94 protein-coding genes and 2 pseudogenes (2 of these 96 running past the window's edge) are annotated in these 115,343 nt (G+C 65.6%); 51 read left to right on the top strand and 45 right to left on the bottom strand.

What is annotated here, in order from left to right:
* Positions 1-715, top strand: partial view of an SDR family NAD(P)-dependent oxidoreductase gene (locus H0P51_RS19520; RefSeq protein ID WP_180914545.1) — the 3' portion only. 83 nt of this gene lie to the left of the window's left edge; the window shows 715 of its 798 coding nt (coding positions 84-798); its start codon lies beyond the left edge, outside the window; it ends in the stop codon at positions 713-715.
* A gap of 8 nt (positions 716-723) precedes the next feature.
* On the opposite strand, the gene H0P51_RS19525 is transcribed toward H0P51_RS19520, so the two are convergent.
* Positions 724-951 carry a DUF3618 domain-containing protein gene (locus tag H0P51_RS19525; RefSeq protein ID WP_180914546.1) on the bottom strand — a complete coding sequence of 76 codons (228 nt, stop codon included), beginning with the start codon at positions 949-951 and terminating at the stop codon, positions 724-726.
* Positions 952-1,031: 80 nt separating this feature from the next.
* Between H0P51_RS19525 and bcp the strand changes: the two genes are divergently transcribed.
* Complete coding sequence (bcp, locus tag H0P51_RS19530) at positions 1,032-1,505, top strand: thioredoxin-dependent thiol peroxidase (protein WP_180914547.1); 474 nt, start codon at positions 1,032-1,034, stop codon at positions 1,503-1,505.
* Here bcp and H0P51_RS19535 read toward each other — a convergent pair.
* Entirely contained in the window at positions 1,502-2,839 is a 1,338-nt protein-coding gene (locus H0P51_RS19535; protein ID WP_180914548.1) for a dipeptidase, read from the bottom strand. The genes bcp and H0P51_RS19535 overlap by 4 nt on opposite strands.
* Before the next feature lie 162 nt (positions 2,840-3,001).
* On the opposite strand from H0P51_RS19535, the gene macS reads away from it, so the two are divergent.
* The 3 genes from macS to H0P51_RS19550 are packed head-to-tail and all read left to right on the top strand — an operon-like array spanning position 3,002 to position 6,762.
* The gene (macS, locus tag H0P51_RS19540) at positions 3,002-4,144 is read left to right on the top strand and encodes a MacS family sensor histidine kinase (protein WP_180914549.1); all 1,143 of its coding nucleotides are present in this window, start codon (positions 3,002-3,004) and stop codon (positions 4,142-4,144) included.
* Positions 4,145-4,167: 23 nt separating this feature from the next.
* The gene (locus H0P51_RS19545; RefSeq protein WP_180919100.1) at positions 4,168-4,797 is read left to right on the top strand and encodes a response regulator; all 630 of its coding nucleotides are present in this window, start codon (positions 4,168-4,170) and stop codon (positions 4,795-4,797) included.
* A 60-nt stretch (positions 4,798-4,857) separates the two neighbouring features.
* Complete coding sequence (locus H0P51_RS19550; RefSeq protein WP_180914550.1) at positions 4,858-6,762, top strand: DUF2339 domain-containing protein; 1,905 nt, start codon at positions 4,858-4,860, stop codon at positions 6,760-6,762.
* Between the two features lie 69 nt (positions 6,763-6,831).
* Here H0P51_RS19550 and H0P51_RS19555 read toward each other — a convergent pair whose 3' ends face one another.
* From H0P51_RS19555 to H0P51_RS19565, 3 genes are all read right to left on the bottom strand, one after another.
* Positions 6,832-8,277, bottom strand: coding sequence for a PE family protein (locus H0P51_RS19555; RefSeq protein WP_180914551.1), 1,446 nt, complete (start codon positions 8,275-8,277; stop codon positions 6,832-6,834).
* A gap of 527 nt (positions 8,278-8,804) precedes the next feature.
* Positions 8,805-10,406 (bottom strand): cytochrome bc1 complex cytochrome b subunit, encoded by a 1,602-nt coding sequence (gene qcrB, locus H0P51_RS19560; RefSeq protein ID WP_246398088.1) that lies wholly within the window; start codon positions 10,404-10,406, stop codon positions 8,805-8,807.
* A 148-nt stretch (positions 10,407-10,554) separates the two neighbouring features.
* Complete coding sequence (locus H0P51_RS19565) at positions 10,555-11,454, bottom strand: glycosyltransferase family 87 protein (RefSeq protein ID WP_180914553.1); 900 nt, start codon at positions 11,452-11,454, stop codon at positions 10,555-10,557.
* Positions 11,455-11,519: 65 nt separating this feature from the next.
* On the opposite strand from H0P51_RS19565, the gene H0P51_RS19570 reads away from it, so the two are divergent.
* Positions 11,520-12,203, top strand: coding sequence for a pyridoxine/pyridoxamine 5'-phosphate oxidase (locus tag H0P51_RS19570; RefSeq protein ID WP_180914554.1), 684 nt, complete (start codon positions 11,520-11,522; stop codon positions 12,201-12,203).
* A 25-nt stretch (positions 12,204-12,228) separates the two neighbouring features.
* Here the strand turns inward: H0P51_RS19570 and acpS are convergent, their stop codons facing one another.
* From acpS to H0P51_RS19585, 3 genes are all read right to left on the bottom strand, one after another.
* On the bottom strand, positions 12,229-12,621 hold the full coding sequence (gene acpS / locus H0P51_RS19575) for a holo-ACP synthase AcpS (protein ID WP_180914555.1): 393 nt from the start codon (positions 12,619-12,621) through the stop codon (positions 12,229-12,231).
* Positions 12,622-12,649: 28 nt separating this feature from the next.
* On the bottom strand, positions 12,650-21,874 hold the full coding sequence (locus H0P51_RS19580; protein WP_180914556.1) for a type I polyketide synthase: 9,225 nt from the start codon (positions 21,872-21,874) through the stop codon (positions 12,650-12,652).
* Between the two features lie 561 nt (positions 21,875-22,435).
* A complete protein-coding gene (locus tag H0P51_RS19585) occupies positions 22,436-23,155 on the bottom strand; it encodes a DUF1906 domain-containing protein (protein WP_180914557.1) in 720 nt (239 codons plus the stop codon).
* A 178-nt stretch (positions 23,156-23,333) separates the two neighbouring features.
* On the opposite strand from H0P51_RS19585, the gene H0P51_RS19590 reads away from it, so the two are divergent.
* The gene (locus tag H0P51_RS19590; RefSeq protein WP_180914558.1) at positions 23,334-24,476 is read left to right on the top strand and encodes an aromatic ring-hydroxylating oxygenase subunit alpha; all 1,143 of its coding nucleotides are present in this window, start codon (positions 23,334-23,336) and stop codon (positions 24,474-24,476) included.
* On the opposite strand, the gene H0P51_RS19595 is transcribed toward H0P51_RS19590, so the two are convergent.
* Complete coding sequence (locus H0P51_RS19595) at positions 24,468-25,796, bottom strand: lipocalin-like domain-containing protein (RefSeq protein WP_180914559.1); 1,329 nt, start codon at positions 25,794-25,796, stop codon at positions 24,468-24,470. The genes H0P51_RS19590 and H0P51_RS19595 overlap by 9 nt on opposite strands.
* An 82-nt stretch (positions 25,797-25,878) precedes the next feature.
* On the opposite strand from H0P51_RS19595, the gene H0P51_RS19600 reads away from it, so the two are divergent.
* The gene (locus H0P51_RS19600; protein ID WP_180914560.1) at positions 25,879-27,372 is read left to right on the top strand and encodes an aldehyde dehydrogenase; all 1,494 of its coding nucleotides are present in this window, start codon (positions 25,879-25,881) and stop codon (positions 27,370-27,372) included.
* Here the strand turns inward: H0P51_RS19600 and H0P51_RS19605 are convergent.
* The 7 genes and pseudogenes from H0P51_RS19605 to H0P51_RS19635 form a co-directional block, all read right to left on the bottom strand.
* Positions 27,332-27,784, bottom strand: coding sequence for a MaoC/PaaZ C-terminal domain-containing protein (locus H0P51_RS19605; RefSeq protein WP_246398090.1), 453 nt, complete (start codon positions 27,782-27,784; stop codon positions 27,332-27,334). The genes H0P51_RS19600 and H0P51_RS19605 overlap by 41 nt on opposite strands.
* On the bottom strand, positions 27,781-28,299 hold the full coding sequence (locus tag H0P51_RS19610) for a MaoC family dehydratase (RefSeq protein WP_246398877.1): 519 nt from the start codon (positions 28,297-28,299) through the stop codon (positions 27,781-27,783). The genes H0P51_RS19605 and H0P51_RS19610 overlap by 4 nt, the downstream gene beginning before the upstream one ends.
* Positions 28,300-28,339: 40 nt before the next feature.
* Entirely contained in the window at positions 28,340-28,762 is a 423-nt protein-coding gene (locus H0P51_RS19615; protein ID WP_180914562.1) for a nuclear transport factor 2 family protein, read from the bottom strand.
* 22 nt (positions 28,763-28,784) lie between these two features.
* Positions 28,785-30,376, bottom strand: a pseudogene (locus H0P51_RS19620) (AMP-binding protein).
* Positions 30,377-30,393: 17 nt separating this feature from the next.
* Complete coding sequence (locus H0P51_RS19625; RefSeq protein WP_180914563.1) at positions 30,394-31,515, bottom strand: Rieske 2Fe-2S domain-containing protein; 1,122 nt, start codon at positions 31,513-31,515, stop codon at positions 30,394-30,396.
* Between the two features lie 391 nt (positions 31,516-31,906).
* Positions 31,907-32,098: a ferredoxin gene (locus H0P51_RS19630; protein ID WP_180914564.1), complete on the bottom strand. Its 192-nt coding sequence runs from the start codon at positions 32,096-32,098 to the stop codon at positions 31,907-31,909.
* A gap of 73 nt (positions 32,099-32,171) precedes the next feature.
* On the bottom strand, positions 32,172-34,571 hold the full coding sequence (locus tag H0P51_RS19635; RefSeq protein WP_180919102.1) for a CaiB/BaiF CoA-transferase family protein: 2,400 nt from the start codon (positions 34,569-34,571) through the stop codon (positions 32,172-32,174).
* An 86-nt stretch (positions 34,572-34,657) separates the two neighbouring features.
* Here H0P51_RS19635 and H0P51_RS19640 point away from each other — a divergent pair, with 86 nt between their 5' ends.
* Together H0P51_RS19640 and H0P51_RS19645 are read left to right on the top strand one after the other, a co-directional pair.
* Positions 34,658-35,482 carry a FadR/GntR family transcriptional regulator gene (locus tag H0P51_RS19640; RefSeq protein WP_180914565.1) on the top strand — a complete coding sequence of 275 codons (825 nt, stop codon included), beginning with the start codon at positions 34,658-34,660 and terminating at the stop codon, positions 35,480-35,482.
* A gap of 12 nt (positions 35,483-35,494) precedes the next feature.
* A complete protein-coding gene (locus tag H0P51_RS19645; protein WP_180919103.1) occupies positions 35,495-36,241 on the top strand; it encodes an SDR family oxidoreductase in 747 nt (248 codons plus the stop codon).
* On the opposite strand, the gene H0P51_RS19650 is transcribed toward H0P51_RS19645, so the two are convergent.
* A complete protein-coding gene (locus H0P51_RS19650; protein ID WP_180914566.1) occupies positions 36,213-37,052 on the bottom strand; it encodes an LLM class flavin-dependent oxidoreductase in 840 nt (279 codons plus the stop codon). The two genes, H0P51_RS19645 and H0P51_RS19650, sit on opposite strands and share 29 nt — an antisense overlap.
* A gap of 66 nt (positions 37,053-37,118) precedes the next feature.
* Here H0P51_RS19650 and H0P51_RS19655 point away from each other — a divergent pair, with 66 nt between their 5' ends.
* From H0P51_RS19655 to H0P51_RS19675, 5 genes are read left to right on the top strand one after another with little or no spacing between them, the layout of a single operon-like run.
* Positions 37,119-38,201: an acyl-CoA dehydrogenase family protein gene (locus H0P51_RS19655; RefSeq protein ID WP_180914567.1), complete on the top strand. Its 1,083-nt coding sequence runs from the start codon at positions 37,119-37,121 to the stop codon at positions 38,199-38,201.
* Positions 38,198-39,283, top strand: a complete 1,086-nt coding sequence (locus H0P51_RS19660; RefSeq protein ID WP_180914568.1) for an acyl-CoA dehydrogenase family protein — start codon at positions 38,198-38,200, stop codon at positions 39,281-39,283. Before H0P51_RS19655 ends, H0P51_RS19660 begins: the two co-directional genes overlap by 4 nt.
* Positions 39,280-40,437 carry an acyl-CoA dehydrogenase family protein gene (locus tag H0P51_RS19665; protein ID WP_180914569.1) on the top strand — a complete coding sequence of 386 codons (1,158 nt, stop codon included), beginning with the start codon at positions 39,280-39,282 and terminating at the stop codon, positions 40,435-40,437. The genes H0P51_RS19660 and H0P51_RS19665 overlap by 4 nt, the downstream gene beginning before the upstream one ends.
* Positions 40,434-41,369: an acyl-CoA dehydrogenase family protein gene (locus H0P51_RS19670; RefSeq protein ID WP_180914570.1), complete on the top strand. Its 936-nt coding sequence runs from the start codon at positions 40,434-40,436 to the stop codon at positions 41,367-41,369. Before H0P51_RS19665 ends, H0P51_RS19670 begins: the two co-directional genes overlap by 4 nt.
* A complete protein-coding gene (locus tag H0P51_RS19675; RefSeq protein WP_180914571.1) occupies positions 41,366-42,871 on the top strand; it encodes a class I adenylate-forming enzyme family protein in 1,506 nt (501 codons plus the stop codon). Before H0P51_RS19670 ends, H0P51_RS19675 begins: the two co-directional genes overlap by 4 nt.
* On the opposite strand, the gene H0P51_RS19680 is transcribed toward H0P51_RS19675, so the two are convergent.
* From H0P51_RS19680 to eccA, 3 genes are all read right to left on the bottom strand, one after another.
* Complete coding sequence (locus tag H0P51_RS19680; RefSeq protein ID WP_180914572.1) at positions 42,868-43,092, bottom strand: hypothetical protein; 225 nt, start codon at positions 43,090-43,092, stop codon at positions 42,868-42,870. The two genes, H0P51_RS19675 and H0P51_RS19680, sit on opposite strands and share 4 nt — an antisense overlap.
* A gap of 83 nt (positions 43,093-43,175) precedes the next feature.
* A complete protein-coding gene (locus H0P51_RS19685) occupies positions 43,176-44,936 on the bottom strand; it encodes a MinD/ParA family ATP-binding protein (RefSeq protein ID WP_246398092.1) in 1,761 nt (586 codons plus the stop codon).
* Positions 44,936-46,771 carry a type VII secretion AAA-ATPase EccA gene (gene eccA / locus H0P51_RS19690; protein WP_180914573.1) on the bottom strand — a complete coding sequence of 612 codons (1,836 nt, stop codon included), beginning with the start codon at positions 46,769-46,771 and terminating at the stop codon, positions 44,936-44,938. The genes H0P51_RS19685 and eccA overlap by 1 nt, the downstream gene beginning before the upstream one ends.
* A 224-nt stretch (positions 46,772-46,995) precedes the next feature.
* On the opposite strand from eccA, the gene H0P51_RS19695 reads away from it, so the two are divergent.
* The 12 genes from H0P51_RS19695 to H0P51_RS19750 all read left to right on the top strand — a co-directional run bounded on the left by H0P51_RS19695 (position 46,996) and on the right by H0P51_RS19750 (position 53,679).
* Entirely contained in the window at positions 46,996-47,307 is a 312-nt protein-coding gene (locus tag H0P51_RS19695; protein ID WP_246398094.1) for a hypothetical protein, read from the top strand.
* Complete coding sequence (locus tag H0P51_RS19700) at positions 47,289-47,654, top strand: YbaB/EbfC family nucleoid-associated protein (protein ID WP_246398096.1); 366 nt, start codon at positions 47,289-47,291, stop codon at positions 47,652-47,654. Before H0P51_RS19695 ends, H0P51_RS19700 begins: the two co-directional genes overlap by 19 nt.
* Positions 47,655-47,837: 183 nt before the next feature.
* Positions 47,838-48,137, top strand: coding sequence for a hypothetical protein (locus tag H0P51_RS19705; RefSeq protein WP_180914574.1), 300 nt, complete (start codon positions 47,838-47,840; stop codon positions 48,135-48,137).
* Between the two features lie 11 nt (positions 48,138-48,148).
* Positions 48,149-49,534, top strand: coding sequence for a hypothetical protein (locus tag H0P51_RS19710; RefSeq protein ID WP_246398098.1), 1,386 nt, complete (start codon positions 48,149-48,151; stop codon positions 49,532-49,534).
* 15 nt (positions 49,535-49,549) lie between these two features.
* Positions 49,550-49,834: a PE domain-containing protein gene (locus H0P51_RS19715; RefSeq protein WP_180914575.1), complete on the top strand. Its 285-nt coding sequence runs from the start codon at positions 49,550-49,552 to the stop codon at positions 49,832-49,834.
* 66 nt (positions 49,835-49,900) lie between these two features.
* Positions 49,901-50,971 carry a PPE domain-containing protein gene (locus H0P51_RS19720; protein ID WP_180914576.1) on the top strand — a complete coding sequence of 357 codons (1,071 nt, stop codon included), beginning with the start codon at positions 49,901-49,903 and terminating at the stop codon, positions 50,969-50,971.
* Complete coding sequence (locus H0P51_RS19725; protein ID WP_180914577.1) at positions 50,968-51,786, top strand: ESX secretion-associated protein EspG; 819 nt, start codon at positions 50,968-50,970, stop codon at positions 51,784-51,786. Before H0P51_RS19720 ends, H0P51_RS19725 begins: the two co-directional genes overlap by 4 nt.
* 69 nt (positions 51,787-51,855) lie before the next feature.
* Positions 51,856-52,119 (top strand): hypothetical protein, encoded by a 264-nt coding sequence (locus H0P51_RS19730; RefSeq protein WP_180914578.1) that lies wholly within the window; start codon positions 51,856-51,858, stop codon positions 52,117-52,119.
* A gap of 15 nt (positions 52,120-52,134) precedes the next feature.
* The gene (locus H0P51_RS19735; RefSeq protein WP_180914579.1) at positions 52,135-52,437 is read left to right on the top strand and encodes a hypothetical protein; all 303 of its coding nucleotides are present in this window, start codon (positions 52,135-52,137) and stop codon (positions 52,435-52,437) included.
* A gap of 118 nt (positions 52,438-52,555) precedes the next feature.
* A complete protein-coding gene (locus tag H0P51_RS19740; RefSeq protein ID WP_180914580.1) occupies positions 52,556-52,849 on the top strand; it encodes a hypothetical protein in 294 nt (97 codons plus the stop codon).
* Between the two features lie 27 nt (positions 52,850-52,876).
* Positions 52,877-53,170, top strand: coding sequence for a hypothetical protein (locus H0P51_RS19745; protein ID WP_180914581.1), 294 nt, complete (start codon positions 52,877-52,879; stop codon positions 53,168-53,170).
* Between the two features lie 149 nt (positions 53,171-53,319).
* Positions 53,320-53,679: a hypothetical protein gene (locus H0P51_RS19750; protein WP_180914582.1), complete on the top strand. Its 360-nt coding sequence runs from the start codon at positions 53,320-53,322 to the stop codon at positions 53,677-53,679.
* 223 nt (positions 53,680-53,902) lie between these two features.
* Here the strand turns inward: H0P51_RS19750 and H0P51_RS19755 are convergent, their stop codons facing one another.
* The gene (locus H0P51_RS19755; RefSeq protein WP_180914583.1) at positions 53,903-54,277 is read right to left on the bottom strand and encodes a hypothetical protein; all 375 of its coding nucleotides are present in this window, start codon (positions 54,275-54,277) and stop codon (positions 53,903-53,905) included.
* A 24-nt stretch (positions 54,278-54,301) separates the two neighbouring features.
* Between H0P51_RS19755 and H0P51_RS19760 the strand changes: the two genes are divergently transcribed.
* Together H0P51_RS19760 and H0P51_RS19765 are read left to right on the top strand one after the other, a co-directional pair.
* On the top strand, positions 54,302-55,084 hold the full coding sequence (locus H0P51_RS19760; protein ID WP_180914584.1) for a hypothetical protein: 783 nt from the start codon (positions 54,302-54,304) through the stop codon (positions 55,082-55,084).
* Positions 55,085-55,199: 115 nt separating this feature from the next.
* Positions 55,200-55,952, top strand: coding sequence for an ESX secretion-associated protein EspG (locus H0P51_RS19765; RefSeq protein ID WP_213016705.1), 753 nt, complete (start codon positions 55,200-55,202; stop codon positions 55,950-55,952).
* A gap of 10 nt (positions 55,953-55,962) precedes the next feature.
* Here H0P51_RS19765 and H0P51_RS19770 read toward each other — a convergent pair whose 3' ends face one another.
* The 3 genes from H0P51_RS19770 to H0P51_RS19780 all read right to left on the bottom strand — a co-directional run bounded on the left by H0P51_RS19770 (position 55,963) and on the right by H0P51_RS19780 (position 58,800).
* Positions 55,963-57,333 (bottom strand): hypothetical protein, encoded by a 1,371-nt coding sequence (locus H0P51_RS19770; RefSeq protein WP_180914586.1) that lies wholly within the window; start codon positions 57,331-57,333, stop codon positions 55,963-55,965.
* Between the two features lie 130 nt (positions 57,334-57,463).
* On the bottom strand, positions 57,464-58,015 hold the full coding sequence (locus tag H0P51_RS19775; RefSeq protein ID WP_180914587.1) for a hypothetical protein: 552 nt from the start codon (positions 58,013-58,015) through the stop codon (positions 57,464-57,466).
* An 8-nt stretch (positions 58,016-58,023) separates the two neighbouring features.
* On the bottom strand, positions 58,024-58,800 hold the full coding sequence (locus H0P51_RS19780) for a hypothetical protein (protein WP_180914588.1): 777 nt from the start codon (positions 58,798-58,800) through the stop codon (positions 58,024-58,026).
* Positions 58,801-58,984: 184 nt separating this feature from the next.
* On the opposite strand from H0P51_RS19780, the gene H0P51_RS19785 reads away from it, so the two are divergent.
* The 9 genes from H0P51_RS19785 to H0P51_RS19825 all read left to right on the top strand — a co-directional run bounded on the left by H0P51_RS19785 (position 58,985) and on the right by H0P51_RS19825 (position 72,230).
* On the top strand, positions 58,985-59,560 hold the full coding sequence (locus H0P51_RS19785) for a YbaB/EbfC family nucleoid-associated protein (RefSeq protein ID WP_180914589.1): 576 nt from the start codon (positions 58,985-58,987) through the stop codon (positions 59,558-59,560).
* Positions 59,561-59,631: 71 nt separating this feature from the next.
* Entirely contained in the window at positions 59,632-61,149 is a 1,518-nt protein-coding gene (locus tag H0P51_RS19790) for a hypothetical protein (RefSeq protein ID WP_180914590.1), read from the top strand.
* Between the two features lie 36 nt (positions 61,150-61,185).
* Positions 61,186-62,235, top strand: coding sequence for a hypothetical protein (locus H0P51_RS19795; RefSeq protein ID WP_180914591.1), 1,050 nt, complete (start codon positions 61,186-61,188; stop codon positions 62,233-62,235).
* 93 nt (positions 62,236-62,328) lie between these two features.
* Complete coding sequence (locus tag H0P51_RS19800) at positions 62,329-62,610, top strand: hypothetical protein (protein ID WP_180914592.1); 282 nt, start codon at positions 62,329-62,331, stop codon at positions 62,608-62,610.
* A gap of 74 nt (positions 62,611-62,684) precedes the next feature.
* The gene (locus H0P51_RS19805) at positions 62,685-68,978 is read left to right on the top strand and encodes an alpha/beta hydrolase (protein WP_180914593.1); all 6,294 of its coding nucleotides are present in this window, start codon (positions 62,685-62,687) and stop codon (positions 68,976-68,978) included.
* Complete coding sequence (locus H0P51_RS28650; RefSeq protein WP_246398099.1) at positions 68,975-69,766, top strand: hypothetical protein; 792 nt, start codon at positions 68,975-68,977, stop codon at positions 69,764-69,766. The genes H0P51_RS19805 and H0P51_RS28650 overlap by 4 nt, the downstream gene beginning before the upstream one ends.
* Before the next feature lie 10 nt (positions 69,767-69,776).
* Complete coding sequence (locus H0P51_RS19815) at positions 69,777-71,039, top strand: hypothetical protein (RefSeq protein WP_246398100.1); 1,263 nt, start codon at positions 69,777-69,779, stop codon at positions 71,037-71,039.
* Positions 71,040-71,483: 444 nt separating this feature from the next.
* A complete protein-coding gene (locus H0P51_RS19820; RefSeq protein WP_180914595.1) occupies positions 71,484-71,891 on the top strand; it encodes a YidH family protein in 408 nt (135 codons plus the stop codon).
* A gap of 6 nt (positions 71,892-71,897) precedes the next feature.
* On the top strand, positions 71,898-72,230 hold the full coding sequence (locus H0P51_RS19825; protein ID WP_180914596.1) for a hypothetical protein: 333 nt from the start codon (positions 71,898-71,900) through the stop codon (positions 72,228-72,230).
* Positions 72,231-72,548: 318 nt separating this feature from the next.
* Here H0P51_RS19825 and H0P51_RS19830 read toward each other — a convergent pair.
* From H0P51_RS19830 to eccCa, 4 genes and pseudogenes are all read right to left on the bottom strand, one after another.
* Positions 72,549-73,961 (bottom strand): annotated as a pseudogene (locus H0P51_RS19830) (MinD/ParA family ATP-binding protein); the annotation flags it as partial.
* 1,196 nt (positions 73,962-75,157) lie between these two features.
* Positions 75,158-76,564 (bottom strand): type VII secretion-associated serine protease mycosin, encoded by a 1,407-nt coding sequence (gene mycP, locus H0P51_RS19835; protein WP_180914598.1) that lies wholly within the window; start codon positions 76,562-76,564, stop codon positions 75,158-75,160.
* On the bottom strand, positions 76,561-78,036 hold the full coding sequence (gene eccD, locus H0P51_RS19840; RefSeq protein WP_246398102.1) for a type VII secretion integral membrane protein EccD: 1,476 nt from the start codon (positions 78,034-78,036) through the stop codon (positions 76,561-76,563). The genes mycP and eccD (H0P51_RS19840) overlap by 4 nt, the downstream gene beginning before the upstream one ends.
* Complete coding sequence (gene eccCa, locus H0P51_RS19845) at positions 78,033-82,088, bottom strand: type VII secretion protein EccCa (RefSeq protein WP_180914599.1); 4,056 nt, start codon at positions 82,086-82,088, stop codon at positions 78,033-78,035. The genes eccD (H0P51_RS19840) and eccCa overlap by 4 nt, the downstream gene beginning before the upstream one ends.
* Before the next feature lie 92 nt (positions 82,089-82,180).
* On the opposite strand from eccCa, the gene eccD (H0P51_RS19850) reads away from it, so the two are divergent.
* Positions 82,181-83,677, top strand: coding sequence for a type VII secretion integral membrane protein EccD (eccD, locus tag H0P51_RS19850; protein WP_180914600.1), 1,497 nt, complete (start codon positions 82,181-82,183; stop codon positions 83,675-83,677).
* Between the two features lie 3 nt (positions 83,678-83,680).
* Here the strand turns inward: eccD (H0P51_RS19850) and eccB are convergent, their stop codons facing one another.
* Entirely contained in the window at positions 83,681-85,186 is a 1,506-nt protein-coding gene (gene eccB, locus H0P51_RS19855; protein ID WP_180914601.1) for a type VII secretion protein EccB, read from the bottom strand.
* A 111-nt stretch (positions 85,187-85,297) separates the two neighbouring features.
* On the opposite strand from eccB, the gene eccE reads away from it, so the two are divergent.
* Complete coding sequence (gene eccE, locus H0P51_RS19860) at positions 85,298-87,013, top strand: type VII secretion protein EccE (RefSeq protein WP_246398104.1); 1,716 nt, start codon at positions 85,298-85,300, stop codon at positions 87,011-87,013.
* A gap of 88 nt (positions 87,014-87,101) precedes the next feature.
* Positions 87,102-87,884, top strand: coding sequence for a DUF5336 domain-containing protein (locus tag H0P51_RS19865; RefSeq protein ID WP_180914602.1), 783 nt, complete (start codon positions 87,102-87,104; stop codon positions 87,882-87,884).
* A 3-nt stretch (positions 87,885-87,887) separates the two neighbouring features.
* On the opposite strand, the gene H0P51_RS19870 is transcribed toward H0P51_RS19865, so the two are convergent.
* Positions 87,888-89,012: an FHA domain-containing protein gene (locus H0P51_RS19870; RefSeq protein WP_180914603.1), complete on the bottom strand. Its 1,125-nt coding sequence runs from the start codon at positions 89,010-89,012 to the stop codon at positions 87,888-87,890.
* Positions 89,013-89,349: 337 nt separating this feature from the next.
* Between H0P51_RS19870 and H0P51_RS19875 the strand changes: the two genes are divergently transcribed.
* The 4 genes from H0P51_RS19875 to H0P51_RS19890 all read left to right on the top strand — a co-directional run bounded on the left by H0P51_RS19875 (position 89,350) and on the right by H0P51_RS19890 (position 93,835).
* Entirely contained in the window at positions 89,350-89,676 is a 327-nt protein-coding gene (locus tag H0P51_RS19875) for a WhiB family transcriptional regulator (RefSeq protein ID WP_180914604.1), read from the top strand.
* Positions 89,677-89,803: 127 nt separating this feature from the next.
* Positions 89,804-90,838 carry a hotdog fold thioesterase gene (locus H0P51_RS19880; protein WP_180914605.1) on the top strand — a complete coding sequence of 345 codons (1,035 nt, stop codon included), beginning with the start codon at positions 89,804-89,806 and terminating at the stop codon, positions 90,836-90,838.
* Positions 90,839-91,308: 470 nt separating this feature from the next.
* A complete protein-coding gene (locus H0P51_RS19885) occupies positions 91,309-91,734 on the top strand; it encodes an anti-sigma factor antagonist (protein WP_180914606.1) in 426 nt (141 codons plus the stop codon).
* A gap of 136 nt (positions 91,735-91,870) precedes the next feature.
* Positions 91,871-93,835 carry a SpoIIE family protein phosphatase gene (locus H0P51_RS19890; protein WP_180914607.1) on the top strand — a complete coding sequence of 655 codons (1,965 nt, stop codon included), beginning with the start codon at positions 91,871-91,873 and terminating at the stop codon, positions 93,833-93,835.
* A gap of 9 nt (positions 93,836-93,844) precedes the next feature.
* Here the strand turns inward: H0P51_RS19890 and H0P51_RS19895 are convergent, their stop codons facing one another.
* Entirely contained in the window at positions 93,845-95,080 is a 1,236-nt protein-coding gene (locus tag H0P51_RS19895) for an acyl-CoA dehydrogenase family protein (RefSeq protein WP_180914608.1), read from the bottom strand.
* The gene (locus tag H0P51_RS19900) at positions 95,077-96,204 is read right to left on the bottom strand and encodes an acyl-CoA dehydrogenase family protein (protein WP_180914609.1); all 1,128 of its coding nucleotides are present in this window, start codon (positions 96,202-96,204) and stop codon (positions 95,077-95,079) included. The genes H0P51_RS19895 and H0P51_RS19900 overlap by 4 nt, the downstream gene beginning before the upstream one ends.
* 184 nt (positions 96,205-96,388) lie before the next feature.
* Here H0P51_RS19900 and H0P51_RS19905 point away from each other — a divergent pair, with 184 nt between their 5' ends.
* Complete coding sequence (locus H0P51_RS19905; protein WP_180914610.1) at positions 96,389-97,285, top strand: hypothetical protein; 897 nt, start codon at positions 96,389-96,391, stop codon at positions 97,283-97,285.
* 245 nt (positions 97,286-97,530) lie between these two features.
* A complete protein-coding gene (locus H0P51_RS19910) occupies positions 97,531-98,145 on the top strand; it encodes a hypothetical protein (RefSeq protein ID WP_425489082.1) in 615 nt (204 codons plus the stop codon).
* A gap of 15 nt (positions 98,146-98,160) precedes the next feature.
* On the opposite strand, the gene H0P51_RS19915 is transcribed toward H0P51_RS19910, so the two are convergent.
* From H0P51_RS19915 to H0P51_RS19930, 4 genes are all read right to left on the bottom strand, one after another.
* Positions 98,161-99,120: an alpha/beta hydrolase gene (locus H0P51_RS19915; protein ID WP_180914611.1), complete on the bottom strand. Its 960-nt coding sequence runs from the start codon at positions 99,118-99,120 to the stop codon at positions 98,161-98,163.
* Between the two features lie 80 nt (positions 99,121-99,200).
* Positions 99,201-100,367: an amidohydrolase family protein gene (locus H0P51_RS19920; RefSeq protein ID WP_180914612.1), complete on the bottom strand. Its 1,167-nt coding sequence runs from the start codon at positions 100,365-100,367 to the stop codon at positions 99,201-99,203.
* The gene (locus H0P51_RS19925) at positions 100,364-101,413 is read right to left on the bottom strand and encodes an amidohydrolase family protein (protein ID WP_180914613.1); all 1,050 of its coding nucleotides are present in this window, start codon (positions 101,411-101,413) and stop codon (positions 100,364-100,366) included. The genes H0P51_RS19920 and H0P51_RS19925 overlap by 4 nt, the downstream gene beginning before the upstream one ends.
* A complete protein-coding gene (locus tag H0P51_RS19930; protein WP_180914614.1) occupies positions 101,410-101,769 on the bottom strand; it encodes a Rieske (2Fe-2S) protein in 360 nt (119 codons plus the stop codon). Before H0P51_RS19930 ends, H0P51_RS19925 begins: the two co-directional genes overlap by 4 nt.
* Positions 101,770-101,892: 123 nt before the next feature.
* Here H0P51_RS19930 and H0P51_RS19935 point away from each other — a divergent pair, with 123 nt between their 5' ends.
* The gene (locus tag H0P51_RS19935; protein WP_180914615.1) at positions 101,893-103,116 is read left to right on the top strand and encodes a cytochrome P450; all 1,224 of its coding nucleotides are present in this window, start codon (positions 101,893-101,895) and stop codon (positions 103,114-103,116) included.
* Between the two features lie 13 nt (positions 103,117-103,129).
* Complete coding sequence (locus H0P51_RS19940; protein WP_180914616.1) at positions 103,130-104,287, top strand: Zn-dependent alcohol dehydrogenase; 1,158 nt, start codon at positions 103,130-103,132, stop codon at positions 104,285-104,287.
* A 104-nt stretch (positions 104,288-104,391) separates the two neighbouring features.
* Here the strand turns inward: H0P51_RS19940 and H0P51_RS19945 are convergent, their stop codons facing one another.
* From H0P51_RS19945 to H0P51_RS19970, 6 genes are all read right to left on the bottom strand, one after another.
* Complete coding sequence (locus H0P51_RS19945; RefSeq protein ID WP_180914617.1) at positions 104,392-105,174, bottom strand: SDR family NAD(P)-dependent oxidoreductase; 783 nt, start codon at positions 105,172-105,174, stop codon at positions 104,392-104,394.
* Positions 105,171-105,416: a VOC family protein gene (locus tag H0P51_RS19950; RefSeq protein ID WP_180914618.1), complete on the bottom strand. Its 246-nt coding sequence runs from the start codon at positions 105,414-105,416 to the stop codon at positions 105,171-105,173. Before H0P51_RS19950 ends, H0P51_RS19945 begins: the two co-directional genes overlap by 4 nt.
* A gap of 196 nt (positions 105,417-105,612) precedes the next feature.
* Complete coding sequence (locus H0P51_RS19955) at positions 105,613-106,440, bottom strand: SDR family NAD(P)-dependent oxidoreductase (RefSeq protein ID WP_180914619.1); 828 nt, start codon at positions 106,438-106,440, stop codon at positions 105,613-105,615.
* Between the two features lie 87 nt (positions 106,441-106,527).
* On the bottom strand, positions 106,528-107,763 hold the full coding sequence (locus H0P51_RS19960) for a cytochrome P450 (protein WP_180914620.1): 1,236 nt from the start codon (positions 107,761-107,763) through the stop codon (positions 106,528-106,530).
* On the bottom strand, positions 107,760-108,791 hold the full coding sequence (locus tag H0P51_RS19965) for an LLM class F420-dependent oxidoreductase (protein ID WP_180914621.1): 1,032 nt from the start codon (positions 108,789-108,791) through the stop codon (positions 107,760-107,762). The genes H0P51_RS19960 and H0P51_RS19965 overlap by 4 nt, the downstream gene beginning before the upstream one ends.
* A gap of 39 nt (positions 108,792-108,830) precedes the next feature.
* Entirely contained in the window at positions 108,831-109,295 is a 465-nt protein-coding gene (locus H0P51_RS19970) for a pyridoxamine 5'-phosphate oxidase family protein (protein ID WP_180914622.1), read from the bottom strand.
* A gap of 112 nt (positions 109,296-109,407) precedes the next feature.
* Between H0P51_RS19970 and H0P51_RS19975 the strand changes: the two genes are divergently transcribed.
* Positions 109,408-110,904 carry an acyl-CoA carboxylase subunit beta gene (locus H0P51_RS19975; protein ID WP_180914623.1) on the top strand — a complete coding sequence of 499 codons (1,497 nt, stop codon included), beginning with the start codon at positions 109,408-109,410 and terminating at the stop codon, positions 110,902-110,904.
* On the opposite strand, the gene H0P51_RS19980 is transcribed toward H0P51_RS19975, so the two are convergent.
* Genes H0P51_RS19980 through H0P51_RS19990 form a run of 3 tightly spaced genes read right to left on the bottom strand, consistent with a single transcriptional unit; the run spans position 110,901 to position 114,666 of the window.
* Positions 110,901-111,938, bottom strand: coding sequence for a TIGR03857 family LLM class F420-dependent oxidoreductase (locus H0P51_RS19980; RefSeq protein WP_180914624.1), 1,038 nt, complete (start codon positions 111,936-111,938; stop codon positions 110,901-110,903). The two genes, H0P51_RS19975 and H0P51_RS19980, sit on opposite strands and share 4 nt — an antisense overlap.
* 24 nt (positions 111,939-111,962) lie before the next feature.
* Positions 111,963-113,096 carry a PHB depolymerase family esterase gene (locus H0P51_RS19985; RefSeq protein ID WP_180914625.1) on the bottom strand — a complete coding sequence of 378 codons (1,134 nt, stop codon included), beginning with the start codon at positions 113,094-113,096 and terminating at the stop codon, positions 111,963-111,965.
* A gap of 10 nt (positions 113,097-113,106) precedes the next feature.
* The gene (locus H0P51_RS19990) at positions 113,107-114,666 is read right to left on the bottom strand and encodes a flavin-containing monooxygenase (RefSeq protein ID WP_180919111.1); all 1,560 of its coding nucleotides are present in this window, start codon (positions 114,664-114,666) and stop codon (positions 113,107-113,109) included.
* Positions 114,667-114,946: 280 nt separating this feature from the next.
* Here H0P51_RS19990 and H0P51_RS19995 point away from each other — a divergent pair, with 280 nt between their 5' ends.
* Positions 114,947-115,343, top strand: the start of a protein-coding gene (locus H0P51_RS19995; protein ID WP_180914626.1) for a Rieske 2Fe-2S domain-containing protein. Its footprint extends 638 nt past the window's final position; only the first 397 of its 1,035 coding nucleotides appear in the window; the start codon lies at positions 114,947-114,949; the stop codon falls past the right edge of the window.

Below are 115,343 nucleotides of genomic sequence, written 5' to 3' on the forward strand. Positions count from 1 at the left end.
CATCGATCTGGTCGTGGTGTCCAGCGAGCGCAGCACCACCGAGCTGGCCGCCTTAGCCCAGGAATTGCGTTCGCGCCACGGGGTCCGCGTCCACCCGATCACCATGAATCTGTCGGCGCCGGGCGCCGGGGCCGACCTCGTCGCCCGCGTCGACGAACTCGGCGTCGAGGTCGAGTACCTGGTTAACAACGCCGGGGTGGGGATCCTCGGACTCAAGATCCAGGAGTGCGACCCGGTTGCGGTGTCGAAGATGGTGCAGCTGAATGTGGTCACACTGACCGACCTGACGACGAGGTATGCCGCCCGGATGGTGAAGGCCGGGCATGGCGCGATCCTGAACATCAGCTCGATCGCCGCGTATGTAATTCCGCATGGATTGGAGGCCGGCTACGCGGCCAGCAAGGCCTACGTTCGCAGCTTCTCCGAGGCGGTGGCTTCTGACCTGCGCGGTACCGGCGTCACCTGCACGCACCTGGCCCCAGGACCGACCAGCACCGAATTCGGGCGGACCGCCGGGGTGGGCGACTGGTCGCGGCTGGACCGCTTCATCATGGACGCCGCCCCGGTGGCCAAGGCCGGTTATGACGCAATGCGGTCGGGCAAGGTCACGGTGATGCCCGGCCTGGGTAACAAGGTAATGCGGGTGGCGGCGCCACTGTCACCGTCGCGGCGGATGAAAGCCCTGATCTCCGGCTATTTCGTGGCGCGGCACTAAATCGCTGGTCAGCGGTTTCTGATGCGGTGGATCACTACGATGACGGCGACGACGCCCACTCCCGTCAGCGACACCGTCACGATGGGCTTGTTCAAGAACTCGAACACCTTGGCCTTGACGTCGTCGGCGAGGCGGCGAGGATTCGCACGCTCAGCAAGCGAGTCGACGGTCGCCGCCAGTTGGTTGCGAGCTTGGTCGATCTCCTGCTTGATGGTGTCGGGATCGCGGTCCGCCACGTGTCTGTCCTCCAAGTCAGGCTGGTGCACTGACGAACTACCCTAGTGCCGACGCTTTGGTGATGAGAAAGGGATGCACCTTGACTGAGACCACGCGGCTGGCGCCGGGCGACAAAGCGCCGGCCTTCAGCCTCCCCGACGCCGACGGCAAGAAAGTTTCCCTGGCCGATTACAAGGGCCGACGGGTGGTCGTCTACTTCTACCCCGCCGCCTCGACCCCAGGCTGCACCAAGCAGGCCTGCGATTTCCGGGACAGCCTCAGTGAGCTGAACGAGGCCGGCATCGACGTGGTCGGCATCTCCCCCGACAAGCCGGAAAAACTGGCGAAATTCCGCGACGCCGAGAAGCTGACATTTCCGCTGCTGTCCGACCCGGACAAGAAGGTGCTGTCGGCCTATGGCGCCTTCGGCGAGAAGATGATGTACGGCAAGAAGGTCACTGGAGTGATCCGGTCGACGTTCGTGGTGGACGAGAAGGGCAAGATCGCGGTCGCGCAGTACAACGTGAAGGCGACGGGACACGTGGCGAAACTGCGGCGCGACTTGGACGTCTAGTCAGCCAGGTTGGCCAGCAGTAGGGCCTCAGCGATCGCCGCCCGTTCCAGCACCCCCAGGTGCAGGCTTTCGTTGATGCTGTGCGCCTGCGTTCCGGGGTCCTCGACGCCGGTGACCAAGATCTTGGCCTGCGGGAACGCTTCGGCGAACTCGGCGATGAAGGGAATCGACCCGCCCATACCCATGTCGATCGGATCGCTCCCCCAGGCCTGGCGGAATGCTGCCCGTGCTGCGTCGTAGACCGGACCGCTGGCCTCGATCGCGTACGGCTGGCCGACCTCGCCACGAATGATCTTCAGGTGAGCGCCCCACGGGACGTGCCGGTGCAGGTGGGCCTCGACGGCGTCCAGGTGTTGCACTGCATCACCGCCCGGCGCCACCCGGATGCTGATCTTGGCCCGCGCCCGGGGGATCAACGTGTTCGACGCTGCCGCAACGGAAGTGGTGTCGATGCCGATCACCGTGAGGGCCGGTTTGGCCCACAGCCGCTGAGGCACCGAACCCGAACCGATCTCGCTCACCCCGTCAAGCAGACCGGAATCGGTGCGTGCCCGTTCGGGCGGGTAGTCCGGGTAGTTCAGCCCGGTGACGTCGGTTTCGTGCAGTCCCTCGACGGCAACGTTGCCGTCGTCATCGTGCAGGCTGGCCAGCAGCCGCACCAGCACGCTCAGCGCATCGGGCACGACCCCGCCCCACAGGCCCGAATGCAATCCGTGATCGAGCGTGTCAACCTGCACTACGCAGTCGGCCATTCCGCGCAGCGATACGGTCAGAGCCGGCACCTCGGTGTTCCAGTTGTCCGAGTCGGCGATCACAATCACGTCGGCGGCCAGGGCATCGCGGTGTGCGGACAGCAACCGTCCCAGCGACGGTGATCCGGACTCCTCTTCGCCCTCCACGAACACGGTCACACCCACCGGCGGCCGACCGTCGTGCGCGCGAAACGCAGCCAAATGTGTTGCGATGCCTGCCTTGTCGTCGGCGGTACCGCGCCCGTAGAGCCGCCCGTCCCGTTCGGTCGGCTCAAACGGCGGCGAGTGCCACTGGCTGCGGTCGCCTTCGGGTTGCACGTCGTGATGGGCGTATAGCAGCACGGTCGGCGCTCCGGGAGGTGCCGGGTGATGCGCGATCACCGCTGGGGCGCCGCCCTCACTGACAGTCTTCACGTCGCCAAAACCTGCCCGCAACAACAACTCTGCCACCATTTGGGCACTACGATGCACTTGGTCGCGGCGGGCCGGGTCGGCCCAAACCGAGTCGATGCGCACCAGATCCTCCAGGTCATTGCGCACCGACGGCAGCACCTTGCGAACCCGCTCAACCAGATCAGCCATGGTTCCGAGGCTAACCGCCGTCCCCGGCCGGCCGATCACCGACGTGGCGTCAGTTGTGCGCTCAGTGATCAGCGGAAGGCTCACACCCATAATCGGCGGTCTGCGCACCGTCAATCTGGTTGTCAGGCCGAGCAACTCGACCAGCCTGGCTAAGCTGACCCGGTGACCACCGACGGCCCCGACCCCACGACGCCGCTGTGGCGGGCAGCTCAGCTGTTCCGGCTGCTGAGTTGCCTCTATGCGCTGGGCTTTCAGATTGCGGTCAATTCCGATCTGCGCCACCCGGCGCTGGGTTGGTCACTGTTGGCGGTACTGATCGGCTGGAGTGTCGCGTGTACGGTCGCTTACCTGCACGGGTTCGGTCGCCGCCCGGCGTGGGTGATCGCCGAACTCGTCGTCGTGGTGGTGCTCATGCTATCCACCGAAGTGGTCGCCTCCGGACAGTGGGCGCATAACAACCAAACCTGGCCGACCACGCTGTGGGCCAGCAACGCCACCATCTCGGCGGCGCTGCAATTCGGCCCGACCGGCGGAATGCTGACGGCCGTCGCAGTCGCGGCCACCAGTGAATTCGTCAAGGGCTACCTCAATGTCAACCTGGGCCGCAACGCCACCGTCATCGTCGAGCTGGCGGTCGGCCTGGCGGTGGGCTTGGCGGCCCGTACCGCCCGTCACGCACATGCCGAGCTGCAGCGCGCCGCCCGATTGTCGGCGGCCGTCGAGGAACGCGAGCGGCTGTCCCGGCAGGTGCATGACGGCGTGATTCAGGTGCTCGCCCTGGTGGCTCGCCGCGGCAACGAAATAGGCGGTGCCACAGCAGAACTCGCGACGCTGGCGGGTGAACAAGAACGCGCACTGCGCAAGTGGGTCACCTCGACGGATATGGAGACCGACCAGCATGACGCGACGATCGACCTGCGCGCGCTGCTGCGCCGCAGGGAATCCGATCGTGTGTCGATGAGTTTGCCCGGAACCGCGGTGCCCCTGCAGATCGACGTGGCCACAGAGTTGGATGCCGCGGTGGGCAATGCGCTGGACAACGTGCGCCTGCACGCCGGCCCGAACGTCCGCGCATTTGTGCTGCTAGAGGATCTGGGCGACTCGGTCGCGGTGAGCATCCGTGACGATGGTGTGGGGATCGCACCGGGCCGTCTCGAACAGGCGGCCGAGCAGGGACATGTCGGCGTCTCGAAGTCGATTGTGGGACGGTTGATGTCGTTGGGCGGCAGCGCCGAACTAAGCACCGCCGAGGGTGAGGGCACCGAATGGGAGTTGCTGGTGCCGCGAGGTAAGGGGACATCGTGAGCGAACAGACTGAGCCGACCGTAATGGTCGTCGACGACCACCCCATCTGGCGCGACGCAGTGGCTCGAGATCTCGCCGACGACGGGTTCGACGTAGTCGCCACCGCCGAGGGCGTGGCGGCGGCGCGCCGCCGAGCCGCCGTAGTCAAACCGGACGTGGTGGTGATGGACATGCGCCTAAGCGACGGCGACGGCGTGCAAGCGACGATAGAAGTCCTCGAAGTCTCACCCGACAGCCGGGTACTGGTGCTCTCGGCGTCCGACGAACGCGACGACGTGTTGGAGGCGGTCAAAGCCGGCGCGACGGGCTACCTGGTCAAGAGCGCGTCCAAAGCCGAACTGGCCGAAGCCGTGCGGGCCACCGCGGCTGGGCGCGCGGTGTTCACCCCGAGTTTGGCCGGGTTGGTCCTGGGCGAATACCGGCGCATCGCACAGAACCCGAGCCCTGGTCCGACCACCCCCAGCCTGACCGAACGCGAGACCGAGGTGTTGCGGTATGTCGCAAAGGGCATGTCCGCCAAGCAAATCGCCGAGAAGCTGTCACTGAGCCACCGCACGGTGGAGAACCACGTACAGGCCACATTCCGCAAGCTGCAGGTGGCCAACCGAGTGGAACTGACCCGCTACGCGATCGAGCACGGGCTGGACGAATGACCAATTTCGGGTAGTCCTACTCATCCGGTAAGCCGGGTGCCCCCGGCAGGGTGGACCACTATGACCCAATCCCACCAGCCGGACCGTGCTGTCCTGACTCGGCTGACCCATGAATTCGAGTCACTAGCCCGTCAGATGTCTCGGGTATCCGGCGAACTCAGCCAGCTGGATCGACTCTTTGCGGCTTCCGCTGTGCCTGCCACAGCGGCGTCCGTCGCACCGCCGACAAACACCCCGGCGCCGCAAGCACCGCCCCAACAGCCCGTTCCGCAGGTGTCGGCACCAGTACAGCCAGTGCCGTATTGGCAGAACTACTGGCAGTACTGGACCCCCGCCTCGGCAAACCCGCGGCCCCCGCATCCGCCGCGGCAACCCGCGCCGCGAACCGTTCCGGCGCACCCGGTGCGGCCACAGCCAACTCCTCCCCCCGCACCATCCGAACAAACCGAATCCCGGTGGATCGGCAAAGTTCTCGCCATCGCGGGTGTGGCCGTCACGCTGATCGGCGTCGTGCTGCTGCTTGTGCTCGCCGCAAAGGCCGGGCTGCTTCGACCGGAGATCCGGGTTGCCGGCGGGTGCGCACTGGCGGCCGGCCTCGTGGCCGTGGCCACCCGGTTGCGCGGCCGCCCGGGCGGACACATCGGAGCGATCGCCCTGGCCGCCACCGGCATTGCCGCAGCGTATCTGGATCTCATCGCGGTCGTGACCATCTACAAGTGGATCCCGGCACCGGCCGGCCTGGTGCTGGCTGCCGTTGTGGGCGGCGCGGGCCTGGCCCTGGCCCGCCGATGGAACTCCGAGCAGCTGGCGCTGTTGGTGCTGGTGCCGCTGATCGGCCTCGCACCGGTGCTGACCCACGGCGTAGACCTGCTGCTCGTCAGCTTCATGCTGGCCTTGTCCGCCGCGGCGTTGCCCGTTCAGCTCGGCAAAGACTGGATCTGGATGCACGCTGCCCGGATCTCGGCGCCGACGCTGCCCCTGTTGATCGGGTTGGTCGCCGTCAGCGAACACGACAACGCCTGGTTGCTCGGTGGCGCCTGCGGGGTCGCGGCGATCCTGGCGGTTGCCGGCGGTCTGATCCTGCTGCCGACCATCACTAACAAGACCGCGCTAACGGTTCTGACAATCGCGGGCACGCTGCCCGTGCTTGCTAGCGCCACCGGCGTCAATCACGCGCTGGCAGCGGTCCTTTCGGCTGCATTGGCCGCAGCCATGCTGGCGGTCGCGCTCCTCGGTCACCACCCGCGGACCGTCACCCAGATCTGGTCGTCGTGGTCGGCGATCTCGGCGTTGGTCGCGCTGACCGTTGCCTTCGACGGATACATCGAAGGCCCGCTACTGCTCGCACTGGCCATCGTGGTGGCTGTCGCCGGCCGGGGTGATGCCGTAGCACGTTGCGCCGCAGCCGGCTTCGGTGTGATCGGCACCGGCGTGTTCTTCGGTTACGCACCGTTGCACGCACTGGTGCGGGCGACCTCGATGCCGGCGTCGGTTGCGGTGTCCACGTTGGCGTCCAGCCTGCTCATCATCGCGCTCACCGTCGTGGTGACACGGGCGTGGGCGGACATGGAGAAGCACAACCCCGACCTGGTCCACTTTTGGTTCGCCGCGGCCGGAGCCCTGGTGACCTATACAGTCACCGCGTTCACGGTGACCGCGGGAGTCCTGATCGCCGGCGCCGGCGGCGGGTTCCTGGCCGGACACATGGCGGCCACCATCATCTGGATCGGCCTGGCGGCAGCTCTATTCGTCTACGCGCTGCGGGTCGGCGGGCAGGGGCGCCACCAGGCGATCACCGCCGGGTTGGCCCTGACTGCCGCAGCGACCGCCAAGCTGTTCCTGTTCGATCTGGCCACGCTGGACGGCATCTTCCGGGTGGCGGCGTTCATCGTGGTGGGTCTGGTGCTGCTAGGTATGGGGGCGGGCTACGCCCGCAGCCTTGCCTCCGGAGATCAACACACCTGAGTCCCTTCCCGCACAAAGGGAAAACCGGGGCCCCGCCGAAAAGGACCAATTCGGCGGGGTCCCCAGTTTTTACGTGAGCGGCGCTGCGCCAATCGCCTGCGCCAACTGCTGCGGCAGATAGCTCAGCAACCCTGGAACGATACCGCCGAACATCGCCCCAGTGAGCGGGGAGAAGGGAACCTCGGGATCAAGGGTGAGTTGGGCGAACTGCAGCGGAGTGAGAAGTCCCCCCAACGGAATCGCGGTGATCGTGTCGAGGGTGAATCCAATGTTTACCGGAACGTGCAGAGGCAGTACGGCCTGGCCGTTGAGGAAGCCGTTGGCGATCACCGCGGGCGCACTCAACATGGACGCTGCGGCACCCGACAGGTCACCGGCCTGGATTGCGGACATGACCGCCGCCAGACTTGACTGGGCGGCCCCGCCCGTGGTGATCAGCGGACCGATCGCATCGATGGCCAGAACCAAAGGCAGCCCAACGTGCAACGGTATTGCAAGGGACGCGAGATTGATCGACTGCGACAAATCGGTCACTGTGGTGAGCAGGTTGGTGGCATTCTGCGCCATCATCGCGGGGATCGAACCGGCCGGCAGCAGGTCAGTGAAGTTCTGGGCCATCTGCCCGGGAATCGTGAAGATCGGCGCTAGATCCCCGATCGCGCCGACCGGCGTGACGACAGCAACACCAGTGTCCAGGAGCGTGCTGCTGAAGCCGGTGATGAACGGTGCCAGCAAACCATTCGACAGGGTGTTGAACGCCGTGGTGAAGTCTCCGGCCGCGAGCGCCTGACCCGCAGCTTGGAAACTTGCCGGGAGTGCCTGCAAACCCGTGACGAAATCATATGCCGCGGCATTCAGCGAAGTCGAAATCGTGTTGAAATAGCCGATCTGATTATTGACGAACCATTGTGCCAGCGCGCCGGGCTGAAAATTCTGCAGACCTTCTACCGCATTTTGGATTGAAATCGGCAGGTTTGCCAGCTCGGCAGGAAGATTCGCCACAACATTGACGAACCCGGTACCGATCTGCTGCAGGTAGCCGGCCTGATTTGTCAAGAATTGGCGGAGGAATGGCAGCGGATTCGCCGAAATGGCGCCCCCCAGACTTTGAAGATTCGCTGCGGTGGTGGCGAACAACGTCTGGTACGGCCCCACAACCTCGCTGGCGAACGTCGCGAGCCCTTGCAAGGGCGAGGTACCTGCGGCGGCACCCACCGCGCCCAGCAGTGATTGCGCGGTAGCCTCCGCCGCCACATACTGGCTGGCGCCCGCGTTCAGCAACCCGACGAATTCGTCGTGAAATACACTGGCCTGCTGACTGATCGCCTGAAACTCCGCGCCATGTGAGCCGAAGAGTTGGGCAATAGCCGCGGAAACCTCGTCGGCTCCCGCGGGCAGCACTGCGGCGGTCGCAGCCGATGCCGACGCGGTCGCCTCCCCGAGCGCCGACCGGATACCCGCAAGGTCGCTGGCAGCGGCCTCCACAAGTTCCGGCACCGCGACTACAAATGACATACCCGTCTCCTTCGACTCGATGGCGTTGTGACCCCTGGTCATCCCAGCAGGTCCGAATTTAAACAGTGATTGCCGAAACAGTCAATTATCACAGGGAATTGACAGCTAATTTTACTGAACTATAGGGCGTCTAATTATGGGCACATCCATTGAGCCCTAAACCCGTGGGATTTAGGGCGCAGGAGTCGCCCACCTTGGAATGGAAATTTCAAGTATTACTTCGAAACTAGCTTATTGCTGCCAGCCGTTTGAATTGCTCACGAGCGAAGCTGGACGCGGGTCGTTCAAGGGGAAGATACAGCGCGCCAGTGTGGCGCCTCGCCGGCGACGATCGGGTTAGGCGCTGTCGCGGCGTTCGTTCGCGACCCAAGGAATCGATCCGACATCTCATACCCTTCGACACGCTGCTTCATCGAACTTGCGAGTAACTTACTAACGAGTAGGTTATGCGCCTTGCATGTTACTTCCCAGTAGGACATATGTGCAACAACCGCTTTTGCCCAGGCCAGCAGCCCGGCGCCGCTTCCTCAGCGGGATCGGCGAAGCGCGGCGATCAGTCGCTGAGCCGCCTCCCGACGAGCCCCCGAAAGCGCCGCGTCCTCCGATTGCGGGTCAGCAAGCAAGAGGCTGCCGCTGCCTGGTGAGCCGGCCGAGCCCAGTTTGTTCATCTTCTTGGGTAGCGGGGCGCCTTGGTATTCCAGCGGGATGGGGTGGCCGTGGTCGTCGACGGGCCCCAGAGGCTGGTGCAGTTCGATGTAGGCGCCGTGGGGCAGGCGCTTGATGATGCCGGTCTCCACGCCGTGCTCGAGTACCGCGCGGTCGCTGCGCTGCAGTCCGACGGCCCACCGGTAGGTGATGAAGTAGACCAGCGGCGGCAAGATCACCATGCCGATGCGTCCGATCCAGGTGGTGGCGTTGAGCGAGATGTGGAATTTGAACGCGATGATGTCGTTCATCGCGGCCAGCGTCAGGACCATGTAGAAGCTGATCGCCATTGCACCAATTGCGGTGCGTACCGGGACATCTCGCGGCCGCTGCAACAGGTTGTGATGCGCGTAGTCGCCGGTGAACCGCTTCTCCAGGAAGGGGTAAATGATCAACAGGATGAAGACCAAACCCATGATCAGCGCGACCCCCACGGTGGCTGGCACCGTGTGATGGCCTATGTAGATCTCCCATGCTGGCCACAACCGCTGCAAGCCATCCGGCCACATCATGTAGAAGTCGGGCTGGGAGCCGGCCGAGACCTGAGATGGCTTGTAGGGGCCCAGGTTCCAGATCGGGTTGATCTGCAGCAGTCCACCCATCAGGCCCAGCACGCCCACGATGCAGGCGAAGTACGCACCCGACTTCACCGCGAATCCCGGCATCACCCGCACACCGATGACGTTGTGCTCGGTGCGCCCAGGGCCGGGGAACTGGGTGTGCTTCTGGAACCACACCAACGCCACATGCACGCCGATCAGCGCCAAAATGATGCCCGGCAGTAACAGCACATGCAGCGCATACAAGCGAGGGATCAGCGCGGTTCCCGGGAAGTCGCCGCCGAAAAATGCCCAATGCAACCATGTTCCGATCACTGGTAGCCCCAGCGTGATCGAGGACAGCGCCGCGCGCAGGCCGATGCCGGAAAGCAGGTCGTCGGGCAGCGAGTAGCCGAAGTAGCCCTCGAACATCGACAGGATCAACAGCAGGGCGCCGATCACCCAGTTGGCCTCCCGCGGGCGGCGAAACGCACCAGTGAAGAACACCCGGGCCAGGTGCACCATGATCGAGGCGGAGAACATCAGCGCGGCCCAGTGGTGAACCTGACGCACGAAGAGCCCGCCGCGGACCTCGAAGGAGATGTTGAGTGCCGTCTCGTAGGCCCGGGACATCTCTACGCCGCGCAACGGCTGATACACGCCGTTGTAGGTGACCTCGGCCATCGACGGATCGAAGAACAGCGTCAAATAGACGCCGGTGATCAGCAGTACCAGGAAGCTGTACAGGGCGATCTCACCGAGCAGGAACGACCAATGCGTCGGGAACACCTTGTTGAGCTGACGACGCACCGCCGCCGACGGGCGATAGCGGGTGTCGATCTCCCGCGCTTGTCGGGTAGCGGCATCCGCCAGTTTCAGGTCCACGGCGACCATCCCCTCACGCCGGACCGCGACGTTGCAGGCCGGCAGTTCGCACGCGTTACTACACGCGGCTTACTACGTTATGTAGTACTGCACAGAGTAGTACACCAGTTAGCCCGTGTAAACGGAATCATCCGGCGCGCGCCCGCTGTTACACTCTTGGTCGGGCGAAACCCCTTTGACGACAAGCCAATACGATTGGAACCGCCATCAAAAAAGTAACAGCGCAGGCGGCGTAGTAGCCGCCAACGCCGGCCAGTCCGACGCCGGCCAGCCAGCACGCCAACGGCATTGGGTCGGCCGCAAGCCACGTGGCCAGGTCTCCCCCGATCGAGAAGTTGCCGGGATGGGTCAGTGGGCCGATGCGCTCCGTCTCGAAGAGCGCGTTCGTCCAGTAAGTAGCCGAATCAGTCGGCAGGACAATCCAAGTCAGCAGTACGATGGTCAACGCCGTCGCAATGGCTGTGGCCGACGGCCGCCACTGCCGAGTGATCAGCAGATACGGCACGAAGACGATCGCGGTCAACTTGACGCCGGCGGCCACGCCCACCGACCAGCCCCGCAATCGCGCAGCCGAGGGTCGGGTGAGGTCCCACACGACGACGGCCATCAACACGAGGTTGACCTGGCCCGGCCACAGCGTGCCGCGCACCGGCTCGGTGTCGAGGGCCACCAACGCCAACGCCACGCTGAGCAGCGCCAGCCGCCGGTCGGCACGATAGCCCAGCACGGTGGCGCAACGCCACACCGTTGCGGTCAGCGCCACAAAGGACACGAGCATCCAGAGCCATTGGGCCGCTGCGAAACTCACAATCCCCAGCGAGACGAACAGCGTAGCCGCGAAAGGCGGGTAGGTAAACCAGCCGCCCGACGGCAGCTCTGCGGAATATAACGGGCGACGGTGCAACACCTGCAGTCCGCCGTGCCGGTACACGTCAAGATCACCGGCGTTGGTGAACAGCCCCAAGTGTGAACCGGCATTGAAAGGTTCGAGCGCCTGTTGCACCAACAGCGCCGCCACCGCCAGCACGCCGGCAACGCCTACCGCCAACCACGGGATGCTAGCTCCCCCTCCCTCGCACACGACCAGTATTGCGCTCGGACTACGGTCGAGCCGTGACAAGTGACGGTCCACCATGGTCGGCTGCCGACGGCGGACGCTCTTACCTGCGCGGGCTGCCGGTATTGACAGGCACGGGCCCCGGGTTCGATCCCGCCGAGGCCGCCGCAAGTCCGGTGTCGCAGTTCGCGACGTGGCTACAGCATGCCGTGCAAGCCGGAGTGCCGGAACCGCACGCGATGACCCTATCGACGGTCGACTCGCGGGGAATGCCGCGAGCGCGGGTGCTGATCCTGAAGGCTGTCGACGACCGCGGCTGGCATTTCGCGGTCAGCTCGACGAGTCAGAAGGGCCGCGATCTGCGCGCCCATGCGGCCGCGGCGCTGACCTTCTACTGGCCGGCGCTGGTTCGCCAGGTACGAGTCACTGGTGTTGTCGTCAGCGACGGCGAGCGGGCAAGTGCAGAGGATTTCCTGGCACGTCCCGTCGCGTCGCGGGCAATAGCGTTGACCCTAAGGCAAAGTCAACCGCTGGTGGATCCCACAGAACTAGACGCCGAGATCGACAAAGCCCTCCGCAAGCTCACCGACGAGCCCGGCCTGGTTCCGGCTGAATGGATTTCATATGCCGTGCGGCCCAGCGAAGTCGAATTTTGGGAGGGCACACCGGATCGCCGGCACCGGCGGCTGAGCTACTACCGCGTCGGGGACACCTGGGATCGGACCCAGTTGTGGCCATGACACCCGCGCGTCACTGGGCCAACGGCTAGGTCGTCTCCAGGATCGCGACCGCCGCCGCGGTGTCGGCCTCATGCGTGAGTGAAACGTGAATCGTCACGTCGGCAAGGTGCTTGGCGACCTCACCGCTGAGCCGAACCCGAGGCCGGCCCCACATGTCGGTGACCACCTCGATATCGCGGTGGATGTCCTCGGGCAGCACCGGCCGCTGGGCAAAGCGCGATCCCGACCAAGCTTTGATCACTGCCTCTTTGGCCGCCCACCGGGCAGCTAGGTGCCGTGCGGCCGAGGAACTCTTGTCGGAGGCGTCGCGACGCTCACCCGGGGTGAAGGTTTCGGCGAACACCGTGCCCGGTTGATCGACCTGCTCGGCGAAATCGGGGATGGAGACGAGGTCAATCCCGATTCCAACGATGCCCATGGGTGGCCAGGTTAACCGATCGTCCGGATCAGCCCGCAGACACCTGCTCGGCCCCGTAGATGTCGCCGTCACCCAGCCTCGAGTCCGGGTTCAGCAGCATCCTCGCCTCCTGCGGCTTCTCCGGTCCGTCGTGGTCAAAGCGGCGGTCCGGCGGGCGCTGGTACATCGGCTCACCGCCGGCGATCGCCGACACCAATCGGCGCTGACCGGCCAGCAGGCGCGCGTCTGCCCGGCGCTGATAGTCCGCGCGCTGCGCGGGGTCCAGCGCGGCCACGAACGCCTGCGGGTGCACCAATGCGACCAGGCCCGACACGTGCCCGAACCCGAGACTGGTCAACATCCCAGCCTTGAGCGGGAACTTGCCGCCCAGGCGCAGCGTGTCCCGCAGCCAGACGAAGTGCGAGGAGCCGGCCAACTCGTCGTCGACACAGTCCAGGCTGCGGTTGGGCGGAATCACTCCATCGCGCAGCATCTGGCATAGACCCATCATCTGGAACACCGCCGCACCGCCCTTGGCGTGACCGGTAAGGCTCTTCTGCGAGACCACGAACAGCGGGGCGCCTTGCGAGCGGCCCATCGAGTCGGCGAGCCGCTCGTGCAACTCGGTCTCGTTGGGGTCATTGGCCAGCGTCGACGTGTCGTGCTTCGAGATCACCGCGATGTCGTCGGCGGTCACCCCGAGCTTCTTGAGCGCACGTGCCAACGGCGACTCCTTACCGCCGCGGCCAGCGCCCAGCGCACCCAGGCCGGGCGCCGGGATGGAAGTGTGCACACCGTCGCCGAAGGACTGGGCGAATGCCACCACGGCCAGCACCGGCAGACCCATCTTCAACGCAAGGTCGCCGCGCGCCAACAGGATCGTGCCGCCACCCTGCGCTTCCACGAAGCCCAACCGGCGCCGGTCGTTGGGCCGCGAGAACTTCGAGTCCTCGATGCCGCGGCCGCGCATCATCGCCGTGTCGGCGGTTGCCGCCATGTCCCCGAATCCGATGATGCCTTCCAGAGTCAGGTCGTCGATACCGCCCGCCACCACCAGCTCGGCCTTGCCGAGCCGGATCTTGTCGACGCCCTCCTCGACCGACACCGCAGCGGTCGCGCACGCGGCGACCGGGTGGATCATCGCACCGTAGCTGCCGATGTACGACTGAACCACATGTGCGGCAACGATATTCGGCAGAACCTCCTGGAAGATGTCGTTAGGCTTGTTCCGGCCCAGCAGATTCCCGTGGTACATGATCTGCATCGAGGTGCCGCCACCCATGCCGGTGCCCATCGTGTTGGCCACCAAACTCGGATGCACGTAACGCATCACCTCGGCCGGGCTGAAGCCGGCGGTCAGGAACGCGTCGACGGTGGCGACGATGTTCCACACCGCCAGCCGGTCGATCGAACTTGCCATGTCCGGGCTGATACCCCACACCGTCGGGTCGAAGCCGGTCGGCACCTGGCCCCCGACGACACGGGACAGCTTCGTCTTGCGCGGCACCCGGATCTCGGTGCCCGCCTTGCGAATCACCTGCCAGTCGCTGGAGTCGGGCACCGGACGGATAACCGTGTGTTCGGGGTCGAACTCGGCGAAGGCACGGGCATCGGCCTCCGACGACACCACGAACGCGAAATCCTTGTCCAGGAACACCGACACCAGCAGCGGCGAGCTGTGGTCGGGATCTATGGTGCCGTCGTCGACGAACTCCCGAATGCCGCAACGCTGCACGACCGCGTCATGGTAACGCTCGACGATCTCGGATTCATCCACCAGATCGCCGGATTGCGTGTCGTACCAACCCGGTTGGGGGTCGTCCTCCCAGCGAATCAATCCGGTGGTCCAGGCCAGCTCGAGCACCCCGGCGGCCGACAGCTCGTTCTCGACCTCCATCTCGAAGCGGGTACGCGACGATCCGTACGGCCCGATCTCGGCGCCGCCGACGATCACCACCAGATCGGCCGGGTCGACGTCGAGGTCTTCCCACTCCGGCGGCGGTGCCGGCGCATAGCCGCGGGGCGGCGATGGCAGGGCCGCGATCGTGCCGTCGGTCGCCACTTCCTCATCGGTGGCCGCCTCGGAGACCATCTCCTCGCGGGCTTTAGCGGCCAACTCGGCCATGTCCAGCTCCACGTCAGCCAGCCCACCGGTGAAGTCCGCCTTGATCGGCGAACCAGACGCGGCGACTTTGGATTCCACATCACACAGGCCCAGCAGCATCGCCGCCATCTCGTCGGTCGAATAGGTTCTCACGCCGGCTTCCTCGACGGCGGTGACGATGGCATCGTTGTGGCCCATCAGTCCGGTCCCGCGGGTCCAGCCGATCAACGCGTGCGCCAGGCTGACGCGCTCGGCCCAGGAAGATTCGGCGTGCCATCGGCTGACCACCGCGTCCAGCGCCGACTTCGCCTCACCGTAAGCACCGTCCCCGCCGAACATGCCGCGGTTGGGAGAGCCGGGCAGCACCACGTGCAGCCGCGACGCGATGTCGCGTTCGGCGCCGATCTTGGATAGTCCGCTGATAAGCCGTTGCGCGGCCCACAGCAGCACTTTCATCTCCATCTCGGCGCGCGCCCCAACCTCGGACATATCGCCGACCACCCGCGGCGCCGCGAACGGGAACAGCAGTGTGGGAGTTTGCGCATCCTTGATGTGAATCGATTGTGGTCCAAGGCTTTCACTCTGCTCGGAGCCCACCCATTCGACCAGCGCATCGATGTCGGAGTAGGACGCCATGTTGGCCGGCACCACCCACAGCGCCGCACCGAAGCGGGCATGATCGCGGTAGAGCTCGCGGTAGAAGGCCAGTCGCTCGTCGTTGAGCTTTGAGGTGGTGGCGATAACGGTGGCGCCGCCGTCGAGCAGGCGCGCGACCACCGATGCGGCAATGGAGCCCTTCGAAGCACCTGTCACGACAGCGATTTCGGCGCTGTAGGGACCTGGCTCAGGGTTCTCGGCGCCGGCGGCAATCCGGCCGTACAGGGCGGCGTGGATCTGCCGACCCGCTGCCAGCGACTTGCCCTGCCACCAGGTTGCCTGCGTGGCGAGAACATGCCCGGCACCCTCGAACCGCTCCGAGAGCCGCAGCCAGTCAGCGTCTATGTCGCCTTCGTCGGTCAGCCACAGCTTGACCAGGTCCTCGCGGGCGCTGGCCCAGCGGTCGTCGAAGACAACAGCCTTCTTGCCGTCGAACACCGGCGCGACCAAACGGGGCCAGTCCGAACCCAATTCGGCACTGACCAGGTCGATGAGCTCGGCGTCGGTGGCCACAGGCAGCGCGCTGGCGGGTTCGTCCAACCCCAGCTGACCCAGCACCAGGCGGGCCGCCGAGGCCAAAACTCCGTCGCGGCCGGTGATCTGGTCGGTGAATTCACTTAGCGCGGCCGCATCGACGGTCGCACCGCCCCCGCCGCCGGCCGACGGTAGCGATACCGAAACACCGTGGCGCGCGGCCACCGCGGCGACAGCCCCGTCGATGACCTTGTCGACCGACGCGGCATCGGCCAGGGCACCCTCATGCAGGTGGCCCATCGCGCCGCCGCGAACGCTGGTGCCTTCCCGGGTACCCAATGCCACCTCGACGGTGACGTGTTTGACCCAGCCCTCGCCGAGTTCCCAGGTCTTAGTCACCCGTTCGGCGATGGCGCCGGGACGCTTGCCCGACGGGCCGAACACCGTACGCAACTGGTCGTTGATCGCATCGGAAAGCACTGGGCCGTAAGGCTTGTAGGTACGAGCCAGTTTGGTGACCTGCGCGCGCAGCCCAGCCAGGTCGGCCTCGGCGGCACCGTCGATAGCGCCCAGGTTCAACTCGGAGCCCAGGTCGACCAACAGCTGGTTTCGCCGCGAAGAGGCGCCGTCGGTGATCGACTCGATGGAGTCCAGCGGCTCGATCTGGTCGATACGCATCTTGGCCGAGATTGCGATCAGGGCCAGGGTGGCGTCGGCAGCGTCGAACGCGATGTCGTCCGGGCGTGGGCCTCCAGAAGGCGCCGCCGCCGGCACGGCCGCGGGAGCGGCGCTGACGGCTTCCGGCTCGGCCGAATCGGTAACCGGCTCTTGCGCTTCCGGTTCAGGCTCCGGGTCGGTGTCGGTGGCGAACAGCACTGCGGCATCGCGCTCGGCGTTGAGCACTTCCACCGTGCTGTGCGCGTATTCGGGCAGTTTGAGGGTGTTGGTGGCCAGGCCCGCGACCGTGGGCGCGGTCTTCACACCGATCTCGACGAACCGCTCCACCCCCAAACCGCCGGCGGCCTCTTCGATGAACAGCAGGTCCTGTGTCTCGATCCAGCGCACCGGGCTGGCGAACTGCCAAGCCAGAAGTTCGATCAGGATCTTGCGCGCCAGATCGCGCGGTCGTTCGTTGCGCCAGGTGTCGTAGTCGGCCAGCACCTCGTCAAGCGGTTCGGCGGGCACCAGGTCCCGGATCTCCTGGACAAAGTCACGATCCAGTGTGAACGGCCGCGGCACCAGGTTGGGGATGTAGCGACCGAGGATCAGGTCGGGATCTTTGTCGCGCGGCATCAGGCGTTCGAGCGAGCGACGGAATTCGGCGACACCGACCCGCAGCACGCGGGAGTGGAATGGCACGTCGATACCCGGCACCAGGATGAAAGAGCGCTTGCCGCCGGTGATCTCACGGCGCCGCTCGACCTCTTCCTCCAGCGCCTGAAGGCCGCGCACGGTGCCCGCGATCGCGTACTGCGACCCACGCAGGTTGAAGTTCACGATCTCCAAGAATTCACCGGTGCGCTCGGCGATGCCGGCCACGAAGTCGGTGACTTCCTCGTCGGGCAGGTCGATCTGGGACGGCCGGATGGCAGCCAGACGGTAGTTGGAGCGACCCAGCTCGTCGCGCGGCACAATGTCGTGCATGTTCGAGCCACGGTGGAACACCGCTTCGAGCAATGCGTCAAGTTCGAAAACGCCACTGACACAAGCCAATGCGGTGTATTCACCGACCGAGTGACCACAGGTGATGGCATCTTCGACGAAAGCGCCTTGCTCGCGCATCTCGGCAACTTGCGCGGCCGCGACGGTGGCCATCGCGACCTGGGTGAACTGCGTGAGGAACAGCACGCCGTCGGGGTGGTGATAGTGCACACCGCTGGCGATGATGCTGGTCGGGTTGTCGCGGACCACATGCAGCACCGAGAAGCCCAGCGTGTCGCGGGTGAATTTGTCAGCGTCGTCCCAGACCTTGCGCGCCGCCTTCGAGCGGGCCCGCACATCCATGCCCATGCCTTTGTGCTGAATGCCCTGGCCGGGGAACGCATAAACCGTCTTAGGCGACGCCAGTCGGGCTGTCGCCGACATGACCAGGTCCGGACCGATCTTGGCGGTCACCTCCAAAACCTCTGCGCCCTGGTCGATTCCGACCCGCTCGACGCGGAAGTCGACCTCGTCACCGGGCAGCACCATGCCGAGGAATCGCGCGGTCCAGCCGACCAGCCGCGCCGGCGGGCGGGCCTGGCCATCGGTGGCGGTCACCGCGTGCTGGGCCGCTGCCGACAGCCACATCCCATGCACGATCGGCGATCCCAGGCCGGCCAGCAGTGCCGCGGCCTTGTCGGTGTGGATCGGGTTGTGGTCCCCGGACACTACTGCGAACGGCCGCATGTCCACCGGGGCGCCGATCTTGACGTCGCGGCGGCGCCGGCGCGGGGTGTCGGTGGCGTTCTCGGAGACCGCCCCTCCGGCGCGGGCCGGGTCGGCGAGTTCGGCCGCCCCGGTCCGACCCAGGATCGCGAACCGCTCGTTGAGAGTTGCGACGACGGACCCGGCCTGCGACGTTACGGTGACGGCGACGGGCACGACGCGGCCCATGTCGGTGTCGATCGCCCTGGCAGCGGTGGCGACGATGGTCAATTCGGTTGGCACGGTGGGCAGTTGCTCGGCCAGCCGGACGGCGTGGTCCAAGTGCACCAGACTGAGTAGACCCTCCACCACCGGCACGCCGGTGTCGGTGACCGCCGTGCCGATCGCAGCGAAAACAGCGGGCCAGCAGTGCCCGACCAGCGCATCGGGCACGGTGGTGAGACTAGGCGCCAGCGACTCGCCGAAGGTGGCGGTGACCCCGGTGTGGTCGGCAACCCGCTCGGGATCCCAGGACACCGTCACCGTGGCCGAGCCGTCAGTCACCGCCGGCAGCGAATCCGGGCCGTCCACGCCGGCGGCGATGGCCAGCACGGAGCGCATCGCCGTGGTGGCGTTTTCGGTGGACACCACCGGAATACCGCCGTCGGCGGTGTTGGCGGGCAGGCTGAATGGGATGTCGATCCAGGTGCCCGACACCGGCACGCTGAGCACCACCTCGCCCTCCGGGGTGGTATGCAGTCGCGCGCCGGTGGATGTGTGTGTGGCGCTGCGGTTTTCGCGTACCTGCCAGTCGGCAGGCTCGGCGATGCGGTGCACCGGGTTGGTGGTGGTGCGTCCCGCCCACACCACGTCTGGTGCGTCGAGCACTACGGCGAGTGGTCCGCGCACATCAGTGCGGCCCAATCGCCGTGAGGTGACGTCGGCGGGCTCGGCGCCGGCAGCGACCACCTCATCGATGGCGGCCTGCTCGAAGCGGTCCAGCAGTTCCCCGACCGGTTCGTCCAGTCTGGTGATGCCGGCGACGGCGGCGGGACCGGGGATGATGCACACTTGGTCGGCGTCGTAGCGAGCGTCGTGCGCCTGCCACAGCGAGTCGCTACGCCACCAGCGCCGCACGTCCTTATCAATCACCGGCACGAAGTTCACCGGCTTGCCCAGCGTCTTGCACAGGCTCACGAAGAACGGCACATCGGCGGGATGCAATTGCACCGTCTCGGCGTCCGGATAGCTGCTGAGCAGCCGCTCGATCGCAGCTGCCGGACCTTCGAGCAGCGCAGCGTCATCGAACAGCGTCTCGATCGGACCGAAATCCTTTGCGTGTAACCGCGCTTCGGTGCGCTTGAGCATCTGCTCGAATCGCTCACGCCAGGTGTCGGCCAACCAGGGGCTGCCCGGAGCGGCGGTGTCGGCGGTCGAATCACCGTCTCCGATGGCCAATTCCACGTAGCGGCGCAGCCATTGCAGATACGTCATCTCCGCGACGTCGCCGAAGTAAGGCTTGGCCGTCTTGGCCATCGCGGCGATGATCTCGTCGCGACGTTCCGCCACGGCGTCGGCGTCGCCGGCCACCTCGTCGAGCAGCTGCCCGCACCGCGACGCGCTGTTGTCGATCTCGTGAATGTCAGCACCCAGCTGGCTACGGCTAGAAGCCATGCCGCCCTGGGCTTTTCCGGCGCCAATCCACCCATCGGTGCCCTGGGTGTCGACCAGCATCTGCTTCACCGAGGGTGACGTGGTGGCCTCCAGCGTGGCCATCGCGGCAGTGCCGACCAGGATGCCGTCGATCGGCATCAGCGGGAAGCCGTAGGCCTGAGCCCAGCGACCGGACAGGTACTGCGCGGCCCGCTCGGGGGTACCGACACCGCCGCCGACGCAGACCGTGATGTTGGGCCGCGAGCGCAGCTCGGAGTAGGTGGCCAGCAACAAGTCATCGAGGTCTTCCCAAGAGTGATGACCGCCGGCGCGACCGCCTTCGATGTGCATGATCACCGGCTTGGTCGGCACCTCGGTGGCGATGCGGATCACCGAGCGGATCTGCTCGATGGTTCCCGGTTTGAACACCACATGGCTGATCCCGACATCGTTGAGTTCGTCGATCAACTCGACGGCCTCTTCTAGCTCCGGGATACCGGCGCTGACCACGACGCCGTCGATTGCCGCGCCGGACTGGCGGGCCTTCTGGACCAACCTCTTGCCGCCCAGCTGCAGCTTCCACAGGTAGGGATCCAGGAACAGCGCGTTGAACTGATAGGTGCGGCCGGGCTCGAGCAATCCGGCGAGTTCCTCGATACGGCCGGCGAAGATCTCCTCGGTGACCTGTCCACCGCCGGCCAGCTCGGCCCAGTGCCCGGCGTTGGCCGCGGCGGCCACGATCTTGGCGTCGACGGTGGTCGGGGTCATGCCGGCGAGCAGGATCGGCGAGCGACCGGTCAAGCGGGTGAATTTGGTCGACAGTTTGGTCCTGCCGTCGGGCAGCCGGACCACCGTCGGTGCGTAGCTGGACCAGGCGCGGGCCACCTCCGGGGTGGCCCCGACGGTGAACAGGTTGCGCTGGCCGCCGCGGGTGGCCGCGGGCACGATGCCGATGCCCAAACCACGGATGACGGGCGCAGTCAGCCGGGTCAGGATGTCACCGGGACCCAGGTCCAAGATCCAGCGCGCGCCCGCGTCGTGCACCCGAGTGATCTCGTCGACCCAGTCGACCTTGCGGACCAGGATCGCGTCGGCCAGGTCGCGCGCCGAGGCGACGTCCAGGCCCACCTTCTCGGCCCAGCGACCGACGATGTCGATGCCGTCGGACAGGCGCGGGGTGTGGAAGCCAACCTCGACCCGTACCGGATCGAAGACGGGCGCGAAGACATCGCCGCCGCGCAGCTTGCTCTTGCGCTCGGCCTCTTCTTTCTCCGAGATCTGGTTGCAGTACAGCTCGAAGCGGGACAGCTGCTCGGGGGTTCCGGTGATGACGACCGAGCGGCGTCCGTTGCGGATGGACAGCACCGGGGGCAGTACGGTGCGCACGTCCTGGGCGAATTCGTCGAGCAGTTGCCCGATGCGCTGCGGGTCGGCGTTGGTGACCGATACCATCGGCGGCCGGTCTCCGAGCACTGAGATGCCGCGCCGGCGTGCCACCAACGTGCCCGCCGCGCCGATTAGCTGGGCCAGCGCCAATAACTCCACGTCACGGGCACCGCCGGCCTTGAGAGCCTCGACCCCAAGCAGGCCCTGGGAGTGCCCCGCCAACGCCACTGGCGGGGTTTCGACCAGGTCCATGCCCTGGCGGGCCAGTGCCCGAATGGCGGCGATCTGGGTCAGCAACACGCCCGGCAGGGAGACCGCGGCCGAGGTCAGGTGTTTGTCAGACGGGACGGTGTCCTCGGCCGCCAGGGCACGCACCCACTGCAGGGGCTCGAACCCGATCGGGCGCACCACGATCAGCTCGCGGGCAACGGGCTCGAGCAGCAGGTCGACCTCACCGACCAGGGTGGCCAGCTCGGATTCGATCCCGGCCCCGGACACCAGTTCTTCCAGAGTCTCCAGCCAGGCGCTGCCCTGTCCCCCGAACGCGACGGCGTACGACTCGCCCGCGGTCAGCCGGTCCACCAGCGCATGGGCGCTGTGCGGTCCACTGCCGTCGCGGTCTGCGGACAACCTGTCGTGCTCGTGGATCGTCACTTTGGTCTCCCTGTATGCGTCTGTGTGCTGCATCTGGCGCGTCTCGGTTTGGTTCGGCCGGGCCGGGCTGGCCTGGCGGCCAAATCATCTCCGGGGGCGATTCCGCGTCGAACCGCAGCCGTTAGTCGTTTGACCGGTGCGTTGAGCGGGCGTCCCAGAGCACTGGATCAACCTGCATCGGTCCCAATAAGGGTGTCATAAGGATTGGTCCAGTCTTTTGACTCCGATTGGTTACTGGTGAGTTCTACGCATGGGTAACCGTGTCGTGGGTAACACCGCCTTTCACCGCCGGCCTGAGCGCCGCAGACAAACGTCCTGCATGCAGGTGGTTACGGTCGAGTAGCTATAACGGTGCTGTTCAAAGCAGTATTGTTACCAAATCGTTATGTCAAAAATTTCGTCGTCAACCGTCGCGTAATCCGCCTCTGGGCGACCCCATGCGGATTCATCGGTGTAGCCGATGCGGAAAACTGGGCGAACGAGTGTTTGCTGGGTATCCCCCTGGACACCGTCACCGACGGGCATAATCCCGACCCGGCGCGTGCCCCGACTGGTCGGGTATCAGACCCACTGCCCAAACTGAGGCTTGAGGATCTCATTGATGTCGACCCCCACCCCGCCCACGGACCGCTTGTCGATCTCGACCTGGTGCAGGTGGGCCGCCGGGTGGGTGAACCCCTTCGGCGAGCCCCAATTGTGCTGCCAGAAGTAGGTCCCGATCCCGTCATTCACCGCCCAATCGATGGTCTTGGAGTTGGCGTACACGCCCGTACGCTGGTGACCGACCACCGACTCCCAGGACCGCAGATACGGGACGATCTGATTCTTGTACTGGTCGTGCGACGGGTCGTCGTCGATCGAGGCGTAGATGGGCGCGCTAGCCGGCCCACCGGCGGCGGCGTGTAGTTCCATCCCTCGCTTGGCGTGCTGAATGCCGGCGGCGGCGCCACCGAGCCAGTCCGAGGTACTGCCCTTGCCGTACTGGTAACACGAGACGATCTTGAGACCGCTGCCGTGCAGGTCCTGCGCCTCGGCGAGCTGAATAGGCTTGCCGAGCATCCAGGCTCCACCCGGTCGTCGATCCGAGACGTAGCGAATCGCGCCCACCGCGCCGGCCGCTTTGATCTGGCTGGCCGGAATGACGCCGGCCGCGTAATCCAGCAAGGTGCCGAGCGACGCCGAGGCCGGCGGCGCGGTCAGCGAAGCCGCCGCGGCGCCGAGACCCAGCAGGGCCGGCGTCGCCGCGGCAAATTTCAGCACGTCACGCCGCGAAACGGACATGAGCCACAGGGTACGACAATTACCTCAATCGACCCATCAACCACATCGGTCACATATATCTCAACTTCGACACATCCGCGCCAAGGGGACACAGGTTCGGTGGCGCGGTTGGCCAAATCTTGTTGTCAATATAAAGTTAGTAAAGTTAACCTGCAGAACCGCAACGGGGGTTTCGCGGATGGATCACGACCAGCTCATCGATTTGACTCGTCGCGCACTAAAACTCGCGCGCGACAAGACAACCGACCTCACACCACAGACTCACCAGGTCCACGCGGCGGCCTACACCTCACCCGAGCGGCACCGGCGCGACCGGACTATGGTGCTGGCCAGCCCGCAGCTGGTCGGATACGTTTCCGAACTACCCCGGCCGGGGTCCTACTGCACCAAGACGGTGATGGGCAGGTCCATCCTGTTGACCCGCACCGCCGACGGCTCGGTCAAGGCCTTCGACAACGTCTGCCTGCACCGGCAGTCGCGCGTCGCGTCGGGATGTGGAGTGGCCAAACGATTTACCTGCCCCTACCACGCCTGGACGTATGGCAACGATGGCCGGCTGGTGGCGGTCCCGGGCCGGGAGGGTTTCCCGGACACCACACCGCGATCCGACGGGTTAACCGAGCTGCCCGCGGCCGAGTTCGCCGGGTTCCTTTGGGTGGCGATGCAACCTGTAAAGAGCGGCGGAACACTGGATGTAGCGGCCCACTTGGGGCCGCTGGGCGCAGAACTGGACTCTTGGGGCATCGGTCGCTGGGCCCCGCTGGGTGAGAAGGTGCTCGACTCGCCCATCAACTGGAAGCTGGCGGTGGACACGTTCGCCGAAAACTACCATTTCGCCACCGTTCACGAGAACACATTCGCGACCATTGCGCGCAGCAATTGCACGGTTTTCGATGCATTCGGACCGCACCATCGGCTGATCTTCCCGCTCAACACAATCCTGGATTTGGAGAACATTCCCGAGGACCAGTGGGTGCCGCTGAACAACCTAGTCGTTATCTACGCCCTGTTCCCCAACATCGTCATTTCGGTGACGATCGCCAATGGCGAACTGTTTCGTGTCTATCCGGGGGACCGGCCCGGGCAGTCAATCACCGTGCACCAGAACTCGACTCCGCTGGACATGTCCGACGAGTCGGTGGCCGCCGGCGCGCAAGCAGTCTTCGAGTACGCGCACGCCACGGTCCGCGACGAGGACTACCGGCTGGTCCAGGACTTGCAAGCGAACCTGGAATCCGGTGCGCGCGAGAAGCTTCTGTTCGGCCGCAATGAGCCAGGCCTGCAGCACCGCCACGTCATGTGGGAGCGCGCGTTAACCTGACAGCGCGGTGATCAGATCGTCGAAAATTGTTGCCAATGGCTCTGTTTGGCCGATCCGCAATTTCGAGGCCAACTCCAGCGCCGCCACTCGCTCTCCGTCGTGCACCAGTTTCGAAAGCTGATCCACTGCGGCCTTCACCTCCGCGCCGGGGACGTCGGCGAGAGTGGCGGACAACACCTGAACCAACTCCCAGTCCCGGTACAGCGCCAGCGATCGCTCATTGAACGCGAATGCGGTGACAGGTTGGCCGCCCAGCGTTCCGCGATAGCGATACGGGCCCTCCATATACTCGATCGGCAGGCCATGGGCGGGCGCGGGCACCAGCGGCTCACCGACGATGTCCAATTGCAGCGCGGCGCTGGTGATCCGATGACGATCGGGCATGTAGCGGGCCTTCGTGGGCGGACGGATCAGCGTTCGGATGGATTCGGGCCACCGGACATAGCTGCTGATGGTGACTTCAAAGTCTTCCACGCACTCCGGCGCCCTACCGTCGGAGTAGCTGACGGTGATGCCCGTAAACGGTTGCAGCGCATTGCCTTCGGTGCGCAGAAACTGCCGCCAGATGCTCATGTCGACGCCGTTGCAGAAGTTGACGGTGCGCCACTCGTGGGACCTGGTTCGAGGAGGTTCCCCGGTGCCGCCGCCCGCGTACTTCGGGAACCACTGCCGGTCGATATGCCCGCTGCTACCCCTGACCTGCTCGGCCAGCTCACCCCAGCGCAGCGTGCCGGTCATGACCAGTCCGGTCTGGAAGTAGGAATACGTGTCATCCTGACCGAAGCAGGCGATCTTGCCGTTGTACGCCAAGGCGCCCAACGCAGTCGGCGCACGAGTCGGTGTGACGGCAAGCTCCAAACGCATGGTCCGGCCGTGCTGGTCGGTACCCACCAGGTCGACGTCGTAGGTGTAAGGCACCAAATTGCCGTCGTCGTCGGTCCGGGCGGTCCAGCGCGCCGTGCCGTCGCGGGTGTCGTACCCGAGGTCCAGTGATCCGACCGCGCTAGACAATCGGGGGGTGGCACCCGGCTCCATACTGGCCGGCGGCATGTCATAGTCGGTGTAGGTACCGTAATCGCCGGTGTCCAGGTCAAACAACGCCATGGTGTAGAAGTCGGCGACGATTGATCCGCCCGGTCGATTCCGGTTGAAGATGGTCAGGAATGCGAACGACCGGCGGGAATCCGGTGCTTCGAGTTCGCCGGCGATGAACCAGGTATCGGACTCCTGGTCGGCGTGCTGACCTTCGGCAGCGGGAAAGTCCAATTGACCGTCACCGGGTACCAACTTGAATGGGTAACTGCGCCAATCGTTCGTCACGCGCCGCCTCGCACTAAGAGAATTTTTGCTATGTTAGCATCAATAGCGAAATTACCGTCGCCTGCCCTGAGGTGGTGCCCCGATGACGGCAACCCGTTCGTACGACCGGCTTTTCGTCGGCGGACAATGGCGCGACCCGGCCACGTCGCAGCGTCTCACCGTAATCTCCCCGCACACCGAGGAGCCCATCGCCGAGGTACCCGCAGCCGATCAGCGCGACCTCGATGCCGCAGTGGCGGCCGCTCGGCGCGCCTTCGACCACGGTCCGTGGCCGCGCCTCTCCCCGGCCGAGCGGATGCGCAAGGTCTCCGATCTGGCCGACCAGTACGGGCGCCATATCGACGAAATGGCCGACCTGATCACCGCCCAGATGGGCTCCCCACGCAGCTTCAGCCGACTCGGCCAAGCTGCCGGGGCCGCCTCGATGATCCATCTGACGCTGGCCGCCGCCCGCGAGTTCCCCTGGTCGGAACGCCGCCAGGGCGTGCTGGGGGAGGCGCACCTGAACCGGGCACCGGTGGGTGTAGTCGGGGCCATCGTGCCGTGGAACGTGCCGCAATGCCTGATCATGCCCAAGCTGATTCCCGCTCTGATCGCCGGCTGCACCGTGATCATCAAGCCGGCTCCCGAAACCCCTTTGGACGCTTTGTGGTTGGCCGAGATGATCGAGCAACTCGAGCTGCCGGACGGTGTGGTGTCGGTGCTCCCCGCCGGACCGCAGCTCGGTGAGGCGCTGGTGCGGCACCCCGGCGTGGACAAGATCGCCTTCACCGGGTCCAGCGCCACCGGCCGCCGCATCGCTGCGCTCTGTGGAGAACAACTCAAACGGGTGAGTCTAGAACTCGGCGGCAAGTCGGCGGCGATCGTGCTCGACGACGCCGACGTCGCCAAGACGGTCGCGGGATTGAAGTCGGCGAGTCTGATGAACAACGGTCAGGCCTGCGTCGCGCAGACCCGCATCCTGGTCAGCCGCCGCCGGCACGACGAACTCGTCGACGCGCTCGCCGACATGATGTCGGGCCTTACCGTGGGCGACCCCACCGACGAGAAGACCGACATCGGACCCCTTGTCGCGCAACGGCAACAGGCTCGGGTCCAAGACCTCATCCGGTCCGGACAGCAGCAGGGAGCCCGGCTGGTGCTCGGTGGCGCCGACAGCCCGCAACCGCGTGGCTGGTACGTGCGACCCACCCTGTTCACCGACGCCACCAACGACATGCGCGTCGCCCGTGAGGAGATCTTCGGCCCGGTGCTGACCGTGCTGCGCTATGACAACGAAGACGACGCCGTCCGAATCGCGAACGACAGCGACTACGGCCTGGCCGGCTCCGTGTGGACCACCGACGTCGCGCACGGTCTCGACATCGCCGGGCGGGTGCGCACCGGCACCTATGGCATCAACATGTACATGCTCGACATCAGCACCCCGTTCGGCGGCTTCAAGCATTCGGGCATCGGACGTGAGTTCGGACCCGAGGGCCTGCACGAGTACGTCGAGCTACAGTCAGTGGCCTGCAAAGGAAAGCTGCCGCCGCTCAACGACTCTCGGGGTACGGCGGGGGAAGTTGCAGGGTGATCTGCACCGGACAACATAGCGCGCCGTGCTGGTTGAGCACGTCGATCTGTAAGTCCGCCAGATAACGCGGCGGGTCGACGCTGGTGTCGCATCGTTTATCCGTCACGCGGCCGCGCCCAACCATGGTGTCACCGGCGTAGATCGAACCGATCAGCCGCATCGAGCGGCGCACCACGCGGCTGCGTGGCCCGGCCCACTCGGTTGCGACCCGGTCGGCGAAACCCGCCAGGTGCATGGTGTTGACGAAAATTGTTGGATTGCCCTGGCTTTGGGCGTAGGTGGGGTCGAAATGGCCGGGAAAGTAATCCCAGGTGGCGCCGGCGTTCTCGATGACCCGCTGGTAGGTGATCTCGTCGACGACCTCGGGCAGCTCCGCCGAGACGCTGATCGAATCCCAATCCAGATCGGTCACGACACCTGCCCGGAAGTGAACCGGAACAACGTATTGCGGGATCTGGCGACGACGGCACCATCCTGGCGGCGGTAGGTCTCCAGCGTTTCGACGAAATGCCCTACGCCCAGCCGAGTTTGCTTTTCCGGCGACACCGACACCAGCTCCTCGACTGCGGTGAGCAGATCGCCTTCCACGATGGGTTCCAGGAATTCGACATCGTTGGAAGCATTGATGAACGTGTTGCCCGGCAACGGGACTCGCAGCGCAAGAGATGCGGCTGGTCGGGCCGCGCCGACCGCCTGGTCGGGCAGCCACGGGGCCGGTATCAGCCACCCCATCAACAACGCGGGTGGCGCCAGCAGGCCGCCCCACTGTCGGCCGGCGAACTCGGCATCCCAGTACGAGGGGTTCGCGTCGCGAAGCATGGCGGCAAACAGCTGGATGCGCGCGCCGCTGACCCGATGGGCCGCGATGCGGGGTTCGGTCGCGCTACCCACCATCTGCAGGGCGTCCTGGTAAGTGCCGAAGGCCATTTGGTAACTCAGTTGGCCGGAGGGATGCTGGTCCACGGGATCACATGACAAGCTGGCGGCTCGGCACTGCATCCCATTTGAGCTCGCGCGAGGTGAAGTACCATCCGCCGCGCTCGTAGACGAGTTGGTCCCGGTAGGTCCCGGTGGCCCGCAGCGTGGTGGTGCCATGCACCGTGGCGAACAGGATTGCGACACAATGCTGCGTCGCGTTGACCCCGTCGACACAAATATCGTGGTCGACGGTCACCAGTCGCTGTCCGTCGCCGCCGTCGAAGGCCGCACGCAGGTCGCTGAACAACTCACCATCGCGGAGATAGGTCGCACCCGAATGACGGAACGTCGCGATCCACGCGTCGCGGTTACCGGCGGAGTAGGCCCGGTTGTGTCTGGCGGTCAGATCCTGGATCGCTCCGCGGGCGGTGGCCCCTTGCAGCAGCTGCTGTTCCTGGTACGTCAGTGGCATTTCTCTTCCTTCGCTCTCCCATTCACCGGCTAACGGTGTATCCGTGGCTTTCACGGTCCCACGTGCCAGCGGACAAACCGCGGGCGCGGAGTAAGTCTTTGCGTACCCGTCCGATCACGTTCTTGGGCAGTTCATCGAGCGTCTCGATGTAGCGCGGCACGCAGAAGTAGGGCATCCGCACGGCGCAGAAGTCCAGCAGCTCGGCGTAATCGATTGCCGTTGCGGGCCGTAACACCACCGCCAGCAGGATGTCATCCTCACCCAGGTCGCTGGGCACCGCGACGGCGGCGGCTTCGGCGATCGCCGGGTGGCGCAGCACCACGGCCTCCACCTCCACCGATGAGACATTCTCGCCGCGCCGGCGCAGCGAATCCTTGGCGCGGTCAACGTAGATCAGGTTGCGGTCCTCGTCGAACTTGCCCAAGTCGCCGGTGCGAAACCAGTCCGGGTGCGGCCGTACCCACGCTTGCTGATCTGCCGCTTCGGTGACGTACCCCTGGCTCATCACGTGCGGGAACCTGGGGCGACAGACGATCTCGCCCACTCCCCCGGCGGACAGCTCGTTGCCCTCGGCGTCGACGACACGCACGTCGAGTTTGGGTTCGGTTGACCCGAGGTACCCGGAACTCCCTCGTCGGCAACGCTCTTCAGCGCAAGTGGAAACGCTTCGGTCAGGCCGTACATGGTAACGACGCGACAGCGGTAGCGCTGCTCAATCGCCCGGTAGGAGCCGGCGTCGATCGGCGCCGCCGAGATGAACCGCAACGGCAGCTGCGCATCCCCCGGATCGGTCGGCAGATTGGCCAGCATGGACACCATCGCTCCGGCGCCCACGAAGCCGACAGCTGCATGCGCACGCACCTCGTCCCATACCTTACCGGGATGGAAGGCGCCTGCCAGCACGGTTTTACCGCCGACCAACAACGGTGCCAGCACACTGGGCGCGGCGCTCAGGTGGAACAGCGGCATCGCCGTCCACAGCGTCTCCCCCGCGCTGAACTGCCACGCCCCGGCGGTAGTGGCGGCCACCGTGAACAGGTATTGCCAGGACGCGGCAACAGCTTTCGAACGCCCGGTAGTGCCGGAGGTGAAGAAGAGCGCCCCGGTCTCGCCGTGGTCGGCCGGGCTGTCGGTTACGGTGCCACCCTCGTTGAGCGTCTGGGTCAGCAAATCACCTCGCACCACAACGTTGGTCAGCGAATCACACCGATCAGCCAGGTCCTCGACGCGGGTGTGCCGCTCGATGTCGGTAAAGACCACCTTGGCCCGCGACAACGTGAGGTTGTGCAATAGGAAGTCGCCCTTGTTGGCGGCGTTCACTGCGGCGCTGATTGCGCCGATGCGTGCCGCGCCTAACCAGAAGTAGATCCACTCCGGGCAGGTTGAGCTGAACAACGCTACGCAATCACCCGGTCCGACACCGAAATCCGCCAACAGCCGGGCCGCTGCATGAGACCGCTGCCGCAGCTGCTCGAAGGTGATGTCCACTCCGGCGACGGACAGCATCACCCGGTCGGGAAACTGCTCGGCACGCTGGTCCAGCACTGCCGGCACGGTGAACCGGTCGACGCCGAAATCGGCGGGCCCCGGCGGCCCGGTCGGCTCAACGCGCATCAGACTAGGGGTGCGGATCAGGCAGGCGCGGCGGCTGGATCTGGCGACCCGTCGGCGGTGTAGCCGAAGTCGGTCGGCGACGGTTCGGCCCCCGGGTAGAAGCGGTGCGCCCAGCGACGCAGGGCCGCGTAGTCGCGCGCCTCTTCCGGCGCCAAGTTGGGCTTCTCCAGGTACTTCATGTTCTCCCAGGTGAAGAAGTCTTGCTTGATGACTTCTTGTTGCAGCGCAAGGAATTTGGCTGCCCTTCCGGTGGGCTTGTCGCCGGTGTCGCCGGGCTCGCGGATGGAGGCCTGGGTGTAGAAGTAGTCGGTGTAGTCCTCGTCGACCGGAGTCTGCCCGGTCACCTCGATGGTCGCCACCAGTTCGCTGGGGAAGCGGACGATGCCCAGGCCCAGCGAGTAATTGTCGTAGATGATCTTCGCGTCGACCGGGCCGTCCGGGGTCAGCCACGTGGACCCGCGGCCGCCTCCGAAGTGGGCGCTGACGGTGGCATGCAGGTGGTACCCCGCGACCTCGAACGACGTGGTGTTGGCCGGGTTAGCCGCCTTATGCACGTATTGCACGTGATACGGGTCGGCCGCGTTCTCGATGATCATCTGGGCGTGCACCTTGACCCGGTTGAGCATGCGACTGTGCGGGTGCAGCGGGTAGTACTCGTTGGTCTCCAGCTCGGGCAGCACCGGCGGCTGCCAGTACGGTGGCCGGCCGTGCCGCTCGTGCCAGACCAGGATGAACCCGTACCACTCGGTTGCCGGGTAGGTGCGGAGGCGGACGTTGTTCTTGCAGCCGATCTTGCTGTAGGGGATCAGCGCGTTGGTGCCGTCACCGCGCCACTGCCAGCCGTGCCAGGGGCACACGATGTTCTCGCCCTCCACGGTGCCGCCCACACCCATGTTGGCCCCCAGGTGCTGGCAGTAGGCGTCCAGTACATGCACCTTGCCGGACTTAGTGCGAAAGAGCACCAGTTCCTCGCCGAAGTAGTGCACCCGCTTGACCTCGCCGGGGGCTAGGTCGGAGGCGAAGCCGACGATGAACCAGCCGGTCGGGAACCGGTAGGTCGACAGCGCGATGCCCGAGGGACCGAACTCCCGTTCCGAGGGATCCGAGTCCGACGCCAGGTCAGTGAAAGTTTCCGTCACGAGTTCTCCGTTTCCCACGCGGGCTGCGCGGCAATGGGGGCCGCCCACGCTGCACCGCGATTCGACGACTACGTCTATTTTTACTATTTTAAGCATTGAACGTCAACGAGCAGGCGTTTGCATGCTCGTCTTGCTGCTGCGAATTCGGGTTGCCGCCACAGCAGAACTTCGGCTTTCCCACGCGCAGCGCAACTTTGGCCGACAGGCTCGAACGTCTTTCACGGACTTCGGCGGGCAGCAGAGGGTTTCGTGTATTTGCGCGGCTTCGGGCGGTGCGCAGCGTGACGCGCAGGGTTAGACCAATGTGACGTTCGCAGGGTTAGACCAAGGTGACGTTCGCAGGGTTAGACCAATGTGACGTTCGGCGGGAGAAAGACCGATCACCGAAAGGTCAGTCGATGATTTTCAGCGCGGCACGGGGACACTGATCCACCGCGGCACGCACATCGATCTCCCGGTCGGGCGGGATGGGCCCGTCGGCGATCTGCACCACGTCTTCGTCACCCAACTCGAAGATGTCCGCGGCGATCGACTCACAGAACCCGTTGGCCTCGCACAAGTCCGGATCCACAGTCACGCGCATCAGATGTCCCCTAACTCCTCTGACCGGCAGTGACGAACCGCCACGCTCGGTTTCACCGCGCCTGCGATCACCACTAGACGCCCACCGGCCGGGTTCCGATCACCTCGGCGGCGGCGAGGTGATCGAATTGCGCTCGGGTGAGTCCGCACTGATCGCGCAGCACTTCTTCATTGTGCTCGCCCAATGTCGGCGGGGGGCGCAGGAGCCAGCTGTGTTGCCCGGCGAGCAGCGCGAACGGGGGGGTGGGGTAAAGGCCGGGTCCCGTCCGCGGGTGATCCAGGGACTCGAAGAATCCCCGCTGAAGCAGTTGCGGATTCTGTGTGACCAGCGAGGGAGACACCACCGGCGCCACCGGAATACCCGCCGCTGCCAGCAGATCGACCGTAGCGTCCCGCGGTTGGCCGGCAAACCAGTCCCGCAGCCGCTCGTCGAGCTCGTCGCACCGCGCGCGCCGCCCCGCGCCGGTCGCGAGTTCCGCGTCCGCCCACGGCGGCGTGCCCAGCAATTCGACCAGCGCCGCCCACTGCCCGTCGTCACACACGCTCAGTGCGATCCACTCGTCGTCATCGCCGGAGCAACGGTAGAGGTTCTGGATTGCCCCACCGTGTCCGCGGTTGCCCCGTCTGGCCAGCGTCTTGCCGAACACTTCGTGCTCGATTGGTTGAATTGCCGTGGTGTTCAACACCGTTTCGACCATCGGCAGCTCGATCTGTTGACCCGAACCGGTACGTTCGGCGAACTGTAGAGCCGCCAGTACCGCGAACGCGGCATGTACGCCGGCGAGCGGGTCGCAGGCACCGCGCGGGGTCACTGGCGGCGTTTCCGGCAATCCAGTCACCCACGCCAACCCGGCGATCTGCTCCATGGTGGGAGCGAAGCCGACCCGATCGCGCCACGGCCCGTCCAGCCCGAACGCCGGCATCCGCGCGACGACGAGCTGGGGGTTGATCTGCAGCAGCACGTCGGCGGTGAGCCCGAAGTGGTCCATCACCCGCGGGGAGAAATTCTCGATCACCACGTCGGCTTGGGCGGCCAGCGCCCGGAACAACTCCCGTCCCGCATCGGAGCCCAAATCCAGTGTGATGGAACGCTTGTTGGTGTTCATCGCGTGGAAAACCCAGCCGTATTCCCACCAGTCGTCGACGTCGGTGCGCATGCCGCCCGAATACCGGATGCCGTCGGGACGCTGGATCGACTCCACCTTGACCACGTCGGCGCCGAATGCGGCGAGCAGATGGGTGGCCGCCGGACCGGCCCAGAAGGCGGTCAGGTCGACGATCCGCACCCCCTGCAGCGGCAACCCGCCGCTCGCCGGCGCGCCATCGTATTTCCTTTCCTGCCAGAATGTTTCATCGTGTTGCGCCCCAACCGCGGCGGCTTCGGCCAACATCGCGGGCGCACACCGCGACATCAGCCACGGTGGGCGCGGCTGGTGAAATCCGGCCGGATTTTGCACGTACACGCCACGCTGGGTCATGTAGTCCATGTCGCGGACAGTGGCGCCGTTGCCCAGTGGGGCGATCGGGAGTCGGAACAGCTGGCCCAGTTCGACGACCTCGGCAACGGTGCGCTCCGCGAACCATGGACCAATCGAGTCGTAAATGAAGTCGCGGTACTCCCAGCGGCCAATCTGGAAACGCAGTTGCGGAATCTCTTCGAAATCAGGGCGTTCCACCATCGCCGCGAAATCCAGCCACTGCTGTCCCGTGACCATGGTGATGCCGACATAGCCGTCTTTAGCGGCGATGATCGAAGGCACTTCCAGGGTCCGCCGGACCGGGGGTACCTGCAGCAGTTGAGAGTGCAGCCATTCGCTGCTCTGCATGGCGGTGATCGCCTCGAGCATGGACAGGTCCAGATGTTCACCGGTGCCGCCGCGCGCCACACGGCGGTGCACGGCGAGCGCAGCGAATGCGGCGTACACCCCACCCATGTATTCCCCGAGGTCGCCGCCGATCGAGATGGGCGGTCCGGCGGGATCGCCGCGGAACCCAGTGCAACCGGACCAGGCCTGCAGGGTGAATTCGGTGGCCGCCCGGTCGGCGAACGGACCGCTGAAGCCGAAGTTGGAGATGGTGACGAGGACGCTCCGCGGGGACTGCTGCAGCAACCGCTGTGGGTCGATCCCCAGCGCGGCGGCCTCAGTGGGTCCAGCGGTCACGATGACGATGTCGGCGCCGGAGAGTTCGCCGCGGTAGTGATCCGAATCTGGCGACACGCTCACGATGCTCTTGCCAGCGTTGAGGTAACTGTAGAGCGGTCCCACCGAACCGTCCGGCACCGGTGAGCAGGTGGCGGAATACCTCAGCAGGGGATCTCCTTGCGGCGGTTCAATTTTGCGGACGTGTGCGCCCACATCCACCAACAGCTTCCCGCAATAGCTGCCGGCCAGGCGGTCACTGATCTCGACGACACGCAGATCGTCCAGCGGCGTCGGCCGGCGACCGGCCCCGTGACTCACGCGGCTATTTATACCATTACTGCTAAAATAGCTAAGCCAGTGGAGTTCGCGGGCCAGCGACCGTGCGCTCTTTCCTGCTGCAGGTTGCGAGGAGTCGCATGACCGCCCCTCTGGGAATTGGACCCGACGCCCGTCGCCGATTGTCGGCGCCGAGGATCGCCGAAATCGTAGCTGACGAGTTGCGCCGTCAGATCATCGACGGTGAGCTTGCCGACGGCGACCTGCTGCCCCGCCAGGAAGTTCTGGTCGACCAATTCAAGGTCAGCCTGGTCTCGTTACGCGAAGCCCTGCGGATCCTGGAAACCGAGGGACTCGTCTCGGTACGGCGCGGCAACCGCGGCGGCGCAGTGGTGCACGCTCCGGCCAAGACCAGCGCCGCCTACATGCTGGGCCTGTTGCTGCAGAGCGAGTCCGTCGTGGTCAGCGACCTCGGTGCGGCGTTGCAGGAACTCGAGCCCGCTTGCGCGGCGCTGGCTGCCCAACGGCCCGACCGCGCCGACACCCTGGTGCCCGAACTCAAGCAGGTCAACGAGGCGATGGCCGAAAACCTGGAAGACGGGCGGCAATTCACCGAGATCGGTCGCCAGTTCCACAATCTCATCGTGCGCGGGTGCGGTAACCACACCATCATCGCGGTCGTCGGGAGCCTGGAAACGCTATGGTCCAGCCACGAACAGCAGTGGGCGGACGAAAGTTCGGCCAGCGGCACCTACCCTTCGCTGGCCCAACGGCGGGCGGCGCTCAACACTCACATCAAGCTGACCGAGACGATCGCCGAGGGGGACGTCGACCGGGCACGCCGGATCGCGGGCCGCCACCTGGCCGACACCCAGACCTACGTGCTGTCCGGCCAGACCGAACAGCGGATCTATGCGTTGTCTCCGCAGGCGTTGTCACGCCCGCGCGACCTCCGGCGCCCGTAGGGGCCGCAGTTGATTACTCCCAGAACCGCATTGGTCACCGGCGGTAGCGGTGGCATCGGCAAGGCGTGCGCGGCCAAGCTGTGCGAACTTGGCTACCACGTGCTGGTGATGGCCCGCCGGGAAGGACCGCTGCGGGCGGTGGCCGAGCAGATCGGCGCACATGCCGTTGTCGCAGACGCGTCCGATCCCGACGAGTTCTCCGCTGCGATAAGCCCTTTCGAGTACATCGATCTCGTGGTCCATGCCTCGGGTGCGCTCGGCGGAACCTACGCGCGCAAGCAGACTTTCGAACAGTGGCGCACCATCATCTCGGCCAACCTGGACTCCTGCTTCGTAGTTACCTCGGCGGTGCTGCCTCGAATGCGACCGGGTTCGCGGCTGATCTTCATTTCGTCGTCGGCCTCGCACGAGCCGATGATGGCGCGCACCGCGTACTCGGCTTCCAAGGCCGGCATGAACGCGTTCGCCCGGGCGCTGGCCATGGAGGTCGACCGCGACGGCATCGCCGTGCATCTGGTGACCCCTGGCCCGGTGGAAACCGAGATGCTGCAGGATGTTCCGTTCGAGATGTACGCGATCCAGGTTTCCGATATCGCCAACGCGGTCGCTTGGCTAGATACCGTCGAGCCGTCCGTCGACCTGCCGGAGATCAGGCTCAGTGCGGTGCAGCGCGGACCATTCTCCCGCCCGCCGGTGGTACCCACCGAAGCGCGACGGCGCGCAACGGCGCTCAAGCAGCAGAGCGCGGGAAGTTCTTGATAACCGTGTCGCCGAACTCGGCCACCGACTGCGGGGCCGCAAAATCAGCGAACCACACGTAGACACGTTCCACCCGCCGGGCAGCCAGCGCGGTGAAATGCCCGATCAGTTCGTCGGCGTCGCCGCAGACCAGTCCCGCCCCGAGATGACCGAACCGCCGGGTGCTCACCTCGCGCACCGCGGCGGGTTCGGCGCCGGCCCGCACGAACCCCACCATCTGCTGCACCGAGATCCGGGCCGAGCCGGTTGCATCGGCCAGCCGGGGTAACCGCTCGAGGTGGTTGGCCTGCAGATTCCACCAATCCGCGTGTTCGGCAACGAGTTCCATCATCCGCCGGCCACTGCCACCCAGAACCAGCGGTATCGGATAAGTAGGCGTGGGCTGCTGCCCGCCGCTCCAGTATTGCTTGATCAGCTCGAGGTGGCGGCCGAGTTGCTCGACACGGGCTACTGGATCCTGCTGACCGACATCGAATCTGGTGAACTCCGCGGGCCAGGATCCCGAACCGAGGCCGAGGTCGAAGCGGCCGTGGCTCGCCTCCGACAAGGTAACGGCCTGCTTGGCGAGCACGGCCGGATGCCGAAACGCGTCGCATAGGACCAGGTGACCGACACGCAATCGCTGCGTTCGCGCTGCGACCCAGGAGGCGACGCCCATTGCCTCCCAAATGTTTTCGCCGGGTTGGCCCGGCGCCTCGAGGTGGTCGATGAACGCGATGCCGTCGAATCCACCAGCCTCGGCGTGCTGCGCCCGCTCCACGATGTCGGAAACCGGCAACCGCACCTGCGGTACGAACAGATACCACTGCACCGTCAACCCCTCACTGCGTTTGCACCCGGGCCGCTAGTTTACTATTTTTATTATGTTAGGGGTCTTATGAATGTTGGTTTGACTTCGGAGCAGCTGGCGCTGCGCGACACCGTGCGCGGCATCCTGCGCACCGAGTGTCCGCCCGACGTCCCGCGGATCGCCCTCGACGACCTCGAAAGCGATCCGCGGCGCTGGCACCCCCTGTGGAAGACGGTCGTCGACCTCGGCTGGACAGAATTGGCGGCCAGCGACAGCGACGGCGAATTCGGCCCCGTCGAGCTGGCACTGGTCCTGGAGGAATGCGGCGCAGCGCTGGCCCCCATTCCGCTGCTGTGCAGCATCGGCCTAGCCGCCGGAGTGCTGCGCGCCGTGGTCGGGCAGCACTGCACCGACGTGCTCGGTGAGATCGCCTCGGGTGCGGTGGCGACCTTGGCCGTGCACTCCCCCGGAGCCCGACTGCCGGGCACCCCGATGACGCTGCGCGACGGACGGCTGCGCGGTCGGGCCGTCGCGGTCCCGCATGCCTGTCACGCTGACATGATCGTCACACTGGCCCGATCCAGCGACGGGCCGATGGCGGTCGTGCTGCGCACCGGCGATGGCGTCACGATCAGACCCGGCGAATCCACCGACCCCCTGCACCCATTCGACGACGTCGACATCGATGCCGCCCCGGTGGCCGCCGCCCCGATCGCAACGCTAGACGCGGCTCTGGCGGCTCCGCTAGTGGCCGCGGCAGCAGACCTGATCGGAGTGGCTGACGCGGCCTTGCAGCGGTCCGTCGAGCACGCCAAGACACGTCGGCAGTTCGGCGCTCCGATCGGAGCATTCCAGGGCGTCAAGCACGCTCTTGCCGACAACTACGTCGGCCTAGAACGTGCCCGCAGCCTCACCTACGCCGCGGCCAACCGACTCGACGAGATGGCGGCCGCAGCCTGGACCGCGGCCGCCATGGCCAAAGCGGCGGCCGCGGATGCCGCCGCCAATTGCGCGCGCACCGCGGTGCAGGTGTTCGGCGCGCTGGGTCAGACCTGGGAACACGACGCACACCTCTATGTCCGGCACGCCTGGCAGGGCGGAGCGCTGCTGGGCGACAGCCGCGCGCTCTACAACGAGGTGGGCCGGCGCTTTGCGGGAGGCCGGGCATGACGATCGTCGACGAGTACATCGCATGGCTCACCGAGTTCCTGCCGCGCGACTACTACCAGCGATACGGCGAATACCGCTGGGACATGCCGTTGCGGCGCGATTACCAGCGCGCCGCCTTCGAAGCCGGCTGGCTGCAACCCACCTGGCCGCGCGAGCACGGCGGGCGGTCACTGGGGTTGCGGGATGCGATGGAGATCCGGATCGCCGGCGCACTTCGGTCGGCACCCAAGCTGCCCAACATTCAGGGCCCCGGCGTCGCCGCACCGGGCATTCGCCAGTTCGGCACCCCCGAGCAGATCGACCGCCTGCTGGTGCCCCTGCTCCGCGGCGACGAGTGGTGGGCGCTGGGTATGTCCGAACCGGAAGCCGGATCGGACTTTGCCGGCTTGCGCACTCGCGCCGAACGCGACGGCGACAAGTTTCGGGTCAACGGCCACAAAATCTGGACGACGCACGCTCATCTGTCGCGGTGGTGCACCCTGTATGCGCGCACCGACCCAGACGCCCCGAAACACCGGGGTATCTCCTGCCTGATCCTGGATCTGCAGTCGCCCGGGGTGCGGATCGAACCCATTCGGATGGCGTCGATCTCTGACGAGACGTTCTGCGAGGTATTCCTGGACGACGTCGAGGTGCCAGCGGACAACCTACTGGGGCCGCTGCACGGCGGCTGGAACGTAGCACTGTCCTCATTGCACCATGAGCGCCAGATGATCTGGATCATGAACTGGGTCGAAATCATGCGCGGCCTGGACTCGGTCACCGACGACCCGGACATGTACACCGACCTGGGCATGCTGCTCACCGACGCCGAAGCCCTGCGAGCCACCGGCTATCGCGCCCTGGACAACGAACTCGCCGGCCGACCCACCCCCGAGGCGGACACCATGAAACTGCTTGGATCGCTTACTTTGCAACGTGTTTGGGAGCTGAGTGCGGCGGCTGCGGGTCCCGCCTCGTGCAACGATCCTGACCTGCTGTTCGAACGCCAGGACGCGTTGGCCGCGACCATCTACGGCGGAACCTCAGAGGTTCAGCGCAACATCATCGCCGAGCGGGTGCTCGGGCTGCCGAAGGGATGACCACGATGGACTACGATCTCGGCGACGACGCCGGTGAGCTGCGAAACCGTTTGCGCCAGTTAATCGCCGAACATATCCCGGCCGATTTCCTGGGTGCCTGCACCGACGATCCCGACGACCTGGCCACCACGGAGTCGTTCTGCAAGCTCCTGGCCTCGGAGGGACTGCTGGCGCTGGCCTGGCCGAAAGAACATGGCGGCGGCGGTGGTTCAATCTGGCAGCAGACCGTGCTGCGCGAGGAGATGTGGGCCAATTACGAGCCGCGCGGTCCGCAGTACATGGGCATCAACTGGGTCGGCCCGGCCATCATGCGATACGGGACGGCTGAACAGAAAGCCAAGCACCTGTCCGGCATTGCCTCCGGCGAGGTGATCTGGTGCCAGGGCTTCTCCGAACCCGAGGCGGGCACCGACCTCGCGTCCCTGCGCACCCGGGCTGTCCGCGACGGGACGGGTTGGCGTATCAACGGGCAGAAGGTGTGGACGTCCTACGCGCGGATGGCGTCCTGGTGCGTGTTGGCCGCCTGCACGCATCCCGATGCGCCGAAGTCCAAGCGGCTCAGTTTGTTTCTGATCCCGATGGACCGTCCCGGCTTCACCGTGCGCGGCATCCCCTCAATGCTGGGGCCACACCACCTCAACGAGATGTTCCTGGACGGCGTGCCGGCATCCGACGACGACATCCTGGGCGAACCCGGCAACGGCTGGAAAGTAATGCGTGAAGCGCTGGCCTTCGAGCGCGTCGGCATCGCGCGGTACGCGCGGTGCGAAGCGTTGCTGGACCGCATGCAAAGAGCACTCGGCGCCGACTGGGACCGGCTACCTGAATCGCTTCGCGGTCGCTGGGTCCGGGCGCTGGTCGATCTGCGAGTGGCCAGGCTGATGGCCTACCGGGCCGTGTCTCTGCAGGACGATCCGCAGGCCGGCGCGGCGGCCAGCGCGGCTCGCATCGCGACCACCACCTGCGACCAGCTAGTCGCCGAGCTACTCTTCGACGTGCTGGGACCCACCGCCCTGGACAGCGGCACCACCGCGGCACTTCACGGCGCCGTCGACGACCACTGGCGCTACGCGCAAGCTGCCACCGTCGCATCCGGCACCATCGAGGTCCAGCGCATGATGGTGGCTCGCGACGTGTTGGGAGAACACCGATGAATACCGAACTGCCACAAGACATCAGCGACTTCGCAGCCGTCGCCGTCAAGCGGTTGGCCCGGCTGGGCGGACCGCAGGCGGCGATCCGCGCGGAAACAGACGACACCGCGCGGTACGCGGCACGTGACGCCCTGACCGAACTCGGCGCATTCGACCTCGACGTCCGGTCCGGATCGGACGATCTGCTGGCCGCCGCGGCGCTATGCCAGGCCGCGGGTGCCGCGGCCCTACCGTATCCGCTTGTCGAGGAACTCCTCTCGATCGACGGTGCACTGCTCACATTGGTGGACCCGGCAGCACCCCGCATCGACCACGGCGACCTGCCCGGCCCCTGGATCGCCGCCGACCTGGACGGCAATCGCTACCCGGTGCAGACCGCCGTCCGGCCCGGCGCCAAGCTGGGACCGTTCCTGACGCCGGCCACCCTGGGTGCCGCCGACGGAACCTTGCCCGCTACGGACATCAACCTTCATCTCACGCTGGGATCGTGGCGGATTTTGGGTGCGACGCAGCGGGCGCTGGAGATCGCCACTGAGCATGTCCAGGCGCGGGTGCAGTTCGGCAAGCCACTGGCGGACTTCCAGGCCGTCAGATTCTCCGTCGCCGACGCCTCGGTCGCAGTGCGCGGACTGCACGAACTAGCCAAATACACTCTATGCCGACCGGAATCGATTCCACTGCAGATCCTTTCGGCCGACGCGCTGGTGTTGCGGCTGAAGGCGGCCGAAACCGCGCGGCAGGTGTTGCGCACCGCCCACCAGTTGCTGGGCGCACTGGGCTTCTGCGACGAATCCGACGTCAGCGTCCTCGATCGGCACACCCAGCCGCTCATCCGGCTGCCGCTGGGACCCGAGGCGCTGAGCCTGCGGTTGATCACAGACGTGCGCGACGGACATCTGGAGACGCTGTTCAGCGGGCGCATGTCAGCATGAGCACCCAACCCGCCAGCGCAGGTACCGCTTTCAACCCGTTCGCCAATGGCATCCCGTTCGGCGACAAGCTGCGTCAGCTCGCCGAGGATCGAGGCGACGACACCGCGGTGACGATCGCCACGCTGGACCGGGCAGCGCAGTCGCTGACCTTCGGTGAACTCGACGCCCGCGCGAACCAATGGGGACGGGCACTGGCGGGACACGGCGCACAGACGGGTTCACTTGTTGCCCTTGCGATCCCAAACTCCGTACACCTGGTGCTAGCCGCGCTGGGGTGCTGGAAAATCGGCGCGGTGCCCATACCGATGCACTGGGACCTGCCCGAGTGGGAACGCGCCCGGGTACGCGCGGTAATTGACCCGGTGGTGGTGGTCGACGACACCACCCGCTGGCAGCTGGACGAGCTCGCCGCCGCATCGTCCCAAAGTCCTTTGCCCACAGCAGTTTCCCCGACCGCCAACGGTATCTGCAGCAGTGGGTCCACCGGCGTTCCGAAAGTCATTCTCAACCTCGCACCGTCGCTGTGGATACCCGAACAGAGCGAACCCTTCCTGTCGAACTGGACGCCGGTGGCCAGGCCGCAACGCATCATGGTGCCCGCCCCGATGTATCACACCAACGGCTTCGCCACCTTCCTGATGCTGTTGGGCGGGGACCGCCTGGTGATCCTGGAAAAATTTGACGCGCATCTGTTTGTCGACACCATCGAGCGCTACCAGATCACCAATTTCACGGCCACCCCGACGATGCTGGCGCGGGTGGCCGCGCTGCCCGACATCCGGCAGCGCGACCTGTCCAGCATCGTGTTCATCCTGCAGGGCGCCGCGGTGATGCCGCCGTCGTTGCTGCGCACCTGGTTCGAACTACTCAGCCCCGAACAGATCGTCACCGCCTACGGGATGACCGAGAACCTCGGGCTGACGGCGCTGCGCGGTGACGAATGGCTGTCCCATCCGGGCAGCGTGGGGCGCGGGTTCCGGGACACCGAGATCCGCATTTTGGACGCCGACAAGAACCTGCTGGGCCCGGGCGAGGAAGGCGACATCTACCTGCGTGCGCCGATGAGCGCCGGCTACCGTTACCTGGGCGGGGCGCCGCCGTTGCCCTCCACCGAAGACGGGTTCCGCTCCGCCGGGGACATCGGCCGCCTCGACGAGGACGGCTTCCTCTACATCACCGACCGCCGCGCCGACATGATCGTCAGCGGAGGCGCCAACGTGTACCCCGCCGAGGTGGAGTCGGCGCTGTCCGGGCATCCCGACATCGCCGACGTCGTCGTCATCGGCCTGGCCGACCTGCAGTGGGGCCGCCGGGTACACGCCGTCGTGCAGGTATCGGCGCAAGCCGCGCAACCGCTGACCGAGCAGCAGGTGATCGACTACGCCAAAGGTCGGCTTGCCCACTACAAGGCGCCCAAGACCGTCGAGTTCGTCGACAACATCCCGCGCACCGCGGCGACCAAGGTCAACCGTTCGGCGATGATCGCCGCACGAGAGGGCTAAGCCCAGCTGCGCTCGGCGATGTAATGCGGAAAGAACATCTCCCACATCACCAGGCAGGCCAGGAACCATGCCGCGGGCGTATTGAGGTTGATCGAGCCGTAGGAAGAGACGATCGGACGCCCGCGCCCCGCGTGCGCACGGGCGTCCAAATACACCCACACCGCGGTGGCGAAGATGATCGCCAATAGCTCGACAACGGCAATTACCACCGCTTCTTTCACGGCATCCCCCTGCTCTTTAAGGCGATCTGAAACGTATACCAGAGAACGTCCCGGCCGATGGTGCAAATCGGGGCCGCGCGCGCTCAGCCGCGGGATACCGCGCGCTTGGTGTCCGCGAACCCGTCAGCGATCGACGCGGCCAACTCCAGAAACGCCTGGCGAGTGCGGTTGGCCATCAGGTCCAGCACGATCTCCGACCCCTGAGCCAGGTGATCGTCGAACGGGATGACGTGCACCGAACGGATGCGGGTCAGGAACTGCGCGGCCAGCTTATCCAGGTCGACCGAGGCTTTTCCCGGACGCGCAGCGCTAATCACCACCGTCGCGTTGGGCACCAGGTGCCCGCGACCGTGATGCTCGAGCCAGTCCAGCGTCGCGAACGCGCTACGCGCGGCGTCGATAGCAGGCGAAGCGACCAACACGATCGCATCCGCCTCATCGAGGATGGACGACATCGCCGAATGCACCAGTCCGGTCCCACAGTCGGTGAGAATCAAGTTGTAGAACCGCTGCAGCAGCCGGATCACTACGCGGTAGTCGGCATCCGAGAACGCCTCGGAGGTCGCCGGATCACGTTCGGAAGCCAGGATTTCCAGCCGGCTGGTGCTCTGCGAGGTGTGCCTGCGGATGTCGGAGTACCGAAAAATGTTGTCGTCCAACAACAAATCGCGCACGGTGGATCGACTCTGATCGGGTCCGCGCTGGGCGAGGGTGCCGAAGTCGGGATTGGCGTCGACCGCGATCACCCGGTCGCCGCGGATCGCCGCAAAGGTGGACCCCAGCCCGACCGTGGTGGTGGTCTTACCGACACCACCCTTCATGGACAACACGGCGATGCTGTAGTCGCCGCGCACCGGTTGGCTCACCCGTGCCACCAGCTTCTGGCGGGTGTTCTCCAGTTCGGACTCGCCCGGGTTCAGACCGGTGAGCCGGTGTACCGCGCGGCGCCACCCGCGTTGCGGCAGCGGCCGGGCACGTACCAGCCCGAGATCGGTGTGCGACGGTATGCGCGGATCCTGGTAACCCGGCAAAGGTTGCGGTGCGCTCGGGGTGGCACGGGTGAACGGTGTCGCAACCGGGGGCGGACCGGCCGTGCTGAGCCTGGGGTCGGGTTGCGGCGGGGACGGCGGCTCGGAAGTCTGCCAGGGAGCGGTGACCGAGGGCCCGGGTGCGGGTGGCGGCGCCGGCCGCGTGGGCCGCGGAGCCGGACGCACGGGCGGTTGCGCGGGTGGCTGCTGCGCTGCGGGAGACCGCTGTGGCGGCGCGGAACGCGCGCGGGGATGCGGTGGCAGCGCAAAGACGGCCGTGCTCTGAGATATTGGGCCCGGACGTTCGCGCGAGGCAGGTCGTTCGGGTGCCGGCGGAGGCGGCGGCTCGGCGGGTTGTGCGGGCTCGGGCAACTGCAGCTGCGGCAACTGCATCACGCGAGTGCCCTCGGCCGTAGGGCCGGAACGCACCGGTTTGGGCGCCGGTGCGGCCTCAACTTGCGCCTCCGGCTCTGCTTCCGGCGGCGGGGCCGACTTTGCATGTTCTGCGGCCGGTTCCGGAGCCGGCGCGACGGGATCGGCCGGGGGCGGCTGGGGCAACTTGATCACCTGGGTGCCAGCGGTCGTCGGGCTCGGCGACGGCTGGTCGACAACCGGCGACGGCTGGTCGGTGACCGGCGACGGCTGGTCGACGACCGGCGACGGCTGGTCGACGACCGGCGACGGCTGGTCGGTGACCGGGCGGGCGGCGGATTCGGCCGACTCCCGCTCGAGCTTGGCTTTGATCTGCGCAACAGGAATCGGATTGGTGTCCGCGCCGCTGCTGCCCTTGAACCCCCGAGCGTCGGAGTTTGCCACTAGCGGATGCCCGAAATCTGTTGCCGCTGCGACATGCCCAGCACGTTCTCCAGAGCGGCGCGCATATCGCTGAGTTCAATGCGCATCAGCTCGGTCTCGTCGAGATCCTCGACGCTGACGTCGTCGCGTTCGCTCAACCGGTACTCGCGCTCCTCCTCGGCCGTCTCGATGACATTGCGGACGAACCGCCCATTGCCAACCAAGTCGATGTCGCGGCGCAGTTGCCCGGTGTCATCGACCGACTGATTCTCGTACAGCCGTTTGCAGGCCTCGACCAGTTCCTCGTAGGCACTCTCGGTCAGCTCGGAGTCGCGGGTCTTAGCGATCAATCGGCCGATGTCGCCGAGTTCGGTGGGGTTATAGGAAGCGAACCGGATCCGCTTAGTGAACCGGGACGCCATGCCCTCGTTCGAGGCCAGGAAGCGGTCAATCTCGGCGTCGTAGCCGGCGATGATCACCACCAGCCGGTCGCGGTCATTCTCCATACGCGCCAGCAGGGTGTCGACGGCCTCTCGACCAAACGCATCGCCGCCGGCCAGCCCGGTCTGGATCAGTGTGTAGGCCTCGTCGATGAACAGCACACCGTCCATCGCGGTGTCGATCAACGCCGACGTCTTGATCGCGGTGCTGCCGAGGTGCTCCCCGACAAAATCGGCGCGTTTGGCTTCGACCACGGCGGGCGTCTTCAACAGGCCGAGGCCACAGTAGACCTGCGCCACCACCCGGGCGATTGTCGTCTTGCCGGTCCCGGGTGGGCCGGTGAAAGCCAAGTGCAGGCTACGTGCGGCGGCGCTGAGGCCCTTACCCTCGCGAACCTTCGCCAACTTGGCGGCCGACCGCAGCTTGGCCACCTGCAGCTTGACGTCGGCCAGGCCGATCTGGCGGTCCAACTCCACCTGCGCCGCCCTCAGGTACTCATTGCCGCGCTCGGTCATGTTCTCGGCGTCGACCTCTCGCGCGCTGCGCGCGGTCGACGGATCCCACTTGTCGGTGCGGGAGTCGATGTCGTCTTTGGTGCTGATGATGAGCCGGAACTTCGGGTCATGCAGCGCCGACGCGTTGGCTTCGAACCCCGGTTCTTCGCTGTAGATCCGCTCGAAGATGATGCGCGCCTCAGGCTCCTTCCCCATCTCGCGCAGGGTCAGACCCTTGCAGAACTCCGCGGCCCGGCTCGCGGCGGGGATCGAGCCCTCGATCGCCAGATCAAGACGCCGGATGCCCTCCCCGAACAAACCCATCTGGGCGCATGCCGAGCCGACCATCAGGTTCGCCCCGGCGGAGATGTACTCGTCGGTGAACGAGGCCGAATTGGCAAGCGCGGTAAGCACATCGGGCCAGCGTTGGGTGGTGAAATGCAGCACCGCGCGGATGTAGGAGCAAATCTCGGCGTTGTCGGCGTCGCCGTCGGGCATCGACCGGCGCATGGTGTCCAGTTCGTCGAGCACCCGCTCGGCCTCGTCGTAGTCCTTACCGGCGATCATGTTTGCCGCGTATGCCAGCCATACCTCGGTGAGCGTGCTGAGCGTGTAGTCCAGGTACAGCCCGGTCTGGAACCGAGCGGCCAGCGCATGCCGGGGCAACCCGAGCCGGCGCTGCTCGCGGTTAAGGTTCTCCTTGCTGGTCCGCCAGAGGTTGTAGAGCACCTCGCTGCTGGTGTCTCCGGCAGCGGCACGGCCTAGCCAGGCGTCGCTCATCTGCGGGTCGTGCTCGGTGGCGCGCTTGAACGCCAGGGCCGCATACTGCACGTCGCGGTCGGTCTCTAGGCCGTCGATGGGGATTCCCAGTGACAACACTCCGGCGTCGAAGACCCGCTGCGCGTCCCTGGTGCCAGGCATCTACTCGGTGTCCTTACTACTAGTACTGCTGGTGACTACCCTTTGGCGGCAGCAGCGAGTACAAAACGTCCAATTAACCCACGTCTGGCGGTAGAAAGTTATTGTACCGACCTGTTGAGTTTCATTGTCGCGCCAAAATCCTGGGCCGAAATCCAGGCATGCCAGCGCCGCTGTGGAGGTGAAGCCGGGTGCCACCGGACCAACGACGACAACGACCCCAACCCGTGCTTTCACGCACCGGAACCATCGCCGTCGCCACCACCGAGCGCGGGCTGCCGACGGCGTTGAAGATCGACCGCAGCGAGCTCGCCAGACCGCCCCAGGAGTTGGCGGCCGAGATCCTGGCGCTGTGCAGATTGTCGGCATTGCGCGCCCAGGTGGCCTACCGCCGGGGCCTCGCTGACAAAGGATTCAGCCAGTCAACCATTCGTGAACTCGGCCTGCCGACCGACGAGGAGCTGGCCCGCGCCGAGCAAGAGCTGTTCGGCGACGACGAGGACAACGAGCTGCCGGAGACGTGGATGAGGTCGATATGACCAGCTTGGCGCAGTCGGTGATCGCGCGCGCGATCAAGCAGCGCGACCTGTTGCAGTCCATGACCGAGCAGACGAAGAAGATCTCGGCGCGAGTGACCAGCCGGGACCGCGCGGTGAGCGCCGAGGTCGACGGGCTGGGCAGCCTGACCGGTCTATGGCTGGGTCCGCCGGCCAGCCGTCTAGACCCAGACACCCTGGCTACGCTGATCGTCGAGACCGCCCAGGCGGCCGCCAAACTGTCCGCCGAGCGGTACAACTTCCTCCTCAAAGAGTTCATGACCCGTATGGATGAGCTCCAGCGAGCACCTCTGACCCGCTCCGATGGCACCGTCTTCGAGCCGGATTGACGCCCCTTAAACGTTATTCAACACACGCAAATAACGATCACGGTCTTATTACACATGTGTGAATCGCGTGCAGAGCAAGAGTCTGCTTAAAATTCGTGCAATTTAATGCCGGCCGGGGTGCTTAAGCTGAAGACACCAGCGCTAGCTGCCGGCTAAGCGGGAATCCACGGGGAGAATCTGATCATGACATTTGAAATGCAGCCCGACTTCATGCAGGGCCTCACGACTGCACAAGAGACCGCCGGCACCATGATCACCACCGCCATGAGCACGATCACCTCGGCCCAAATGAGTTCATTCTCAATGGCTTTGGGCCCGATCGCGGCAGCAAACATGATTCCGGCGATGTACGAATCCGCGGCGAACAACCTTGCCAGCGGCATGTCGACGGCAGCGAAGCATGGCCTGCTGGGCGTCGCGACCCACATCAGCAACGCCACTCACGCCGCGGCCGACGCGGCCGGCGGACCCGAAGAAACCTAGGCGACGCACCAATGGCCACCACCGACCCTGCACCGCTACCAGGGCTACCGGGGCAGTTGGATCAGATAGCCGACTTTGACCACCAGCCGGTTGTCAACCAGATGGAAAACGACCTGCAGGCCTGGCTGAACCGCCCAGTGCAGGACATCTTGAACCAATTCCACCTGGGTCCGCTGCCCACCGGCGGCCCCGAGCTTCCCGGGATGCCCGGCGACCCCATTCCCGCCGACTTGACCAACGCTGCGGGCGGGATGGGCAACAACTTTGCCGGCGGGCTGATGAAGCCAATGACCGACATGCTGGGCACCCTGGGGAACGGCATCTTCCAGGGCCTGAACCCCACGCAGATGTTCGGCGGGATCAGCCAGGCCTTCCAGCAGGCGGCAGGTGGTCTGCAGCAGGCGCTGGGCCAGATGATGGGCGGGGGCGGCCAGGGCTGGTCGGGCGCCGGTGCGGGCGCTGCCGCCGCGAAGACCGGCGAAACGCTGGCCAATGGGGCCGCCGTCGCCGCGCAGGGCACCGCGTTAGGCGGCGAATACAGCGCCGCGGCCGCGAACGTCGCGCAGGGACAGGCCCGCTTGATCCAGATCATCCAGGAGTGTCAGGACGAGCTTTCGGCCCTCTCGGGCGGTTTGCCATGGACTGCGCCCGCGATGGTCCAGACCGCTTCGCGCGCGAGCGCGATGGCCACGGAGTGCATCACAGAGTTGGAGAGCACCCTGACCAGCCAGGCCGCATCCACCGCCGCGACCGGCGCTCCGATCGCGGTCGCTCAAGGCCCCCAGATGGCCATGGAGATGATGGGTCCGCTGCTGTCGGTGGGGATGAGCATGATCGGACCCGCGATGGAAATGGGCATGATGCCACTGACGATGGGCATCCAGGCGGGAACGCAGGCGCTGCAGGCCGGGATGCAGGCCGGTACGGGCCTGATTTCGAGTGTGGGTCAGGCGGGCCAAGGCACCGGTGCCGCCGCCGCGTCCGCACTTGCCAACCCAGCGCGGATGGTCAGTGCGGTTCACCCGACCGGCGGTGGCGGACACGGCGGCGGTGCCGGCGTCGGCTCCACGACACCGGCTCGAGCGACACCGTCGTCGCCGATGGTGCAGAACGAGAACTCCAACGCAGCGGCCGCGTCGCGCGCGCTATCTGCGCGGCCGACCGGCGGAGTCGCCGGGATGGGTGGCGGCGCGGGCATGATGGGCGCGGGCGGAGCCGGGTACGGCGCCCCGGGCGGCAAAGCCGGAGCCAGCGGCAGCCACACCTCGGCGTCGTTTCTGCACACGACCGATCAGGGCGGCGCGATCGTGGGCGATCTCGGCACCGCCAGTCCGGCCGTGATCGGCGACAACTCGGTCAATTTCGACGACGACCCTGACGTCAAACTTCGCATCTAATCGAGGAGAAAAGACATGAGCGACAACCTGTCCATCCGGCCCGGCGAACTCACCGAAGCCACCCGGCAGCTCGACGAACTCGCCGATCGCCTGCAGCGCGTGATGGAGACCGAGCGCCCTAACTTGACGACGGTCTCATCGGGCCAGGACGAGGTCTCCCAGCGGGTGGCCCACACCCTCAACGAGGTGCTTGCGTCGTTCACCAGAGCGTCCGACCAGGGTACGAACGAGATGCACGAGGCGTCCGCGGCGTTGCGCGCGCACTCGGGTCGCATTGCCGACTCGGATCTCGCGGACTGACAAGTCCAATAACCAGTCGCTTCGAGCGACACCGATCAACACAGCGAAAGGGGGGCTCAGGTCGTCATGGGATTCACCAACGTGGTGTGGGAATCGCGCAGCACCGAACAGCTGGCGCGCGACCTGACCGAGGGCCCCGGTCCGTCCTCGGTCGGCGAAGCGGGCGCCGCATGGATACGGGTCGCCAACGAATTCGCCAAAGTCTCGGCCGACTATGACCGGCTGCTCGAATCCTTCCGGGCGTCCTGGGAAAGCACCACCTCGGATGCGGTGGTCCGCAAGCTAGAAGCGTTCGGCAAGTGGCTGCAAGCGGCCAGCCTGAGCGCCGCCGCCAACGGGCGCCGTGCCGAGGAGGCCGCCGTCGCCAACACAGTCGCGATCCTGTCGATGCCCACCGTCTCGGAGGCCATTGAAGCCAAAGCGGCTCAGGACATGATGGCGTCGCTCTCGGCGTACAACGGCGCGATCCTGCATGGCAGTTTCGCCGAGTTCGATGACGCCGCTTCGGCCCAGCAGGCTGACGCCGCAGCGGTGATGAACCGGTACGAGGAGGCCTGCGCCGAGCTGGCCGAGCCGTGGGAGCAGCCCGTCCCCCCTCAGGTCGTCAACGGCGGCGCACTCAAAGCGGAGAAAGAAGGTAAGGGCGGCGGTTCTCGGGGCGGCGGTGGCGGTGGTGGCGCGGCACCGCGACAGCTCTCGCCGATGCTGGCCAGCCCGGTCGGCTTATCCAAGGAACCACAGCAGCTCAGGAAAGCCAGCTTCACCAGTGACTCGTCTTCAGGCAGCGGGATGGGCCGGGGCGGAGGTTACGCACCGATGGCAGGCACTAGGCGCGACGGCAGCAACCATACTTACGAATCCTTCCGTGAGCCCGGGACCCTCGAGGGTGCCGGCGAAGCGGGAGCCAGCCTGTCCGACGGCGGGCAGTCCTGGTTGCCCGCAGCGCAGCAAAACGATGCGCCCTTCACCGTCTCGCACGTCAGTTGGGGACCCAACACCGCCATCTTCGACGACCTCGCGGCACCCGAACCCGAGCACGTTGAAGGCTTCGCGGAAGAGCCCGAGCGGACATTGCAGCAGGTGTCCGACCGATGGGTCTCCCCGCCGGTCATTGGCGCCGAGGAGGTGAGTCTGTGACCACGGCGATGTTGTCCGAGTTCACGCTGACGGAGGACGAACTGCAAGTTGTCGGGTCGCGGATCGGCGTGCAGGGCTTTCCAAGCGTTCTGGACGTGCGGCCTCGGTACGCCACGGTGGACGCGCTGGAGGCGGCGTTCGACGCGGCAACGAGCAGTCTGGTCTCGCGCGGTTTGATCATCGACGGGGTGGTCGAGCCCGATCTGGTGCCCGTACTACGGGCGTTGCGCCGGCCGCAACGCGAATTAGCCATGCGGCTGGTGACGCCGGACGGCATGGCCCGGGTATCGGTTGTGCGGAGCGGCAGTTCTGGTGTCCTGGCACGACGCGTGGGCAACCAGATCCGGCTGCGGGTCGCCGAGGACGCCCCCGACCTGTCCTGGGCCGCCCATTCGTTACTCAGTGCGCTGCCCCGGGCCGAGGCCGCGTCGGTCTCACCTGTGGGCGCACCGTCTGAGGTGGTCACCCGCAAACTGATCGGTACCCATGACGCCGCGCAGCTAGCCGACCGGGTCCGGGCACTGGGCGCTGAACCGCGAGCGGCGATGCTGTTGGGGTCGGCGCTGTCGTCGCGCATGGCGTTCGCTGAGATCGTCTATTACGCACTCTGCGCCGACCAGGACCGCATTTCTCGTCTGCCCGCGGCGGTCGGGGTTTTCTATACCAAGCGAGGCCGGATCGTCGGGGCGCCGAGCGCCTCACCGAGTGGCCAATTGTGGACCACGCTAAAGCCGGGTTCGGATCACGCGATCGGCCAGGCGATTGGTCAGCTTGTCGAAATATCGGCAGACCAATGGGAGGCGTCATTGGTATAGCACTTGCCAGTTCAATCATCAGTCCGACAGTGTCCGGAACCGCCGAGCACGCGACCAAGGAGAAAAGACATGACATTCTTTGTCTCACAATCACAAGCTGACGCCGTAAAAGGCAAAATCGACAACACGCTGCACGACACCCAAACAGTGATCAACAAGGTGAAAAGCGAAGTCGAGACCCTGGGCACCACGTGGTTCGGCAACCAGGGCGCCAAGTTCCAGGAGGCCATGCACTTCCACGTCGAAGACCTCACCCGCATTTACCAGGAAACCCAAGAGCTCGCGGAAATGGGCAAGCAAAACATCCAGGAACACGTCGGCGCCGACGCCTAAGAGAAGGACAACACCATGGCTAACAACGACGAAATCAAGTACGAGTTCGACACCAACCGCGAGATCCTCGATGTGATCCAGCGGGCAACCCACGACGCCGAAGAAATGCGTACGCAGGTGGACAAACTGTTCCAGGTCCTCGTTGAAGAGGCCTACCACGGCCAAGGCGCGGAGGCGATGCAGAGTCGGCGGCAGGACATCTCGACCAGGATGGACTCGATCATCTCGGATCTGCACCACACGCACGCGCAGGCGGTCGCTCAACACGACTACGTTCAGCAGCTCGATCAGCGTCAGGCGGCCAACATCCTCGGCTGAGTTCGGCCGGGCCACTGATTGGACGAGCCCCATCTCCCGGGCTCGTCCTCAGCCGCCTCGAATACGACAGTCATCGCTGTCTCATATCACCGGAAAATCTTGACAAGGAGTTTTGTAAATGAGCGGGCCGGTAAGTATCAATGTGCAAGCGGTAAGCAGCGCGATGGGTAACGTTCAAACCTGTCTGGACAACACGAGGCATCACATCGAGCAGATGACCCAGGTACTCGAAACTGTCAAGCGGTTACACGTGAGCGACAACGCGACCAGCATCATGACCGACGCAAACAATCTGGAGAGCGACCTCAGGGAAATCGTCGACCAGATGACTCAGACGCGGAACGAGGTCTACGAGAAGGGGAACGCACTCCTGCAGCAAGCCGGGCATGCTCCCATGCCAATGCCCGCCTAGCAGAATTAGATTTGAAAGGAATCTAGCATGTCTGAAGGTACTGACATTCACTATGACCCCGCGGCCCTCACGCATTACGAGGACGCACACGCCACAATTCAGCAGGCCGGCAGTTTGGCCCAAGAGATCAACGACGTATTCCAGACACAGATACCTCAGGTTTTCGTCGCGGGTGCATCGGAATCCATTCGAGCGCACCACAGGATCATCCACGAGAAGTTCGAAGACGCGCACGCTCAGCTGGTCAAGCTATTGGGCGAGACCGCGCCGGGCGAGATCCACGACATGTTCGGCCTGGACCAGCGATTGAGTGACATCTAGGCATTGGCCGCTGCGACGCGCTGCGTGAGTTCCGGGACGGTGCACGGCAGGGGCCGGCTTGGACGGGAGGCGAGTTCTTGCCGAAGGTTGGCGAGGCGCAGAGGACCTGTCGGCTGTAGCCGCCTATATCTGACCAGAAGGGGATCGCGATGAGTGGTAACAATCCGCCATCCATCGAGGAAATGCGTGGATTTGCGAATCAGATTCGCGGCGCCTCACCCGAGCAGCTCCTCGTCGAGGTGCATGAAAATGCACTGGGGCAATGGAAACGAAATATTAATGATGTTGTTGGCGCCCTCAGAGGTGCGCACGACTTAGTCGCTGATAATCACGTCGATGTCGGCGAAGTGAGCGAGCTCTATGATTCCGCTACGCAAACTGCAAATAATCTGAATATTTCGGGGCAAACGGTCAAAGATAATATCCAGGCGAGCCTGGAGGTAGCCGAAGCCGTGCAGCAGATCATTCAGTCTGCGTTTGACCGCATCCAGAGACAGTCAGGCGCTTAATGCGGTCGCGGGTTACTGAGAGGTTATAGTCATGGCGCCCGAACCATGGATTGTTGGAAACGGCAATGATCCATACGGACCAGACTTCAACGATGGGGCGGGTCCACCCGTCGGTAATTACGATCACCGGACCAACCCATCTCGTAATCCCACCTCTGAAATCTACGGTATCGCCGGTAAGATTAACGAATTCAACGGCAAGGGGGGCACGGAGGGCCGCAGATCATACCGGCGCGTCGCGCTGGCGCATATTACAAAATTTGTCGACGGAAAGAATGGAATATCGGGCGCCAATGATGATGTGGCCCCCGGGCAGCACGGTAAATGGAACGCTGCCGGAAGCCTGATTAGCGGAGCCGCCACCACGCTTAATAGCTGGGTAGGCGGCGGCCCGGGCGACCAAATTCAAGGGGCCACCGCCCAGGCCATCCGCGACAGGTTGCGCGACCTGCAGAACAGCCTTACCTACACCGCCAGCGGCGCCCATCGCATGGATTTTCTTGTCGATATGTTTTCCCAGGATATGAGCCGGACGAAAGAGTGGTTCATGAGCCAGGAAAACGATGACATATTTCTCAACGGAGGCCAGGACGCGCACGACGCGCTTGACTGGGCCACGCAAGTGACAATTCGGGACTCTTACAACCCGCCGATCGACATGATCGGCTACAACCATCCAGATCTGCCGCCGGCGCCGCCTGTCCCGACCAATCCGTCAGGTATGCCTACCACCATGCCCAGCGGCGGCCCCGGCGGAACGGGCGGTGGCGGTGGACTGCCCGCCGGCGGTCTGAGTGTCCCCACAGTGCCAGCCGGGTTGACCACTCCGTCCAACAGCGATCCCGGTCAGGCGGTTCCAGCAAATGCGCTCAACGGACTTGGCGATGCCGCGAAGGGTGCCGGTGATGCGGCCCAACAAGCGGGTCAGGGTGCACAACAAGCCGCGCAGCAGGGTGCCAACGCGGGGCAGCAGGGCGCCAACGCCGCGCAACAGGCACTGAGCGACGCACTCAAGCGAAATAAGGCCGGATTGCCGGAAGGCGTACTGAGCTTGGGCCCCAAAGGCCTCAACGGTGCAGGCAAGGGCGGAGGCGCCGGCGGCGGCAGGGCAGGTGGGTCGGGGGCGGCAAGAGCTCTCGGAGTTGCGACCTCGCCGGCCACCGAATCGGCGGCGGCAAATAGAGCGGCCACGCCAGTGTCTCGCGCGGGCGTCGGTAGCGGAGGGTCTGGAGCACCCGGCGCCGGTGCCCCGGCCGCAGGCCATCGAGGCGGTGCCGGCGACAAGGTGCACAAGGCCAGCAAGGCGCTGCACCACAATAAACACGGCGTCATCAGCGAGGGCGAGGCTGTCGTGCAGGTAGTGGGCGAAGACCCCAACGACCCCACTCCCGACAAGTCAAGCTGATTCCGACCGTATTCTCCGATCGGCAGCGCTGTCGTCGCGCAGGCGCGAATGCGTGGACGAAACATGCGGATGAAACGGTGGTGATGGTGGCGTGGATCGGGCGACGCTGAATCAGGTGGGGACGATCAAGGTGGTCGGGGTAGACGCGCTTAGCGAATCCCATGGCCGCGAATTCATGCCACATCCGTTGGCGCACAATCGTTCATCGCCGTTTGCCAATCTCGACGAATACACTGCCTACGCCACCGAAGTTGTCGACCGGGTTATGCACGGCGACCTGGGCGGATTCAAACAATGGTTCGATACGTACGTCAACGCTGATCTCCGAGTGGAATGTACGGTCGACACCCCCGATGCGCGCAGGGAGCGAATCGTCGCGCATCGGTCGGACCAGTTCGGCTTCTTGGCTGCCCAGCAAATCGATGACGACGTTGTCGATATCTACACGCTGTCGCCGTACGAGTTGGGCGCGGCGATCACCGCTTTCTCTCCGTTGACTAAACCAGGCGAGCATTCGAAGGTGATCATCCCCGAGCTTCTGGGGCGGCCAGAGCGCGACACTGAGGACGAAGACGACGCCGTGTCCGTGCGCCGCCGCGTCGATCTACCGGATGGGACGCTGGTGCCGCGTACCGAAGTGGCGATGTTCGGCCGGGTTCAGAGTCGCTGGCAACCGGCTCGGGACCACGGGTTCGATCGCACGAAGAACGCGGTGGTGTGGGTGCGGATCAGAGACGACGGCGACTACATCTATGCGCCGGGGTTCGCACATCTGACGCCCATGAGCGCCCGCGGGCTGACTGAGCGGATCGACGAACTCATCGCCGAAGATGTGGCCGCGATACGGCAATCTCGGGGTTTGTCGTAGCACTCCAGGTTCAAGCCGGCGCGCGCAGGCCAACGATGCTGTCACGAGTCGTTTGCAGAAGGGCACTACCCGCCTTGGCCAGGGACGGAAATCCCCCGAAACTAGGTATCTCCCAACGAGTTTGACAGTTGGCTGCATCTATCGCCCTGGTCGCGCCGTGGTTTTGCTCGCCACTAACATACGTAAGGATCGTGGCGCCGTCCGAACCGGCGTAGGCAACACCGAAGTCCATGTCACAGGTAGGGCCGGGTTGGCCGGTGAGCAGATCCCATTGCTGCCAGCGGTCGATGCCGCCGAGGTAGAGTTTGGTGCCGATCGTCTGATAGTGCTCACCGGAGCTGGGTAGTCGGGTTTGCAGTTTGCCTGCGGCAGTGTAGATCTGCAGCCCGCCGCCGGCCAACACACTGGGCATCACCGGGTTGGGTTGCGGACGACTGGCATCAGGCAACAAAGCGACCTGGTGCCCATCAGCGTCATACAACGCCACCCCCGCGTTGTAATCCTTCTGAGTCCGAAACTCGTACGCGAAACCCCCGTTATAGACCTCGGCGTAACTCAAATTCAGGCCCCGCGGTGGCGTCGGAGTCAAATCAACCCCATCCACCGAAAACACCCGAAAACCCTGCCCCGTCAACGGATCAGCCGCCTGCATACCCAGCGTCAACGGCGCCATATCCAATGTCTGCGAATGATCGGACTCATAAACCACGCCGCTGCCCGGCACAAACCAGGTCAACTCACCCCGCTCCCCCACACCATAGACACCCTTACCTTTGGTGACAGCAACCAGACGGGTCTGTCCATGCCAGCTACCGATCGCCCGCAGACGCGGCTCCCCGGGGCTGTTATGAGTGTGCACCTGCGGAGGCCCGCTGAACTTCACCGCCCCACGCTCGAGATCGATCACCCACACCCGCTCCCGACCCGCGCAAAAGTAGAGACCCTCACAATCGGGGTTGAGGCACACCGCTGCGGACGGGCCATTGAGAGCGCAGTCCTCAGTCTGACCATAAAACCCGTCCAGCGGTATCAGCGGGAACGCCAACACACCTGTGCGCGTATCGATCCCATACACCCAACCCCTCGGGTCGGTACACCGCTCGGCCTGACAATTATGGGCGATGAAAAACGCTTTATCTCCGACGGCGGCAAACAGGTCGCCCACCGGCACACCGGCGGGCAGCCCGATCTGCCCCGCGGTGAGCTGCCAACCCACCACCGGTTGCCGATCCAGCGGAAACCCGATCAACCGATCCTTGGGCGTACCGATCGGCGCCTCCTTTGGCGCGGCCCCAACACCATTACCCGAACCACCGCCATGCCCACCCATACGCCACCACAACACCGCACCCACAGCGGTAACCACCACCACAACAATCACCGCCGCAACCCACCACCACCGACCACCCCGACGACCCGACCCACCAGCCGGAACCGACGGCGACTCACCACCAGGCTCCACCCACCGAAACCCCCCCGACGGCACACCAGAACCCATCAACGACACCCCCTCACGGCACCGGCGCCGAGCCGATCGCACATACTCGCAACTCACCGTCGTCCACCCGCAGCACAAAGACCATGCTCTGATTCTCCAGGTGGGTGTTGAGCCCCCAAACCGCACCGCGCCGGTTCAGCGCGCCGGTGGCGATCACTCGCATTTCCCGTTCACTGGGACGGCCTGCTTTGATCGCCTCGATCTCGCGACCGACCATGCCGGGCGGGTCCGGGCAGGACAGCACCTTCAGATTGGCCAGACGCCGCTCATTGCGTTCCCGTATCCAGGTCCGCACCGTGCTGTCAGCAACGACACGCGCCTGCTCGTCCGACATCGACTCGCTGGCTCCCATCGGCCGTAACGTTGGGCCGCCCTTGGGTTCTCGGCCGCCGATCGCGACAACCAACACCGCCGCCGAGACCAGTACCGCGAGGACCGATAGCCACAGCGCGAGCCGCCCCCGACGCCCCGCGGACGACCTTAATGGCGGGTTTGCGGCGGCACAGATAGATGGTGCGTCCTGGATCGACGAGCGGTCGTCGTTGGCGTCTTCGTGAGCTATCACGTCAGTTCTCAGCCATGCGCCATCGACACGTCACACACTTTCAGCACGCCGCCCTCGTCGCCGAGCGTGTATTCATCATCGAAGAACCCGCCCTCTTCTTGGGCAGCCTGCACTTCCTGTTCCTGGGCCTGATTCAACGGGCGAATCCGGACGGCAACCCTCACCCGAACGCGTGAGCCTTCGTCGTGGAATTCAGTGACTGCGTCGGGGAAAACCAGCGCCTGCTGCTGGCCGAAATCTCCGAGAGTGGTGAGCCATTTTTGCACCGACTGTCCTGGGTTGGTGCACGCTAACGCGCGCAGCGCCGTCACGTCAGCATGATTTTCGGCATCAACCCACCGTCCAATCACCTTGGACGCTTCCCGCTGGCGCGGCGGCGGTTGCGGCACCGCGACGATGCCCGCTCGCGGCGGCGGACCCCACTGCCAACCGGTCACGAAAATCACCGTCGCCGCGCCGAGACAAGCCAGCGTGACCATCAACATCGCCAGCACCGGCCAACGCCGCGGCTTGCGTGGAATCGAAAGGGACACAGAGGGTTCCGTGCGCACCGACAGGGTCCTGTCGCTGTCGCAATCGATGATCATCCGCCGCCAGGGCGATCCCGCCGAGGCCGCCCGGCGCTGATGCTCGGCCAGCACGTCGATCGCTGTCACCGGGATGGCCACCGGGTACAGTTCACCCGCACCGCCCGTGGCGGTGGCGAGCGCGATGAGCGGCACTGCCGATGGCTCGACCTCGGCATGCACGCTCCGCCAGCCTGCAGGCAACTCCGCCAACACCAACTGAACCGCCGTTTCGACCAGCCCGCGTTGGCCCATTCCCCCCGCACCGTCAGCGTCTACGGACACCGGCCAAGCCTAATCCGGGACGGTTCCCGACCAAATCGAGCGTGATTTAGCCGTGATTTACCAATGCGCAGAGGTGCCAGAATGGTGCGAGGTTGCCGCGCGCGGCACGGTTGCCGGTATGAGATTCGTCGCCGCCGACGGAAGGCAGGAGGGAGCCGTCATGGGATTGTTCGACGGCATTTTCGACGGGGAAGCCACCGGCGATCCCGAGATCGACGAGATGTTGTCCGGTTTGCAGAAGCTGCAGTCCGCGGCGGCCGAATCGGCGCAACGGATCGCGATCGAGACCGCGGACGCGACGTCCCCAAACGGCTTGGCCCGCGTCTGGGTGAACGCGCAAGGGGTGGTGATCCAGGCCGAGTTCGACGAACGACGCTTCCCCGAGGCCACCGCGGCGGAGGTGGCCGACGCAGTGGTGCGCGCGGCCCAGGCGGCGGCGGCGAAGGTGCATGAAAAGACTGAGGCGTTGCAGGCGGGGCTGTTCCAGCAGGCCTCGGCGCTAGGAGCATTCGGGTCCTCGGATCTGCGGCCACTCGACGAACTACAGCAGTACAAGCAGCTTCATCCGACGGTGTCGCTTTCGGCACCCGACTCGCGGGAGCGTCGTGCCGCACGCGCGGAGTTGGACGCGGAGCCGGACGCAGCCGGCCGCGACGACGGCGAATGGCACTTCACGATTGCAGACCGGGGCTGACTGGCTTGGCTGCCTATGATCGAATCCGTGGCAGCGCGTCGCATAGGGCGCCGATGGGCGGGGATTGGTAGATGACGAATCCGGGGGATTCCGACCCGTTACGGTACGCCGCGGACGCCCTAGCCGAATCCGGCATTCCGGTGGTCGTCGATGAGGAACCGGGCGCCGGGCAAGACCCAAAAGCGCTTGTAGACCAGTTCATCCAGACGCTGGCTTCGGGGGCGCCGGCGGGGTGGGTCAAGCTGCACGGCGCGATCAGTATGGCCGGGGGCGAAGAGATCGCGCAGGCAGTGGCGGAGAACCCGGACGGCAGCGTGCGGATCCCGGTCACGTCCAACGCGCTGGAACCAATCCGATTGCACCGCCAGATCACCGCTGGGTCCGCAGGTCCCTGGCTGCGGTTGTTGTTCGAATGCGATAACTCCGGGACGCTGCGAATCGGCTTCGATTACGGGGACAACGGCCTACCGGCCGATCAGCTGCTCTCTAGCGAGGCCTATGCGCGGGATGTCCGGCAATACCCGCGCGCCGACATGCCGCTGTGGTTGTTGGCGCATCTGGGCAACGAGGGTCAACAGATGCGCAGTGCGGCCGACGCTCACCACCGCGCGTCCGTCGGCGTCGGCGAAGTCGCGACGGCTGATGATGAGATCCCTGCACTGTCGCTGTTGTGGCCGCGGATCGCCGCCCTGGCTGCGGTGTGCCGCGGTTCGGGTGCACCGGTGGGACCACGCACCGATCCGTCCTTCCAGGCTCACGTCGGAGACTCGGGGGGGTGCATCCTGGCCCGGCTGCCCGGGGATCGGGCGGTGCTGTCCGGTGGGCGCGACGACTCTCGGCTGCTGATGGCGGCGTACCGAGGTGAAATCCCCTGGCCGGATCTCTATCGGGGCGCGCCCGTCTGGCTGCACAACCTGTATCTGGACCCGCGCGCGGCATCAGGAATGTTGTCGTTCTGCTATTGGTGGCACGCTGGGCACTGGTATCGGGCCGAATTGACCGAGGCCGCGCCGCTTCTTCAGGCTGACCCGCCCTGGGTGGCGACCGAAGAGATCGTCCGCGGGGTTCCCGGAGTGTGGTCGGTGAACAGCACCGCCAGTCTGATCACCCGGGTGTTGGGGCGCATCGGTGTGGAGTTCACCGACCACAACGCGAATAGCCCGGCGCGCCTGGTGCGCGCCGCCGAGGCCGGGATCTGCTCAGCTCATCATCTGAGCGATTTGTTCGCCAACGGGATGCCTCAGGCTTTCGACATGGCTGAGGCGCTGTCTCAGCTCGACGCCGCCGATGTGCTGCTACCGGCAATTCCAGCGCTCGATCAGGCTACCGCCACCGCGCTCGTGCATGACTACTGCCGTGACCACGGCTTCACCGCCCGCGGGTATCCGGTCGAGCAGCTGCGCGCCGCCCGTATCGACGGCGGTTGGGACTTGTATGTGCCGGTGGCGCCCGGTGAGATCCCGATCGACGCGACGGTCTTCCTGGTCGCCGACGACGGCGTTGTCGAGCCGACCACGATGCACGATCCCGAGAAAATGTTTTTCGACTTCGCATCCCGATTCGCGAACCGGATCCGCCGGCAGCGCTGACCTGCCGCGCTCCCCGCTCACCGTATGCTCGGCGGGGTGCGCAGGCCCTGGAACGACTACGGGTGTCTGGAATGGACGTGGGTTCAGCTGCGCTCGGGTTTTCGCGATGGCCTGGTAGAGCCGGTGCCGGTGCTGGATATGCCTGGTTGCGCCAACGGCACTGTGTCTCGGCAGCGCTGGTTGACCTGGCAGCAGGCCAACGCGGTCAGCGCATTCGGGGTTTTGTTCATCCGCGAGATTGTTGCCGCGTTGGCCGAAGACGGCATTTCGCCGGCCCATTCCTGGCTGGAACAGTCGTTAGGTGCGATGTCGTGGGGTGGGCGCAAGCGACTGTTCATCAGCAAGGCCGACGTGAATGGTGTGTATCTGCGCAGTGCGGTGGCCGTGCCGCGGGACGCGGTCGATTCGTCGTTGCTTTCCGAGCGGATCTTGCCGAAGGTGTGCGCGCAGTATCCCGTCGCGCAATTGCCTCCGGCGTGGCGGCGGGATCATCTGCCCGGGCCGTACGGTTCACGGATCTCGCTAGAACGGCCACGGCGTAGATCGGATACCCAGGCCGACACCAGCAAGATCGTCCTCACCAGCGCCACCTATTACCTCCGCTATCTCGAAGCCAGCCACGACTGGCCGGGCACGGTAGGGTCGCGGCACTGGCCGCTGGACCCCGCCGACGAGCGCGGACCGATCGTGTACGACCAGCCGCCAGAACTACGGCCGCTACCCCGGGACACGGTTCCCGCGGCCGCGCAGCGGACGCTGGCCGAGGTCCGGGACTGGGGCGCGTTCCTCGGTTTCACGGTCGGGACGGCGACCGAGGGGCGATGGCTGCCTGGTGAAGGCCGCTCCGGCGACGCGGGCTATGAGGGTTACGAACTCACAGCACCGGTGACGTTGAATGTGAGCGAAGACCAGATCTGGGCGCGCGCCCAGCCTTACATCGGCTTTCTGACGGTGAGCCCGGCGGAGCGGCCGGGACGCGCTCTGATCGATGTCCATGTCCGGGGTGGCTTGATGGCCGCCGTCAATGGTCCCGATGGCAACGGCAACTTCGAGCTGCGCATCTCCAGCGGCTATTACCGGCGCTAGCTGGGGTTTCGCCGACCGCAATTGATGCGGATATTCGCCGTGGCGGTGCTCTACGATAACGATTCAGGTATGTGAGCTGTCGAGGGGGCTGCGATGAGCACGTTCGAATTCCACGAGCCGGCGGCGCGGGCCGCGGCCAAGCACTGGAAAGAAGCCGCCAACACACTCAATTCGGTGGCTCAAGCCGCTGCCGAGATCACTGGCCGGCCGTGGGGTGGCGGGGAGATCGGGGACGCGTTCAACGAGCAGTTCGAGCCCGACCGCCGCACAGTTCAGCAGCAGGCCACCCAACAGAAGAAAACAGTGCAGTCCGTCGAGCCGGTCCTAACGCGTGCGGCGAATGTCATCAGCGAGCAAAGCCGCAACCTGACCTGACCTGACGAAAGTCGGGGCCGAATGTCGTGACGCACATGCGAGCGTGAATGGCGCGGAGCGCCTGAATTATGGGAATGGAATGTCCTGCAGCGCTGCGGTGGCTGCTGAAGGAGGTCGTCGGCGCGGAGTGGCCCGGCGGTGACGAAGACGAATGCCGTGCGCAGGCCGATCAGTGGAAGCACCTGGCGCAAACCCTGCAGCAGCTCGGTCCGGTGGTCAACGGAGCGCGTAACAAGGCGCTCGAAGGTTTCGGTTCGGGTGAGTTTCACGAGTATTTAGCCGATCAGCTCAGTCACATTCCCGGCGGGCTGGACACGCTGATCAAGAATTTCGAGAACCTAGAAGGCCGGTTGCGACATGTCGCGGGCGAGATCGAGACGGCCAAGAGAGCCTTCATCATTGCGTTGACCGCGCTCGCCGCCTCGGTGGTCCTCTCGTTTTTCCTGGGCCCGCTCGTCGATGCGGTCGCGGTCGGGGTGGCCCGAGCCGCGATCTACCTAGCGATTAGGACCGCAGTGGGCCGAATCGTGGCGCGGGTGGCGGCCTCGGTCCTGGCGAAGCTGGCGACGAAGCCGTTGGCGGAAGCCGTCGTCCAAGCGACCGTCCGAACCACGCTGGTGGTCGGCAAGGGCGCTGCAATCGGAGCCGGGAGCATGGCCGGATTCGACGTCACCTCGCAGGGCTTGCAGATAGCGGCCGGAGACCGCAAGGGATTCGACCTCAACGAGCTGGGCCGGTCGACGCTGTCGGGGGCGATCATGGGCGGCGTCGGCGCGCCTGTGGCTGGGATAACGGCGTCAGGGCTGGGCCGGGTCGGGGCCAGGATCGGCGGTATCGCGCCCGTCGGCGCACGAATTGTCACCGCCACCCAGAAGCCCTTGGCCGGATTCTCCGCCAACTTCAGTGGCATGGCCGCCGCGCAATATGTCCAAGAGGGAAAAGTCGATCTCTCACATGTCGCGCAGACCAGCCTTGCCTTCAGCGCCTTCGACCCGGTCATGCATCCGGCCTCGGAAAAGATCAACAGCGTCGTCGGCGATCGGCTCGGCGTGGCGCCGATGCACGACGTCGTCGCCCAGGCCCTCGACCGCCACGGCCTCGACACGCTCCCTTGGCGCGACTCCCCCTCGACACCCGGCCAAACCTCGCCGCATCCAGACGCGGTAGCCGACCGCGGTGTCGACACCGGTGTTCACACCAATCTCGACGGCGGGCCGACGCGATCAGACCCCGTCAGCCACCCGCCGGCAGCCGCTGATCCCAATGTGGGCGCGGCGGCGTCGCATCCGCACGGCGGGACCGAGTCGGCCGGGATACGGTCACCGGCGCCGGAGGCGCGGGCGGCGGAGCCTGCCACACCCGGACCCCGGCCCGAGACGGCAACGCCACGCGGTGCCAGCTTGTCTTCGGGCACTACCTCGCTGGGAGCCTCGGCGAGCGGGCACAACGGTGTGCCCGTGGCCCAGATCGCCGACGCCCGGGCCGCGGCGCCCATCGCCGACTCCGGAGTCGCCCGCGCATCGACGCCGACCGCAGACCCCGGCGTGACCCGCGGCACCGGGGACTCGCTGCGCTCGGCCAGCTCCGAGGTGGCAAGCCCGGCCGACACGCGCGCGGCCCAGCAGGCGCCAGGTGATGGCATCGGCAGCGATCGACCCGGCGCCCGACTGACCGGTGATAGTCGCATCGGCGAACAGATGGACCAACCCCGGCCGGGGCACAGTGGGCCGGACAAACCCGTCGGGCCCGAGCCCGGCACCGGTCGTGGACCCGAACCACCGGTCCCCCAAGGGGTTTCGGCGTGGCAGCCGTCGCACCCCGAGGACGTCGTGCGCGCTGTCGACCACGTCAAGGGTGACGTCGGCGATGCGCTGGCCGCCCCGGACAAGAACAGCAAAGCTTGGACGCAGGCTGTTCACGAGCAGAACAGTCAACGGTTGCAACGGTGGAATGACCTCGACCCGGCGATGCGTGACGCCATCGTCACGCACGAGACGCGGCCGGGCCACTACAGCGAACTGGGCGACCTCAAGGGGGGTCTGCCGCCGGACGTTCAGGCGAGGTTCGTGGAGCACAACCTGCAGGAACGCTTCGCTCAGCAGCATCCGGAGTGCAACCCTGCGGTGATTCGTGACTGGGCCGAGAAAATGGACGCGCATCTGCGTGATCCCGAAAACCACCCGCGGCCCAGATTGCAGGACTTCGAGAATCTGCCGGATACCAGTCGCCACACATTGCCTGGCGAGATTATGCGATCGATCCGGCTGGACTCCGAGACGCGCGCGGTGGACCGGATCTGGCACGAGCGGTACGACCCGGATCCCGGTGCCGGGCCTCGGCACCTGCTGCGGTTCAATCCCCGCGAGTTCGGCGGCGACGGCGAAATCATCATGGGCATCGGCGACCTGCACGCTCCCAAAGAGATCGCGGTCTACACCCCGGGTATTCGCAGCACCGCCATGTCCTTCGACGGCATCGTGGCGGATGCCGAGAACCTGCACATCCGGGCCAGCGAGCTCAAGCCGGACATGCCGCGGCTGACGGTGGCCTACCTGGGTTACGACGCCCCCTCCGGAATACGCATCCTCGGGCAGACCGTCACCCCGGCATTCGCTGAAGCCGGTGGACACCGGCTAGCTCACGATGTCGCGGCGTTGCACGCCTCATTCGCCGGCAATCCCACCGTCCACCTCATCGGGCACTCCTACGGCTCGACAACGACAGCCTTCGCCGGCGCAGGCGGACGGCTCGGCGATTACGTCCACTCGGTGACCCTGGCCGGGTCCCCGGGCGCCGGGCCGCTGGCCCACGCTCGCGATTTCGACGTCGGTGATCGGGTCTATGTCGCGTCGTCGAGCAAGGACATCGTCACCAAGTTCGGCAGCTCACCGCAGCGCGGCTATCCGCTTTACGGCAGGATCGGGGACCTGCCGATCCGCGGAGATCTGTTGCACAAGTTCGGCCGGGTTCCAGTTGTCGGCCCGGTGTTCGACGGGGCCGGGCGGGTGCTGGATCGGTTCGGGCACTATCTGAACAGTTTCGCCAACCCTGGGCCAGGAAAGATCCTGGGCCACTTCGGGTTAGGCATCGATCCAGCGGACCCACACTGGGGCGGAGTGCGGGTACGGGCGGAATACCTTGCCCCCGAGCTGCCGGGCCTTATCAGCTCGCACACCAACATGTTCGCCTCGGAGGTCATCGGACCCGACGGCAGACCCGTGTCGCTACGTGAGGATCCGCACGCCCGGGTGAGCGAGTCCCTAGGCAATCTTGGCAGCATCGTCACCGACACGGTCGACAAGCTCACCTTCGAGGCGCCTCACGACCCGCAGCACCGGTTCGCCGGTGACCCAGCGGGATCACGGCCTGCTGAACCGGCGACCGGCTACCCGGGCCCCAGCGAGTGTGTCCGCCAAGGCGCTGAATGGTTTTCCCAGCAGCATCCGGACGCCCGGATCGGGGAGATCGCCGACCACCACGGCCGGGGCGTGTCGTCGGCGGAGTTGGAAAGGGCGCTCAACAGCCCGCTTCGTGAGGCGACGACGGCCGACATCGGCCACGCGTTGCAGCAAGGTAGGTCGGTGTGGGTCGTCGAGTACTACGACCCGGCCGCCCTGCCCCCCGGCCACCCGGGCGCCCACCTCAGCATCGTCGAACCTCATGCCGGGGGCCTGCACATATTCGACAACGGCGCCGCAACGCTCGTGCCGCACCTGCCCGAGCACCCGGGCGTGGCCGGACGCAAGATCGTCACGTTCAATCCGGACGGAACCCCGACGCACCCGTTCGAGCACCCAGCGCGCCAGGGCGAACCGGGCGTTCGCGGACCCGCCGAGCCGGCCGACGCGATCGGGCGATCGGTCGATCCGCAAGGCGCACACCCGGACGGCGATGGGCGTCCGGACTGGGCAGCCCTGCCTGACGATTCGACCACTCCTAGTGATGTGGCACCCGCGAGGCCCGATCCGGTCGAGGTAGTGACGCCGGTGCTGGAGCGGTACGGGGTCAGTCTGGATGAGTTCATGGCTATGCAGGAACGCGCCGCAGTGGTGGGGCGCGACCAGCTGGTCGTCGAATTCAGCGCCGAACACCTGCAGATGATGTACGAGGCGCGGATGGCCCATCCCCATCCGGGGCCGGCGGACGTGATCCAGAAGGTGATCAGCGAACCCGCTGTCAAAACCATTCTCGACCAGGTCGCCAACCCAGGTTCGGAGTACGGCGGTGGCGGCCCATACAAGGCTGATGGTGTTGGTGGGTGTGTGTCGGTGGCCTCGGATGCTGCCGCTTTGCGCACACCGTCAGATCTGTTGCGTGGGTTACGGCTGGACTACGGGGAATGGTCGCCCTACGAGGTGTTCACCACGACCGACCACGTGTATGTCATCGAAGGGCAGGTGGCGCAGGGAAACCTGTCCGTACCGAACGGGCGAATCACCAATCACCTGGGGATCGTCGATGCCCGCACAAAGGATCTCGACGAAGGGGCACCTCCACACACCGGTACCGGCTACGCCGGCGACGGGCAGAGGTTGAACCCGGAATATCTGCTGGAGCGGGGAAGGTGGGCCTCCGGAGCGGAGCTGATCCGGATCGATCCGGACGGTTCACGCCATCCGGTCGCGCGGCTGGAGGAGATTGGTGGCGAGCCGACTTGGGTGTCGGCCAAAGAATCTGGCGACCACGTAGTCGACGGCTGGCCCCCACACCGGGGCGGCGAGTGGGTGTTCCCGGATTCGCCGCAGCACGGGACGCATCCGGACCCGCCGGACCGACCGCTACACCGCGGCGCCGAGTCGGTGGGTGACCCGCCGAGTACCAGCCCGCCGATCGAGCCGGGCAGGGACCCGGCGGTCGCGGCACGGGTGTTCGGGGGTGCGGCGTTCAACACCGAAGCGGGCGTAGCGTTCTTCGACCCGACAGATGTCACCATGCGCTCGGCCGCCGGGGATGTGCGCGCTATTGCCGGGGAATTCACCATCGATGTGCACGGGGATGCACACGCGGTGTCGGTATGGGACGTGGGCGGTGTCGAGCATCGGATGTCGCCACACGAATTCGGCGAGGTGATCCGCACAAATACCAGCTGGGACGGGCAATCCCCCATCCGATTGCTGTCGTGCGACACAGGTGCCGGCACACACCCGTTCGCCGCCGAGCTGGCCCGTGAGCTCGGTGTCCCAGTCACCGCGCCCGACCGCCCGGTCTGGACATTCCCGGACGGGCGCGAGCCGGTGGTGACGGGGTTCGAACGCGGCCGCAACGGCGAGCTGGGTCCGCGCATACCGCCTGATGGCCAGTGGAACCGCTTCACGCCCGACGGCGCGCACACCGAGACTGCGGCGCGTCCACGCAGCGTGGACTTGGCCCGGCTGCTGAGTCTGGATTGCCTCGGAACCGGCCATGGCCTCATGCTGCGCGGATCTGGCGCACATGAGGGAGGCAGCGACGTCGCTTCGCACCGCAGCACGCACGGGGCGCACCGCGACGAGGACCTCCGTCACCCGGCCGAGGATTGGCACCGGCCGGCCCAGCAATACGAGGACCCTACCGAGAGCAGAAAGCGCGCAGCGTTTGACGACGGATTTATCGACGAGACTGGTCGCGTTCCGGTCGAGGAATTCGAATCGGGCGATCGGACGCGAGGCTGGCCCCACGACGACACCGGGTACCGAATTCGGGAGGAAGATCTGGGTTTTATGGGTATCGACGAGACCCAGGTGGATTGGTGGGAACGATTCGAGGCTCCGCTGGGCATGACTCCCGAGCAGTTCAGGGAGTTCACCGCATCGCTGACGGACGCATTGACCATCGACGGCATCGATGCGGCGCATGTCGATATTCGGCTGCAGGGTTCTTCGGCGCAATTCTTCTCCGGCCCCCACAAGGACTTTCCTACCGAAGCGGAGCTGGCCGGGCAGCCCAGCGCGCTGGCGCGGCTGCAAGAATGGATGGGTGATCGGCCGCAATCCGATCGGCCATCCCGGGTCCCTTTCGACGCCAAGCATCTGCTGGGCGTGTTCGACGAAACAGGCGAACCCGAACCGCCCAGCGATTACGACGTGCAGTTCTCCTCGGATGCCATGGTCGAAAAGGCCCGCCAAGAATGGGAAACGATGGACCCCGACACGCGAAAACCACTCGTCAATCAGAAGTATGACTTCGTAGACAAGAACATGGTCAGGCAAACCTTCCCTGCGTTGTACGCCTGGAAAGACCGTTGGGAGGAACGTCTTGGCCGTGAAGTTGCGCCAGCCGTCTTCGGTTCCCTTGGTCCGCCGGACAAGTCGGCGTTTGGCAGCGGCATCTCGACCCATTTCCGCGATACGGACTGGATTATTAATCGTCTGGGAGACCGGCGCAGATGAGTGACCAATTCCGAATCTGCATGAAGGGCGATCTGGCGGAACATCTACCCGAGTTTCTCGAGCAGGTGGGGCTGCAACGGCGTGGCCGACTCGACGATGACTGGGACCAGGAGTTCGGGAGGGCTAGGCTACGCGCGCGGGAGCATGGGTTGGTGGAGCTGACGTTATGGCGTTACGAGGACGACGACTGGCTGGTGAACCTCACCTATGAGAAGGACCCGCTGCCCGCTGAACAGGCAGAGCAGTTGCGTCGCAAGGTCCTGGCTGCTGCTGCCACCGCCGGGATGACGGTGACGGCGCAGTCCAGCCTGGAGTTACCGCGGCCCCCGAAGGCGGGGATGCGCTACTTCGTGACTACCGATGAAACGACCGGCCAACCGCGGCCGCTGTTCGTGGTGCGGATCGACGACCACGACCGGCTGCAGGTTTACAGTCAGGCCGGACCAGGATGGGTCGAAGCCCCTGACCAATCGATCCGCGACGACGTCATCAGACAGCACGGCTGGGCGCGACTAGCTGAGAGCGACGTTGATGCGATGCTGGCCCATCTGCACGTCGAACCGGGTTACTGGCTGGCCGTGACCACCCACCCGGATGACCCAAAACTGTTGGTACGGAACCTCGATGGACGCACGTTGGAAACCTACGAACCATCCTCGGGGCGCTGGGAACCCAGCGGCTACGCACCCAACCCGTCATTGAACGACCCCAGCCGCTGGCAACCGATAGCACCCGACGCAGTCGCACAGATCCAACGTGAAATGGCACATGCCGAGGGACCTCAGTGAGCAGGGCCTTGTGAACACGCGAGCACTGTCGATATGGCGGCCCGAACCAGGCAGCGCATCCGGTGTTGCCCCCGACGAGTCCCTGCCGCGGCTGTCTGCCCACGACGCACAACGCGTCGCCGCCTACCTCGACGCCGGTGCGGTGGTGGCCCGCACCACCGCTCGAATGCCCGACCCGTGGTCGGGTGACAACACAGCGCGGGTGCCGTTGAGCCAACGCACCGACGGGGTATGGCGCTGGGACGACGCCATCAGCTATTACGTGCGCCACTACCACCTCAGCCCAGGACCCCAGTTCCTCGACTACCTACGCGAACGAGACTTCGCGCCGCAACCGATCACCGCCGCACAAGTCAGCGCCGTCGCCGACGAGGTATTCGGCAACCTCGCCACCCCAGCGCCACAACACCTACTGCGACTCGACGGCACACAGCTACTGCCTTGCGATACCTACTGCACGTACCAGGGGCAAGCCTTCCGCTGCGACGTCAATGCCTCGAGGGTCAAATTGATCGTCTCCCCGGGACAGGTGATCCCGGCGGGATTCCAGGCCAAGGATGCCCGGCGCTCTTTCGTGCAGTCCATCGCTTACAAAGCGGTACCGGCCTCCGAAATAGAGGCGTTCTACGAGGTGATCACCACGTGTTGGTACAAAGGTGACCCCTACTCGATCAGGCGAATCGATGGACCCTCGTTGCGGCTGAGCATCGGAGGGGGCCGCAGAGTCAAACGCACGGTGCCTGAGCCACCGTCCCCCAGCCGTGACGAATGGGGCCACTTTCCCAACGCGGAGGTCCTCGGTATCGGAGAGATCTGGGCCACCATCGACATCCTCGAAGCCGCCCGCCTCACCATGGCCATCGTCCCCTACCACCTGGTGGACGGCTATTTGAAGCCCGTGCGTGACGTCACCGGCGCCGGCTATTCGGTACCCACCGCCGACGAGATCTTCTACTTCCCCTCCCCAGCCGAGAGCCCCTACCTGCCACCGGCACAGGCGTTGGCCACCCTGCGCGACTACCTCGCCGTGCACGACCCGTCCTACCCCACCGCAGACCTACACCCCAACCGGCTACGCGACGGCTGGCAAATCACCACAACCCACCCCGTCGACACCCTCTACTACATCGCCGACGACAACCACATCCTCGCCGCGCCCACCACCACGCCCACACCGCAGGTCAGCAGCCAACTCTCCGCCCAATTCCGCCAACGCCACCCCGCTGTCGACCCACCACCAGTCCACGACACCGGCACCGACATCTTCGACTGACCAACACGTGACGGCCACACCACCACCGCACGCTGCGCAACCGTCCGAACTTCTCCGACACCGACCCGGCCAGCTCTAGACCAGCCCGTCTCGGCGCAGGACGTAGCCGATCGAAGTTGACGTCGGCACCCTCGGCCTGCGCGACGGCAAGATCGCGGAGAGTCTTTCCAAGGGTTCCCGTCCAGGGGTCAGTGAGCGCGCGGCTCGCGCATAGGCAAGGGCTCGCCCCTGCGCGCCGAGTCAGACTCGTCCGCGTGTGGAGGACGGCCCGGATGATGGTCGGTTGGCGTCCAAGTGAAACTCGCCCAACCGCTTCGCCCGGGTGAACCAGCCGAGCGTTCGACCCAGGGTTGCGGGGACGCTCGGCGTGGAACGGGCAGGTTCGTGTTCGCCTCGAGCGGTGAGGTCCGGGGAAACATCGCGGCCGGGGTCTATCGTGATTGCGTGGCCGACAACGAGGTAATGGACTTCGACGGCGACGCAGAAATCGGTTCGCGCTTCCCACGCGCGGTCTACGACGTCGGCCAGGAGCCCGACCCCCTTTACAGCCTGGCCAACGAACGTACCTACCTGTCGTGGTTGCGCTTCGCGGTGACCTTGCTCGCCGGCGCCGTCGCCATCGATCGGCTCCTCATCGAACACCCCCAGTTCGAGAGCGAGATCCTCGCCCTGGGGCTCGTGGCGATCGCCTTCGGTACCTGCGGCATCGGTGTGCGGCGCTGGTTCGTGAGCGAGCGCGCATTGCGGCAACGCCAGCCGTTGCCCGGCTTCGGCGCCCCGCTGCTCGTCATTGTGGCCATCCTCCTCGCGGGAGCCGGGGTCATCGTCCTCGTCCTCGCGCCACGGGGCTGAGCCTCAATGAAAGCCAAGTTGGCGAGACTGTGGGGGGCGCAATACCCGTTCGAGCGAAACCACCTGCAGCGCACGATGACACTGATCGGGCTGGGTGGCGTATTCGCGGTCACCATAATCCTTCTCGTCCGTGCCAACATCACCAATGTGCTTGGGACCGCGCTCATCGGCGGCGGCGTCGTGTGCGCACTCGCGGCGGTGTCTCGGTACCAATACCTCCGCGAGACCAGCCTCGGGTTCGCGATCCTTGAGACCCGGGGAGGCCTGTTCGTGCTCGGCTCGGCGCTCGGGCTCGCGGTCGTCGGCGTACTCGTTGCCCTGCTCATCTTTCTCAGGTGAGCCAACGATATGCCGCTGTACTTGAACACCCCCTAGATGTCGGCGAAGTGGCAGTTCGCAGTGTCGTGCCACTTCGGATAGTCCGCCGCGCGCTCGCCCACCCAGTGAAGGCGCGAGCATCCGCGGGGAGCGAACGTGGTAGCTTTCGGCACGTCCGGTCTGGCTCAGTTTGCCCGTGTTCGCGGCGATGAACTGGCGAATTCTCCGCCCAATTCCGCCAACGCCACCGTTTTGTCGACCCACCACCAGAGCCCACGACACCGGCACCGACATCTCCGACTAACCAACACCTGAAGGCCAAGTAGCCACCCGCAACGGCTAAACCTGTTCCCGCACGCCCCGCAACCGTCCGAAATTCTCCGACACCGACCCGGCCAGCTCCAGATAAGCCTGCCTCGTCGCAGGACGCAGCCGGTCGAAGTCGACGTCTGCGCCCTCGGCCAAGTGCGGGTCAAACGGAATCAAATGGATTGAGCGGCAGCGGGTTTGGAAATGCTCATACACCTTGTCCAGTTTGAGTGCCGCCGACCCCGGCCGGGACGCGCTCAACACCACATGCGCTTCGCGGACCAGGCCCGAATGCCCATGCTGGACAAGCCAGTCCAGCGTCGCCGACGCACTGCGCGCGGCGTCGATCGCCGGTGAACTGACCAGCACGATGCTGTGCGCAAGGTCCAAAACCGCGGACATCGCCGAATGCATGATGCCGGTGCCGCAGTCAGTCAAAATGATGTTGTAAAAGTGTCGCAGGATCTCGATGGTGCGACGGTAGTCCTCTGCACCGAAGATCTCCGACACGGCCGGATCCTGTTCACTGGCAAGAACTTCAAGTCGACTGGTGGCCATTAGCGTGTGGTTGCGCACATCGGCGTAGCGATTGATGTTCGGATCCGCCAGCAGATCACGCACAGTCGAGCGCGTCGACAGGTCACCGACTCGTTCACCGAGCGTCCCGCGGTCGGGATTGGCGTCGACGGCGATCACCCGGTCGTGCCGCACCGTCGCCAAAGCCGAACCCAATCCAAATGTGGTGGTGGTCTTACCCACTCCGCCTTTGATCGAGAGCACCGCGATGCGGAAGTCACCAACGATCGGCTGCCGGATCTCGGCCAGCAAATGCTCATGCCGACGTTCCTTGCGGGATGCCCCGGGGTTGAGGTGTCCCCCAGTCGCCTTGTGCACTGCACGACGCCAGCCCGACGGTGGAGCGAACCGATCGAGGTTGGCCACCTCGGCCTCGTCGATGGGCGGCGGCACCTGGAACGGCTGGTAGCTCGGCGGCGGTCCGACGGGAGCCGGCGGCGGACCGGGCGGCCGTCCGGAACCGGGCGGTTGACCAGCTGGCAGCCGGGTGGGAGGCTGCCGCGCCGCCGGTGGGACACCCCGACCCGGCGGTGGCCCAGGCCACCAGGGTGGAGGCGGGAACGGCCCCGGCGGCGGTGGTGGCGGGAACGGAGGTGGCGCGCCGCGCCGTGATCCGGGGCCAGGGCGAGCAGGCGGCCCGGGCGGGACTGGTGCCTGTTGCGTCGGCGCTCCGGGCGGCGGTTCGTGTGGCGCTGCCTGGGTGCGGTCGATGTCCGTTGGCGTGGCCGCGTTCGGCATCTGCCACGGTGGTACCACCGGACGACGCGTCGCGGCGGACGGGTCGTGGACGTTCGACTCCGTCTCGGTCACTGCGGTGGGCTCTGCGGGCTGATGGTCGACGACCGACTCGGAGGGCGCCTCGGCATCTCGCAGAAAATCGGTCCACCGCCATTCGGTGGCCTCTTCGCCGAGGGTGCCGGCTTCGTCGGTGCCGGCTTCTGCACCGGTCGCCGTCGGCGCGGGCGAATCTGGCACCATCGGCGGCTCTTGCACCACCGGTGGTTCGGGCAGCTGGCGCGGCTCTGGCGACTCATCCGCTTGAGTGAGCGAATCCGTTTCGGGCACAATAGATTCCGGCTGCTTGTTGTCCTGCTTGTTGTCGTCGACCGGATTGGTCGATAACCAGTCGTCGACAACGAACTCCGGGGCCGGGTCGGCTGCGGTTTCGGCCTCCGGTTGCTGCGCAGCTGCCGAGGCCTGCGCCCGTTTGGCCTCCATCTGCTCGAGGAGGGCCGCAGCCCTCAGCTCGATGTCGTCGAGTTCACCCGGCGCCGGCTCTTCATGAGCCGGCTCGTCAGGTGCCGAGGACTCCCCACTCGGGTCAGGTTCCTTCGGGAGGTCGGGTTCCCAATCGCGCTCAACCGAGACTTCGACCGCCGGCCGGGACTCCGGCTCCGACACCGCAGGCGCGCCCGATTTCTCCGGCTCGATCCAAACCGCTTGCTCCACTGGCGGATTCGTCGTAGGGGGCTCGGCGCCCGAAAGTGTCTCAGCGTCGGGTGCCCCGGATTCCAGAGAACGCCGATCCGAACCATTCGGCTGCTCTGCACGAAATGCTGCGTCGTCACCGACACGTTGAGTGCGCCGGTCAAATTCTGGAACATCGTCGTCGTGGTCGCGGCGTATCTCGACGCGCGCAGGCCGAGGCACGACTTCGTCCGAGTCGGGCACCCGCGTTGCCGGTGGTTCGCCAGACGCCCCCGGGACCGGCTCGCGGGGCGGGTCCGTGGGATTGCTCGGCGTGCGGGCCGTTGGGGACGACTCCTCTGCCTCCTCATTCGCCTGTTTACCGGCCTGTTTGTCAGCCTGTTTGCCGCGGACCAGAGGAACGCGCCGTTGCTTGGTCTCGCCGGTCAGCCAGGGCGGGTGCGCCAGCGACCCACGCTCGTCGTCGGCAGGTTTCTGCCTCGGCGTTCGGTTTGCCACTGTCGTACCCCCTTCCCATTCCGAATCGGCGACGTGCCGTGTTCAATCGTACGTAGCGCCAAACCGTTAATTCTCAGTTCGAGGCTCCCACACATTCCCGCGACGCACGAACCGCAATTTCAGCTATTCGACGCGCCCTAATTCAGCACGTCGGGCTCAGAATCCGCCGCGCGTGCTTCCCGGCGCCGCCGGGCCACCGCCAGGGCACCTGCCGCCGCCGCCAAGGCCACGGCACCCGCGGTGACCGACAGCACGATAATTTGAGCGCGCCGACTGGCCGGGTCACGGCGTGGCCGACCGGCGATAGGGGTCGCCCGTTCGGGGTTCGGCAGCTGGCTGGCCGGTGGAAGGCGATAGGTCAGTGCGGCGACCGGGTCGATTACGCCATACCCGGTGGCCTCGTTGGGCCCGGCGCCCGGAGTGTGTGCGGTCCGTTTGATCAGCTCGATTACCTGAGCGGCATTCAATTCTGGGAAGCGGGACCGGACCAGCGCCACCAATCCCGAAACGAACGGGGCGGCGAAACTGGTGCCGTTGATCGGCGCCAGCCCTTGCTGCCCCAATACGGCGTTGATTAGTCCCGGCCCGTTGGAATCCAGGGACATGATCCGTTCTCCGGGCGCTGCGACCCCCACCCACGGTCCGCGCAGGCTGAAGTCGGCCGGTTCGCCCGAGGTGGTCAACGCCCCTACCGTCAACACGTAATCGCTGAACCACGCCGGGCTGGCGATGGTCCGCACCGAATCCCAACCACTTCTCAGGGGCATGTTCGGGTCCGGCATGGCGTTCTGCGTCTTGCATAGCCCCTGATTGCTGAAGTTGCCCGCAGCAGCCACCACCACCACGTTGCGCTCGAAGGCATAGCGGACCGCGCGCCCCAGTGCGCCGTCGTCCAGGCCACCTCCGACCGGGGTGCACGCCACCTCCGATAGGTTGATCACGGTGGCGCCTAGGTTGACCGCGCGGGTGATGGCGTACGCCAGAGTCAGGGTGTTCCCGTATCCCGGCGACGTGGCATTGGGATCGCTGCTCTGCGCTGAGCCGCCCTCCTTCGGCCCGTACACCGCGCTGTTCTGCCGGATCGACAGGATGGTTGCCTCGGGCGCCACCCCGGCGAAAGAGTCGCCCGGGGCCGGCACGGCCGCGATGATTCCTGCCACCAACGTTCCGTGGGCGTCGCAATCCTGCAGACCGTCGCTGGTCGATACATAGTCGCCGCCACCCTCCAGCGCCGGCAGTCGCGGGTGCCGGTTGACCCCGGTGTCGATTACCGCAACCTTCTGCCCTGCCCCGCGCGAGAATCGCCACGCGTCGACGAAATTGAGCATCGCCTCGGCGCTGGGTTGCAGGCTGAAATCGGACTGCGGCAAGACCCCAGTGGGCACACCGCAGATCGCCTTGAGATCGGTCGTCTCGGTCGGTCCGAGCGGCCCGTCAGGCGGCGGCCCCGGTTGCACCACCGGCGGCTGGATCGCCCACGCCACGGGGGGATTCACCGTCGCAACCACCAGCAGAGTGGCCAGCGCCGCGACCAGGCGCTTCATCGCAATCCCAACCGCTGGTAGACACCCACCACCCACAACGCCAACGGGATCAAGGACGCAACGGCCAGGTACTGCAGATAAGCGAGCAGCGTCCGCGTCGCAGACGAAGACCCGTCCCCAGCGCCCGCCAACCCTGTCGATGCGGCACCGATCGCGACGCCCAGCAGCACGCCGAGCGCGACCACCGGCATCGGCTGAATCCCACCCTCGGCCGCCACGCAGGTAATCAGCAGGATCGCGACGGCCGGCACCGCCAGCGCGACGCGCTCGACCCAGGTGCGAAAGTCCCTGGCGTGCAGACCCAGCACCACCGCACCGGCCAACACGAAGGCGATCACCGGCCAGTCCACTGCCGCAGTGCGCAGCAGCAACGTCAGGTACACCGTCGCAGCGCCGGCCAATCCGGCCAGCAGCGCCGCGCGCGTGATGGCTGCCGACTTCGCCTTGGTCCACACTTGTTCGGCGGTCGGCATCGTCGCGCCCGAATCGCGGCTCATGGCCGGTGCCGACGGCTCGAACGGATTCTCGAAATCCCAGTCCTCGCGGTTAGTTTCGAGCGCGACGCTCGGTGTCGGGAATCTGTCCAGCCGCGCCGTCAGCCGCCGGACCGTCAGACAAGCCAGCACCACCGTCACCGCTGCCGCCACGAACAGGATTTCGGCGCGCACCTGCAGACCCCGGACCGCCAAGGCGACACCGACCAGCCCGAACAGCAACGCACTCGCCAAATACGCCCAGTGGCCGGTCCCGATAAACCGGTCGTAGACGACGCACAGCACCACCACCGCCCCGCAGGCGCCGGCCAACCCGTACTGGCCGAACCTCGCCAGCAGCGCGAAGGCGATGCCGGCCGTGATCGGGATGGCAGCCCACCCGAGCGCCGCGGCGACGTCATCGAGTCGGTAGGAGCGATGCGCCATCGCCGCACCACCGACCAGCGTCAGCGCCACGGCGCCGGCAACGGCGACGATCACGTAGTGGTTGGCCGCACGCGGACGTCCGACGACGCAATACGTCATGGCAAGGGCGGCGAGATGGACCCCGACGAACGCCATCCAGCGCGCCGATGCCGCGTTCCACGCGGCATAGGCGGCCTTGTTGAGCCGTCCGACCGCATCGACCACGTCGTCGTACAGAATGGGCGGCGACAATGCCCGCTCCGAAGTGAGTCGCAGCAGTTCGCCGTTCGTCACCCCCGATTCGCGCAGCGTCCGGTGTGGCTGCAACGCATCGCCGTCGAGTCGGCTGAGTACCCAGAAGGTCCGGTGTTCGTCCTTCGCCGAACCTTCACCGTCCTGCTCGATGTCCCGGGAGCTAACGAGGCGGGCCAGTTCCGGGACGAAGCCTGACACCGGGACATCCAGAGGCAGGGCGATGTCTAGCTGCGTGCGGCGCCCGAACACCGACACCCGGATGTGCTTGGGTGCGGCCGATACCACCTGGAACTGTCTGAGCTCGCTGACGCCGGTCACAGTTCAGGCATTCTCGACAGTTGGATGACGCCGCTCTTGGTTGTCCGCGAGACCAGCATTCCCCGGCCCGGCGGCATTTCGGTCGCCTTGTAGCCGAAGAGCGCACCTTCGTCCTTGGTTCCGCTCATCACCAAAGCGTTGCAGGACAGGTCCTTCAACCGTCCGATGAACTGGTCCATCATGGCGCGTCCAGCGCCCCCGATGCGGCGCGCGACGACAACTCGCAGGCCGATGTCACGCGCTTGCGGCAGGAATTCGACCAGCGGGCTCAGCGGGCTACTCATCGAGCCGGTAGCCACGAGGTCGTAGTCGTCGATCATCACGAAGATGTCCGGACCCGACCACCATGATCGCTCTTTGAGCTGCTGTTGGGTGATATCGGCGGGCGGCAGCCGATCTCGCAATGTGCTGGCCAGCGCGGTCAGCAGCTCGGTACAGGACTGTGCCGCTGTGGCGTATCCACCCAGGTATTCGTTGTCGACGACGCCAAGCATCGAGCGGCGGTAGTCGACCAGGACGATCTTGCATTGCTCGGCCGTGGCGTTCTCCATCAGCCCGGTGGCGATGTTGCGCAGCAGACCGGTCTTGCCGCATTCGGCCTCGCCGAAGGTCACCAGGTGTGGCTGGGCGTCGAAATCCAGTACCACGGGCCGCAATTCGGATTCGTTTATGCCAACGGCCACGCGCGCGGGACCCAACATCCGGGCAGCGCGGGCCGCCCGGATCACCGCGTCGCGGTCCACGTTGTGCGGCAGCATGCGCACCCGTGGCGCTTGCCGGTTACCGTAATGCGCGCGCATCGCACTGACCGCGCCCGAAACACCGTCGGGTAGATCCTCGACCCCCGAGCTGGAGTCCAGCCGCGGCAGCGCAATCAGGATATGCAGCCGTTCATGACTGATACCACGACCGGGCCGGCCCACGGGGATCAACTCGTTGAACTTGCGTCCAACGTCGCTATCGAGGGAATCACCCAATTTCAATTCGATGCGGGTGCCGAGCATGTCCTTGACCGCGGCGCGCATCTCCATCCAGCGAGTCGCTGAGATAACCAGATGCACACCATACGAAAGACCCTGCACTGCAAGTGAATTCAAGGTGGGTTCAAGCATTTCGAAGTCACTGCGAATCGAGGCCCAGCCGTCGATAACCAGGAAGAGGTCACCGAACTTGTCCTGACTCAACGGATCCTGAGCGGCAACCTCGGGCGGCAGCGTTGCCAGATGCGCCTTGCGTGCCCGGAAGTCACGCATCGACTCGATGCCCAGGTCACGGAATCGGACTTCGCGTGCCCGCAGCACCCCGGCCACCTCGGCCACGGTACGTCGGATGCCGTCGGCGTCCATCCGGCCCGCCACCCCGCCTACGTGCGGCAGATTGACCAGGCTGGTCAAAGTGCCGCCACCGAAGTCCAGACAGAAAAACTGCACTTGCTCGGGGGTGTGGGTGGCGGCCGCCGACATGATCAGTGTGCGCAGCGCCGTCGATTTGCCCGACTGCGGGCCGCCGACCACCGCCACGTTGCCCTGCGCTCCGGACAAGTCGACCATCAGCACATCGCGACGCTGATCGTAGGGACGGTCGACCACCCCCATCGGTAGCCACAGCCGACCGTCGAGGTTCTCCGGTGCCGCCCAATTCGTATTCGGCAGCAGCAGATTCACGGCGGGACTCTCGTCCAACGGCGGCAACCACACCTCGTGGGCCGGCCGGCCGTGTCCCCTCAGCCGCGACACCACCACATCGAGCAACGTGGTCTTAGTGGGAGGCGATGTCTGGGATGACATCACTGAGGACGATGCGCCGGACTGCACGTCCGCATCGGCAGTCGGATTGACGGCCACAGCGTCCTTCCGGACGGGCGTGGCGGTGAACAATTTCGGAGCCAACGCCCCCAGTTGGCGACTCCTGCCGCTCTGGGCGGCCCGCCGCGGGCGCACGTAATCCCCCGACACGTAGCAGGTGTTGAACCTGATGGGTTCGGAGGCATCGCATTTCAGGAAGGCCGAACCCGGAACACTGGGCAGGTGGTAGGCATCCGGGACGCCGAGCACGCTGCGCGATTCACCGGCCGAGAATGTCTTGAGACCGATCCGATAAGACAGGTGCGATTCCAACCCTCGGATCTTGCCTTCCTCCAACCGCTGCGAAGCCAGCAGCAGGTGCACGTGCAGCGACCGGCCCAACCGACCGATCATCACAAACAGTTCAGCGAAATCAGGCTTCTGCGACAGCAATTCGGAGAATTCGTCGACAATGATGAACAACGCCGGCAGCGGGTCGAGTTCCGCGCCGTTGGCGCGGGCTCGTTCGTACTCGTTGACATTCGGGAAGTTGCCGGCCGCGCGCAGCAGCTCCTGGCGGCGATTCAATTCACCGGCCAGCGCGTCGCGCATGCGGTCGACCAGAACGAGCTCGTCTTCGAGGTTGGTGATGATCGCCGCGATGTGGGGCACTCCCTCGAGTCCGAGAAACGTTGCGCCACCTTTGAAGTCGACCAGCACCATGTTCAGCACATCGGGTGAGTGCGAGGTGATCATCGACAGCACCAGCGTGCGCAGGAACTCCGACTTGCCAGAACCGGTTGCGCCGATGCATAACCCGTGCGGACCCATGCCCGACTCGGCGGACTCTTTGATGTCGAGTTCGAGTGGCTGGCCGTTGGGGGTGTAACCGATAGGCACCCGCAGCCGTTCTCGCGGGGAACGTTTCCGCCACACCTGCTCGGGCACGATCTCCGCGGCGTCGGGAATCTTGAGCAGCGCCATCAGTCCCGGGTCGGTGGCCCGCGCATCTGCCTCCAAATTGACCATATGCGCGGCGCTGGCCAAGCGGAAGCGGCCAATGCGACGTGCGGTCGCTTCAGCCTCGGCAACGGTGATCGTGTCGGGTGTGGCGAACCGCTCAACACCCACCGCGGTGCGCGCGCCGACGTGCTCGCCTTCCGCATCGGCCTCTACCACCAACGCCAGCCCACGTCGGTTAGCCGCCGCATCAGAACCGTTGAGGTCCAACAGAACAACGCTGTCCAAACCCGCGTCGGTGACCAGGCGCTCGGATCCGGTGATATAGCCGTCGTCGATGACCACCACGAGCTGTTTGAGACCCTTTGTCGGCTCGGCGTTGCGGGTGAACCGGCCCCGCTCCCCCAGATCAGTGGCCAAAGACCGCTCCAGCAGCTCCAGGCTGGGAAACAGCATGCGCAGCGTGCCCATGCCGTCGCGGGCGGTCGCGTGCTGTGCGTGCGGCAACCACTTGACCCAGCTCCAGTTTTCCCCGTCGGGGTTGGCGGTGACCACCGCGACCTGGACCTGGTCGGGTCCATGGAACGCGCACAGCTCCAACACCATCGAACGCACCAGCTGCCGGGCCAACTTGCGGTCACCCTCGAAGGTGATAGCGGGGAATGCCCGCAGCGACACTGCGGTAGGCAGTGCGTGCACCACCGAGTGGGTCTTGACGAACCGCCGCAGCGCCACCGTCGATACCGGCTCCAGATCCTCAGGCGGGCCGGTCTCGGGTGCCAGCAGCCGGGTCGCCAACCGGTGGGTGCCGACGCCGACCCGGACATGGCACCAGTCACCGTCGGTGGTGCGGCGCTCCCACATCCGGCGGCTGTCGACGACATCAGCCAGTGCCCGCGGGTCCGGATGGCTCCACTCCAGCGCGGTGCGTTGTCCCTCGCCGGTCAGGTCGGCGTCGTCACGCAAGTTCGCCAAGTAGCTGAAGTAGTCCTTGCGCTCCTCGTTGAGTTCGGCGGCTGCCTTGCCGGTCCGCCCGCCGCCGCCCATGAACATGCCGGCCATCGACATGATCATCATCATCGGGAAGATCAGGAACATCGGATTCTTCGTCAGGTCTCGGCCCCCGACCGTCACCATCAGCGCAATCATCCCGACGACTGCGACGATCATGACGAACGGCAGCAACTTCGTCAGGAGGTTGCCGGGGATCACCCGCGGTACCTCTGGTGGCGCCTGTAGGTTCACTTCGCCACCCGGCATGCGTGGCGGCGACACCCGCGTGCGGCGCACAAAGCCCTGCGTACTCAAAAAGTCATTCCCCGAAACTCGCGACAAATTCTCAGGACATCTCTGGGTATTGTGACCAGCGAAATGCCACAACACGCAGAAGGTCGATAGCGATGACTCTACCGCCGTCGCTATCGGAATTAGACGCCGAATCCGAGGCCGAGCCCACCCTTAGCCGGGTCACGCTCGTGGTCGGTGACCTGCGGCTCGACTTCGGGTTACCCGCCAACGCCAGCATCAGCGCCTTCATCGACGACGTCATCGACATCGCCAATGAGCAAATGGCCGCGCACCCGCCACCGGATGCTGGACTCGAGCAGGTCGTTTTCGACACCACCGAAGGCAAGTGGACGCTGGCCCGGCTGGGCGACGAGGCGATCGACCCCAGCCGGTCCCTGGGCGAGGCCAACATCTACGACGGCGAACTGCTGACCATCCGCGAGATCGACCAGCCGGCCCGACCGATGCTCTTCGACGACGTACAGGACACTCCCGGGGAGTCCACGTCATCGGTCCTGAGCTGGGTTTCGCGAGACGCACGGTTGATCGCCTGTTTCGGCGTCGGCCTGGCCGCCACTGTCACTGCCGCGTTCCTGCTGTCTCGGCACGCCGGCGAGGTCTACGTGCCGGCCACTGCCCTCGGTATCGGTACCCTGGCGGTAGTCGTCGCTTGCGTGATCGCGCATCGCTCGAATGGCGCCCGTCGTTCGGAATGGATTGCGGCGGTGGCCACTCCGCTGTTGTTCGGTGGCGCCCTCTACGTGGTGCCCGACGGCTACGGGATCAAATCACTGCCGATGGCGTTGGCACTGACGGGTTTGGCATCGCTGCTGGTGTTACTAGTCAGCGGTCGCGGGCGGGTACTGCACACCGCGGTGATCGCGCTGGCGGTGATCGGCGGCGCAGCCGCGGTGGCCGGCCTGCTGTGGAACCCACCGCCACGCGCCACCGGCGCGGTGTTGGCAACGGTCTCTGTGATCGTCGTCTACATGTCACCGCGGGTGACGATCCTGCTGGCCAAGTTGCCCGTCCCGCGAGTCCCCACGGCCGGGGAGCCACTCGACGACATTGAAACCCAGGGCGGCACCACCGTCGAGGGCGTCAATGCCGTCGGCAAGCAGGTGATCCCTACCGAGGAGGGCATGACCGTCCGGGTTCGGCGGGCCGGCCAGTATCTGACCGGCGTGTTGGCCGCCGCCGCGATCACCGCGACGGTCGGCTGTTACCTAGCCATTGATGTCAGCGGCGGGTTCTATTGGCAGGGAACGGTTTTCGCGGCTGCGGTGGCGACCGTGCTGTGCCTGCGCGGCCGCAGCCACCACGACCTCACGCAGTCCGCCACGTTGATCGGCGCCGGGTTGGCGATCGCGCTGCTGCTGATCGTCAAAACGGCTGTCGGTCTGGACAATTGGGAACTCACTGCGACTCTGTCGTTGGTGGCTCTGATGGTGCTGGTGGTCGCCTGCGGGATCGTCGCCCCCCGGTTGGAGTTCTCTCCGGTGATGCGCCGTCAGGTCGAGATCCTGGAATACTTTGCGATCGCGTTAGTTTTCCCGCTGTGCTGCTGGATCGTGCGCCTGTACGCGACATTCCGCGAGCTTCGGATCTGAGCCTCAGGACTTCGGCGGCTCGACCTTCAACCCGCGCGGGTCGGCGCCCATCCCGTCGTGCGCGACCAGCGCCGCCTCCTGGGACAGTTCCGGTCCCGCCGGCAGCAGCGAAACGACCGGCCAGGGAGCCAGTTGCGGCACCTCGCTGTCGTCGCCGGGATTGCGCACGCCGGTGACTCCCAGAGCCGCCGCGGTGGGCAGGTCCTTGATGTGGTAGCGCACTCCGGCGTCGGAGATGTAGAAGAGTTGGCCCATCGCGCGGCTGTCCGTGCCTCCGCCGGTGGCTTGGACGTATTCCCCGGTGCCCGGTTTGACGTACACCGAATCGACGCCCGGTCCGTTGCCGTCGGCGGTGGCCAGGCCCACTGGCTGCGCCCCGGCCGGGATCGGCAGCCGGTGCCCGACCAGCACCCGCACAGTTGCTTGCGCGGCTGAGTTTGCCCGCTCCCACGCCATGCACACCACCCGATCGGGCTCGTCGTCGACGATTTGTGGGGACACGCTCGGATAGTGGTCCAACGGCAGGGTGTGCACGATCGGAACGTGGCTGATCACCGCCGGTGATACCTCGTGGGCCCCTTGCGACAAGGCTTCGGCGGGGTTGCTGTACCGGATGATGTCGGCGGCAGCCGGCGAGACCGGCTGCAAACCGTTGGGAAGTACGACATACAGCTGCTCTCCGCGGGAGTCGACGGTCTTGACGATCGCGCCTACCGGGTAGGTCGCCGGGAGACCGGGAATAACGCTGCCAGCGCCCGGGATGATCATCGGCCCAATCGGCGGCACCAGCGGAAACGAGTTGAGCAGTGCGCCGGAGATGGGCCGCAGCCGCGCGTTCTGCAGGTGCAGGGCGTTGACCACGACCGAGTCCGACGGGTCGATCACCGCGCGCACGCCGTCGAAGATCAGATAAACGGTGTCGCCCGCGCGCACCAGCAACATCTGCGCCGAAGATGCCCGGCGGATGTCGTCGTCAAGGGTCAGATCACCGGCGACGACGGTGGTCTGCACGCTGGCCGTACCGACGCTCTTGGACACATCGGGGGTGGTGATCGCGTCGCACACCGTCCACAGCGAAGTACGCATGTCGGCGCCCCCGTGAATACCGGTGGGCGCGCCGATGATGCCCACCATGGGGCCACGGGGCAACTGATTGAGCCACTTGTCGCTGACTGACTTTGCGGCGTCGGGTTTCCCGGTGATCAGCCGGGCGGAGGCGAGGTTGAGTACCGGGTGCAAACGATCGCCGATGCGCACATAGAGGCCGCCGTTGGCGCTGAGCAGGATCTGCGCGTTTCCGATGTTCGGCGAAGGCTTGAAGAATGCCAGTACACCGGCGGCCCCGGTGATTAGGATCGCGACCACCAGGCCCACCAGCAACGACCGGATCTGTCCTCGCATCGGGTCGTGGATCATTCGGGAGTCGGCCCGAATCAGCGCGTGCTCGAGCCGGCGAATCAGGAACCTATAGCCGTTGACTTGCGCGCGCGTCGTGACTTGCGCGGGCATATGAGCACCCCCATCAGCGTCGGTCGAGCACCGAGCCTCGGTAGCGTATAACAACGCCGTGGCGTAAATGCGCGCCAATTTTGCCTGCACACACTGGTTAGGATTCCGTCTGTGCCGCGTCGTGCAGCAAGGTCCCGGGACCGGGACGCGCCAACAGAACCCAGCGAACTGCGCTCGACGATCGACATCGCCGCGCAGCGCCTTTTGCCGCTGCCTGACCTGTTGGTGCTGCAACTGCTAGTCGCCGCGGGAACGGTGACAGCGCCCTTGATCGGGTTTCCCGGTTGGCAGGGCAGTGCCGTCGGGCTGGTGGCGGCCCTAATTTTGGTTGTCCGGCTGCGCGGCACAACGCTGCCGCGGCTGGTCGCACTGCGCACCGGCTTCTCGCGACAGCGACGTAAGCGAGCCAAGAAGAAAACCTTGGCCGACCCCTTCGACGTACCCACCTCCGACGGCGCTCTGGTCGGTTTCCGTTGGGACGGAAGTACTTTGATGTCGTTGCTGAAGATCGAAGAAAACCCGCAGGCGATGACCATCATGGAGCCGGGCACCACGGTTTCCGGTGAGACCGTGCCCGTGCAGGCACTGGTGGAATGTCTGCAGCAGTTCGACATCACCTTGGACTCCATCGACGTGATCAGCCAGGGCGCCCGGTCGCAGGGACACAGCCAGGTCGCCGCGGTGTACGACGCGGTGCTGGGTCCGCTGCCGGCGATCGCCCAGCGCAATGTATGGATCGCCGTGCGATTCGACCCGTCGCGGTGCGCGGACGCGGTGCGCCGGCGCGGCGGCGGCCGGGACGGGATCTTGCGCGCAGCGACCACTGCGACCCGGCGGGTGGCCAACCGGCTGACCGAAGGCGGCCTGCGCACCCGAGTGCTCACGGCCGCCGAGATCGGCCAGGCCACCAACCAGCTCACCGACGGGGTGGATCTGGTAACCGTCGAGGAGACCTGGCGGACCTGCCGGGAAGGCAGATTCCGGTTGCGCAGCTTCGCCGTCACACCGCGCATGCTGACCACGGCCGGGCTTGGTCTGCTGTGGACCATTCCCAGCTACTCCACCACGATGAGTCTGTCGCTGCGTCGCGACGATCCCCGCGGTCCCGTCGCGATCCGGGGGTTGGCCCGTTTCGACACCCATGGCCGGGCCCGGATCAACCTACGTGGCCTGACGCACTTGAGGGGTCACCAGTATTCGGCGTTGGCCGCGAGCCTGCCGGTGCCGCCTCCACCGCGGCCGATCGACAAGTGGGCCTACTCGACCTCGACCGCGGATCCGGTCGGAGACTTCGGGGCGCTGTGCGTGCCGGCTTCCGGATGCGGTCAGGTCATCGGCGCCGACGAGCACGGTCGCGCGGTGGCCCTGGCCCTGTTCGGTCCGCAGATCCGGCGGGTGGAGATCGCCGGAACCTTGCACCTAGCCCAGCAGGTGGTGCTGCGGTCGCTGGCCCTCGGCGCACACGTGCTGGTGCACACGCGGCGTCCGGCGAAGTGGCGCACCATGGTCGACGAGGTCGACGACCACGATCTGCTGTGGGTCGCCGATTTCAATCGCGGCTCGATGCAGGCCGGCGCCGACCGCAACTACTCGGTGGAGATGTTCGACGGCGTGGTCGAGCAGTCGGTGCGGGTGGGGGTGACCTCAATCGTGGTCGTCCCCCCCGAATCCGCGGTGACAGCCAATGCGGACGTGGCTTTGGAGCTGCTTGACTTCGACGCTGACACGGTCAGGGTGAGCACTCGGGCCGGGTCGTCGGTTGTCACGATGGTGGCGACAGATGAGGAGATGCGTTACCTCAAGGCGTCGTTCGCTGCCGAAGATTGAAACACAAGTGACGATGCCGAATTGCGGGAGTGACGTGCGCTAGCGTGAATCGAGGTCACCCCGTTCGGGGCGGTTTGAAGGAGTGATCATGGCCTATCCCTCAGGCCCGTCGGGCACGTCGTCCGGCGGTTACTACGGCGACTATTCGCAGTGGGCCGCCGAACCGGACTCCGCGGGCAAGGACACGCAGCGCCGCTTGACACTGGCCGTCGCGGTTCTGGGCCTGGCCTCCTACCTGGTGAGTTTCGGGCCGATGCTCGCCGTCGGCGGCATCGATTGGGATGTTCGGTTCGCGGTGCTGGCGGGTCTGCTTGCGGTGTTCGGGCTGCTGCCCCGCCAGACGCCGGCGAGCAAGGTCATCGCTGCGCTGGCCGCGATCGGGTTCCTGGACGCCTTATCCAGAGCGATCGTCGTTCCCGACGGTGTTGAGCCCGGATGGGCGATGTGGGTCGTCGTCGTACTCAACGCGCTGCAGACGGTGATCGCCGTAGCGGCTTTGCTGAACCAGCCGGCCGAAGCCGACCCACAGCAGGCGTGGTACGCCGCCTATGCCGAACAGTATGCGCAGGCCGCCGCGCAGTATTACGGCCAGTACCAGCAGGAACAGCACGCCGAAACCCGATACGAGAGCGGTACCGCGCACGCCCAGCAGACCCAACAGGTCTCGGCATCGGAGCCCGGGCGTGCCGCCGCCTTTCAGAGCGCCAGCTACGCGGAATTCATCGGCGACCAAGCTCCCGCAAGCGCCCCGGCGCCTGGGGCGCAAACCGCGGCGCCCGCCGCCGGGGTGCCCAGCGCCGGCCATGCCCCATCTCCGGCCCAGCAGCAGACCGTGGCATTCGAGACGCCTTATCGGGGCTCGTCGCAGTAGGTATCAGCTGATCGACAGTTGCCCGATCAGTGTGTTGAGTGCCGCGGCAACGTCTTCGGGGATGGGACGTTCCGCTTCGGCGTCTGCCAGAAAGCTCGCAGGCAGGCCCGCCGCCGCGGCGGCCTCGTCGAGGCTGAGTTCAGCGCGGTGCCGCGCGCCGTACAACCGCTGGCCCAGCGTCGCAGCCGGTGATTTGGCGGCCCGGGCCATGATGTCGTTGTAGGCCCGGCGAACACTGCTCAGCGCCAACACCACCGATGGGGTGCCCTTGGCGTTGCGGGCCGCGGTGGCTGCCACATTCTCGAGCTTGCGCAGGTCGGCGAGGATCTTGGTGACCTTCGGGGTGAACGCCGGTTCGCTCGGGTCGGGCAGATCGGATATTGCCGTGCTGATGGTGTGCATGGCCAGTTCGACAGCTTCGGCCATCAGCGGCGCCCGGACCGTGTCGGTCAGGACTTCGGTGGATTCCTCGCCGGCTCCGGGAAGTTTGCTGGGTGCCGTCGTAGGGGCGGTGACCGTCCCCGCGATCGGGATAACCGCGGACCCGCTGCGGATGCGGGCGATGGTGCCCGGGCTCCACTGCAATGCCTTTTCCAGCTTGGCCAACGTGCCACGGCGCGGCCAGCTGCGGCCCTTCTCGAAGGCGATCAGGGTGCCGGCGTTGATGATCTTGTCTTTGGCCAGGCCGCGCTGGGTGATGTCGAGTTCGCTTCGCCGGGCGGCGACCGCCTGACCCGCACGCGCAACACCAGGGTCGACGTCGGCCTCCCACCACTCGTCCTCGTCGGCCTCGGGCAAATCGATCACGCCGGTGACGTCTCGGGAAGTGTCCGGGGCGGCACCCGGCGTAAGGGTGACCGGAAATCCTTCGGCGTTGGCCAAATGAAGGGTGGTGGGCGCTGAAATTTGCACCGAGCTACGCCGTACGCCATCCAGGTACATGCCGTTGGTACTGGTGTCGATGGCGTGCCACCCGTCGTGGTGTGGCTCCAGGCGCACATGCCAACGCGAGATGCGCTCGTCGGGGAGCCGGATGGTGGCCGACGCGTCGCGACCGATGACGGCCACACCGGCCGTCGGATCCACGACGTGTTCGTCGTCACCGAGGCGGACGACCAGGGTCGGCACGGACACGGCCTGCTCAGGTATCACCGCGCTACTCCCCGGGCTCCGGACTCCCGAATGGTTCGGGCATCGCTACAGCCTTCCTCTAGCACTGCGTTGGTAGATGCTACATCTTTCCTGCTACACACCGGCACTAGACCCCAAATCTTCCCCCTGCGAGAACCCCGAACACCTCCCGGCGCCGTGCTCACCGCTGCCTAGTTGGGGTAGAGGCGCCTCACCACTAATCGCCCACTACCGTAATTCCGTAGCTGCTACGTTTTATCTGTTGCACTTCTCCCAACTTGTCGTTACAGTCGTCGCATCGAGGGGTTCGAGCGAAAGAATTGGAGGGGAAACCATGACCGCAGCGGCAATACCGTTGTCACCGTCGTCCAAGCCACTGACGGAGTACGTGCCGGTGTGTAGCGCCGATCCCGACCGGTGGACCACGGCTGAACCCGACGACGAAGCCAAGGCACTGTGCCTGGCCTGCCCGCGCCGGTGGCTGTGCGCCGCCGAGGCCTGCCAGGACCCCAACGTCGAGGGATTGTGGGCCGGCGTGGTGATCCCCGAGTCCGGCCGCCCGCGGGACTTTGCCCTACGGCGCTTGCGGGTCATTGCCGAACGCGGCGGCTACCACGTTCCGGCGCGCCGGCGTGGCCGTCCGCGGGGCTCGCGCAACTGATCGGGTGCGTCAAGCGGGCCTATCAGGTAGCCGGCAACTCTCTGCGCGCCGAGCCACGCCGACCACCGGCGCGGTAACCTGATTCTCAAAGCGTCGTCGCAGCGCTCTCGCAGAGGAGAATCCGCCCATGGCCGACCCCGTCGACGAAGCCGAAACCACCCGCGCCGACCGCTTCATCAAGACCGCAGTCGAAATCCTCGGCGAAACCGGACGCACCGATTTCACCGTCCAAGAGGTGGTCGCCCGCTCCAAGACCTCGCTGCGCGCTTTCTACCAGCACTTCGCGAGCAAGGACGAACTGCTGTTGGCTCTGTTCGACCGGACCATGGCTCAGGCCGCCCAGCAGTGGCGCGCCGAGATCACCGGCCTGAACAGCACCGCGGCGCTCAAGCTCGTCATTGACCGGACCACCGCACAGCCGGAGTCCACCACCCAGGACAGTCTCAACCGTGCACTCAGCCTCTACAACCAGCACTTGGCCGAGACCCGCCCCCGCGACTACGCCCGGGTGCTGTCCCCATTGCACCGGCTGATGCGCGACATCGTCGGACAGGGCATTACCGAGGGGCTTTTCGACCCCGCGCTCGATGTCGGGGCAGCGTCCGCGATCGCCATGCAGACGATCATCGGGGCGATGCGTTTGCATTGGTTGGGTGCCGAATTGAACGGCACGCCTATAGAGTCCGGCCAGATCTACGATTTCTGCAGTCGCGCGCTGGGCATCCGCGACACCGACGACGAGACCTCCGAACCCACGCTCGCCGAACTCTTCGCCCGAATCGGTCTGCGTCCGGTCAGCGCCACTGATGGCGAGTTCGCAATGACAATGCCGGTCAGCCCGCAGGTGGTCAACACCTCCGGCGCACTGCAGGGCGGCCTGATCGCCACGCTGGCCGACGTGGCCGGCGGCCAACTCGGGCTGGAGTATTTGCAACCCGGCACCGCAATGACCACTTCCGACCTCGTCATCCGCTACTTACGCCCGATCCGGCACGGTTCCGCGCGGGCGGTGCCGAGGGTGCTGCGCGCGGGCCGCCGCTCATTGGTCATGCAGATCGACATCTTCGGCGACAGCGAGAGCGAACTAGCCGCCACCGCAACGGTCAACTTCGCCATCGTCGGGCGCCCGACCACACCCGTCGGCGAGCCTGACCTACGCTGACCCGAAGCAGCACGCATTTTTGCAACCGACTTTGATGTAAAGACCGCAGGCAAAACGCTCAAGTGCTGTGTGCACGTCCGTCCGTTCCAGGGGAATCATTTCACCGCGTTCCTCACATGGCCGGTACAGAGCGCCTAGCTTTCGGTTCAGAGTGACCGCATCTCGCCGGCTTGAAAGACCCAGTAACCCCAGCCGCGAGTCCTCCGTGGTTGGCGAGCAGGACACCGCAAAGCCCCTGGGCGGCAAGGCAAAGAGACTGACAAAGGTGTCGTCGCCAACTGTGGGAGTCGTGTCGACCTGACCGTTCCCGGCCCGGCCACAGGTTTCTTCTGTGAGCCTCTATTGGATATACACAATCGGCCTAAACCGGACGCGGTCTCTGCTATATAAAAGGCATCACGTTTTCTTCTGGCGCGCAGCTGATATCTATCGGGGAGATAGTCCGGTGCGGGCCTCAATGGGGGTGCCTGATGAACCATGGACCATCCGAGTCGTTTTCGATCCCGGTACCGTTCAGCCGTCGGCTGGCTTCGGAGCTGGGCGGACCGACGAGTACGTTGCGTGCGACCACCGTGCGCAACGGCTCCGCGGTGGTGATCCGGGCCAGTGGTGAGATCGACGCTGCCAACGAACACACCTGGCAGGGTCTGCTGCGCGAGGCCGCGGCCGTCGCCGTCGAACCCGGGCCGCTAATCGTCGATGTCAGCGGACTTGAATTCATGGGCTGTTGTGCGTTCACCGTGCTGGCCGACGAAGCCGAGCGCTGCCGCCGGCGCGGCATCACACTGCGCATGGTCAGCGACAACCCCGCGCTCAGTCGCATCGTGCATGCTTGCTCGTTCAGCGGCGTGCTGCCCGTTCATCCGACGACCGAAGCCGCGCTGGCAGCGGCCTAGCCGCGATCGCGCCGGCCGTGCTGGCGGAATTTGGGTGAGGCGTTTCGGCGTCCCGGATTGCTAATGTGTTTGATGTTGCTGGACTGTTGGCGTCAGCGCATTGTTAGCTACTTCGGTCCGCGGGAGGTACGGCCAGATGACGGCCGAAATGGACTGGGATAAGGCTGTAGGCACGGCTCTGGACGTGCGGCGCGTATTCGAGAACATCCCAGCCATGGTGGTTGGCCTACAAGGTCCTGACCACCGCTTTATCGCCGCGAACGCGGCCTTTCGCGCCTTCAATCCATCGAAGGAGCTGGTGGGCCAACCCGCCAGAGAGGTGTATCCGGAACTAGCCAGTCAACAGATCTTCGGAATGTTCGACCGGGTCTATCACACCGGAGAGTCGCAAACCGGTACCGAGTGGCGACTGCAGGTTGACCTTCAAGGCGCGGGCCTGGAAGAACGCTTCTTCGATTTTCTCGTCACACCCCGGCGTGCTGCCGATGGGCGCATCGAGGGCGTGCAACTCGTGTTCGACGATGTCACCGCCCGGGTAGCTGCGCGGCAGGCGGCTGAAGCACGGGTCGAGGAATTGTCTGAGCGCTACCGCAGTGTCCGCGACTCGGCGACGGTAATGCAGCAGGCGCTGTTGGCAGCCACCGTCCCGATCATTCCCGGTGCCGACGTCGCCGCCGAGTACCTGGTAGCGGCCGAAGACACCGCGGCCGGGGGCGACTGGTTCGACTCGATAGCCCTGGGCGATCGCCTGGTGCTGGTCGTCGGCGATGTCGTGGGGCACGGCGTCGAAGCCGCGGCGGTGATGTCGCAGCTACGCACCGCGCTGCGGATGCAGATCACCGCCGGCCACACGATCGTGGAAGCGCTCGCGGCGGTCGACCGCTTCCACGATGAGGTACCCGGGTCGAGGTCGGCCACCATCTGTGTGGGGTCACTGGATCTCGCCACCGGTGAATTCCAGTACTGCACCGCCGGGCATCCACCGCCGTTGGTGGTGACGGCCGATGCGCAATCGCGCTACCTGGAACCCTCGGGCGGGGGACCACTCGGCGGCGGCACCGGCTTCCCGATGCGCACCGAGATGCTCGACGTCGGCGACGCCGTCCTGCTCTACAGCGATGGCCTGATCGAACGCCCGGGCCGGCCTTTGCAAGCAAGCACCGCGGAGTTCGCCGATCTCGCCGCCGGCATCGCCGGTGGTACCGGCGGCTTCGTGATCGATGCGCCCGCCCGACCGATCGATCGACTCTGTTCGGAGACGCTCGAATTGCTTTTGCGCTCAACAGGTTACAACGACGACGTCACGTTGCTCGCCGCCCAGCGCCGACCCGTCACGCCCCCGCTGCACATCACCACCGACGCCACCATCCACGCCGCCCGTAGGGTGCGGGCCGCGTTGCGGGAATGGTTGAGTGAGATCGGCGCCGAGCCCGGTGACATCTCCGACGTGGTGCACGCAGTATCCGAATTCGTCGAGAACGCGGTCGAACATGGTTACCGCACAAACGTTCCCGACGGCATCGTGGTCAGCTCGGAGCTCGGCGGCGACGGCATGCTGCGGGCCTCAGTGATCGACCGCGGCACTTGGAAGGACCACCGCGACGGCGAGCGTGGCCGCGGGCGCGGGCTGGCGATGGCTGAAGCGTTGGTGACCGAATCGCACGTCACGCACGGGCCCGACGGCACCACCGCGACGCTCACCCATCGTCTCACCCGTCCGGCGACCTTCGTCAGTGACTCGGTGGTCAGCCGGGTCAACTTCGAGCGAGCGGTGGACAGCGAATTCGTCTCGCTGGTCGCCGAGAGCGGCCGCATCGTGGTGCGCGGCGAGGTCGACTCTCATACCGCCTCCACCCTGGATCGGCAGATCGCGGTCGAAAGCCGTTCGGGGATAGCGTCTTTGACGATCGATCTCAGTGCAGTCACGCACCTCGGCTCAGCGGGGGTGAGCGCGCTGGCCGCCGCACGCGACCGTGCCCGCCGGCAGGGCGGCGACTGTGTGCTGGTGGCACCCCCGGGCAGTCCCGCCCACCACGTCTTGTCGCTGGTTCAGATCCCGGTTAGCGGTGGCGAGGCCCAGGACATCCTCGTCGAGGACTGAACCTGAGGTTCAACGCGACCGGCCGTGCCGCACCTGATTGAAGGGCACTCCGCGGTCGGCGGCGTACTCGCGCGGGAAGTTCAGCACCCGTTCGCCGATGACATTGCGAGCCATCTCGGTCGTGCCGCCGCCGATGGCGACCGACTGTCGCGACAGGTAGCGCAGCCCGGTCTGCAGTCCCTGGCCCACCGTTCCCACCACCCCGGCCGGCCCGGCGATCGACAGCGCGGTGTCCATCTCCAACATGACGGTCTCGGCGTGGAAGAGACGGATCAGCGATCCCGCGGCCGGCGGCAGTCCGCCGTCGCGGACACTGCTTGAGACGTGGTTGATGAGTTGCTGGGCGACGGCCCGGTGCACCAGCGCCCGGCCGGCCATCTCCTGCACGCGCTCGTTATCGGCCTGCCCGGTCGTCGCCGCGAGTTCGTGGTAGTCCACCGGGATGGTGTGACCACCTTCGTTGCCGGAGCCGCTGGCGAATTCGGAGCCCTGACCGACCGCGCGCCGCTCGTGGTAGAGCTGTCGCGATGCAACTGCCCATCCGCCGTTGACCTCGCCGACCACGGCGTCGGAGCCGACGTCCACGCCGTCCAGAAATTCTTCGCAGAACTCGGCGCCGCCGCTGACCTGGGTGATGCGCCGCAGGGTGATGCCGGGGTGGTTGATCGGCACCAGGAACATGGTCAGACCGTCATGCTTGGGCACATCCCAGTCGGTGCGGGCCAGGCAGAGCCCGTAGTCGGCGGCGAACGCGCTGGTACTCCACGTCTTGGCGCCGTTGATCACCCAACGGTCGCCCTGGCGTTCGGCACGGGTGATGACGCCGGCCAGGTCGGATCCGCCGCTGGGCTCGGACAGCAGCTGCACGAGTATCTCGTCGCCGCGCAGCGCCCCGGCGATGTGCTGCCTTTTCTGCTCCTCGGTGCCGGTGTCCAGCAGGGTTGCGCAACAGATTGTGAAGGTGGGGACGTTGAGGATCAGCGGCATCTCGTAGCCGAGCGACTCGACGTTGAACGCCTGCTGATACTCGGGGTCCAGGCCCAGTCCACCGTATTCGCGGGGGAAGCAGATCCCGGCGAATCCGCCTTCCCACAACCGCTTTTGGAGTTCCCGGGCGCGTCGCCAGGACAGTTCGTCGTCGCGGGGCGCGGCCGGCGGCGACTCCGGGTCGATCGCGGGCATGTTGTCGGCTAGCCAGACCCGGGCTCGGGCAGCGAATTCGGCGACCGATTCGGCAGCTGTCATCGGCTCTCCATTTCGTAGACCCGGAGGTTGTGCTCCTCAGGCGTGCCGAACATGGCGCGATACAACGTGACTCGCCGCAGATACAGGTGCAGGTCGTGTTCCCAGGTCACCCCGATGCCGCCGTGCATCTGGACGCAGCGCTGCAGGATCTGACTGGCCAGTTCGCCGACATAGGACTTGGCGATGCTGGCCGAGAGCCCCGCTCCGGGCGCACCGACGGAGACGTCGGCGACCGCCGCGGCGGTGGTTGCCCGGCACGCTTCGAGCCACATCTTCATGTCGGCAAAGCCGTGTTTGAGCGCCTGGTAGGACGCCAATGGACGGCCGAACGAGTGCCGGTCCAGTGCCCATTGGACGGTGAAGTCAAAGACGGTCTGCAAAATGCCGACTGCCTCGGCGCACACCAGGACCTGGGCGATCTGGCTCTGGCGTTCGATGAGCGCCGGCGTCTCAGCGGCGCTGCCGACAGCAGAATCGCTGTCGAGGCGCACGTCGTCGAATCTCACTTCGGCGTATTGCTTGACCAGGTCAATCGACTCTTGCGGCGTGATCCGGACTCCGGGCGCGTTCGTCGGGACCAGGAACTGGCGCACCTGGTCTCCGCAGCGTGCCACCACCAGCAGCACGGCGCTTTGTGTCGCGGCTTCGACACGGTCCTTGACGCCGTCAATCCGGTAGCCGCCGTCCACTTCGGCGAAGGTGACCCGCGGGTCGAGCGGCGCCCAACCGCGGCACGGTTCGTACACCGCCCACGATGCCACCGTCTCGCCGGACATCAGCGCCTCGATCAGGTCGGCGTGACGGTCGCGTCCGCTGGCGGCCACCAGAGCGGCCAGCACGGTGCTGACCGCGTAAAGCGGTCCGGGCGCCACTGTCTTGCCGAGCAGTTCGGCGACCATTGCCAAGTCGGTGAGTCCGTCACCCGAGGCGCTGCCGCCACCGAGTTCCTCGGGAACCAGCAGGGCTGTCCAACCGAGTTCGGCGGCCCGCCGCCACCAGGCTCCGTCGAACGATTCTCCGGCGGCATGTAGGTCCCGGACGTGACGCAGCGACGCTTCTTTGGACAGAAAGGCTTGGGTGGTGGAGCTAAAGAGTATCTTTTCGGGAGAGTCGACAGCGGTCATGACGACGGCCGGACTTTCCTCGGAGTTCCTGCGCCTCGGCGTTGGAAGTCTGGGGAAAAATTCGGGTTGCTGATCATCCGCGTTATCGGTCCTTCACGGGGGTCGCTGGCGACTCCGATGTTAGCAATGGGCGATACCGTAAGAGATACCGGAGTTCAGTCGATAATGACGAGCGGTGGCCGTAATGGCTGACACGACCGACGATGCGGTGCCATCGAAAGCTGACGTGCTGGCGCTTGCCGCCGAGGCCGAGGCCGAAGCGGCCGAGGCCGAAGCGCTGGCCGCCGCGGCGCGCGCCAAGGCCCGCGCAGCCCGGCTCCGACGCGAGGCGCTCGCCGCCGCGGATCGGGATGACGACGACGATGACCAAGTCGATGACGACGAATACGACGAGTACGACGACGAGGTCGAGGACGACGACGAATACGAGTATGAGTACCAGGATTACGATGACTCGGACGAGTACGAGCCGGCCGAGGAATACGAGGCCGAAGACTACGACGAGTCGACGAACTACAGCGATTCCGACCAAGCTGCTGAACCCGCTCTAGCGGCCGAACCGACCCGCCGGCAGCGGCTACGCAGAGCGATCCGAAAGCCGAAGCTGTCCTCGGTGGCCGCCGTCGTGGCGGTGCTCCTGACCATCGGTTTCACCGCGTTCAGCATCCTTTGCGTGTGGTGGCATCACCAGGCCACCGACAAACAGCGCCGGGAAGAGGCGTTCATCGCCGGTGCCAAGCAGGGCGTGGTCAACATGACTTCGCTGGATTTCAACCGTGCCAAGCAAGACGTGCAGCGCGTCATCGACAGCTCCACCGGCGAGTTCCGCGATGACTTCCAGCAGCGGGCAACCGATTTCACCAAGGTGGTGGAGCAGTCCAAGGTGGTGACCGAGGGCAGCGTGAGCGCAGCTGCCATCGAGTCGATAGAGGGAAGCACCGCCCGTGTGTTGATTTCGGCCACCTCCCGCGTCACCAATTCCGCGGGTGCTAAGAACGAACCGCGCACATGGCGGCTGCGGGTCACCGTGACGGAGGAGGACGGGCAGTACAAGATGTCGAAAGTCGAGTTCGTGCCGTGAGCGACGACGTGGACAAGACCGGGCTGACCAAGAATGACGATGCCGCCGCGGAGACCGCCCAGAACGACGAGACCGAGACGGCAGTGATCCAGACGTCCGGCGCAGACGCCGAGACGGCAGTGATCCAGACGTCCGGCGCAGACGCCGAGACGGCAGTGATCCAGACGTCCGGCGCAGACGCCGAGACGGATGCTGGCGAGACCGTCGAGTCCGATGTTGCGGACGGCTTGGAGCCCGCCGATGCCGTGGACGTTGACCCCGAGCTCACCGAAACCGACCCTGAGGCTGCGGCGGCCGACTCGGACGCCCCCGTCGACCCGGCTGCCGACGCCACGCCGAAACGCAGGTGGGGCGGCGACCTCTGGCAACGCCAGATCACCGTCAAACCCGTCGCCGTGATCCTGACGCTGATGGTGCTGATCTCGGGGGGCATCGCGGTTTGGCTGTATTTCCTCTATTACCGACCGGACGAGCAAACCAGCCAGCGCGTCGCGCGGGCGGCGATCAGCGCGGCCTCCGACGGAACCGTGGCACTGCTGTCCTATTCACCCGACAGCCTCGACAAGGATTTCGCTTCTGCGAGGGCGCACCTGTCCGGGGACTTCCTGTCCTACTACGACCAGTTCACGCAGCAGATCATCGGTCCGGCGGCCAAGCAGAAGTCCCTGAAGACCACTGCCCGCGTCGTGCGCGCCGCAGTGCAAGAGTTACATCCCACGTCGGCGGTCGTGCTCGTCTTCGTTGATCAAAGCACCAGCAGCAAAGAAAGCCCGGAGCCGTCGATGGCTGCCAGCAGCGTGCTGGTGAATTTGGCGCTGGTCGACGGGAAGTGGCTGATCACCAAGTTCACTCCGGTTTAGGGGCCGACGGGCCTGCTACAACGCGAACGCGCGTCGCAGCGTCTGGGCGTGCAATGCGCGGTTCTCCCGAGACACAACCCAATCCGGCTCTGCGGAATCAAAGCCGTTGAATGTCGCGGCGATGACGTGCAGCCCGGTCGGCACGTAAGCGTGCAGCAAGCGGTTCGCATAGTCGATGGCCTCGTCGCGACAGGGATCGATGTCGGCACAGCTGACGAATGTCGGTGGCAGCCCTTCCAGATTCGCGCGGTGCGCGGGCACATGCTGGCCATTGGCGGTGGCGTGGCCCAGGTAGTGGCCCCAGGCACGGCTCACCGCCTGACCGTTCAGGCCCGGGGTGCGCTGGAACTCCCGCCGCGACGGCGTTGCATCCGAGTCCAGCATCGGCTGATGCAGAATCTGCACCAGAATCTTGGGGCCTTCGTCGTCGAAAGTGCGCTGGGCCAGACCGGCCACCAGCGCGGCGCCCGCGTCGCGGCCCATCACGGCAATGCGGCTGGCGTCGGCATTCAGTGCCGCGGCGTGTTCGACGGCGTAGTACAGCGCCGCCTCCACGTCGCTAAGCGCCGCCGGCGCGGGGTGCTCGGGTGCCAGGCGGTAGTCGACAGAGACCACAAGGGTGTCCGAATCGCTGGCCAGCTCGACGCAGTGCGCGTGGTCGGTGTCCAGATTGCCGGTCACGAACGCGCCGCCGTGGGCGTAGATCACCAGCGGCAGCGCGCCGGTGCCGCCGCCCCTATACAGCCGAATGTCCAGTTGATCGCCGTCCGGGCCGGCAATCGTGCGTGTTTCGACGCTGACACCGGCGGTGTCGGCGGCGGCAGCCCGCTCGGCGGCAGCGCGGTTGGCCCGCTCCCGTTCCTCAGGCAGGCTCTCGGTGCTGAATTCGACGACGCCCAGATCTTCGGCGGCGGCCCGCAACGCCGGGTCGATACGGCCGAGGCCTTGCGGCCGCGTGACATTCGTTTGCGTCATGCCCTCTTGTCTTCCGGTTCGATGGCCCGGCCCGGTGAGCCGAAAACCCTCTTCAAGGTAGACCTGGCCTGATCAGCGCATCAATCGAGGTCATCACCGCCGGCCGCCGACTCCCCGGGCAGCGCCTTGACGGTCGCCGGTAGTCCGTAGAGCGCGGTCGCGTTGCCGAACATGATCCGCTCCCGCTGCTCACGTGGGAATCGGTTGATTGCATACGTCGGGGAGTCGTAGCTCCAATGTGGGTAATCGGTGGAGAACATCAGATTGTCGCCCAGGTCCATCAGTTCCAGGTATTCGCGGAACTGCACGGTGTCCACGTCCTCGAGTGGTTGAGTGGTGAATCGGACGTGCTCGCGCACGTACTCCGACGGCCGCCGGCGCACCTGCGGCAGGTCTCCGCGGCGGGCCTCCCAGATCCGGTCCATCCGCGACATCACCGGCATCGCCCAGGTGAAGCCACCCTCGATGAAGACCACCCGCAGGTCGGGGTGACGGTCGAAGGCGCCGTCGAACACCAGGCTCATCAGGTGCGAAACGTACAGCAACGGCCATGACGCGAAGAAGTCGTGCCAGTGCGCGGGATTGCCGACCGGGTACAGCGGAATCAGCTCGAAGGGTGTCTGACCCATCAAGTGCGTCGCGATCGGTAGCCCGTGGCGCGCCGCGGCCTCGTACAGCGGATCGAAATGTTGGTTGCCGAAAGGTATTCCGCGTGTTTGCGGGGTTATCAGCACCTGGTGCATGTAGGGGTGGCCCGCCCACCGCTCAACCTCGCGTGCGGCCTGCTCGGGGGTCTGTGCGCTGACGCTGATCGAGCCGCGCCAGCGGCCGTGGGTGTTGCCCTTATCCAGCCACACGTCGGCCAGCCAGTCGTTGTAGGTCGACTTCAGCACATGTTCGGCCTGGGGCAGCTGCGCATCGCACATCGGTTCCAGTGAGGCGATGCTGACCCCGGCATCGACCAGCAGTTGCTGGGCGGCGAAGTCGGGATCGCTGCCGGCCACTCCCCCGGTCGGCGGCTTGGCATCCATCCGCAGCGAGAACGTCTTGAAAGAGTCCGGGGTGTCGTAGAAATGCGGCACCGGGCTGACCGCGTTGCCGGTCGGCCAGATTTTGTCCACCCATTCCGCCGGCGCGTAGGACTTGAGCACGTCGGCAGACACCGGCAGTGGGTGGACGTCGGTGTCGACGATCGTCACCGCGATCTCTCGCTCGGTTTCCTGTTCTATCCGCTCGACGATCGTCACGGTGTGCTTCCTTCCGTCACCGCCAGCCCATAGAGCTCACTGGCGTTGCGCCACAAGACTTTTTCCCGAAGCGCGGAGTCCAGCCCGGCTGCCGTCGCCTCGGCGGAGGTAGCGGACCAGTGCGGGTAGCTCGACCCGTACATCACCAAGTCACCCTTGTCGGAGAAGTCCATCCAGCGACTTGCCTGACCCGGATCGACGGGCCCGTCGAACGCCGACGAGCAGAACCTGACGTGGCCGGGCAGATATTCGCTGGGATAGCGGTCGACCCACGGTGTCTGATCGCGCATCGACAACCAGAACGTATCTAGCCGCCACATCAGCGGGGTCAGGATGTCATAGCCGCCGTCGGCGAACACGAACTTGAGCCCTGGATGACGACCGAAGACGCCCTCGACGATCAGGGTGGCGAGGTGGACGAAGTAGTTCAGCGGCATGAACGCCGCGTAGCCCGGATAGGTGTGCGCGTGCCCTGCGAACGTCGGCGGATAGTCGACGCCGTTTCCGCCGTTGATGTGCACGGCCACCGGCAGGCCGTGCGCGGCGGCAGCCTCCCAGATGGGTTCGAACATCGGCTTGCCGAAGGGCTCCCGCGACTGCAGCGGCACACCGATCTGGACGAATTTGGGGTGCGGGGCCAGGCGTTCGATCTCGGCGACCGCCCCCCGCGGGTCCTCGGGGTTGACCCGGATGGTGCCCAGGAAGCGGGCGCTGGTGTCGGGTTCTAGCCAACGGTCCAGCAACCAGTCGTTGACGGCCGCGCAGATCCTGCTGTTGAGCAGGTAGTCGGCGATGTTGCCTCGGGTCAGCGGATTGAGAATCGCGTGGCTTGCGCCGGCTTCGTCGAACAGGTGCCGGCTCACCATCTCCGGATCCGATCCGGGGTAGCCCTCTTGGTAGAGATCCGCGCGGTAATCGCCGCCAGGCGCCTGATACCACTGCTGTTCGACGTCGGGAATCGAGCGCAGCTTGTGTGCGGGCGGCAGGTAGCGCCGGATTTCGGCGTTGTAGCGGAAGTGCGGTTGCACGTTTGTATCGATGATCATGCGGTGACGAATACCTCCCCGTCGGTGACGTCGACCGGATAGGTCCGGACGCGGCGGTTCGGGTCGGCCAGGTTGCGGCCGGTGGTGATGTCGAATTCCCAATTGTGCCAAGGGCATCGGACGATTTGGCCCTCGCGCACTCGGCGCAGGCCGTCGGGTTGGGTGGGGTCGGGTTCGTTGGTGCCACCCAGCAGCCCCTGGCACAGTGGCGCACCCTCGTGCGAACAGTAGTTGACGATCGCATGCAGTGAGCCGCCCACGTTGTACACGCCGACCCCGAACTTGCCGATGTCGACCAGTTTCATCGCTCCGGGTGGCAGTTCTTCGATCGGACAGACGAATCGGCGTTGCGGCATCGCTGACTCACCGCCTCCCGGACCCGATCGTTGGGCTTCGTTGCTATTTATATTATGATAGCGACATTCCGACCTCCAAGCCCGCTCGCTCGGGCTCACTCGGTTGCTCAGAGAGGAGCGCTGATGACGCTCAGCACTGACCAGGAGGACGCCCCAGTCCTCGACTTCACTGGTGAAATCAGTCCCTACCCGTTCTTCGAGCACATGCGGCGCGCCGACCCCGTCTGGCACGGCGGGCTCTCGGACGCCGAACAGATGCCCGAGGAACTGAAGCCCAGCGATGAGTGGACCCTCTTCGGCTACGACGACGTTTTCGCGGCCTTCCGCGACGACGGCACGTTCACCTCGGCCAAGTACGACGACACCATCGGGCTGGTGATGGGACACACCATCTTGGCGATGGGCGGCAAAGAGCACCACGATCACCGCAATCTGGTCGCCAAGGCTTTCCGAGCCACCGCGCTGGAACGATGGGAACCCTCGGTGATCGGACCGATCTGCGATCAACTCGTGGACGAGATCAAGCAGCGTGGCGAGGCTGACCTGGTCAAGGCGCTGACGTTCGAATTTCCTACCCGGATCATCTCTTCGCTGCTCGGGCTGCCACCGGAAGATCTCGACATGTTCCGCCGGCTGTCTCTCGACCTGATCTCGCTCCCGACCGACATCATGGCGGGGCTGACGGCGGCGGGCGAATTGCACACGTACTTCCTCGATCAGGTCGAACAGCGGCGCCGCAAGCCCACCAACGACATCATTGGCGACCTGTGTGCCGCGGAGATCGAGGGCGAGAAGCTGACCGACGAAGCCATCATCGCGTTTCTGCGGTTGTTGCTGCCGGCCGGTTTGGAAACCACCTACCGGTCGTCGGGAAACCTGCTGCACTCGCTGCTGACACACCCCGAGCAACTGGACCTGGTCTACCAGGACCGGTCGCTAATTCCGATGGCCACGGAAGAAGGCCTGCGCTACGAGACCCCACTGACCATGGTGATGCGGACCACCACCCGCGAAATCGAGTTCGGCGGCAAGACAATTCCGGCCGATGCCCAGATTGACATGTGCATGGGCTCGGCAAATCGCGACGAATCCCGGTGGACCGACCCGAACACCTTCGATATCCGCCGGCCGCGCCAGGCTCACATCGCCTTCGCCGGCGGAATCCACATGTGCCTGGGCATGCACTTGGCCCGGCTGGAGACGCGGGTGATGCTCAACAGCCTGTTCGACCGAGTCAAGGACCTCAGGCTCGTCGAAGACGACGACACCGGAGTGGAATCCAAGATCGTCGGACTGGTCTTCCGCTCACCCAACAAGCTTCCGGTCACGTTCACCCCGGTCGCATGAGAAGCTCGATCGCATGAGGAGTCGGGGCGCGATCCTGCACGATGTCGGCGGACCCTGGTCGGTCGAAGAATTCGAGCTCGATCCGCCGCGCGCGGGCGAGGTTCTGGTAGAGGTCGCGGCCGCCGGACTGTGCCACTCCGATGACCATATCCTCAAGGGCGACATGTCGGCGCCGAACGAGGTGCTGCAGTCGCTGGGGCTGCCGACCATGTTCCCGATGGTCGGCGGTCACGAGGGCTCCGGGGTGGTACGTGAAATCGGGCCTGGCGTAACCGAATTCGCGGTAGGCGACCACGTGGTGATGACCTTCGTCGCGGTGTGCGGGCAGTGCCGGTGGTGTGCAACCGGGATGGAGTACCTGTGCGATAAGGGAATCGGAACCATGGTGCCGGGTATGCCGACCGACGGCACATTCCGCCATCACACCACCGCGGGTAAGCCACTGGGTCATCTGGCGAAGGTAGGTGCATTCGCTGAACACACTGTGGTGTCGGTGAATTCGCTGATCAAGCTGGAGCCGCAGCTGCCGTTGGTGCCGAGCGCACTGCTGTCGTGTGCCATTCCGACCGGGTACGGCTCGGCCGCCAATCGCGCCGGAGTGCGCGGCGGCGACGTCGTCGTGGTCATCGGGGCCGGCGGCATCGGGACCGGTGCGATCCAGGGCGCCCGAATCAACGGCGCAGCGCACATCGTTGCCGTCGACCCGGTGGAGTTTAAGCAGAAGTCGGCGTTGAGGTTCGGCGCCACGCACAGCGTCGCGTCGATCCCCGAGGCGCTGGATCTGGTGCGCGACTTAACCTACGGGGTGATGGCCGACTCGGTCGTGGTGTCCCCGTCACTGATCACTGCCGACGACGTCCGCGACGCGGTCGCGCTCACCCGTAAAGGCGGGACCTGCGTACTGACCGGTATGACCTCCCAACTGCAGCAGTCGGTCAACATCAATCTGCAGGACTTCATCCTGATGAACAAGACGCTGGCGGGCACCATCTTCGGTTCGTGCAACGCGAAGGCCGACATCGCGCGGCTGGCCCGCCTGTATCGGACCGGGCAGTTGCAGCTCGATGAGATGATCACCCGCCGCTACCGTCTGGACGACATCAACGATGCCTACGCCGACCTGCTCAATGGCGAAATTGTCCGCGGCGTCATCGATTACGGCCTCAGCTAGCTGCCCACTGCTCTGCTGTCTTTGCACCCGAGCGTGAAAGCCGCGACGGGACACGCCGGCAAAGCGTCGAGAGATTCACCAGCGACGGGCTGGGCAGCGACGGGTTAGGAGTCGGCGGCTTTCTGCTTGGCGGCATGGAGTTCCTTGAGCCTTTTCAGCCGCATTAGCTTCTCGACCTGGCCGTAGGCGTCGATTGGGCTATGCAGCGACAGCCCACCGTCAGCATGCAGCACTTGGCCTGTCACCCAGGACATTTCGAGGACACCGACGATCGCCTCGGCGATGTCGTCGGGCTCCCCCAACCGGCGCAGGGCCGTTCGCTTGGACATACCCTCGACCCAGGCGGGCCACTTTTCGGCATCGGGCAGCATCGGGGTCCGGGTGACACCGGGCCCGACGGCGTTGATCCGGATACCGTGGATTCCCCACTCCACGGCCGCGACCTTTACCAGCATGTCTAGGCCGGCCTTCGACACGCAGTAGGCACCCATATCCCGGTCGGCGAGGGTGCCGCTGATGCTGGATACCACGACGATCGAGCCCTCCAGTTCGGCGTCGATCATGGCTTGCGCCGCGGCCCGGATCGTGTACCAGGTGCCGGTGAGATTGACTGCCAGCACCCGCTGCCACTCCGCGGGCGGCAATTGCAGCAGCAGGCCGGACGACCCGATACCAGCCGACGTCACCACCCGGGTGGGCACTCCGTGCCGCCGGATGGTCTGTTCCATCGCTGCCGACACCGAATCGAGGTCACTGATGTCGCAGTCGATGTCGCCGCCGGCAAGGTCCCACACCACGACTTCGTGGCCGGCATCGCGCAACCGCGCGGCCGCTGCCGACCCGATGCCCGACCCGCCGCCGGTCACCAACGCGACGGACGCGTTCATGCCGCAGGCCCGATCAGCTCGACCAGCACACCGTCAGGCGCGGTGATAACCGCCATCACCACGGTCTTGCCGCCCGGGGCAGGCATGGTGATTCGGCGGACGCCGTCGTCAAAACCCAGCGCGGCCAATGCGGTCAGCGTCTCGTCGACGTCGCGCTGCAGCGACAGCAGGAAAAACCCGTGCCGCGGCCCCGCCGGCACAGGTAGCGCCTCGTCGGCGCCGGATAGCTGAACCAGTTCCACGATCCCCCGTCGGGTGCTTGCGGGTCTCCTAGGAAGACCGACCTCAGCCGATCCGTCTTGGCGCCGAACAATTCCGGCCAGTCGCCGGTAAAAGCGTGGTCGAACAGTTCCGTCAGGCCTAGACCGTCGCGCCAGAAGCGCAGTGAACGTTCGACGTCCGCAGTGCAGATCGCGCTGTGGTGAACACCCAGCATGCTCAGACCGTGACCTTGGCCAGGGTGCTTTCCCATAGCTGAGCCGCCAGCCTGGGATCGTTCGCCACCCGGTTGACCCTGGCGACCTTGTGCCGCGAATAGTATTCCCCCGGGGTCCAATCCGTCCCGGGCGCGCCCGCGGCAAGCCAGATCAGCTGCTCGGCGCCCTGCTCCGATGTCGCGGTGTATCGCTCGGCCGGCAGGTATCGCTTGGAGAATGCAAGAACCTTCGATCCCGACGCCGGCCCGAAGTTTGAGTTGACGTAGCCCGGGTGGACCGTCGCGACGCTGAGACCGCTGCTCTGATATCGGCGGTGTAATTCCTTGGTAAACAACACGATAGCCAGCTTGGACAATGCATAGGCGGTGCTGGGCCGGCGGCGCCCGGTGTTCTCCAGGCCCGCGACCGTGGCCCGCAGTATCAGCCGATGCGACGAACTGGTGGTGTTGACGACGCTGGCTCGGGATTCGACCAGCACATCCATCAGTTGCGTGGTCAGTAGGAACGGCGACAGGTAGTTGACCTGGTAAGTCTGCTCATAGCCGTCGGCCGTGTAGCTGATCTTCGTGCCCATCGCGCCGGCGTTGTTGACCAAGACGTCGATGCGCGGATATTGCGAACGCAACTTCTCCGCCAGCGCCCGAACCTGAGCCAGGTCGGCGAAATCGACGACGTAATGGTCAGCGTCCAACTCCGCTGCGACCGCGCGGGTCTTGGTCTGCGAACGGCCGACGACGACGATGTCTGCGCCGCTCTGGCGCAACTTTCGCGCGGCCGCCGCACCGATGCCGTCGCTGGCACCGGTGATGATGATCGTTCTAGGGGTCATAAGGCTGCTGTCCTCCGGGTTGGAGTCTATGACTTGGGCCACACCCGCCGGGTGGTCGGGTGCCCAAGCAGCGCACCGCCGGGTGGCTCAACCAAACGCATAGCGCACCGGCAGGTGCTTGAGGCCGCCGACGAACGTGGTCGCCACGTATTCTGGATCACCGGCCAGCTCAACGGATTTCAGCCTGGCTAGCAGTTCGGTAAAGAAGCTGCTGACTTCCATGCGGGCCAGTGCCGCCCCCATGCAGAAGTGCACGCCGTAGCCGAAGGCCACCTGCTTGTTGGGCTCCCGGCCGACGTCGAAACGGAACGGATCGTCGAAAACTTCTTCGTCACGGTTGCCCGATACGTACGACAACAGCACGGATTCGCCTGCCGCGATGGGTATTCCGCGTACCACGGTGTCCTGTGCGGCGGTGCGCATGAACTGCTTGACCGGGGTGACCCAGCGGATCATCTCCTCGGTCGCCTTGGGCATCAGGCTCAGATCGTCACGCAGCCGATGCAGCTGGTCGGGGTTCTCGGCCAACGCGTGCAGGCCACCGGAGATGGTGGCGCTGGTGGTGTCGTGGCCAGCGGTCGCCACGATCAGGTAGTAGGACACCGTCTCGATCTCGGACAACGGTTCGCCGTCGATACGCGCGTTGGCGATCGCCGACGCGAGGTCTTCGGTCGGCTGCTCGCGGCGCGCGGCGGTCACTTCGTTGAAGTAGCCGAACATGTCCAGCAGCACCGGCAATTGGTCCTCGATCGTGTTGCCGCGCCTGAACTCCGAGTCATCACTGCCGAACAGCTCTTGAGTCAGCTTGAGCATCCGCGGGAAGTCGGCCTCGGGGATCCCCAGCAGCGACATGATCACGTACAGCGGGTAATTGACCGCGACCTCCTGCACGAAGTCGCACTCGGGACCTACCTGCAACATCTTGTCGACATAGATTTTGGCGAGCTCGTCGACGCGCTGCTTCAGTGCCCGCATCGCCTTGGGCCGGAACCAGTCCGAGCCGATCGCACGGACCACCCGGTGCTGCGGGTCGTCCAGGTGAATCAGTGTCTTGACACCGATGGCGGCCTGTTGCTCGTCGCCGGCTGCGGTGGTCAGCACGGGGCGCGGCCAGTTGGTGAACAGCGTGTTGTCCCGCTCGATGTCCATGATGTCGGTGTGTTTAGTGATCGCCCAGAACGGCCGATAGTTCTTCACATCCACCCAGGACACCGGGGCGTTGGCACGCAAGTGGGTCAGTGTCGCATGCAGTAGCGCCTCGTCGGCGTAAGTTTGCGGATCGGCGAGCAGCTTGGCGGCCTCATCAATCACCGGGGTGCTCATGGCTGGAACTCCTTCAGTGCGAGGTCGATACAGTCTTGTGTGGCGGCGTAGAAAATCGGCCACACCCGGTCGGCGAGACCTTCGCAGCGGCTTCGGAGGGCTGCGGCCACCTCTTGCACTGGGCCGACCACCGCGAATGCGTTCAGAATCTCGTCGTCGACGAGCGAGGCCATCGCGTCCCACTGACCTTCCTTGGAGAGCCGATTCAGCTCGGCGTGCAGGTCGCCCCAACCGTGCAGGTCGAGCACCCTTCGGTAGGCGGGTGTGGACCCGTAGAACGCGATCTGCTTGCGGGTAGCCGCGATCGAGGTCGCCATCTCCTCCTCGGTGCTGCCGGTGGCCACCATCACCTCCGCGGCGACCTCGAAATCCGAACGGTCCCGGCCGGACCGTTGTATGCCGCGCTGCAACACCGGCAGCGTCACCTCGGTGAGATAGCGCTGGGAGACCATCGGATGACCGAGGTGGCCGTCGGCGACTTCTCCACACATCTGGGTCATCGCCTCACCGACGGCCGCCAGGAATACCTTTGGCGGCGGATGGGGCATCGGCTCGGGGGTAAACATCGGCGTCATGATCTTGTGCGTGTAGAACTCGCCTTCGAACCGCAGCCGCTCGCCGTCTTTCCAGTTCGCCCAGATCGCGCGTAGCGCCGCGACGAATTCCCGCATCCGTCGCGCCGGGTGACTCCAGGGCATGCTGAATCGCTTCTCGATGTGCGGCTGAATCTGGGTGCCCAGACCGAGGATGAACCGGCCTCCGGAATAGGCCTGCAGATCCCAGCCCAGGTTGGCCACAATCATCGGATTGCGCGCGAACGCGACCGCGATGTTGGTGCCTAACTCGATCCGTGACGTGTGTTCGGCCGCCAGCAATAAGGGCAGAAACGGATCGTGACTGGTCTCGGCGGTCCAGCCGCCGTCCAAGCCCCGTCGCTCCAATCTGCCGGCTGCCTCGGCAGCCTCGTCGAGCCGGTTCGGGATGCCTCCGTCGATTTTGAGGCCCCGCACTGGACCCCCACCCACCATGATGGAAAAGCTACAGTAAGCGATTCGGTAGGGTCAACGTCAGCTCCGCTCCCGGACCCGTTGCGCGATCCGTGCGTTGTCCCACGTCAGTATCTTTCCTTCTGGCACGAAACGCAGAAACACGTTCTTGGCGTAGTACTTCTGCGTCTTTTCCGGCAGTCCGGACAGCGACGGACGGAACGCGGCGTACTTGGCGTTGACGGCGGCGTCGAGACGCCCAATGGCCGCCTCGCCGTTGACGATCTCGACCCGGCCACTGAGGTGGACTCCTATTAGGTCCACCCAGCGTTCGCCGGATTCGACCAGAAAAGATGCGCGGGGATCGTTGACCACCCGCGCAATCTTCTTGGTGCCGGCGGGTGTCATGATCACGATCGTGCGATCCTCGACCACGAACCACACCGGCAACGTGACCGGCCTTCCGTCCCGGCGCAACGTGGTCAGGATGCCAGTGTGCGCGGACTCGATCGCGTCCCACGCTTCGTCAGCTGTTAACCGGATCATGTTGTCGCTCCAAGGGTTGTCCACCGTGCGGTCAGTGGTCGGCCACTATTTGCACAGGCTACAGTAAGCAGTTCAGTATGTACCGATCCGGCGAGTGAGGACGAGGACGACGATGGGCAAGCCCGAGGACTGGGAAGAAACCCTCGCCGACCTCGCCCGGCGCCGTCAGCATTCCCGCGCTATGGGCGGCCCGGAGCGCCTCGACAAGCACCGGGGCAATGGAAAATTGGATGCCCGCGGGCGGATCGCGCACCTGCTGGATCCCGGGACGTTCCGCGAAATCGGCACCCTGGTAGGCGGTGAGGTCGCTGCCGACGCCATCGTCACCGGCTCGGGGCTGATCAACGACGCTCCAGTGCTGGTGGGCGCCGAAGATTTCACCACGCTGGCCGGCAGCATCGGTCCGGGCGGCAACTCCAAGCGCTACCGAATTGCCGAACTGGCGGTGCGCAATAAGGTCCCGCTGGTGATGCTGCTCGACGGCGCCGGCTTTCGTCCCACCGGTGGACACTACGGCCGCTCCCCCACCGACCTGCTCGCGCAGACCCAATGCTCGGGCCGGGTACCCACCGTCGCCGCGGTGCTCGGCCCGTCGGCCGGACACGGCGCCCTGGTGGCCCCGGTGTGCGACTTCCGGATCATGAGCCAAAACGGCACCATCTTCACCGCGGGGCCGCCGGTCGTCAGAGAATCCACGGGCGAAGAGATTTCGAAGCACGACCTCGGTGGCCCAACAGTTGCGCTGCCCAGCGGGGTAATCCACAACGTCGCCGACGACGACGAGACCGTACTCGACGAGATCCGGCGTTATTTGTCATTTTTCCCGTCCAGCGCGTGGTCCTACCCGCCGTCGCTGGGGCCCGGCGAGACGTCGCAGCCGCGGCCGACGCCAGAGTTGCTGAGCATCGTGTCCCGCGACAACCGCCGCGTCTACGACATGCGGCAGGTGCTCGATGTGGTGTTCGACAGCCCCGACTGGTTCGAGGTCCAGCCGTCGTTCGGCAAAGCCGTTATCTGTGCCCTCGCGCATCTGGGCGGTCACCCGGTCGCGGTCGTTGCCAACCAGCCGCAGGTGTTAGCAGGCTCCATCGACGCCGATGCGGCCGACAAGGCAGCGCACTTCATCCTGGTGGCCGATTCCTTCCACTTACCCATCGTCTTCCTGGCCGACAATCCGGGCATGCTTCCGGGCAGCCGATCCGAACGTCAGGGCGTATTGCGCAGCGGCGCAAGGATGTTCGCGGCGCAGACGGCTGCGACCACGATCAAGCTGCATCTGACGTTGCGCAAGGCTTACGGCTTCGGGTCCATGGTCATGTCGCTGCTCAGCTTCGACCACCAGACCGCGACGTTCGCCTACCCCGGGGCCACCATGGGGGCCATGAGCGCCGCCGCACTCAGCCGGGCCTCACACGCCGGTGAGGATCTGTCCGCACGGCTGCGCAAAGCGGAGTTGGAGGCGTCCTACCGGTCGGCCGAGGGCATGGGTTTCGACGAGCTGATCGATCCCCGCGAAACGCGTGACGCGCTGCTGGCCGCCTTGCAGCGTGGCCTTGCCGCGCGGCAGTCGGTCGCCGAACCGGTGGCGCGAACCGTCATCCTGCCCTAGGCGCGGTAGGCAGCTACGATCGGCTCGAGTTCGTCGGGCGTGGCCCCGTGCAGGATCACCGAGTCCGCCCCGTAGTCGAACTCGAGACGGATGCGATCCACACAGTGCTGCGCCGAGCCAGTTGCCGACGGTTCCAGCCATTCGTCGGGAATCAGGGTCGCAATGTGCTCGATCTGCTCGGGGGTGGCCTTGTGATCGATGCCGCCCGGAATGGACGTCACCACCGAGTCCTCCCGGAACCGTTGCAGCACAGCGGGATCCCAGCCGTTGGTGTTGACCAGCAGATCACCGTAGCCCTGCAGATAAGTGGCCAGCCGGGCCACCGTCTTCTTCAGCCGCAGCTGCTCGGGCAGGTGGTCACCGACGGTGGCGAAACACGACCACACCCGCACGCTGTCGGGATCGCGGCCCGCCTTCTCCGCCGCCGACTTCACCGTGGCCACGCAGCGCTGCAGGGTCTCCGGTGTGAAGTAGGTGTGCAGGATGACGTCGTCGAACACACGGCCGCCGAGGGCCAGCGTGTTGGGCCCGAACGCGACCAGCGCCAGCCGGATGTCCTCGTCGAAGTCGGGGTCGAGGAACAGGACGGGGTATTTCCCCAACGGTCCGGCGTGGTTGAAGATCAGCTCGCCGTGCCACAACCGTCGCATGACGTTGGCCCAATCCTCCATCTGGGCGGTGGTCACAGCGGGGACGCCGAACGCCTGGTAAACCGCCGCAATGCCGCGGCCGATGCCCAGTGTGAAGCGGCCGCCGGAGAGCCGGTGCATGGTAGTGGCCCACGAACCTGTAATCAGTGGATGGCGGGTGTTGTGATTGGTTGCGGCGGTGGCGATCTGCATCCGGTTGGTCACCGCGCAGGCGGCACCCACAAGGGAGGACGCCTCCTTGACGTTCCAGCGCTCGGAGATGAACGCGGTGCCGAAGCCGAGCTCTTCGCCGCGACGCGCCTCGTCCATCAGTGTGGCCGGACCTTCTCCCCCGGCGCCGGCCAGCAGGTAGTACCCCAGTTCGTCGAGGACGCGATCAGCCAATTCCAAACTCCTTGATTGTCATCATCATTCGGCGACCCGAAGCACGGCGTCCTCGCTGACCTCGCGCAAGAATCGCTCCGAGACGGCCAGGACCCGGCGGGAGAACACGTGACTGACGTGGCCGCCGGCGTACCAGTACAGCTGGCCTCCCCACTTCTGCTGCAGGGCCAGCGTCGGCTCGAGCATGGCCATGCGGTCGTGGCGCGCGCCGATGATCAGCCGCCGGTGCGGCGGCGGTGCCGGGTCGGCCTGCAGCGGGTCGATCACCGTGGTCAGCTGCGTGACGACGTCGGACGCCAACAGCTCGCGGTAGTCGCTGCGCGCCGCGCCCGACCTGCCGAGGTGGCGCGCGATCATCGAGTTGAGTCCCAGGATCGGGGTGTACAGCGCGACGGCGTGCACCTGCCGCTCGAGGTGCGAGACCAGGGCAGCCACTGGGCTTCCCATTGAAACACCCGCTATCACAACGACGGTGCCCTGCCGGAGTGCCCAGCGGACCACCGCGCGAATCTCTGATACCGAGCGCATCATGCCGGCGACATTGCCCAGCGGGTCCATGTCCGGGTAGACCGGCCAGTACTTGCGCCGGCTGCCATGGCCCGGCTGCACCGGCATCGCGACGTTGAAGCCCAACCCGCGATGGATCCGGTCGATACGCGACATCAGCATGTCCTGCGCGCCGCCCTGACCGGCACCGTGGATCCAGATGAGCCACGGCCGCGGACGGTCGCGGTGCCGGCAGAGGTGAACCACCGCCCGGGAAGGCCCGCCGAACCCCTCATCCATCAGCGACATCGGCAGCTGCGGGTCATGCTCGAAAGTCATGCGCTCGTACCTCAACCCGCCGATACGACGCCGTTTGATGCCGTGCACCCGCAGTGGCGCGGGGTCCACGTAGGCGCCGTCCAGACCGAGCGCTGACAACTCCTCGGCCGCCGCCACGCACCCCTCCGCTGACCGCACCGTCACCGGCCCGGCGTCGCCGAGCACCGAAAATCCGGTCAGCACCAGCTCGTCCAGCAACACCTCACCGAACTGGCGCACCCCACACGGCCCCGGGCCGTCGGCCTGGGAACCGGCCCGGACCCCGGCCACAGTCCGCGGCAACAGCATGCCCACTTCCCGGGTGACGCCGAGTCCGCGCGATACCAACGACATAATCAATCACCTACCTGAGCTTAAAACCGGTGTAGCCGGCGGCGGCGATCTCGTCGCAGCGTCGCCGGTATTCGGGGATTCCGCCGGTATAACCCATGTACATCCGTTTCTTGCCGGGTACGTTGCCACCGTTGTACCAGGAGTTGCAGGAGGGATGAACTAGGACCGTCGCCGCCACCAGTGAAGTGGCATGATCGATCCATTCCTGTTGCGCACTGCTCAATGCCTCGATGGCGCGAATCTTATTGGCGCGCAGGTACGCAATGCAGTTGCCGATCCATTCGACATGTTGCTCGAGCGCGGCCACATAATTTGTGGCCGCGCTCGGGCTGCCGGGCCCCTGGATGGTGAAAAGGTTCGGGAATCCGGCGATCGCCAGCCCGAGGTAGGACAGCGGTCCTTCCGCGGACCAGAATTCGCCCAGCGACAACCCGTCGCGGCCGCGAATGTCGATGCGGCTCAACGCTCCGGTCATCGCGTCGAATCCGGTGGCGTAGACGATCACGTCCAGTTCGTACTCGTTGCGCGCGGTCCGGATGCCGGTAGGTGTGACCGCGCGGATCGGGTCACCGTGCAGGTCGACCAGAATGACGTTGTCGCGGTTGAACGTTTCGTAGTAACCCTGGTCGATGATCGGGCGCTTGCAGGCGAACGGGTGCCGAGGTACCAGCGCGGCTGCTGTCGCCGGATCCTTGACGATCCGCGCGACCGCTTCACCGTACAGTGCGGCGGCCATCCGGTTGGCCTCGATGTCGAAGAAGACGTCACTCCAATTCAAGGCGCCCAGAACACCTTTATCCTCGATGGCCCGCAGTTGTTCTTCCCGGGTCGCCGACTTCAGAGCCGGGCTGGCCAGCATCTCCAGCAGCACCGAGAACGCACTGAGCCGTGCGGCACCGATCGGATGCTCGCGTTGCGCAGCGCGAATCTCGCCATAAGTTGCCTTCATCTGGTCCAGTTCGCCCGGTTCGAAGCGCCGCACTCGCCAGGGCAGCGTATAGGGCGCTGAACGCTGAAACACATAGAGCCGCTGAGCTTCCCGAGCCACCACCGGAATGAGTTGCACACCGGTGGAGCCGGTGCCAATCACCCCGACCCGCTTTCCGGTCAACTCGAAGCCCTCGTGTGGCCAGCGGCTGGTGGACAGCGACGTCCCGGTGAACGACGCCAGGCCGGTGATGTTAGGTTCCAGCGGCACCGACAGTATGCCCGAGGCGGCGACGACGAACGAGGCTGTGCACGTCTGCCCGGCTTCGGTTCGAACCCGCCAGACCACAGCGTCTTCGTCGAAGTCCATCGCGACCACCTTGGCGCCGAACGTGATGTCGCGGCGCAGGTCCAGTCGGTCGGCCACGAAGTTCAGATAGGCCTCGATCTCGGGCTGGGCCGGCATGGATTCGGTCCAGACCCATTCCTGCTGAATCTCTTCGGAGAAGCTGTAAGAGTATTCGATGCTCTCGATGTCGCAGCGCGCGCCCGGGTAGCGGTTGACCAGCCAGGTGCCACCGACGTTGTCGGCCATCTCCAGCGCCCGGCTGCGCAGCCCGAGTTCGCGCAGCTGGTGCAGCATGTACAGGCCGGAGAATCCGGCGCCGATCACGATTACGTCGAAGTCAGGGTCCACCGGTCACCCGCAAGATGTTCCATCGTAGGTGAACACACGGCGCCCGGCATCGAGGACTTTTGTGTAAACGAATCGCCAGTAGCGGGCCTTGAGCTGGCGTATCGCTTCGAGTTCATCCGCGGCTGCGGTCATGTCGCTCCTCGCCTTGCCGGATGGTCTCTTGCCACTTAGCTGAAATCTATACTGTAATGGATTAAGTATCAGCCCACACGCGAAAGGCGCCGACGTGAAGGTCCCTTTCACCTGGAAGGTCACCGGGTGGTTCATGGTCGGATGGTCACCTGAGTTCCCGGTCGGCGAAGTTCGGCCACTGCACTTCTTCAGTGAGGATCTGGTCGCCTACCGCGACGAGGCAGGTGAACTACACGTGCTCGAAGCCCACTGCAAACACCTCGGGGCCCACCTCGGCCACGGCGGCACCGTGCTCGGCGACTGCGTGCAGTGCCCGTTCCACGGCTGGCGCTGGGGTCCCGATGGCACCAACCGCTACATCCCCTACCAGCCGGACCGCCCCAACAAGGCGCTGACGCTTCGGGTGTATCCGGTTCGGGAACAGTACGACTGCGTGTTTGTCTGGCACCACCCCGACGGCAAGGAGCCGCAGTGGGAAATGCCCGACATAT

It is taken from the genome of Mycobacterium vicinigordonae (assembly GCF_013466425.1).
GTDB lineage: Bacteria > Actinomycetota > Actinomycetes > Mycobacteriales > Mycobacteriaceae > Mycobacterium > Mycobacterium vicinigordonae.

Coding starts and splice junctions, on each gene's coding strand:
- H0P51_RS19800 (WP_180914592.1), top strand. CDS start 62,329: ATGAGCACGTTCGAATTCCACGAGCCGGCGGCGCGGGCCGCGGCCAAG.
- H0P51_RS19670 (WP_180914570.1), top strand. CDS start 40,434: ATGAATACCGAACTGCCACAAGACATCAGCGACTTCGCAGCCGTCGCC.
- H0P51_RS19960 (WP_180914620.1), bottom strand. CDS start 107,763: ATGAGCACCCCGGTGATTGATGAGGCCGCCAAGCTGCTCGCCGATCCG.
- H0P51_RS19890 (WP_180914607.1), top strand. CDS start 91,871: ATGACGGCCGAAATGGACTGGGATAAGGCTGTAGGCACGGCTCTGGAC.
- H0P51_RS19875 (WP_180914604.1), top strand. CDS start 89,350: ATGACCGCAGCGGCAATACCGTTGTCACCGTCGTCCAAGCCACTGACG.
- H0P51_RS19750 (WP_180914582.1), top strand. CDS start 53,320: ATGAGTGGTAACAATCCGCCATCCATCGAGGAAATGCGTGGATTTGCG.
- mycP (WP_180914598.1), bottom strand. CDS start 76,564: ATGAAGCGCCTGGTCGCGGCGCTGGCCACTCTGCTGGTGGTTGCGACG.
- H0P51_RS19640 (WP_180914565.1), top strand. CDS start 34,658: ATGACCGCCCCTCTGGGAATTGGACCCGACGCCCGTCGCCGATTGTCG.
- H0P51_RS19675 (WP_180914571.1), top strand. CDS start 41,366: ATGAGCACCCAACCCGCCAGCGCAGGTACCGCTTTCAACCCGTTCGCC.
- H0P51_RS19935 (WP_180914615.1), top strand. CDS start 101,893: ATGACGCTCAGCACTGACCAGGAGGACGCCCCAGTCCTCGACTTCACT.
- H0P51_RS28650 (WP_246398099.1), top strand. CDS start 68,975: ATGAGTGACCAATTCCGAATCTGCATGAAGGGCGATCTGGCGGAACAT.
- eccD (WP_180914600.1), top strand. CDS start 82,181: ATGACTCTACCGCCGTCGCTATCGGAATTAGACGCCGAATCCGAGGCC.
- H0P51_RS19905 (WP_180914610.1), top strand. CDS start 96,389: ATGGCTGACACGACCGACGATGCGGTGCCATCGAAAGCTGACGTGCTG.
- H0P51_RS19720 (WP_180914576.1), top strand. CDS start 49,901: ATGGGATTCACCAACGTGGTGTGGGAATCGCGCAGCACCGAACAGCTG.
- H0P51_RS19930 (WP_180914614.1), bottom strand. CDS start 101,769: ATGCCGCAACGCCGATTCGTCTGTCCGATCGAAGAACTGCCACCCGGA.
- H0P51_RS19610 (WP_246398877.1), bottom strand. CDS start 28,299: ATGGCCTTCGGCACTTACCAGGACGCCCTGCAGATGGTGGGTAGCGCG.
- H0P51_RS19585 (WP_180914557.1), bottom strand. CDS start 23,155: ATGTCCGTTTCGCGGCGTGACGTGCTGAAATTTGCCGCGGCGACGCCG.
- H0P51_RS19925 (WP_180914613.1), bottom strand. CDS start 101,413: ATGATCATCGATACAAACGTGCAACCGCACTTCCGCTACAACGCCGAA.
- H0P51_RS19715 (WP_180914575.1), top strand. CDS start 49,550: ATGAGCGACAACCTGTCCATCCGGCCCGGCGAACTCACCGAAGCCACC.
- H0P51_RS19730 (WP_180914578.1), top strand. CDS start 51,856: ATGACATTCTTTGTCTCACAATCACAAGCTGACGCCGTAAAAGGCAAA.
- H0P51_RS19655 (WP_180914567.1), top strand. CDS start 37,119: ATGAATGTTGGTTTGACTTCGGAGCAGCTGGCGCTGCGCGACACCGTG.
- H0P51_RS19900 (WP_180914609.1), bottom strand. CDS start 96,204: ATGACCGCTGTCGACTCTCCCGAAAAGATACTCTTTAGCTCCACCACC.
- H0P51_RS19945 (WP_180914617.1), bottom strand. CDS start 105,174: ATGAACGCGTCCGTCGCGTTGGTGACCGGCGGCGGGTCGGGCATCGGG.
- H0P51_RS19895 (WP_180914608.1), bottom strand. CDS start 95,080: ATGACAGCTGCCGAATCGGTCGCCGAATTCGCTGCCCGAGCCCGGGTC.
- eccB (WP_180914601.1), bottom strand. CDS start 85,186: ATGCCCGCGCAAGTCACGACGCGCGCGCAAGTCAACGGCTATAGGTTC.
- H0P51_RS19965 (WP_180914621.1), bottom strand. CDS start 108,791: ATGGTGGGTGGGGGTCCAGTGCGGGGCCTCAAAATCGACGGAGGCATC.
- H0P51_RS19710 (WP_246398098.1), top strand. CDS start 48,149: ATGGCCACCACCGACCCTGCACCGCTACCAGGGCTACCGGGGCAGTTG.
- H0P51_RS19660 (WP_180914568.1), top strand. CDS start 38,198: ATGACGATCGTCGACGAGTACATCGCATGGCTCACCGAGTTCCTGCCG.
- H0P51_RS19735 (WP_180914579.1), top strand. CDS start 52,135: ATGGCTAACAACGACGAAATCAAGTACGAGTTCGACACCAACCGCGAG.
- H0P51_RS19990 (WP_180919111.1), bottom strand. CDS start 114,666: ATGCTGCACCAGCTGCGCGAACTCGGGCTGCGCAGCCGGGCGCTGGAG.
- eccA (WP_180914573.1), bottom strand. CDS start 46,771: ATGCCTGGCACCAGGGACGCGCAGCGGGTCTTCGACGCCGGAGTGTTG.
- H0P51_RS19940 (WP_180914616.1), top strand. CDS start 103,130: ATGAGGAGTCGGGGCGCGATCCTGCACGATGTCGGCGGACCCTGGTCG.
- H0P51_RS19975 (WP_180914623.1), top strand. CDS start 109,408: ATGGGCAAGCCCGAGGACTGGGAAGAAACCCTCGCCGACCTCGCCCGG.
- acpS (WP_180914555.1), bottom strand. CDS start 12,621: ATGGGCATCGTTGGAATCGGGATTGACCTCGTCTCCATCCCCGATTTC.
- H0P51_RS19805 (WP_180914593.1), top strand. CDS start 62,685: ATGGAATGTCCTGCAGCGCTGCGGTGGCTGCTGAAGGAGGTCGTCGGC.
- H0P51_RS19880 (WP_180914605.1), top strand. CDS start 89,804: ATGGCCGACCCCGTCGACGAAGCCGAAACCACCCGCGCCGACCGCTTC.
- H0P51_RS19665 (WP_180914569.1), top strand. CDS start 39,280: ATGACCACGATGGACTACGATCTCGGCGACGACGCCGGTGAGCTGCGA.
- H0P51_RS19885 (WP_180914606.1), top strand. CDS start 91,309: ATGAACCATGGACCATCCGAGTCGTTTTCGATCCCGGTACCGTTCAGC.
- H0P51_RS19825 (WP_180914596.1), top strand. CDS start 71,898: ATGAAAGCCAAGTTGGCGAGACTGTGGGGGGCGCAATACCCGTTCGAG.
- H0P51_RS19535 (WP_180914548.1), bottom strand. CDS start 2,839: ATGGCTGATCTGGTTGAGCGGGTTCGCAAGGTGCTGCCGTCGGTGCGC.
- H0P51_RS19865 (WP_180914602.1), top strand. CDS start 87,102: ATGGCCTATCCCTCAGGCCCGTCGGGCACGTCGTCCGGCGGTTACTAC.
- H0P51_RS19615 (WP_180914562.1), bottom strand. CDS start 28,762: ATGCCACTGACGTACCAGGAACAGCAGCTGCTGCAAGGGGCCACCGCC.
- H0P51_RS19545 (WP_180919100.1), top strand. CDS start 4,168: ATGGTCGTCGACGACCACCCCATCTGGCGCGACGCAGTGGCTCGAGAT.
- H0P51_RS19555 (WP_180914551.1), bottom strand. CDS start 8,277: ATGTCATTTGTAGTCGCGGTGCCGGAACTTGTGGAGGCCGCTGCCAGC.
- H0P51_RS19785 (WP_180914589.1), top strand. CDS start 58,985: ATGAGATTCGTCGCCGCCGACGGAAGGCAGGAGGGAGCCGTCATGGGA.
- H0P51_RS19550 (WP_180914550.1), top strand. CDS start 4,858: ATGACCCAATCCCACCAGCCGGACCGTGCTGTCCTGACTCGGCTGACC.
- H0P51_RS19915 (WP_180914611.1), bottom strand. CDS start 99,120: ATGACGCAAACGAATGTCACGCGGCCGCAAGGCCTCGGCCGTATCGAC.
- H0P51_RS19970 (WP_180914622.1), bottom strand. CDS start 109,295: ATGATCCGGTTAACAGCTGACGAAGCGTGGGACGCGATCGAGTCCGCG.
- H0P51_RS19745 (WP_180914581.1), top strand. CDS start 52,877: ATGTCTGAAGGTACTGACATTCACTATGACCCCGCGGCCCTCACGCAT.
- H0P51_RS19985 (WP_180914625.1), bottom strand. CDS start 113,096: ATGTCGTTGGTATCGCGCGGACTCGGCGTCACCCGGGAAGTGGGCATG.
- H0P51_RS19630 (WP_180914564.1), bottom strand. CDS start 32,098: ATGCGCGTGACTGTGGATCCGGACTTGTGCGAGGCCAACGGGTTCTGT.
- H0P51_RS19590 (WP_180914558.1), top strand. CDS start 23,334: ATGGATCACGACCAGCTCATCGATTTGACTCGTCGCGCACTAAAACTC.
- H0P51_RS19740 (WP_180914580.1), top strand. CDS start 52,556: ATGAGCGGGCCGGTAAGTATCAATGTGCAAGCGGTAAGCAGCGCGATG.
- H0P51_RS19705 (WP_180914574.1), top strand. CDS start 47,838: ATGACATTTGAAATGCAGCCCGACTTCATGCAGGGCCTCACGACTGCA.
- H0P51_RS19790 (WP_180914590.1), top strand. CDS start 59,632: ATGACGAATCCGGGGGATTCCGACCCGTTACGGTACGCCGCGGACGCC.
- H0P51_RS19600 (WP_180914560.1), top strand. CDS start 25,879: ATGACGGCAACCCGTTCGTACGACCGGCTTTTCGTCGGCGGACAATGG.
- H0P51_RS19955 (WP_180914619.1), bottom strand. CDS start 106,440: ATGACCCCTAGAACGATCATCATCACCGGTGCCAGCGACGGCATCGGT.